Annotated in this window: 89 protein-coding genes and 2 tRNA genes (1 of these 91 running past the window's edge); 43 read left to right on the top strand and 48 right to left on the bottom strand. The window is 45.2% G+C overall.

Annotation, left to right across the window (positions count from 1 at the left end; all coding sequences use genetic code 11):
- The 5 genes from H515_RS0110910 to H515_RS0110890 form a co-directional block, all read left to right on the top strand.
- Nucleotides 1-1,492: the 3' portion of a DNA topoisomerase 3 gene (locus H515_RS0110910; protein WP_028901949.1), read on the top strand. The gene continues 431 nt to the left of window position 1, outside the view; 1,492 of the gene's 1,923 nt are visible here — the last part of the coding sequence; the start codon falls outside the window, past its left edge; it ends in the stop codon at nucleotides 1,490-1,492.
- Nucleotides 1,493-1,589: 97 nt separating this feature from the next.
- Complete coding sequence (porE, locus tag H515_RS0110905) at nucleotides 1,590-3,704, top strand: PorE family type IX secretion system protein (protein ID WP_028901948.1); 2,115 nt, start codon at nucleotides 1,590-1,592, stop codon at nucleotides 3,702-3,704.
- 121 nt (nucleotides 3,705-3,825) lie between these two features.
- The gene (locus tag H515_RS0110900; RefSeq protein ID WP_036891883.1) at nucleotides 3,826-5,142 is read left to right on the top strand and encodes a methyltransferase RsmF C-terminal domain-like protein; all 1,317 of its coding nucleotides are present in this window, start codon (nucleotides 3,826-3,828) and stop codon (nucleotides 5,140-5,142) included.
- An 81-nt stretch (nucleotides 5,143-5,223) separates the two neighbouring features.
- A complete protein-coding gene (locus H515_RS0110895) occupies nucleotides 5,224-6,018 on the top strand; it encodes a thymidylate synthase (protein ID WP_025875559.1) in 795 nt (264 codons plus the stop codon).
- 164 nt (nucleotides 6,019-6,182) lie between these two features.
- Nucleotides 6,183-6,677 carry a dihydrofolate reductase gene (locus tag H515_RS0110890; RefSeq protein WP_028901946.1) on the top strand — a complete coding sequence of 165 codons (495 nt, stop codon included), beginning with the start codon at nucleotides 6,183-6,185 and terminating at the stop codon, nucleotides 6,675-6,677.
- A gap of 258 nt (nucleotides 6,678-6,935) precedes the next feature.
- Here the strand turns inward: H515_RS0110890 and H515_RS0110885 are convergent, their stop codons facing one another.
- The 12 genes from H515_RS0110885 to H515_RS0110830 all read right to left on the bottom strand — a co-directional run bounded on the left by H515_RS0110885 (nucleotide 6,936) and on the right by H515_RS0110830 (nucleotide 16,118).
- Nucleotides 6,936-7,682 (bottom strand): peptidylprolyl isomerase, encoded by a 747-nt coding sequence (locus tag H515_RS0110885; RefSeq protein ID WP_025875561.1) that lies wholly within the window; start codon nucleotides 7,680-7,682, stop codon nucleotides 6,936-6,938.
- A gap of 513 nt (nucleotides 7,683-8,195) precedes the next feature.
- Complete coding sequence (locus tag H515_RS0110880; protein ID WP_025875562.1) at nucleotides 8,196-8,690, bottom strand: Lrp/AsnC family transcriptional regulator; 495 nt, start codon at nucleotides 8,688-8,690, stop codon at nucleotides 8,196-8,198.
- 92 nt (nucleotides 8,691-8,782) lie between these two features.
- Complete coding sequence (locus H515_RS0110875) at nucleotides 8,783-9,256, bottom strand: ExbD/TolR family protein (protein WP_025875563.1); 474 nt, start codon at nucleotides 9,254-9,256, stop codon at nucleotides 8,783-8,785.
- The gene (locus H515_RS0110870) at nucleotides 9,253-9,774 is read right to left on the bottom strand and encodes an ExbD/TolR family protein (RefSeq protein ID WP_036890605.1); all 522 of its coding nucleotides are present in this window, start codon (nucleotides 9,772-9,774) and stop codon (nucleotides 9,253-9,255) included. The genes H515_RS0110875 and H515_RS0110870 overlap by 4 nt, the downstream gene beginning before the upstream one ends.
- A complete protein-coding gene (locus tag H515_RS0110865) occupies nucleotides 9,774-10,292 on the bottom strand; it encodes a hypothetical protein (RefSeq protein WP_025875565.1) in 519 nt (172 codons plus the stop codon). Before H515_RS0110865 ends, H515_RS0110870 begins: the two co-directional genes overlap by 1 nt.
- A gap of 3 nt (nucleotides 10,293-10,295) precedes the next feature.
- Nucleotides 10,296-11,132, bottom strand: a complete 837-nt coding sequence (locus H515_RS0110860) for a MotA/TolQ/ExbB proton channel family protein (protein ID WP_028901945.1) — start codon at nucleotides 11,130-11,132, stop codon at nucleotides 10,296-10,298.
- A gap of 32 nt (nucleotides 11,133-11,164) precedes the next feature.
- A tRNA-Ser gene (locus H515_RS0110855) sits at nucleotides 11,165-11,252 on the bottom strand.
- Between the two features lie 93 nt (nucleotides 11,253-11,345).
- Nucleotides 11,346-12,608: an acyloxyacyl hydrolase gene (locus tag H515_RS0110850; RefSeq protein ID WP_025875566.1), complete on the bottom strand. Its 1,263-nt coding sequence runs from the start codon at nucleotides 12,606-12,608 to the stop codon at nucleotides 11,346-11,348.
- 49 nt (nucleotides 12,609-12,657) lie between these two features.
- A complete protein-coding gene (locus H515_RS0110845) occupies nucleotides 12,658-13,431 on the bottom strand; it encodes a TatD family hydrolase (protein ID WP_025875567.1) in 774 nt (257 codons plus the stop codon).
- A gap of 66 nt (nucleotides 13,432-13,497) precedes the next feature.
- A complete protein-coding gene (locus H515_RS0110840) occupies nucleotides 13,498-14,196 on the bottom strand; it encodes a hypothetical protein (protein ID WP_028901943.1) in 699 nt (232 codons plus the stop codon).
- A gap of 40 nt (nucleotides 14,197-14,236) precedes the next feature.
- The gene (locus H515_RS0110835) at nucleotides 14,237-15,211 is read right to left on the bottom strand and encodes a polyprenyl synthetase family protein (RefSeq protein ID WP_025875569.1); all 975 of its coding nucleotides are present in this window, start codon (nucleotides 15,209-15,211) and stop codon (nucleotides 14,237-14,239) included.
- 112 nt (nucleotides 15,212-15,323) lie between these two features.
- On the bottom strand, nucleotides 15,324-16,118 hold the full coding sequence (locus H515_RS0110830) for an energy transducer TonB (protein ID WP_025875570.1): 795 nt from the start codon (nucleotides 16,116-16,118) through the stop codon (nucleotides 15,324-15,326).
- Nucleotides 16,119-16,276: 158 nt separating this feature from the next.
- Between H515_RS0110830 and porQ the strand changes: the two genes are divergently transcribed.
- Nucleotides 16,277-17,221: a type IX secretion system protein PorQ gene (porQ, locus tag H515_RS0110825; protein WP_025875571.1), complete on the top strand. Its 945-nt coding sequence runs from the start codon at nucleotides 16,277-16,279 to the stop codon at nucleotides 17,219-17,221.
- Between the two features lie 153 nt (nucleotides 17,222-17,374).
- Complete coding sequence (gene cmk / locus H515_RS0110820) at nucleotides 17,375-18,067, top strand: (d)CMP kinase (protein WP_025875572.1); 693 nt, start codon at nucleotides 17,375-17,377, stop codon at nucleotides 18,065-18,067.
- A 275-nt stretch (nucleotides 18,068-18,342) separates the two neighbouring features.
- Here cmk and H515_RS0110815 read toward each other — a convergent pair whose 3' ends face one another.
- Complete coding sequence (locus tag H515_RS0110815) at nucleotides 18,343-20,331, bottom strand: OPT family oligopeptide transporter (protein ID WP_028901942.1); 1,989 nt, start codon at nucleotides 20,329-20,331, stop codon at nucleotides 18,343-18,345.
- Between the two features lie 155 nt (nucleotides 20,332-20,486).
- Here H515_RS0110815 and tsaA point away from each other — a divergent pair, with 155 nt between their 5' ends.
- Nucleotides 20,487-21,164, top strand: a complete 678-nt coding sequence (tsaA, locus tag H515_RS0110810; RefSeq protein ID WP_028901941.1) for a tRNA (N6-threonylcarbamoyladenosine(37)-N6)-methyltransferase TrmO — start codon at nucleotides 20,487-20,489, stop codon at nucleotides 21,162-21,164.
- Nucleotides 21,165-21,217: 53 nt separating this feature from the next.
- On the opposite strand, the gene H515_RS0110805 is transcribed toward tsaA, so the two are convergent.
- Entirely contained in the window at nucleotides 21,218-21,541 is a 324-nt protein-coding gene (locus H515_RS0110805) for a hypothetical protein (RefSeq protein WP_025875574.1), read from the bottom strand.
- The gene (locus H515_RS0110800; RefSeq protein WP_025875575.1) at nucleotides 21,541-22,068 is read right to left on the bottom strand and encodes a zinc-ribbon domain-containing protein; all 528 of its coding nucleotides are present in this window, start codon (nucleotides 22,066-22,068) and stop codon (nucleotides 21,541-21,543) included. Before H515_RS0110800 ends, H515_RS0110805 begins: the two co-directional genes overlap by 1 nt.
- Before the next feature lie 124 nt (nucleotides 22,069-22,192).
- Between H515_RS0110800 and H515_RS0110795 the strand changes: the two genes are divergently transcribed.
- Complete coding sequence (locus tag H515_RS0110795) at nucleotides 22,193-22,465, top strand: hypothetical protein (protein ID WP_025875576.1); 273 nt, start codon at nucleotides 22,193-22,195, stop codon at nucleotides 22,463-22,465.
- Nucleotides 22,466-22,481: 16 nt separating this feature from the next.
- On the top strand, nucleotides 22,482-22,688 hold the full coding sequence (locus H515_RS14620) for a hypothetical protein (RefSeq protein ID WP_154653701.1): 207 nt from the start codon (nucleotides 22,482-22,484) through the stop codon (nucleotides 22,686-22,688).
- Here the strand turns inward: H515_RS14620 and clpB are convergent.
- Together clpB and H515_RS0110780 are read right to left on the bottom strand one after the other, a co-directional pair.
- Entirely contained in the window at nucleotides 22,685-25,273 is a 2,589-nt protein-coding gene (gene clpB, locus H515_RS0110785; RefSeq protein ID WP_025875577.1) for an ATP-dependent chaperone ClpB, read from the bottom strand. The two genes, H515_RS14620 and clpB, sit on opposite strands and share 4 nt — an antisense overlap.
- 598 nt (nucleotides 25,274-25,871) lie before the next feature.
- Complete coding sequence (locus tag H515_RS0110780; protein WP_025875578.1) at nucleotides 25,872-26,315, bottom strand: hypothetical protein; 444 nt, start codon at nucleotides 26,313-26,315, stop codon at nucleotides 25,872-25,874.
- Nucleotides 26,316-26,564: 249 nt separating this feature from the next.
- On the opposite strand from H515_RS0110780, the gene H515_RS0110775 reads away from it, so the two are divergent.
- Both H515_RS0110775 and H515_RS0110770 read left to right on the top strand, forming a co-directional pair.
- Complete coding sequence (locus tag H515_RS0110775; RefSeq protein WP_028901940.1) at nucleotides 26,565-32,156, top strand: alpha-2-macroglobulin family protein; 5,592 nt, start codon at nucleotides 26,565-26,567, stop codon at nucleotides 32,154-32,156.
- Between the two features lie 192 nt (nucleotides 32,157-32,348).
- The gene (locus H515_RS0110770; RefSeq protein WP_025875579.1) at nucleotides 32,349-33,305 is read left to right on the top strand and encodes a 4-hydroxy-3-methylbut-2-enyl diphosphate reductase; all 957 of its coding nucleotides are present in this window, start codon (nucleotides 32,349-32,351) and stop codon (nucleotides 33,303-33,305) included.
- Between the two features lie 209 nt (nucleotides 33,306-33,514).
- Here the strand turns inward: H515_RS0110770 and H515_RS0110765 are convergent, their stop codons facing one another.
- On the bottom strand, nucleotides 33,515-34,495 hold the full coding sequence (locus tag H515_RS0110765; protein WP_025875581.1) for a bile acid:sodium symporter family protein: 981 nt from the start codon (nucleotides 34,493-34,495) through the stop codon (nucleotides 33,515-33,517).
- 124 nt (nucleotides 34,496-34,619) lie between these two features.
- Nucleotides 34,620-35,411, bottom strand: coding sequence for a glucosamine-6-phosphate deaminase (gene nagB, locus H515_RS0110760; RefSeq protein WP_025875583.1), 792 nt, complete (start codon nucleotides 35,409-35,411; stop codon nucleotides 34,620-34,622).
- 199 nt (nucleotides 35,412-35,610) lie between these two features.
- On the opposite strand from nagB, the gene hflX reads away from it, so the two are divergent.
- The 7 genes from hflX to H515_RS0110720 all read left to right on the top strand — a co-directional run bounded on the left by hflX (nucleotide 35,611) and on the right by H515_RS0110720 (nucleotide 48,067).
- Entirely contained in the window at nucleotides 35,611-36,861 is a 1,251-nt protein-coding gene (hflX, locus tag H515_RS0110755) for a GTPase HflX (protein ID WP_025875585.1), read from the top strand.
- 30 nt (nucleotides 36,862-36,891) lie between these two features.
- Complete coding sequence (locus tag H515_RS0110750; RefSeq protein WP_025875587.1) at nucleotides 36,892-38,745, top strand: DUF4954 family protein; 1,854 nt, start codon at nucleotides 36,892-36,894, stop codon at nucleotides 38,743-38,745.
- A 74-nt stretch (nucleotides 38,746-38,819) separates the two neighbouring features.
- Nucleotides 38,820-41,738: a M16 family metallopeptidase gene (locus H515_RS0110745; RefSeq protein ID WP_028901939.1), complete on the top strand. Its 2,919-nt coding sequence runs from the start codon at nucleotides 38,820-38,822 to the stop codon at nucleotides 41,736-41,738.
- Nucleotides 41,739-41,902: 164 nt separating this feature from the next.
- Nucleotides 41,903-43,546, top strand: coding sequence for a fumarate hydratase (locus H515_RS0110740; protein ID WP_025875589.1), 1,644 nt, complete (start codon nucleotides 41,903-41,905; stop codon nucleotides 43,544-43,546).
- 750 nt (nucleotides 43,547-44,296) lie between these two features.
- Complete coding sequence (locus tag H515_RS0110730; RefSeq protein ID WP_025875591.1) at nucleotides 44,297-46,678, top strand: TonB-dependent receptor; 2,382 nt, start codon at nucleotides 44,297-44,299, stop codon at nucleotides 46,676-46,678.
- A 133-nt stretch (nucleotides 46,679-46,811) separates the two neighbouring features.
- The gene (pnuC, locus tag H515_RS0110725) at nucleotides 46,812-47,408 is read left to right on the top strand and encodes a nicotinamide riboside transporter PnuC (RefSeq protein WP_154653700.1); all 597 of its coding nucleotides are present in this window, start codon (nucleotides 46,812-46,814) and stop codon (nucleotides 47,406-47,408) included.
- The gene (locus H515_RS0110720) at nucleotides 47,405-48,067 is read left to right on the top strand and encodes a thiamine diphosphokinase (RefSeq protein WP_025875595.1); all 663 of its coding nucleotides are present in this window, start codon (nucleotides 47,405-47,407) and stop codon (nucleotides 48,065-48,067) included. The genes pnuC and H515_RS0110720 overlap by 4 nt, the downstream gene beginning before the upstream one ends.
- Nucleotides 48,068-48,111: 44 nt before the next feature.
- Here H515_RS0110720 and dnaA read toward each other — a convergent pair whose 3' ends face one another.
- The 5 genes from dnaA to H515_RS0110695 form a co-directional block, all read right to left on the bottom strand.
- A complete protein-coding gene (gene dnaA / locus H515_RS0110715; protein WP_025875597.1) occupies nucleotides 48,112-49,518 on the bottom strand; it encodes a chromosomal replication initiator protein DnaA in 1,407 nt (468 codons plus the stop codon).
- Nucleotides 49,519-49,968: 450 nt separating this feature from the next.
- Nucleotides 49,969-50,949 (bottom strand): MlaD family protein, encoded by a 981-nt coding sequence (locus H515_RS0110710; protein WP_028901937.1) that lies wholly within the window; start codon nucleotides 50,947-50,949, stop codon nucleotides 49,969-49,971.
- Nucleotides 50,950-50,951: 2 nt separating this feature from the next.
- Nucleotides 50,952-52,196 (bottom strand): N-acetylmuramoyl-L-alanine amidase family protein, encoded by a 1,245-nt coding sequence (locus H515_RS0110705; RefSeq protein WP_025875599.1) that lies wholly within the window; start codon nucleotides 52,194-52,196, stop codon nucleotides 50,952-50,954.
- Nucleotides 52,197-52,239: 43 nt separating this feature from the next.
- Nucleotides 52,240-52,632: a dihydroneopterin aldolase gene (gene folB / locus H515_RS0110700; RefSeq protein ID WP_028901936.1), complete on the bottom strand. Its 393-nt coding sequence runs from the start codon at nucleotides 52,630-52,632 to the stop codon at nucleotides 52,240-52,242.
- A 97-nt stretch (nucleotides 52,633-52,729) separates the two neighbouring features.
- Nucleotides 52,730-55,333 (bottom strand): adenosylcobalamin-dependent ribonucleoside-diphosphate reductase, encoded by a 2,604-nt coding sequence (locus tag H515_RS0110695; protein ID WP_028901935.1) that lies wholly within the window; start codon nucleotides 55,331-55,333, stop codon nucleotides 52,730-52,732.
- A gap of 91 nt (nucleotides 55,334-55,424) precedes the next feature.
- Here H515_RS0110695 and H515_RS0110690 point away from each other — a divergent pair, with 91 nt between their 5' ends.
- Nucleotides 55,425-56,165, top strand: coding sequence for a nitroreductase family protein (locus tag H515_RS0110690; protein ID WP_025875605.1), 741 nt, complete (start codon nucleotides 55,425-55,427; stop codon nucleotides 56,163-56,165).
- A 110-nt stretch (nucleotides 56,166-56,275) separates the two neighbouring features.
- Here H515_RS0110690 and H515_RS0110685 read toward each other — a convergent pair whose 3' ends face one another.
- On the bottom strand, nucleotides 56,276-58,786 hold the full coding sequence (locus H515_RS0110685) for a YfhO family protein (RefSeq protein WP_028901934.1): 2,511 nt from the start codon (nucleotides 58,784-58,786) through the stop codon (nucleotides 56,276-56,278).
- Nucleotides 58,787-58,879: 93 nt separating this feature from the next.
- Between H515_RS0110685 and H515_RS0110680 the strand changes: the two genes are divergently transcribed.
- Together H515_RS0110680 and H515_RS0110675 are read left to right on the top strand one after the other, a co-directional pair.
- On the top strand, nucleotides 58,880-59,578 hold the full coding sequence (locus tag H515_RS0110680) for a 5'-methylthioadenosine/adenosylhomocysteine nucleosidase (RefSeq protein ID WP_025875607.1): 699 nt from the start codon (nucleotides 58,880-58,882) through the stop codon (nucleotides 59,576-59,578).
- Between the two features lie 10 nt (nucleotides 59,579-59,588).
- Complete coding sequence (locus tag H515_RS0110675) at nucleotides 59,589-60,071, top strand: S-ribosylhomocysteine lyase (RefSeq protein WP_025875609.1); 483 nt, start codon at nucleotides 59,589-59,591, stop codon at nucleotides 60,069-60,071.
- A 520-nt stretch (nucleotides 60,072-60,591) separates the two neighbouring features.
- Here H515_RS0110675 and H515_RS0110670 read toward each other — a convergent pair.
- Together H515_RS0110670 and typA are read right to left on the bottom strand one after the other, a co-directional pair.
- Nucleotides 60,592-61,293: a porin family protein gene (locus H515_RS0110670; protein ID WP_025875611.1), complete on the bottom strand. Its 702-nt coding sequence runs from the start codon at nucleotides 61,291-61,293 to the stop codon at nucleotides 60,592-60,594.
- An 85-nt stretch (nucleotides 61,294-61,378) separates the two neighbouring features.
- A complete protein-coding gene (gene typA / locus H515_RS0110665) occupies nucleotides 61,379-63,181 on the bottom strand; it encodes a translational GTPase TypA (RefSeq protein WP_025875613.1) in 1,803 nt (600 codons plus the stop codon).
- 201 nt (nucleotides 63,182-63,382) lie between these two features.
- On the opposite strand from typA, the gene rpsO reads away from it, so the two are divergent.
- Complete coding sequence (gene rpsO, locus H515_RS0110660) at nucleotides 63,383-63,658, top strand: 30S ribosomal protein S15 (RefSeq protein WP_025875615.1); 276 nt, start codon at nucleotides 63,383-63,385, stop codon at nucleotides 63,656-63,658.
- 167 nt (nucleotides 63,659-63,825) lie between these two features.
- Here rpsO and folK read toward each other — a convergent pair whose 3' ends face one another.
- The 6 genes from folK to H515_RS0110630 form a co-directional block, all read right to left on the bottom strand.
- Nucleotides 63,826-64,236 carry a 2-amino-4-hydroxy-6-hydroxymethyldihydropteridine diphosphokinase gene (folK, locus tag H515_RS0110655; RefSeq protein WP_025875617.1) on the bottom strand — a complete coding sequence of 137 codons (411 nt, stop codon included), beginning with the start codon at nucleotides 64,234-64,236 and terminating at the stop codon, nucleotides 63,826-63,828.
- Nucleotides 64,237-64,276: 40 nt separating this feature from the next.
- On the bottom strand, nucleotides 64,277-65,461 hold the full coding sequence (gene queA / locus H515_RS0110650; protein ID WP_025875620.1) for a tRNA preQ1(34) S-adenosylmethionine ribosyltransferase-isomerase QueA: 1,185 nt from the start codon (nucleotides 65,459-65,461) through the stop codon (nucleotides 64,277-64,279).
- Nucleotides 65,458-66,171, bottom strand: coding sequence for a tRNA pseudouridine(55) synthase TruB (gene truB, locus H515_RS0110645; RefSeq protein WP_025875622.1), 714 nt, complete (start codon nucleotides 66,169-66,171; stop codon nucleotides 65,458-65,460). Before truB ends, queA begins: the two co-directional genes overlap by 4 nt.
- A 7-nt stretch (nucleotides 66,172-66,178) precedes the next feature.
- Nucleotides 66,179-67,054: an undecaprenyl-diphosphate phosphatase gene (locus H515_RS0110640; RefSeq protein WP_025875624.1), complete on the bottom strand. Its 876-nt coding sequence runs from the start codon at nucleotides 67,052-67,054 to the stop codon at nucleotides 66,179-66,181.
- Nucleotides 67,054-67,314 (bottom strand): DUF3098 domain-containing protein, encoded by a 261-nt coding sequence (locus H515_RS0110635; protein ID WP_028901933.1) that lies wholly within the window; start codon nucleotides 67,312-67,314, stop codon nucleotides 67,054-67,056. The genes H515_RS0110640 and H515_RS0110635 overlap by 1 nt, the downstream gene beginning before the upstream one ends.
- A 71-nt stretch (nucleotides 67,315-67,385) precedes the next feature.
- Nucleotides 67,386-68,264 carry a cell division protein FtsX gene (locus tag H515_RS0110630; RefSeq protein ID WP_028901932.1) on the bottom strand — a complete coding sequence of 293 codons (879 nt, stop codon included), beginning with the start codon at nucleotides 68,262-68,264 and terminating at the stop codon, nucleotides 67,386-67,388.
- Nucleotides 68,265-68,696: 432 nt separating this feature from the next.
- Here H515_RS0110630 and H515_RS0110625 point away from each other — a divergent pair, with 432 nt between their 5' ends.
- Nucleotides 68,697-69,479, top strand: a complete 783-nt coding sequence (locus tag H515_RS0110625) for a radical SAM protein (protein ID WP_025876302.1) — start codon at nucleotides 68,697-68,699, stop codon at nucleotides 69,477-69,479.
- A 459-nt stretch (nucleotides 69,480-69,938) separates the two neighbouring features.
- Here the strand turns inward: H515_RS0110625 and H515_RS0110620 are convergent, their stop codons facing one another.
- The 7 genes from H515_RS0110620 to H515_RS0110590 form a co-directional block, all read right to left on the bottom strand.
- Entirely contained in the window at nucleotides 69,939-71,417 is a 1,479-nt protein-coding gene (locus tag H515_RS0110620) for an MBOAT family O-acyltransferase (RefSeq protein WP_025876301.1), read from the bottom strand.
- Nucleotides 71,418-71,422: 5 nt separating this feature from the next.
- Nucleotides 71,423-72,175 carry an SGNH/GDSL hydrolase family protein gene (locus H515_RS0110615; protein WP_025876300.1) on the bottom strand — a complete coding sequence of 251 codons (753 nt, stop codon included), beginning with the start codon at nucleotides 72,173-72,175 and terminating at the stop codon, nucleotides 71,423-71,425.
- 5 nt (nucleotides 72,176-72,180) lie between these two features.
- Complete coding sequence (locus tag H515_RS0110610) at nucleotides 72,181-72,933, bottom strand: exodeoxyribonuclease III (RefSeq protein ID WP_025876299.1); 753 nt, start codon at nucleotides 72,931-72,933, stop codon at nucleotides 72,181-72,183.
- 45 nt (nucleotides 72,934-72,978) lie between these two features.
- Complete coding sequence (gene folE, locus H515_RS0110605; RefSeq protein WP_025876298.1) at nucleotides 72,979-73,572, bottom strand: GTP cyclohydrolase I FolE; 594 nt, start codon at nucleotides 73,570-73,572, stop codon at nucleotides 72,979-72,981.
- 49 nt (nucleotides 73,573-73,621) lie between these two features.
- Complete coding sequence (locus H515_RS0110600; protein ID WP_025876296.1) at nucleotides 73,622-74,380, bottom strand: SPOR domain-containing protein; 759 nt, start codon at nucleotides 74,378-74,380, stop codon at nucleotides 73,622-73,624.
- A 67-nt stretch (nucleotides 74,381-74,447) separates the two neighbouring features.
- Nucleotides 74,448-76,547, bottom strand: a complete 2,100-nt coding sequence (locus H515_RS0110595) for a BT_3928 family protein (protein ID WP_025876294.1) — start codon at nucleotides 76,545-76,547, stop codon at nucleotides 74,448-74,450.
- Complete coding sequence (locus H515_RS0110590; RefSeq protein WP_025876293.1) at nucleotides 76,534-77,088, bottom strand: DUF1599 domain-containing protein; 555 nt, start codon at nucleotides 77,086-77,088, stop codon at nucleotides 76,534-76,536. Before H515_RS0110590 ends, H515_RS0110595 begins: the two co-directional genes overlap by 14 nt.
- A 1,008-nt stretch (nucleotides 77,089-78,096) precedes the next feature.
- Between H515_RS0110590 and H515_RS0110585 the strand changes: the two genes are divergently transcribed.
- The 5 genes from H515_RS0110585 to lpxA all read left to right on the top strand — a co-directional run bounded on the left by H515_RS0110585 (nucleotide 78,097) and on the right by lpxA (nucleotide 86,637).
- The gene (locus H515_RS0110585) at nucleotides 78,097-79,527 is read left to right on the top strand and encodes a CCA tRNA nucleotidyltransferase (protein WP_025876292.1); all 1,431 of its coding nucleotides are present in this window, start codon (nucleotides 78,097-78,099) and stop codon (nucleotides 79,525-79,527) included.
- A gap of 200 nt (nucleotides 79,528-79,727) precedes the next feature.
- Nucleotides 79,728-81,071 carry an efflux RND transporter periplasmic adaptor subunit gene (locus H515_RS0110580; RefSeq protein ID WP_025876291.1) on the top strand — a complete coding sequence of 448 codons (1,344 nt, stop codon included), beginning with the start codon at nucleotides 79,728-79,730 and terminating at the stop codon, nucleotides 81,069-81,071.
- A 19-nt stretch (nucleotides 81,072-81,090) separates the two neighbouring features.
- Nucleotides 81,091-84,354 (top strand): efflux RND transporter permease subunit, encoded by a 3,264-nt coding sequence (locus H515_RS0110575; RefSeq protein ID WP_025876290.1) that lies wholly within the window; start codon nucleotides 81,091-81,093, stop codon nucleotides 84,352-84,354.
- 25 nt (nucleotides 84,355-84,379) lie between these two features.
- Nucleotides 84,380-85,765: a TolC family protein gene (locus tag H515_RS0110570; RefSeq protein ID WP_028901931.1), complete on the top strand. Its 1,386-nt coding sequence runs from the start codon at nucleotides 84,380-84,382 to the stop codon at nucleotides 85,763-85,765.
- Nucleotides 85,766-85,854: 89 nt separating this feature from the next.
- Nucleotides 85,855-86,637, top strand: a complete 783-nt coding sequence (gene lpxA, locus H515_RS0110565) for an acyl-ACP--UDP-N-acetylglucosamine O-acyltransferase (RefSeq protein ID WP_025876289.1) — start codon at nucleotides 85,855-85,857, stop codon at nucleotides 86,635-86,637.
- 393 nt (nucleotides 86,638-87,030) lie between these two features.
- On the opposite strand, the gene H515_RS0110555 is transcribed toward lpxA, so the two are convergent.
- From H515_RS0110555 to xpt, 5 genes are all read right to left on the bottom strand, one after another.
- Nucleotides 87,031-88,146, bottom strand: a complete 1,116-nt coding sequence (locus tag H515_RS0110555; protein ID WP_025876288.1) for an energy transducer TonB — start codon at nucleotides 88,144-88,146, stop codon at nucleotides 87,031-87,033.
- A gap of 4 nt (nucleotides 88,147-88,150) precedes the next feature.
- Nucleotides 88,151-88,675, bottom strand: coding sequence for a DUF4251 domain-containing protein (locus H515_RS0110550; protein WP_025876287.1), 525 nt, complete (start codon nucleotides 88,673-88,675; stop codon nucleotides 88,151-88,153).
- Nucleotides 88,676-88,723: 48 nt separating this feature from the next.
- Nucleotides 88,724-89,251 carry a hypothetical protein gene (locus H515_RS0110545; protein WP_238300120.1) on the bottom strand — a complete coding sequence of 176 codons (528 nt, stop codon included), beginning with the start codon at nucleotides 89,249-89,251 and terminating at the stop codon, nucleotides 88,724-88,726.
- A gap of 87 nt (nucleotides 89,252-89,338) precedes the next feature.
- Nucleotides 89,339-90,682, bottom strand: coding sequence for a nucleobase:cation symporter-2 family protein (locus H515_RS0110540; protein WP_025876285.1), 1,344 nt, complete (start codon nucleotides 90,680-90,682; stop codon nucleotides 89,339-89,341).
- A gap of 6 nt (nucleotides 90,683-90,688) precedes the next feature.
- Nucleotides 90,689-91,258, bottom strand: coding sequence for a xanthine phosphoribosyltransferase (gene xpt / locus H515_RS0110535; RefSeq protein ID WP_028901930.1), 570 nt, complete (start codon nucleotides 91,256-91,258; stop codon nucleotides 90,689-90,691).
- Nucleotides 91,259-91,552: 294 nt separating this feature from the next.
- On the opposite strand from xpt, the gene H515_RS0110530 reads away from it, so the two are divergent.
- From H515_RS0110530 to H515_RS0110500, 7 genes are all read left to right on the top strand, one after another.
- On the top strand, nucleotides 91,553-93,625 hold the full coding sequence (locus H515_RS0110530; protein ID WP_025876284.1) for a TonB-dependent receptor: 2,073 nt from the start codon (nucleotides 91,553-91,555) through the stop codon (nucleotides 93,623-93,625).
- A gap of 601 nt (nucleotides 93,626-94,226) precedes the next feature.
- Nucleotides 94,227-95,312: a glycine cleavage system aminomethyltransferase GcvT gene (gene gcvT / locus H515_RS0110525; protein WP_025876283.1), complete on the top strand. Its 1,086-nt coding sequence runs from the start codon at nucleotides 94,227-94,229 to the stop codon at nucleotides 95,310-95,312.
- A gap of 85 nt (nucleotides 95,313-95,397) precedes the next feature.
- The gene (gene gcvH, locus H515_RS0110520; RefSeq protein WP_025876282.1) at nucleotides 95,398-95,778 is read left to right on the top strand and encodes a glycine cleavage system protein GcvH; all 381 of its coding nucleotides are present in this window, start codon (nucleotides 95,398-95,400) and stop codon (nucleotides 95,776-95,778) included.
- Between the two features lie 113 nt (nucleotides 95,779-95,891).
- The gene (gene gcvPA / locus H515_RS0110515) at nucleotides 95,892-97,202 is read left to right on the top strand and encodes an aminomethyl-transferring glycine dehydrogenase subunit GcvPA (protein WP_025876281.1); all 1,311 of its coding nucleotides are present in this window, start codon (nucleotides 95,892-95,894) and stop codon (nucleotides 97,200-97,202) included.
- 54 nt (nucleotides 97,203-97,256) lie between these two features.
- Complete coding sequence (gene gcvPB / locus H515_RS0110510; RefSeq protein WP_028901929.1) at nucleotides 97,257-98,732, top strand: aminomethyl-transferring glycine dehydrogenase subunit GcvPB; 1,476 nt, start codon at nucleotides 97,257-97,259, stop codon at nucleotides 98,730-98,732.
- Between the two features lie 24 nt (nucleotides 98,733-98,756).
- Nucleotides 98,757-100,115 carry a dihydrolipoyl dehydrogenase gene (gene lpdA, locus H515_RS0110505; protein WP_025876280.1) on the top strand — a complete coding sequence of 453 codons (1,359 nt, stop codon included), beginning with the start codon at nucleotides 98,757-98,759 and terminating at the stop codon, nucleotides 100,113-100,115.
- 356 nt (nucleotides 100,116-100,471) lie between these two features.
- Complete coding sequence (locus H515_RS0110500) at nucleotides 100,472-101,077, top strand: riboflavin synthase (protein WP_025876279.1); 606 nt, start codon at nucleotides 100,472-100,474, stop codon at nucleotides 101,075-101,077.
- 169 nt (nucleotides 101,078-101,246) lie between these two features.
- Here the strand turns inward: H515_RS0110500 and H515_RS0110495 are convergent, their stop codons facing one another.
- Nucleotides 101,247-101,894 carry an HAD family hydrolase gene (locus tag H515_RS0110495; RefSeq protein WP_025876278.1) on the bottom strand — a complete coding sequence of 216 codons (648 nt, stop codon included), beginning with the start codon at nucleotides 101,892-101,894 and terminating at the stop codon, nucleotides 101,247-101,249.
- 204 nt (nucleotides 101,895-102,098) lie between these two features.
- On the opposite strand from H515_RS0110495, the gene mltG reads away from it, so the two are divergent.
- A complete protein-coding gene (mltG, locus tag H515_RS0110485; protein ID WP_025876276.1) occupies nucleotides 102,099-103,133 on the top strand; it encodes an endolytic transglycosylase MltG in 1,035 nt (344 codons plus the stop codon).
- Between the two features lie 374 nt (nucleotides 103,134-103,507).
- Here mltG and H515_RS0110480 read toward each other — a convergent pair.
- Nucleotides 103,508-103,582 (bottom strand) — tRNA-Pro (locus H515_RS0110480).
- Between the two features lie 161 nt (nucleotides 103,583-103,743).
- Between H515_RS0110480 and H515_RS0110475 the strand changes: the two genes are divergently transcribed.
- From H515_RS0110475 to H515_RS0110450, 6 genes are all read left to right on the top strand, one after another.
- Nucleotides 103,744-104,997: a 3-phosphoshikimate 1-carboxyvinyltransferase gene (locus H515_RS0110475; RefSeq protein ID WP_028901928.1), complete on the top strand. Its 1,254-nt coding sequence runs from the start codon at nucleotides 103,744-103,746 to the stop codon at nucleotides 104,995-104,997.
- A 15-nt stretch (nucleotides 104,998-105,012) separates the two neighbouring features.
- Complete coding sequence (locus H515_RS0110470) at nucleotides 105,013-105,411, top strand: hypothetical protein (RefSeq protein WP_025876275.1); 399 nt, start codon at nucleotides 105,013-105,015, stop codon at nucleotides 105,409-105,411.
- A gap of 64 nt (nucleotides 105,412-105,475) precedes the next feature.
- A complete protein-coding gene (porW, locus tag H515_RS0110465; RefSeq protein WP_036891878.1) occupies nucleotides 105,476-109,060 on the top strand; it encodes a type IX secretion system periplasmic lipoprotein PorW/SprE in 3,585 nt (1,194 codons plus the stop codon).
- Between the two features lie 48 nt (nucleotides 109,061-109,108).
- Nucleotides 109,109-110,716 carry a T9SS response regulator signal transducer PorX gene (gene porX / locus H515_RS0110460; RefSeq protein ID WP_025876274.1) on the top strand — a complete coding sequence of 536 codons (1,608 nt, stop codon included), beginning with the start codon at nucleotides 109,109-109,111 and terminating at the stop codon, nucleotides 110,714-110,716.
- Nucleotides 110,717-110,749: 33 nt separating this feature from the next.
- On the top strand, nucleotides 110,750-111,166 hold the full coding sequence (gene tsaE, locus H515_RS0110455; protein ID WP_028901926.1) for a tRNA (adenosine(37)-N6)-threonylcarbamoyltransferase complex ATPase subunit type 1 TsaE: 417 nt from the start codon (nucleotides 110,750-110,752) through the stop codon (nucleotides 111,164-111,166).
- Nucleotides 111,167-111,667: 501 nt separating this feature from the next.
- Nucleotides 111,668-112,630 (top strand): type I phosphomannose isomerase catalytic subunit, encoded by a 963-nt coding sequence (locus H515_RS0110450; protein WP_025876273.1) that lies wholly within the window; start codon nucleotides 111,668-111,670, stop codon nucleotides 112,628-112,630.
- Nucleotides 112,631-112,882: 252 nt separating this feature from the next.
- On the opposite strand, the gene H515_RS13470 is transcribed toward H515_RS0110450, so the two are convergent.
- The gene (locus H515_RS13470; RefSeq protein ID WP_081410164.1) at nucleotides 112,883-115,042 is read right to left on the bottom strand and encodes a calcineurin-like phosphoesterase C-terminal domain-containing protein; all 2,160 of its coding nucleotides are present in this window, start codon (nucleotides 115,040-115,042) and stop codon (nucleotides 112,883-112,885) included.
- Between the last annotated feature and the right edge of the window lie 301 nt (nucleotides 115,043-115,343).

Below are 115,343 nucleotides of genomic sequence, written 5' to 3'. Positions count from 1 at the left end.
CTTGAAAGACCAAAAAGATTACGATCCGCTTTATCTTGCCGGACTTTCAAGAGCCATCGGAGACTGGCTTTTGGGCATGAATGCCACACGACTCTACACCTTAAAATATGGAAACAACCGATATGGTAAAAATGCGCAGATACTTTCCATAGGGAGGGTTCAGACTCCCACCCTCGCATTGATAGTAGAACGTCAGAAAGAAATTGACAACTTCAAGCCAGAACCCTATTGGGTATTGGCGACGCTCTATCGAAACATCCAGTTCACAGCAACTAAAGGTAAGTTCACGACAAAAGAGGAGGGCCAAAATACATTCTCACTCATAGATGGCAAGCCCTTCACCATAACAAGTGTTGCGAAGAAAAAGGGATCAGAACAACCCAAGCAACTTTACGATTTAACTTCGCTACAGGTGGATTGCAACCGAAAATTCGGCTATTCGGCCGAGATGACGCTCAACACTATCCAAAGCCTTTATGAACGAAAGTTCACAACCTATCCGCGTGTTGACACGCAATTTCTGACCGACGATGTCTATGATCAATGTCCCAAAATCATGAACGGAATATATCAGACAGCCTTTTCGGGAAAGAAACCATACGCAGAATTTGTGAAAAAACTTGGGGGAAAGCCACTGCCAAAACCGAAAAACGTTTTCGACTCAACGAAAGTGACCGACCACCATGCCATTATCCCCACAGGAATAATCCCACAAGGCTTGTCGAACGCAGAGCAAAATGTTTTCGACCTCATTGCAAGACGCTTTATCTCAGCATTCTATCCTGACTGCAAATTCTCAACAACGACCGTTTTAGGGAAGGTGGACGAAATAGAATTCAAGGCGAGTGGCAAGGAAATATTGGACGAGGGATGGCGTGCAGTATATAATCAGCGACAAGAAACTCCACGAGGCACTCTGAAAGAGGACGGCAATGACTTGCCTCAAGACAACATTGACCAGCAAGCGACTATCGTCAACCCATCTATGGTGAAGCCAGGAGAACCTACGGGTAACATTCTGCCTACTTTTACAAAAGGAGAATCGGGTCCTCATACTCCGACACTCACCGAGAAACAGACCATTCCTCCTAAACATTACACTGAAGCCTCGTTGCTCCGCGCAATGGAAACAGCTGGAAAACTCGTGGACGACGACACTTTGCGAGCTGCTCTCAAAGAAAATGGGATCGGACGCCCATCGTCAAGGGCGGGAATCATCGAGACACTCTTCAAGCGACATTATATCCGACGCCAGAAAAAGAACCTTGAGGCTACAGAAACAGGAATTGCTCTGATCGACACTATTCACGAAAGACTTCTTACATCGGCTGAACTGACTGGTATTTGGGAAAAGAAACTCCGTGACATAGAACACAGAAAATACGATGCCGGACAATTCATCAATGAACTGAAGGAGCAAATAACGAACATCGTCAATGACGTTCTCGCTGACAATACTAACCGAAAAATTGGAACTATTGGTGAACAATAAACATCGCTTTGAGAGGATTGCAGAAGATAATCGCACCCCTCTGACAGCTAACGGTCATCGCCTACAATATTATCGTTCATTCAACGTTGATAATAGCATGAACAGACTCAGAACGACACATATAAAAAAGAGCCACAACAACCATGTTCATCAATATGGTTGCAGACTGTTTTTGTTTTTATTGGCAATAATACTTACAAGCAGTTGCGGTATTGATCGCAACATCAAGAAAGGTGAGAAGTTCCTTTCCATAGGAGAATACTACGATGCAGCTGCCCAATTCAAAACAGCTTATCAGCGTACACCTACGAAGAACAGGGAACAACGTGGACAACTGGCCAAGAAAATGGCCTATTGTTACGATAGAATCAACTCATCGCAACGAGCAATTGCAGCATACAAGAATGTTGTCCGATATAAACAAGACGACTATCAGACGCACCTGAAATTAGCCGAAAACCTCATGAAGAACGGCTCTTACGGCGAAGCACTCAAGGAGTATCGGCTTGTTCTTGACTCAATGCCTGACAATGGATTGGCAGCCGAGGGAGTTTCTGCCGCTACAGTGGCACCAACCATAAAGGAACAGGGGTCTTATTATAAAGTCAAGAAGATGACTATCTTCAACTCACGCCGACAGGACTATTCGCCAATGATTTACGGAGACCAGCACAATCAACTCTATTTCACTTCAACCAGAAACGATGCCAAAGGGGATGAGATTAGTGGCATAACCGGTGTAAAGCCCGGTGACATCTTTTTCAGCGAGAAAGACGAGAAAGGAAAATGGACGACACCTAAATCTATAGATAGTGGTCTGAATACTGAGGCTGACGAAGGAACGCCTGCATTTTCGGTCGATGGACGGGAAATGTACATTACCCAATGTCTGACAGATGCCACCTACCCCAGATACGCACAGATAGCAGTCAGCAATCGTTCGGACGCTGCATGGGGCAAGGCCACCAAACTGGAGATAAGTCGCGATACGTTGTCCAGCTTTGCACATCCGGCTATTTCCCCAGATGGAAACTGGCTGTATTTCGTAAGTGACATGCCTGGTGGCAAGGGGGGATTGGATATATGGCGTGTCCGCATGGTTGGCGGAACAACAGGCGGTGTCGAGAACCTGGGCGAGCCTATCAATACTTCTGGCGACGAAATGTTCCCGACGTTCCGTCCAAACGGAGATTTCTACTTTTCATCTACCGGGCACGGGGGATTGGGAGGATTGGATATCTTCATTGCCAAAGTAGGTTCTGACAGACGATACCATATCGAGCATCCCGGATTTCCACTCAACTCGCAAGGTGACGACTTCGGTATGACGTTTGAAGGACGACAGAACCGTGGCTTTTTCTCTTCCAACCGAGGTGACGGGCGTGGCTGGGATCATATTTACAGTTTTGAACTTCCAGAAGTGGTGCAGACCATCAAAGGGTGGGTCTATGAGATGGAAGGATACGAATTGCCTGCAGCGCAGATATTTATGGTTGGCGATGATGGTACCAACCGTAAGCTTGCGGTCAAGGGAGATGGTTCTTTCGAACAGGAAATCAAACCAGGTGTCAACTATATTATACTTGCAACATGTCCTGGCTTCCTCAACCACAAGGAAGAGCTGAAGGTAGAACCTGTTACTGAATCAAAAGAATACGTACTACAGTTCCCGTTGGCAAGTATCAGGGTGCCCGTAATGATCGACAACATCTTCTATGATTTCGACAAGGCGACATTGCGTCCGGAATCGAAAGCTGCATTAGACGATCTTGTGAAGTTGCTCAACGAGAATCCTAACGTCACCATAGAGCTATCATCCCACACAGATTACAAGGGATCTGACAACTACAACAAACGCCTGTCTCAACGAAGGGCCGATGCGGTTGTGGCTTACTTGATTGAACATGGAATCGCCAGCGACCGACTCTCACCCGTTGGCTATGGCGAAGAAAAGCCAAAAACCATCCGCCGTAAGACAACAGAAAAGTTCCCGTGGTTGAAAGAAAATGACGTGCTCACCGAAGAGTTCATCACCAAACTTAACAAAGCCAATCAGGAAGCAGCCAACCAGTTGAACCGCCGCACTGAGTTTATCGTACTCCGCACAACCTACGGTATGTTTGACGAGAAAGGGAATCTCAAGAATCCACCCAAACCGAAAGTCAAGGAGACGTTGGAAGACGAGGGAGACGTCTATTTTGAGACTGAATGATGAATCTTCACAAGGGTTGTCATTCAATCTGATTGTGTCGAGGCATGATAACCAGTGACTGACAATGCACCATTACTTATTAAACATCTAACAAGGAAATACCTCATTGCCCAAGAATAAAATGAATTTGCCGAAAGAATTTGAGACCTACACACGTAAATTGTTTGGAGAAGAGCGATATGCGCTTTTCTTTAAGAGCTTAGACCAAGATTCTCCGACAAGCATCCGCCTCAATACCTTTAAGCTAAAAGAGAATGAGGGCATATCAGAGACGCTCATCCCACAACAAATACCATGGTGCAAGGAGGGATATTACCTCAACGAACGTCCCAATTTTACCTTCGATCCCCTGCTGCATGCCGGTATCTACTATGTTCAGGAAGCCTCATCAATGTTTCTTTCACACGTGCTTCGGCAACTCATCAAGCATCCTGTCACGATGCTTGACCTCTGTGCGGCTCCAGGAGGCAAGACGACCTGTGCACGAACGGCTATCCCCGATGGCAGTTTGCTGTTTTCAAATGAGCCCATAGGAAAACGAGCACAGATATTAGCAGAAAACATACAGAAATTCGGACATCCCGATATTGTTGTAACAAACAACTATCCGAGAGATTACAAGAAGACAAAACTGGTTTTCGACGTGATTGTTGCCGATGTTCCATGCTCAGGTGAGGGAATGTTTCGGAAGGATGCGCAAGCCATTGAGGAATGGAGCCTACAGAATGTAGAGAAATGCTGCCAACTCCAACGAAGCATCATAACAGATATTTGGGACAACCTAAGACCGGGCGGCATACTTGTTTACTCAACCTGTACGTTCAATGCTCATGAGAACGAGGAGAATATAGCGTGGCTTCTGAAGCATTACGATGCTGAGCTTATAGAAATACCCGTTGAAAAAGAATGGAACATCACAAGTTCACTCATCGGCAATCCACTGAGCGATGGTAGAAAATTTCCTGTTTACCGTTTCATTCCTGGTCTTACCAAGGGAGAGGGGCTTTTCATGGCGATCATAAGGAAAGCAGGAGATAATGAGAATCTGAACAACCCAAACGACATAAGGTCAGACAAAATTGTCGCAGAAGCCAATAAGAAACTGAAAGTACTCGTCCATGGGGTAAAAAAGAATATCGAAAAAGGCAAGAATATCATACCCGACCACAGTCTGGCTCTTTCCATTGTCGGCAATAAGGGTAAGTTCCCAGCAATAGAAATAGACTATTCCACCTCCATCAGCTATCTCCGTCATGAGGCAATCGTGCTTCCACCGGATTCCCCCAAGGGTATTGTCACTCTCCAATATAGGGGCGTGCCTATTGGATTTGCCAAGAACCTCGGCAGTAGGGCCAACAATTTATATCCTCAAGAGTGGCGAATCAAGAGCAGTCATATACCTGATGAACAAGTAATTATTAGTAAAAAGAAAATATAAGCAAACAGAAGATGGAAGAATGACGAAAGACTGCACCCCACTCTACTTGTTGAATGAACCCTTTAACTTAAAACAAAGAATATGAAACAATACCTTGACCTCCTCAACCGCATCATTACTGAAGGCGTTCAAAAAGACGACCGTACGGGAACGGGAACGCTTTCAGTTTTCGGTAATCAAATGCGTTTCGATCTGAAGGATGGTTTCCCTTTACTGACGACTAAGAAACTCCATTTGCGCAGCATCATTTATGAGTTACTTTGGTTCTTGAAAGGCGACACCAATGTTAAATACCTACAGGATAATGGTGTAAGTATTTGGAATGAATGGGCTGACGGAAACGGCGACCTTGGCCCGGTTTACGGTCATCAATGGCGTTCGTGGCCCAACTATAAAGGTGGCACTATCGACCAAATTCAAAATGTTGTGGATACCATTAAAAACAACCCAAACTCCAGACGCATGCTGGTAACGGCATGGAATCCGTCGGAAGTTGATGAGATGGCGCTTCCTCCTTGCCATTGTCTGTTCCAATTCTATGTTGCCAACGGCAAATTGTCTCTACAACTCTACCAACGTTCTGCAGATACTTTCTTGGGAGTGCCGTTCAACATTGCGTCATATGCGCTTCTACTGCAAATGATGGCACAGGTGACAGGCTTAGAAGCAGGGGAGTTTATCCACACGACGGGCGACACCCATCTATACCTGAACCATCTTGACCAAGCAAAACTACAGCTCACACGCCAACCGCGACCACTACCCAAGATGCTGATCAATCCCAATGTGAAGAGTATTTTTGACTTTAAATACGAGGACTTTCAACTGACAGATTATAATCCACACCCCCATATCTCAGCTGAAGTCGCCGTATAAAAGGGCTTAGCTTGTGTCTCACTCATCAATCGAGGCGCATCAGAAACGCAGCAATCAATATTCTTCCATCAATGTTCCACGCTATCAATCAAGAACATTATAAATTATAAAGTCTGAACCCTGATACAAAATCACCATCAGAAGGAATCACAAATCTAAACATTATGCAAATCAACATCATAGCAGCAGTAGCCAAGAACCGTGCGATCGGTTATCAGAACGATATGGTCTATTACATCAAGGCGGATCTCCGCCGATTCAAAGAGCTGACAACTGGACATACAGTCATTATGGGACGTCGCACATTCGACTCGCTACCCAAAGGCGCACTGCCCAACAGACGCAACATTGTGCTGAGCAGAACCTTCCAGGACTTTCCTGGATGCGACGTTTACGTTTCACTTGAGGAAGCCATGAAGCATATCGGGGCAGACGAACAGGCATTTATCATTGGAGGAGCGAGTGTTTACAAAGAAGGGCTGACAATTGCCGACCGCTTGTTTCTCACAGAAATTGATGCCATTCCAAAGCATGCTGACGTATTTTTCCCTGAATTCGACAACAGTACATGGGAAATAGAAAAAAAGGAAGAACACTCCAAAACCGAAAAGAGTCCAGCGTTCGCCTTCGTTGACTACATTAGAAAGAAAGACAAATAAACAATCTTAAGTTATTCCTTATTAAACCAATTTCATCAGCATAACTTCAATGAGGCCCTTGCTTATCCAAGGGCCTCACTCTGAATGGATTTTACTAACGACAATCCATAACCTCCCAACATATTCTTATATAGGGCTTGTTATTTCTCCTATACATTAGAAAAAGGAAAAGAGATACCCCAGACAATCTCCAGTGGATCCAGTCTCGTTTTCGGCATTGAACTCTTGGAAGTGGAATAGAGTGTTTCGCCCAATGTTTTATTCTGGCAGAATTTCCACATTCATGATTATATCCTCCAAAGGACGATCGGCACGATCGGTAGCAGTATTCTGTATTTTCTCAACAACGTCAAAACCGCTCTCCACTTCGCCGAATACCGTGTATTGGCCATCCAAGAATGGTGTTCCTCCAACAGAAGTATAGGCTTCTTTCTGCTCATCAGTAAATTTTGGAAGACCAATTTCTTTGCATTTAGCCTTCGTTTCTTCTATCAGTCGTTCCTGGAGAGCTTGCAATCCTACACGGTTACGATTGCGACGGAGCGTCATAATCTCTTCGTGGCATTCTTTGGCAATTTCGTTGAACACTCTCTGCTCCAACTGCATGGCCATCTGTCGTTCCATCTGCTTCAGCTCCTGTTCCTTATAGGTTTTCCCCCATACAATATAAAACTGACTACCACTACTCTCACGCTGAGGATTCACCTCGTCGCCTGTGCGTGCAGCACTCAGAGCACCCCTTTTATGGAAAAGCTTCGGATATACAAACTCCGCTGGAATTGTATAGTTAGGACCGCCAGTGCCGAGTGTTTTACCTTTTGGCGCATTCTTACTGTCAGGATCGCCACCCTGAATCATGAAGTCCTTGATGACACGATGAAAAATGGTTCCGTCAAAATAATTCTTGGCTGCAAGATGGAGGAAATTATCACGGTGTCTTGGGGTCTCGTCGTAAAGGCGCACAGTGATGTCGCCAGCAGTCGTCTTGATTTTTATTCTTGCCATACTTTTTTCGTGCAAAGGTAGCAAAAAAGAAACAAAAGGTGACCTTTTGAAGCCTAAAACCTCACCTATCGCATCACAAACGCTAACCTTTTGCAAACCATAAAATAATCAACTGATTGACTGATAGTTGCAGAAATAATCTTGTAGCATTGAACCAGCATTAACCGTTTATCAAATATGCGTTAATCTTTTATTTAACAAGCATTAATCATTGATTGAGCCCCAATCAGTTCATTTGGGCCTGTACTATTTCATTTGATTGCCGAGCAGCTTGTTAGTCGTTGATTGAAGACGTAGCGGGCTACGGTGAGAGAAAACGGTAGCAAAAGTTGCCGACAAGCGAACGAAATCAGTCAGGAAGCCATATCGTAATCATCTAATTGTAAACGCGCTGTCGAATGACCGACCGAGGTTCAATTCGATGTTGGAAATAGCAGAGATACTTGAGAAAACAATACACCCTGAAACTTCATTACGAAACTTCAGGGTGTTATTATTCATATCAATTCTTTCTTATTCCTCATCCCCAATCGAGTCGTCCGTGGGGAAATTACCAACGGGAAGTGGGCGGTCAATTACTGCATTGTACGAAATAAGGCTGACACTTCTCGACAGACCGAGTGCCTGCAACTTATCATGGATAATTGTCAACAGATGGTGGTTGTTGTAAGCATAAAGTTTGATAAACAAGTCGTATTCACCTGTTGTATAATGACATTCCACTATTTCTGGAATCTTCTTCAACGCCTCTACCACATCATCGAAGTTTTCAGGATTCTTCAGGTTCAATCCCATGTAAGCACAAGTTTCATAACCTATTTTTTCAGGGTCAATAACGAACTGAGAACCTTTTAGAATTCCGAGATTTGTCAGTTTTTGGATTCTCTGATGAATAGCCGCACCACTTACATTGCATTCGCGGGCTACTTCCAAAAAAGGAATACGTGCGTCGTCAGCTATAAGACGCAAAATTTTCTTATCAAGTTGATCTAAACTTCTATGTGCCATATTTTTTTAGTTTGCTGCAAAGTTACGAAAAAGGTTTTAAAACACCAATAGTTTTTCCAAAATTTCTTATGAATTATAAGGGGATTATGTAACTATTCTTCTATTTTATTCTCAAATACCGCAGCATAATTGACATTTAACACATTTATTTCTCTTAAAGCTTGCTTAATATCAATCATCACTCCCATGGGAGTTCCTTTATCGCATCGTATGCTTACATTCATCTGCCGCTTATCAACATCGCTCATGCTCTTACGTTCCTTGACAAGATATGACTTGATATCAGCAAGTTGCACTATCTTATCGTTCAACTGAATGCTTGTGGTGTCGGCCTCAACCTCACCTATCCCGTTGACAGGCTTCCCGATATAGATATAAGAGGTGGCTGTTTTTTTTACCAGTCGTGTCAATTCGGTGCCAGTGGGTATTTGGTACTTCACCTTTACTGTTACTTTTCGCATCTGAGTAACCAGCATGAAGAAAAAAAGAATGGTGAAAATGAGATCGGGCAACGATGCGGTGTTCAGTGCGGGTATCTCATGCCGTTTGCGTCGATAGAGGTTCATTTTGCCGTCCCTTTCCCTTCCAATTCGTAAACTTCAGAAATTCTCTGTGGAATGTCCTTGCTGATTTGGGCTTGCTGCTCTTTATCGCACAACTCGTAAGGTTTTCCAAACAATTCTTCGGAATGCTGATTGCGAACGGCATTGTAGGCGCCAACTATCTCGTTCTGAACTTTAAAGTAGGTGTCATAGGAGGCTTTGCGACTTGTGCCCAATTGGATGATGTGGTTTTTCCCTTTATTTTCAATGAAATGCTTAATGACGGGTCTCAGTTTACCAATCAGTATTGGTTGTTCATTGACTTTCACCTTATTGTCTGATGCAATGTAGATTTTCATCACCAAATTGGAATTGACTTGTGTAGGCGTCTGCTGCTTTTCGATGGGTGGTAGTTGACGGGAAACACCTTTATCGACATCCATGGAAGTGGTTACAAGAAAGAGAATCAACAGCATGAATGAAATATCTGCCGTTGACGATGTATTCAAGCCTGGGACTGTCCTTCTTTCGTGATGGAACATTATACCTCCTTATGTCTCTTTCTATAATAACGCGTGGCACCAAAGGAAACAACACCTATAGCCACCAAAACCAGTATGAGCGAAGAGTTGATGAGCATATCGGCCACACGCAACCAGAACTTATTGTTGAAAGCGATGCCATTGATCATCATTTCTTGCGTCGAACCCAAGATAAAAGTTGTCAGAAGACTCACCAGTGTAAACCCAAACACGGCTATCGACAGTCTGCGGACAGGAATCCCATTGACAATGCTTTCGCTCGCAGATGTTGATTTTACGGTTTTTACTATTGAAAGAACCGTAACAACGACGGCTGCAATGAACAATGCGCACATGCCAATGATGAGAACATCGGTCAAAAGCGGTGCGTTGAAAGATGGGTTTTCTGCAAACGGAAGGTTGAAGCCTATCAGATAAAACGCAATGAACACCATTGCCACGATAGAGATCAGGGCATAGAGCACTCTCTGCGAGATACGCTCCTCGTCTAACTTCTTGTTTGTATCTGATTTGCCCATATTCTAATTTGTGAGCTTATACTTCATGATGGAGTCGAGCAAAGAGATGGCCGACTCTTCCATCTGAGCCGTGAGATGTTCTATCTTGGAAAGAATATAATTATAGAACACTTGCAGCACCAAAGCCACGATGATACCGAAAATTGTGGTAATCAAAGCAACCTTCATACCTGATGCGACGATTGTAGGACTGATGTCCCCAGCCATCTGAATCTGATCAAAGGCCATCACCATGCCTATCACCGTGCCGAGAAAACCCAACGATGGCGCCATGGCTATGAACAAAGTGACCCACGAGCAGCCTTTCTCCAAATTCGCACTCTGAACATTGCCGTATGAATTGATGCTGCGCTCAATATCCTCAATAGAGCTATCTATTCGCAATAGTCCCTGATAACAAATCGAAGCAACAGGACCACGGGTGTTTCGGCTCAGCTCTTTCGCCCCCTCTATATCGCGCTGTTGAATCTTCTCTTCGATTTTGCCCATGAACCGCTTAGCATCAATCTCGGAAAGACTCAAATAGATGATTCGCTCAATACAGAACGCAAGTCCCAGCACCAAGGCCAATGCCACCAATGACATGAATCCAGCGTTTCCCTCAATAAACTTCTTCTTCAAAGACTGATGCAACCCCATTTCCGCTTGTCCAGCCGCGGCTGGCTTTACATCATCAAGCGAGACTCCGCTCTCAGTCAAAGCCTCATCGGTCAATGTATCATCAACCAACGATACATTCCCTTTTTTACTATTATCTGCCACATCTTGGGCTATAGCAGAAGTGGAGAAAAATAAAGTAATGAGAGCTATCATTGCAAGAAATGCAATCAATTTCTTCATATCGGTAACCTGTTTGGTTTCTATAACAAATGCGGAAAGAGGGGGATTCGAACCCCCGAACCGCTTTAGACGGTTACACGCTTTCCAGGCGTGCCTCTTCAACCACTCGAGCACCTTTCCTTCTGTACGTGGGTGCAAAATTATTCAATTTAAACGGATTAACGGCATAAAACCATGAAAATAATCTTTGCTGACTGTTGGCTTTAGTTTTCTTTAACTTCTAACATTGTACAGCTTTATCGGATAGGTAACTATCACTTCCGTCAAGTCGGCCTTGGTTTCATGAGCCTTGACGCTTATGCCGACTTTCAATCCGTGCAGAGATGGGAAAGAATAATGAACGCCTATCTTTTCATAGAAAATCGATTCATTATGTCTGGCATTTTCACCCATTTGCCTATACAAATAAAAACCGAAGGCCATCGCCAATGACAAGTTATGATAGAAAACCTCGTGCTTTCCGGCAACACCAACCGACCATGGGCTGTGTTTCTCCTCTATTCCCCTCTGCTCATCCAAATCTTTGATGTGCGACGCATAAGTCCCATAGAAGCATTCAATTCCGATTCCTGAAGCCCAACGTCGTGCATATCGGTACATTAAATCTGCTTGCAAGGAATACGCAGGGTAAATTCTGAAATGCTCGGTTCGATAATCAGGCTCAGTAGATGGCGTATTGAACTGGGTCAGAAGCCAATCCTCAAGCAATGTCTTAGCGCCCATGCCGGCAGCAACGTTGAGATACCAGTATTTCTTGAAAGGGAGCGACTGAAAGCTATGCCTTTTATTTACCAAGGTTTTGTAATAAGGATAATAAACCAATCCAATAGATGGGCCAATGCTGTTGGAACCTTTGTTAGGGCGATACAAGGCGCCATTGCTATGATGCACAAACTCAAATCCCGCACGCAGTCCCCAACTGGTGGCAAAGTGATAGGTCTGATAAACACCTGCGCCAAAATAGATAAGAACAGGCGTACCTATAAGTTCATTGTCAATAGCGTCATACTTATTGTACCATTTGCGATTGAATCCTATCCCACCGCTTAATGAATAGGATGTTTCCCAATGCCAGCTGCGATGCAAAGCTCGGTAAAAGCTGCCAAACAGGGAGAGAGTATTGCCCAAATGGGAATCGTAATCCACTTCCTCAGCCAGCCCCCATGTGGGGTCTTGCCTACGATGCATGCGCACAGCCCCATTCATTGTGTAGCGTAATCCAATGGCCAACGTAGGATATCCAAAATCATTAGCGAAAGAATCGCTGTCAGAAGGAAGGGCGGTGTGGAGCAACTCCAATGCGATGGAGCCGTTGTTGCCTGCTTTCATCCACTTACGCTGATATTTATCCAATGCGACCACCTTACTGGGCATGCCTGAAAGTGATACACCCCAATGGTACAAGGTGTCGGCTGGTGAGGCAAAAGCTACCAAACCAACAGTGAGAAGAAAAAAAGACAATATAACTCTCTGCATAAAAATCAACAAAGTGGAAATTAACTTTGCTCAATCGACCCTCATAAGGCTAATTGAATCCAAAAATTCTCTTTACATTGGCAGTTGTAACGGTGGCAACCTCATCCTCGGAAACGCACTTTGTCTCCGCAATCTTTGCCATTATATACACCAAAAACGCACTTTCATTACGCTGTCCCCGCATGGGAACAGGGGCCATATAAGGCGCATCGGTCTCCAAGACGATGCGGTTTAAAGGTACGCTCTTCAGCGTTTCGGGTAAATTTGACTTTTTAAAGGTCAGCACTCCACCAATTCCGAGCACGAAGTTATCAAACGAAAGCAACTCCTCTGCCTCCTTTTCGTTACCAGTAAAGCAGTGAAAAACACCTCCCGGCAAATCTTTCTGATACCTTCGAAGAATGTGCACCATCTCGTTCTGGGCCTTCCGACAGTGAATCATCAACGGAAGGTGTGTCTCAACTGACCACTTCACCTGCTCTTCGAAAGCCATGAGTTGTTCTTTCTCGAACTCCCGACTCCAATAAAAGTCCAATCCCACCTCGCCTATTGCGATATAGTCCTTGCTCTCATCCAAAAGTTTCCTCATTTCCTGTAGTATTTCCGCATAATCGGCCCTTACTTCCTCAGGATGAAGGCCCAACATAGGGTACGCATAACTCGGATACTTGCGACATACGTCGGCGATTGTGCTAACAGACTTCATGTCTATGGCTGGAATGAACACCTTCGACACACCAGCTGTCCTGGCTCTCTCAATGACAGCGGGCAGATCATCCTTAAATTCCTCACCATCAAGGTGTATATGGGTATCTATTATCATGTTTCAGCTATTGGTTCATCGTTCTAAATCTTCCTTTTTTGAAAGGACACACTGGATAATCAGCGCCTAATAGATTCGCTCCTCGTGCCGCCTATAGTAATAAACGACACCAAACTTTCTACATTCATCAAACCGTTGTTCAGGTGGCAAGTCTGCAAAATGAGCTTCAATGGCATTCCACAGCTCCAACAACAACTCATCAATCTCTGGGCGCAACTTGGAAATGTCCTGATTTGCTCTGTTTGTTCGTTGTTGCAATTTCCTCTGTGCGCTATATGCCTCACGGTAGATATCAAAATGAGTAGAAACCATGCCGATAGAAGGATTATAGATGGGACGCCCCCCCTTCTTTTGCCGTGCCTTTTCACCTTCGATTACGATGGGGCCCCACTTCAACAGTCCATCCGTTGTTTTAAGATTGGGTAAGGCTGTTGTTTTCTCGTCCAATCCATACAGAGGCAACTGGCTACGTTTAATTTCCCCACGCTCGGCCGACATGAGCAACACTTGGAGGAAATGACTTAGATACATGGAGGCCCTATGCTGCAATCCGTCCATTTTCCTGGCATTTCGAACTTGCGATGACATCGAAATCTTGTACTGTTCGGTAGCGGTGAGCAATCTATCGTGCAACGGTTGTGCCCGATTCAGCAACTTCCAGTCTATAAACCTGTTGCGGACGGTGTATATTTCATTGTTCTCAAGCAACGTTTTCAATGCCTTCAATCTGGCTGAATCGGTTTTTGGCAAGCGTCTATAGGGCATATTGGACTCCGATTTATATTTTTTTCACCATTTCTCTGTACTACTTCTGTCTTTTCATCATCATTGCCGCATAGGCTTTCAGTTCTGACTTCCGTTCTTCTGGCAGAGAGATGGCTGCAAGATATTTCTTGCTTTGCTCATAGTAATAGTCCATTTTTTTCTTTGCCAACTGGCCAATCCCCATTTCATTATAGAGCTTTGTCACAGCGGTAATTTTCTCCTCGGCATCAAAATCAGTCTTTCCGATCCATGATTCCAATTCAGCACGTTGCTTATCGTTGGCTTGATTGAAAGCGGTTATCAGCATATAAGTTTTCTTATTAGAGACAATATCTCCACCTATCTTTTTCCCAAATACCTTGGAGTCACCATAGACATCGAGATAATCATCTTGTAACTGGAACGCCAGGCCTATTAACTCACCAAACTTATACAAGTTATCGGCATCGTCGGCTGAGGCATCGGCAAGGATGGCCCCCATCTTCATGGCACAAGCAAGAAGCACGCTGGTCTTCAGCCGAATCATTTCAATGTATTCATCTACTGCAACGTCGTCCCGTTTCTCAAATTCCATATCATATTGCTGTCCCTCTCCTATCTGAAGGGCTGTTTCGGTGAAGAGCTCCAATACCGCTTCCAGATGTTTGCCATCGCAATGGGCCAGTCTTTCGTAGGCCAACACCAACATGGAGTCACCCGAAAGGATGGCCTGATTGGCATCCCACTTTGTATGAACAGTAGGTTGTCCACGCCGGATGGGTGCCTCGTCCATCAAGTCGTCGTGAAGAAGTGTATAATTATGGTATGTTTCGAGTGCACAAGCTGAGGACAAAATATTATCGGGGTTCTCGTGATATAAATTATAACTGAGAAGCATAAGTACTGGACGGATGCGTTTTCCCCCCAGACCCAACACATATTGGATGGGTTGATAGAGGCTCTCTGGTGAGCGCCCATAAGCGAGGGTGTCCAAATAATTGTTTACTTTCTCAAGAAGTTCGTCAGATGTGTACATATATCTTTCTTTTTACATTGATTAGCGTAATAGAGTAAGGCTGCTCTTTTCAACTATCCCTATCTAAGAGCATTACCTCAAAGATTACCTTTGAATAGGTTAGCTTTGGAATTTAAGAGAACTGGAACACCACGGGTACTTCAATCATCGACCGACATGGTTTGTTCTTTTCTATGCCGGGCTTCCATTTTCCCATTGTCCGGACTACCCGCAACACCTCAAGGTCGAATTCAGGATTCGTCGTTTCCTTTACATTCACATCGGTCACGGTTCCATCCTTGTTCACAATGAAGGTTACATTCACAACCCCTTGTTTCTTGACCCGTTTGGCTGCATCGGGATATTTTATGTTTGTTGTCAGCCATTTCATGAATGCACTCCAGCCACCAGGTGGTGTAGGTGTTTCCGAGAGAATACGCTTGCTCACCTTATCATCATAGCGTTCCACCTGCACATCCGAATTATCATCCGTAAGTTTGTTGGTTTCCTTTTTTGCTTCCTCCTTTACCTTGCTTGGATTGGGTACGTCGGAAACCTCCTTCGTTATCACCGGAACGTCACTCAGCTGTGGCGCTGCGGTCTTTTTGTCATTCGAGTCCATGTTGCCCACCTCATGTGGCATGACTTTCTGTGGTGTTTCACTGCGCTTCAAATTGAGTTTATCCTCCATCGTAGGTTTCTCTTCGGTTTTCTTGACAGCCAAGTTTTGCTGGTCAATGGCTGGAATCATATCCTTGTCCTGCAACACCAGTTCTTTCAACGAGTCAACACGCTTATCCGAACCATCGCCATCGCTGGAATATTCCATGGCAACAAAGAAAATCGACAATGCAACGATGAGCCCGAGCACAAATCCTACCCAGCGCTTGTTCTCTAAATCTGCCTTATTTGATTTCTTTATTTCCAAAATCGAACACTAAACTTGACCTATTTAACGTTATTAGAAACGATGACGAGATGAATAACGCAGAATAAGCGTTGATGACTCATCGCATAATCAATTGACAAAATTAATAAGATATTCGGAAAAAGATGTATCTTTGCCGATAAATTAAAGTACATTAAATGAAAAAACTTGTTTTCACTCTCCTTCTGTCGGTATTGGCTACAATATCATGGGGGCAAGAGAGTCAAACAGAATACAACTTCCTCCGCCTTCCTGTAAGCGCTCATGCTGCAGCTCTTGGGGGAGAAAATATCACCATCATCGAGGACGACCCAGCACTGATGTTCTCAAATCCGGCACTTGCGGCATCGGTGAGCGACATGACCGTGGGACTAAACTACATGAACTACATGAAAGGGGCCAACTATATGGGGGCATCTTTCACAAAAGCCATCAAGGAAAAGGCTACTATTGCCGGCGGAATACAATACATGAACTACGGCAAGATGAAGGAAGTTGATGAAAACAATGTGCAGACAGGCGAATTCAGCGCCAGCGAAATTGCCATACAGGGAATATTCTCCTATGAATTGGCTCGGAACCTTGTAGGTGGTATCACGGCCAAATTCATCACCTCTTACATCGGGAATTACAATTCAATGGCCGTTGGTGTCGATTTGGGACTGAACTGGTACGAGCCTGAAACGGAATGGTCGGTATCAGCGGTCGCCAAAAATCTCGGTGGACAGGTGAAGGCCTACGAGGAGGATTTTGGCAAAATGCCCTTCGACCTTCAGCTGGGTGTCAGCAAAACGTTTGCTGCCCTGCCCGTGCGCCTATCCCTCACCCTCGTTGATCTCACTCACTATAACTACCGGTTCATCAATCATTTGAATTTAGGTGCGGAGGTGCTTCTCTCGCAAAACATTTGGATCGGAGCGGGCTACAACTTCAGAAAGGCCGAGGAGATGAAAATCGGAACGGGTGACGACGAAAGTGCACATGGAGCTGGATTCAGCATTGGAGCAGGTGTCAACCTCGAACGCTTCAGACTCAACTTGGCCTACGGAAAGTATCATGCTTCGAGCAACTCGATTATGGTGAACCTTGCCTATTCGTTCTAAGAATTCCAAGCACTTTCAACGTATCGGGATTGCCAGACAGAAAGGGATGTATTCAAAAATACACAATAACAAAAGTATAATCATCATCAACCTCCCAGTCAATGTGTAACTTGCATTTAGCTTTTTTGTAGAGACTGGGGAGCGACTTTAATCATGAAGAAAATTATAATAGCAATCGACGGCTACTCATCATGTGGCAAAAGCACCATGGCAAAAGACCTGGCACGCGAAATAGGTTATATTTACATCGACACGGGAGCAATGTACCGCTCGGTAACGCTCTACGCACTTCGCAACAACCTCTTTGACGAGGACGGAACTATCAAGCTGTCGGAATTGGAAAAGCAAATGCCCGACATCAATATCAGTTTCAAACTCAATGAGACCACAGGCAGACCGGATACTTATCTTAACAACGAGAACGTTGAGAAGGAGATACGCACCATGGAAGTGTCATCGCACGTCAGCCCTATCGCAGCTGTTCCGTTCGTGAGAGCAGCCCTCGTCTCACAACAGCAAAGGATGGGCGACGAGAAAGGTATCGTGATGGATGGACGTGACATCGGAACGGTGGTGTTCCCGCAAGCCGAACTCAAGATATTTGTCACAGCTTCGGCCGAGGTCCGTGCACAACGACGATACGATGAGTTGAAAGCAAAGGGAATGGAGGCCAACTTTGCCGACATTCTCAAGAACGTTCAGGAGCGCGACTATATTGACTCGCATCGAGAGACATCACCCTTGCGCAAGGCCGATGATGCCATTGAGCTCGACAACAGCAACATTTCCATTGCCGAACAAAAGCAATGGCTATTACAACAATACGAGAAGGTTTGCAAGGCATGACCTCTATCATAAGGTGAACTTCTTGAAGGCTGGGTTTTCGATGCCCACCGTGTTTCATCGACATCATTGGGGAAACTGTAGTTTGAGCATTTCGTTCAAGTCCCAAAGGTAAACGGTCTTGACAACAACAGGCTTTTGTCTGCAAAACATAGCTTCCTGATTTATTGGTCAATATATTTTTATCAACGAAAGGTCAGTAATCGTTCGAAGAAGAGGATGTGCCAATTTTGACACATCCTCATTTTGCTATTTATTTTATGTCTCATTAAGGCTGATTACGCCTCAATTTCTTCTTTCTTTATTCGCGTTGCAACGATAAAATAGAATATCAACGCAATGTAAGCAACAAGTGATAACATTTCCGATAGATGGTTTTGCCACCAGTTTGAGTAGTCGTAGTCGATGCCGAAGAACTTTAGCAATGCAGAAACGACACCCATCAGTGCGCCACCAGCAATGAAACCGGAAGCAATGAGCGTTCCCTTCTCGCTGCGCAGCTTGTTGAGTTGCTCGTCCTTCGTACGGGTTGTAACAAACCAATGTACAGCTCCACCAACAAACAATGGAATATTGAGCTGGATTGGGATGAACATACCCAGAGAGAATGCTAGTGCCGGAATCTTGCAACGGTCAAGAACCAAGGCCAAAAGCGCACCGATGCCATAGAGAGCCCAAGGCGCTCCTTGTCCGCTCATCAACGGTTTGATTACCGCTGCCATTGCATTTGCCTGTGGAGCTGCCAACTTACCTGAATTGAAGCCGTAGGTCTTATCGAGCACAATCATCACACCTGCAACCGTTGCGGCAGAAATAATCGTTCCGAGGAACTTCCATGTTTCTTGCTTTCTTGGTGTAGTACCCAGCCAATATCCAATCTTGAGGTCGGTAATGAAAGAGCCTGCCATTGAAAGCGCCGTACATACGACACCGCCCATCAACAGGGCTGCCAACATACCAGAGTTACCCTTCAATCCTACGGCCACCATAACAACAGAGGCGAGAATCAAAGTCATCAGCGTCATTCCCGAAACAGGGTTCGACCCCACAATGGCAATGGCATTGGCCGCTACCGTTGTGAAGAGAAAAGCTATCACGGCGACAAGGATAATACCAACAACTGCATGCAACAAATTGAAGTCCATTACACCGAAATAGAAGAAAAGGAAAGTGATAATCAGAGTTGAGATACTGCCAATGGCGATAATCTTGAAAGAAATATCGCGCTGCGTGCGAATCGCTTCTTGCTGGTCGGCACCCTTTCCCTTCATCTCGCGGGCGGCAAGACCGACGGCATCCTTGATGATACCCCATGATTTCACGATTCCTATGATACCCGACATGGCGATACCGCCAATACCGATAGAACGGGCATACGACTGATAGATTTCCTCAGCACTCATATTGCCCAGCGCTGTTGTGATGCTCGGATCCCATTGGTTGAGTACGGTATCGGGAAAGATGAGCGCCATGCCCGGAACAATCACCCACCAAATGGTTAAAGAACCGAGACAGATGATGGAAGCGTATTTAAGCCCAATGATATAACCCAATCCGAGCACCGCCGCACCAGTGTTCAACTTGAAGACGAGCTTTGCTTTATCAGCAATCGTTTCTCCAAAGCCAATCATGCGACTCGTAACGGTCTCATTCCACCAACCGAACGTGGCAACACAGAAGTCGTATAATCCTCCGACAAGTCCGGCAAGAAGCAAGGGTTTTGCCTGACTGCCGCCCTTCTCTCCGCTAACGAGCACCTGTGTGGTAGCCGTGGCCTCTGGGAATGGATATTTGCCGTGCTGGTCTTTCACGAAGTACTTGCGGAAAGGTATCAAAAAGAGGATTCCAAGAACACCTCCCAATGCTGCAGCAATGAATATTTGGAAGAAATCGGCTTGCAAATCGAGCATATAAATGGCAGGCATCACAAATATTCCACCAGCCACCACAGCTCCTGAACAAGCTCCGATACTCTGAATGATGACGTTCTCGCCCAAAGCGTTCTTGCGTTTGGTTGCCGATGACAGACCGATGGCGATAATAGCGATAGGAATTGCCGCCTCGAATACTTGCCCAACCTTTAGCCCTAAATAAGCGGCTGCAGCCGAGAACAGAACAGCCATCAAGATTCCGAACGTCACCGACCATGGACTTACTTCGGGATAAACCTTCTGTGGACTCATTACAGGCTGGTATTCCTCACCCTCTTTCAGTTCCCTGAATGCGTTTTCAGGAAGCTCTACGTTTAGTTTCTCTTTATTTTCCATATGTGTTTTACTAATAATTGTTCAGGTAAAAATCAACCGTCAGGATTTGATAATTGTCGCAAAGATAAATAAAAAATAGGAATTTGTATGTATAAAACTTAATATTTCTTCACCGAACAAATTGGTTTGTGCAGATTTTTATGTAAGTTTGTTGCATGAAAGAAATTGAACCCATAGCCTATTTTCGTTCTCCGTTCACCTCTAAATTTGGTATTCCCAGACAAAGCGGTCTGGTTCATGAGCTACGAGGCACTATCGTTTTAGAACCGAAATTCAATCGAGAAGAAGCGTTGCGCGGACTCGAAGGTTTTGATTATCTGTGGATGATTTGGGGATTCTCGGCAAACAGCTCTGAAGCATGGAAAGACGGTGATTCGCTTACGGTACGTCCGCCAAGACTTGGCGGCAACAAGCGGATAGGCGTGTTTGCCAGCCGTTCGCCCTTCCGTCCCAACGGATTGGGATTATCGTCGGTAAGGATAGTGGAAATCAAGTCTGGTGAAATCATTGTGGAAGGAGCTGATTTGATGGACGGAACACCAGTTTACGACATCAAGCCTTATCTTCCCTACGTGGATAGCCATGCCAAGGCAAGAGGAGGGTTTACCGATGGAAACGACTGGGCCACGCTCATGGTTGTGTTTCCTGACGAATTGAAGGCCCGATTCCAACCTGACGATGCGAAAGCGCTGGAAGAAGTGCTCTCACAAGGTCCGCATCCAAAGTACCAGCACGACCACAGCCGAATTTATGGGATGCCTTTTGCTGGCAAGGATGTGAAATTCAGGGTGGAAAACGACAAGTGTTGGGTGTTGGATGTTGTTGAGACGTGAATTACCCATGACGGGAAGAGCGGCACGTAAGTCATCTGCGACAATGTAACGGCTTACTCGGAGAAGAGGTATTTCGCCCAAGCATAAGGTTTTCGCTTCTTCAAGTAGTCCAAATCATTCATGTGACGGTAAGCCTCTCGTTCAAAAGACAGGTTCATATAGGCTCTTCCGGGAAGTTGAATGCGGATGAGCCATTCGATGAAATACCACAAATAATAAGGCAGAATCAGCATTTCGAGCATCTGTCGGGTATGGATGCGCTCGTGATTGATCAGCTCTGCGCTAATCATCACCCCCGGATGGATAAAAAGCAACCCAAGAATATTGATGGCATCATAATTCTTGGGTGGGAAACGCTTTGTTCTGAAAATTATCATTATTCAGTCTCTATCTTTTCAACATGTGGTTTCGGAGCAACAGGGGCCACCGGAACTGGTGTCACTTCAGTCTTTCCCGACCCACCAGAACCCTCTGGGTGGGAAGGAACGGTGAGCGGAGCCGACTCTGCATCGCCGGAAGTCGCCGTTCGTGTCTCATGCCTGTTATGACGGTTCTTGCCACGAATACTGTTGAATACTTTCTCTGCCTGCACTTCCTCCTGAGCGTCGAGTGAGTCTTTGGCCACCGTGTCCGTGGCTACCGTGTCGAACTTCACAACGTTCTTCTCCGCAAGGTTTGAGTCTGGTTCAATAGCCGTCTGCGTATATTCAGGATCGTTCTTGTGATTCTGATAATAGAGGAAGCCGAATGCCACCAAGAAGATGGTGCCAATGATGATAAAGATGACCAGACCACGCCCCAACGTAGGCTCATCCTCATATTCCTGCTGATGCAACGGTGTCCCACAATGCGGGCATTGTTGTTCATTGTCTTGTATTTCAGTATTGCAGTTTGGGCATTTCATATCATTGCTCCTTCTAATTTGTGAGCAAAGTTACATCAATTCGTACATAAATCAAAATAATTGTCAGAATTTTTAGGACTTGGTCCATCTGCTTCACTAATAAAAGTGTTCACCTTTATCCGTTATGAACAAGGCTGTCGCCTCGCAGGATGCCATCTTAAAGCGGCGAAACAATGGCGGTTGGGGGGTTGAAAGGGCTGATGACAAGTATTCATCGAATATGGATGAAGCCTTGACCACATACGAAAAATATTTACAACAGAACGATTCGATCCATTGTTTACAAACTACTGATTTTCAACCTTATATAAATTCAGATGCGATTATTGCCCTTTCATCTCGCAATAGCTCATCTTTTGCACTGCGAAAGGTCATCTATCGCATCTCAAAAGCTTAGTGATTGGGACATCGTTATGAAAATCTTTTACAAGCAAAGTGCGTCTCCGCCAATGCCATTCAGTGCGTTGTTAAAAGAATTGCCAACCATTGGTGTCCCTTTTGCCAAGAGTTTGCAACTCGGTTTGCATACCTACGTTGCGAAAAACACCGAACAAAAAAAGCGAGGGTATGCCAATAAAAGACATACACTCGCTATTCTACTGAGCATCTTCAACCATTAGTTCTTGAAAATCAAACCGTCGCCTAAGGAATCGATGATGATTGGCTTGTCTCTGCTCACGGTTTCGGCCAGCAACGACTTACTGAGGTCGTTGAGAACATAACGCTGAATGGCTCTCTTTACTGGGCGGGCACCAAACTCTGGGTCATAGCCTACGCCTGAAAGGTACTCTACCGCCTTGTCGGTCCACTCCAAATTGAAGCCCTGCGGTGAGAGCATAGCCTTCGCACGCTCCAGTTGCAGACGGACAACCCCAGCTATCTCGGCCTTCGTCAGTGGCAAGAACATAATCGTCTCGTCAATACGGTTCAAAAATTCGGGACGTATGGTCTTCTTCAACATGTCCATTACCGTCGCCTTTGTCAAGTCGATGATTTCCTGACGGTTGTCATCCGCAAGTTTTTCAAACTCCTGCTGGATGTATTGCGATCCGAGGTTGGACGTCATAATGATGATGGTGTTCTTGAAATTGACGGTTCTACCTTTATTATCAGTCAGATGTCCGTCGTCGAGTACTTGCAAGAGGATGTTGAAAACATCAGGATTGGCCTTCTCTATCTCATCGAAGAGCACCACAGAATAGGGCTTACGGCGCACGGCCTCGGTGAGCTGACCGCCCTCATCATAACCAACGTATCCAGGAGGCGCACCGATGAGCCTTGACACGCTGAATTTCTCCTGATACTCACTCATGTCGATACGGGTCATCATTGTCTCATCGTTGAACAGATAGTCGGCCAAAGCCTTCGCCAGCTCGGTTTTACCCGTACCAGTCGTACCAAGGAAGATGAACGAGGCAATGGGTTTCTTCGGGTCTTGCAGACCAGCGCGCGAACGACGCACAGCATTGGCAACGGCAGTGATGGCCTCATCCTGTCCGATGACCCGTTTGTGAAGTTCATCTTCCAGATGCAACAACTTCTCACGGTCGCTCTGCAGCATCTTGGTCACAGGTATGCCAGTCCAACGGCTCACCACCTCGGCGATATCATCAGACGTCACTTCCTCGCGAATCATGGCCTGTCCGCCTTGGGTAGCCTGTAATTGCAGCTGGATTTGGGCAATATCATCGTTGAGTTCCTTCAATCGGGAGTACCGAATTTCAGCCACCCGCTCGTAATTGCCTTCCCTTTCGGCACGTTCAGCCTCGTATTTGAGATTCTCCATCTCCTGTTTATCTTGTTGAATCTTATTGACGAGGGCTTTTTCACCTTCCCATTTTGCACGGAAGCTCCGTTCTTGATCTTTCAAGTCAGCGATTTCCTTGTCCAACTGGGCTATCTTCTCGGCGTCATTCTCACGTTTGATGGCCTCACGTTCAATCTCCAATTGTTTCAAACGGCGGCTTATCTCGTCCAATTCCTCCGGAACAGAGTCCCGCTCCATACGTAACTTCGCCGCTGCCTCATCCATCAAGTCGATTGCCTTATCAGGGAGAAAACGATCGGATATGTAACGCTCCGAAAGCTGTACGGCTGCGATGCACGCATCGTCCTGAATACGAACCTTGTGGTGGTTCTCATAGCGTTCCTTTAGTCCACGAAGGATTGAGATAGCATCGAGTTCGCTCGGCTCATCCACCATAACGGTCTGGAAACGACGCTCCAACGCTTTGTCTTTCTCGAAGTATTTCTGATATTCGTTGAGCGTTGTCGCACCGATGGCACGCAACTCGCCTCTCGCCAGTGCGGGTTTGAGGATGTTTGCTGCGTCCATGGCGCCCTCACCTCCACCAGCGCCCACCAATGTGTGAATCTCGTCGATGAAAAGGATGATGTTTCCGTCGGAACTGGTCACCTCTTTGATGACGCTTTTCAAGCGTTCCTCGAACTCACCCTTGTATTTCGCCCCTGCAAGCAGCGCACCCATATCAAGAGAGTAGAGCTGTTTGTTCTTCAGGTTTTCAGGAACGTCGCCCCTGACGATACGTCCTGCGAGTCCTTCGGCGATTGCAGTCTTACCCGTACCTGGCTCACCAATCAATATCGGGTTGTTCTTCGTACGGCGAGAGAGAATCTGCAGCACGCGCCTGATTTCCTCATCGCGCCCAATCACTGGATCGAGCTTACCGGCACGGGCATCTTCCACGAGGTTCCGGGCATACTTTTTAAGTGCCTGATAGTTCTCATCACCACTTTGCGACTGTACTTTCTGTCCCTGTCGCAAATCGTTGATGGCTGCCTTCAAGTCCTTTTCTGTACACCCAGCATCCTTCAGAAGTCTGCTTGCCGTTGAGTTTACGTTGAGCAATGCCAGCAACAATGGTTCGATGCTGACAAATTCGTCGCCCAATTTCTGAGAGATGTCGAGCGTCCGCTGCATCACCTTGTTGGCTTCGGGTGAGAAATAAGGCTCGCCTCCCGAAACCTTGGGCAAATGATTGATTTCGTTCTGAACGGCAGTTTCTACCATCTGGCTGTTCATTCCGAGTTTCTGAAAGACGTAGTTCACCACATCTTTTCCTTTATCCATCACACCAGCCAGAATATGGACTGGCTCTATTGTCTGCTGTCCGTTGCGCTGCGCGGTGTTCACTGCGCTCTGAATAGCTTCCTGTGCTTTAATTGTAAATTTGTCGAATGTCATAATCAAATCTCCTTTCACAGTTCATAGCCATTATCTTTCAATGGTTACGAACTCTATTTCATTTATTTTCTGATTTCTATTGCTCAAACTTCATGCCCAACAAACCACACTGTCATTTTGTCACAAATATATGACTATATGACAATTTAAGAACTTACATCAGATGGAAAATGTAAAAATAAAATCCCGGAATTAACGCTTCTTAAAGTGATGAAATAGAGTTGGATGTTTGATTGAAAAGCAAACCAAATGCAGTTTTTCAAGCCTTTGATGACTAAAGTTTAGCAATTACAGCTCAAAAGCATACCTTTCGTCGCTCAATAGCTAAGGTATTAAGCGTAAAAATCATAGTTTTCAGTAATCGAAAGCTTAGCTATTACTAAAGGATTTCGAATCGTCAAAACAGGCATATTATTTAAACCGCTACCTGACAAGTATTTAGGCAGTCACTTAAAATTAGCCTATTTTAAACCAAAGCACAGGTAGATAGATTTAAACGTCGTATCTTGGGAGTGTTTGTAAAGATTTTTCGCTAATCAAAGTCAATATTCGTTCGGCTCTTGACACTTCAAAAAACAATGTAAATCTAAGCGATTGCTCACCTTACCCTTATACAAACCTCACCCACAAATTTGTCATCGCCTACTTTTCTTACAACCCCGTAAACCGAAGACTTACGTTCGTTAAGCAACTGCTGATAAAGCTCAGTTTGACCATTCACGTATCCCCTAAGCTCCTGTGTGTCATCGTACACACAGATGCGGGCATCGTGCTGACTATCGGCTTTGGCATACCCAACGAACAAGCCTTCCTGCCCCTCGTCAACAGGGAGTACACAGCTGAAATCGTAGTGAAGGAATCCAGCCCTACAAATCAACTCGCCGTCAACAAACGTGTCCTCCACGTCAGACAGCGTCAATGCCTTGAACTGTGCTGGCGCTACAGGAACGGGATTGTCGGTTTTGGCAACCTTTGTCTTCCTCGCTAGCCAAATAATGACGATTACTGTGAGTACGATTAATGCGATATTTACGATGTTCATAGATTATTGTTTTTTTGAAAATTGTAATAATGTTGTAGTATCGACCATAAGAATGCCGTCAAGAGTCAGTGGCTGCTACGGAATTTATGGTTGAACCTTGCCCGATTCGACTGGTAAGATGATACACATCTTGCACAAAGATACTGAATCTGTCTTAAAAAACATAATATTATATTATCAAAAAACTACTTTAGCTCCATTTTACACATAAAATAAGTATATTTGCATATTACTTGTTTAATTGAAGATATGAAAAAACTATTATCTATTCTAATAATGACGCTTATGGCACCTTTCGGAATGTGGGCGCAAAGCTATGATGCTCTTTGGAAACAAGTGGATGAAGCCAGTCGGAAAGACTTGCCAAAGACACAGATTGACGTTTTGAAAAAGATTGTAAATAAAGCGCAAAAAGAAAAGTCGTATGGCAATTTGCTGGCGGCGGAACTGATGACATCTGGCCTTTGGACACAGATTTCGCCAGACTCGGTCGCTCCACAAAAGACCAGACTACAGAGACTCGCTGCCGAGGCGGAGCAGAAAGACAAGGTGCTTGCCGCCGTCTATAACTGCGCAATAGGCCGACTCCTTCAATCTGATGACACAGATCCTGACGAGCTGAAGCCCTATTTCGACAAAGCCATCGCCAATGCCGAACTTTTGGCAAAGCATCAGTCCGCAGAATACGCACCCCTAATATATAAAGGAAAGGATGATGCCATCTTCAAGAATGATCTCTTGCATGTTATCGGTATCGAAACCGAACGATATGACGTGCTGGACAAGTATTACAGTTCCGTGGGAAATCGTGAGGCAGCATGCTATTCTGCAGTGATGAACCTTGAAGATGACTACAATCACGCCAAGGTGGATTCGCTTATAAACCTTTATGGCGACCTTCCCGTGTGCGGAGAGGTGGCAGTAAAGAAATACATGTTAATGGAAAACGATGAGAATGTCAAGGCAAAAGACAAAATTGACTTCATCGACAATGCACTGAAACGTTGGGGAACATGGGAGGGAACCAACTATCTGCGCAACCAACGCAGCGAGTTGACAGCACCGATGTTCAACGCAATTATGTATTCCGGTATAGGTCGTCCCGCTAAGGGGGTAATGATCAACTATATTAAAATAAGAAATATCAAAGACTTGACTCTCACTGTCACTCGCACAAGCTTAGATGGCGACAACGATTTCGACGTTGACAACGCAAGACATCTTGAGCGAATAAAAGCTGCAAGAATCATGTCCACTATCCAAAAGTTTAGCCGAAAATACGGCGGAAACAAGCCTTATGAGATCGTCGAGGATTCCATACAATTGCCAAAACTCCCAACGGGTGTCTATTTGCTGGAATATTCATCATCGTCAGCTGGCATCAAGCCACAATATGAATTGTATTATGTGACTGATATATTCCTGATGAATGAGGAACAGCCCAACAATAAGATTCGGTATGTTGTGGTGAACTCCACAACTGGACAACCTATAGCAAACGCAAACATCAAGTTATCGTTCGCACCAAGATATGGAGTGAGAAAAAGCGCTAAGATCTTGACAACCAACAAGAATGGGGAGGCGTTCTATACCTATGACAAATATAGCCCAGACGATGTCTTTGCCTTTACGAACAAAGACAAAGCCTGTCCAAGTACAAGGCTATGGACAAGCTTTAACTATGGTGAGGATGAGCGACTTCAGGATATTTGCAACGTGTTTACCGACAGAAGCATTTATCGTCCGGGGCAAACCGTTCACGCTTCTGTCATCATTTATTCCAAGAACTCAAAAAAATTGGAAACCAAGGCAAAAGCCAATCAAACTGTTACCTTGCAACTTCGCGATACCAACTATAAGGAAGTGGCTTCAAAAGAGGTGACAACCGATGATTTTGGTACTGCAACTGCCGACTTTGAGCTGCCCAAAAGTGGATTGACTGGCAGATTCTCAATTATCGCTCGTTATGGCAACAACGGTTCAACGTTCTTCAATGTTGAGGATTACAAGCGTCCTACTTTCGAAGTTGAGTTCGATAAATATGAGAAGAAGTATGCGGTTGGCGACACCATCAAGGTAAAAGGGCGAGCAAAAAGCTATTCGGGAGTCCCGGTTCAGGGAGCAAAGGTAGAATATTCCATCAACCGCCGCATGGCTTTATGGTGGTGGAGCGGCGAAAACTCAAACGAACAACTCACAAGTGGTGAGGTGACTACCGACGATAAGGGTGAATTTGAAATCAGTTTGCCGTTCATTTTCCCTAAAGAAAGCAAGAATGCACGCAGATTCCGTTACTATCGTCCCGCTCAGTTCTATAATTTCAACGTTGAAGCCAAAGTAACTGATGTTGCAGGAGAGACGCGTGAGGGGTTGATATCTTTGCCTTTGGGTACGAAGGCAACGGCCTTTGCAAGTAATATGCCTGACAAGGCATTGCGAGACAGCCTGAAAGAAATTACGTTCTCATACCTGAATGCTGCCGGTAAGCCTATCGACGGACAAGTTCGCTATGCCATCGCACCTTATCAGAAGAACAATCAGACATTCAACAATTATAGAACGGCAGCCGCCAATGAGCCTGTGAAGCTGAAGCCAATGAAATCAGGACATTATCAGTTACATGCCATCTGTGGAACCGACACCTTGGATCAGGAGTTTGTTGTTTTCTCAATGGATGACAAGCGACCTGTAACGGAGACACACGACTGGTTCTATCAGAGTTCAAGCCAGTTCCCACGAGACGGAAAGCCTGTTTACATTCAAATTGGCTCAAGTGACGAGGACCAACACATCGTCTATTCCATCTATTCGGGTAATAAAATCATCGAAACTGGTGCAATCGATCAAAGCAATGCCATAACCACCCGCAAGTTTGCCTATAAGGAAGAATATGGTTATGGACTGACACTGACCTTTGCATGGGTGAAGGAAGGAGAGTTCTACAGTCACAGTACAAGAATTGAACGCCCACAACCCGACAAGCAATTGATGGTGAAATGGAAGACATTCCGCGATCGTCTTGTTCCAGGACAAGACGAAGAATGGATACTTACCATACAGAATCAGGATGGAAAGGCAGCAAAGGCCCAACTAATGGCAACCTTGTACGACAAGAGTCTTGACCAAATTTTGGCACATACGTGGACTTTAAAGCCCACATTCTCAAGCCCATTGCCTTACGCGCATTGGGAAGGCATCACGACATATCCACTTACAATGGGTTATCTCAAGCCATTTAAATCACTAAACGATATGAATCTCTACTTTTCTGGCTTCGATGGTAGGTTCATAGACAGCTTTGGAAGTCCGAACATTATGATTCGGGGCGCGAGCGCTTACGGAAGAGAGCCCGTCCTTAGGACAATGAATGCAGCTGTTCAGTCAAAGGCTAAAAATGAGTCAGCGAAGGAAAACAGAAGCTCCCTGAAACTCACGGCACCAGTCATCAAACAAGATAATATGGTGAAAGATGAAGAAGAGGGAATGGCCGGAGGTGGTGAGAGACCAAAGGAATCGCAAGCTGGCAACGTACAGTTGAGAGAGAATCTCAATGAGACGGCCTTCTTCTACCCACGCTTAGAGACCGACAACGATGGCAATGTGAGTATGAAATTCAAACTTCCAGAGAGCCTGACAACATGGCATTTCATAGGAATCGCTCACGACAAGGACATCAATACGGGAATGATTCAAAGCGAAATCGTGGCTCAAAAGACCGTCATGGTTCAGCCAAACATGCCCCGTTTCGTGCGTATGGGCGACAAGGCCACAGTTGCCACTCGTATTTTCAACACCTCTGACAAGCAAGTCAATGGCACAGCGACTATCGAAATCATAGACCCAGCCACAGAAAAGGTATTATATAGCGACAGTAAAGATTATGTACTTGAGCCAAAGGGCTCATCATCTGCCGTATTCACCTTGGCTGATGTGTTGTCAGAGAACAATAGCCGAAAGCTGACCGCTGACCAATCACTGCTCATCGTTCGTATTTTCGCAAAGGGAGCTGACTATTCTGACGGCGAACAGCAATATCTTTCAGTGCTTCCGAATAGAGAATATGTCATCAACACCTATCCTTTCACTCAGAATGAAGCAGGCACTAAAAGTGTTGATCTGACTAAACTCTTCCCAAAGAACACCACCGACCAGCGGCTGACCATCGAATACACCAACAATCCTAACTGGTTGATGATACAAGCTCTGCCATATGTGGCTGATCCAAATGAAAAGAATGCCATTAGCTTGGTTGCGGCTTACTATGCCAATAACCTTGCCAACAAGATTCTGAAGGTTTCGCCGAAGATTAAGCAAACCATTGACAAATGGCGCTCGGAAATCGGCAACGAAACATCAATGATGTCGGCACTGGAGAAGAACCAAGACCTGAAAGAACTCGTGTTAAATGAGACCCCTTGGGTGATGGATGCAGAGAATGAAAGTGAGCAAAAGCAGATGATGATTCGATATTTCGACGAGAATCAGCTGCGCAACAATCTCACCACATCGCTGAACAGTCTGAAGAAACTTCAGAATCCAGACGGTTCTTTCTCGTGGTGGCAAGGCATGAGAGGCAGCTTATACATGACGGTTGAGATTGTGAAGACACTCACGCGCCTCAATGTTCTCATGGGCAGTAGCGACCAACAGACACAGGGTCTGCTCACCAGTGCCTTCCGATTCCTTGACAAGGAAGTCGCAGAACGTGTGCTGGAATTGAAGAGACTTGAAAAGAATGGGCACAAGAACCTCTTCCCATCCGATGCACTGTGTGACTATCTCTACAGCAATGCGTTGGCCAAACGTCCGACAACGCCCGACATAACCTATCTCATCAATCTGTTGGCGAAAAAGCCCGTTGACCTTACTATTTACGGCAAGGCAAATACGGCAGTCATCCTCCAACAATACGGACAGTCGGTGAAGGCCAAGGAATACCTACAAAGCATCAAGGAATATACAGTTTACACAGAAGAAAAAGGCAGATACTTCGAAACGAAGAAGGCTTACAGCTGGTACGACTACAAGATTCCAACGGAAGTGGCTGCCATTGAGGCTTTCAAGACCATCGTTCCGAAAGATATTCAGACCGTTCAGGAGATGCAACGCTGGCTCTTACAGTCGAAACGTACCCAGTCTTGGGACACTCCGATCAATTCGGTGAATGCTATCTGGGCATTCATGAGCAACGGAAACTGGACGATGGACAACGGAGAGGCGACCGTCTTGAAACTGGATGGAAAGCAGATTGAAACTCCAAAGGCAACAGCCGGTATGGGATATGTAAAAGTAAGCAAGCCAGTGATAGTCAACGGCGGAGCGACCGATTCCGACCGCAAGCCTGTCAGCTCATTCACAGCCGAGAAATCGAGCACAGGAACGAGCTGGGGAGCCGTCTATGCGCAGTTCTTCCAGCCAGTTACCGACATTCAGGCATCCAACTCAGAGCTGAAAGTCAAGCGAGAGCTCATTCCTGTCACTGTGGATGACAAGGAAACGGGAGCCAACGAACTGAAAGTGGGTGACAAAGTACTCGTCCGCCTGACCATAACTGCCGACCGCGACTACGACTTCGTTCAGGTAATCGACAAACGCGCCGCATGTCTTGAACCCACAAGACAATTAAGCGGATATCAGTGGGGCGGGTATTACATCGCACCCAAAGATTATACGACGAACTATTACTTTGACCGCATGGCAAAAGGTACTCACATTGTTGAAACAGAGTATTTCATCGACCGTGTCGGCTCTTACCAGACAGGAACTTGCACGGCACAATGTGCCTACTCTCCGGAGTATTCTGGCAGAGCGAGAGCGGCCGTAGTGACTGTTAAAGAATAAGACCTACAAAGATGGAGTCGCAGGGAAATGGATGCCCCACGGCTGGAATATGAATGAAAAGGCCCTATAAACGCCTACCTTGCCACACATAGAACGACAAATTGGATAAAGGAGGCTACAACGGGAGCGCCATGAACAAGTTTCCAGCACAGAGGACACGCAGTTCCCTGGGACTTCAATGACAATTAAACTATGCTTCAAATAGAAATAGACGATGGAAGCGGCTTCTGCTTCGGAGTGACTACCGCCATCAAGAAAGCAGAAGAAGAATTGGAAAAGGGTACAAAGCTATATTGTTTGGGCGACATCGTGCATAACAGTATGGAAGTGGAGCGATTGACAGAGAAGGGGTTGATTACCATCAATCACGAGCAACTCAGCCAACTCCACAATGTCACCGTGCTCCTACGAGCCCACGGAGAACCACCCGAAACATACGAGCTGGCCAAGCGCAACCACATAGAGATTATCGATGCCACCTGTCCTGTGGTTCTGGCGCTGCAACGAAGAATCAAGAACCAGTATGAAAAGAGAAGAAACATCAGCGCCACCCCATCACCTCAAGAGAGCATAGCCGAAAAGAAAGAACAAGCCGGCTGCCCTTCCCTATTACAGAAGGAGGATGGCAGAAAAGCCTCTATCGTCATTTTCGGCAAGCCTGGCCATGCCGAAGTTCTCGGACTTGTAGGCCAAACCCACAGCGAAGCCATCGTTATCGAAAAGTTCGAGGATGTCAAGCAACTTGACTTCTCGCATGACATCTACCTCTACTCGCAGACGACAAAGAGCCTGGACGAGTTCCACAAGATCATAGAATACATTCAAGAACACATTTCACCAAAAGCGACGTTCCGCAGCTTCGACACCATTTGCCGACAAGTTGCCAACCGCATGCCGAACATTTCTTCGTTTGCCGCCCGTCACGACCTGATACTGTTTGTAGCAGGGCGCAAAAGCTCCAACGGCAAGGTTCTTTTCCACGAATGTCTTAGGGTCAACCCCAATTCTCATCAGATTGAGAGTGCCGAAGAAATCGACATGTCATGGTTCAGAGATGTTAAGACGGTAGGAATCTGCGGAGCGACAAGCACTCCTAAATGGTTGATGGAGGAATGCCGGAATGCCATTATCAACAAAGGCGGAGTTTGACGGCATGCGGAAAAAACTTTACAAACAAGACTTGCTTTAGATATCTGTAATTTACTTATTTTCAACTATATACAAATTACCAAATCATAGGTCATCTTTCGCCTTGCGATTGATGACCTATGAGGCTGTGAAAGGTCACCTTTCATGCGTCGAAAGCCAATCCTCAGTAAAACGAACAGAAAATTATTTTGACAAATCTCGCTACCTATTCAGGCTGATCTCTCTTGATCGGCAGAGACATGCTTGCCATAATACCATATCTCAACGCTGTTGATAAGATTCTGCCATAAGATATAGCAGCCCGGTCCAACAGATGCCAGTGGGTTAAGGTAAGTATAGGCTATCCAAATGGCAAAGGCGGTGTTTTTCTGTCCAAGCGACTGTCCGGCATTGACTGTGCTTTTGAAGAAATGACCTATGTAACGGCCTACTGCAAACTGAAGAACACAGACAAGAAATCCGAGTGCAGCTATCAGAATCAGAAAGGGCACACCAGCATCAGCATGCACAATGTTCTTCATCGTTGTGCCAGTGACGATAGTGAGCGAACATCCCCAAAGATAGAAGCTCAAGTCTCTCACACCAATCAACCACTCATAGAATCTGTGCAAGGGTTTGAAGTGTTTGGTAATATAAGCCAGCAGCATCGGAACAACCAAAATGGCACAGACTTTATAGAGTATCAGCAGGAACGACGCCATGAATCCCATGCCATTTCCTGGCTCAATTAGAGGGAAACAAATCGGTATGAGCGCAGCACAGAGGAAATTAGAAAGGAATATATAGGTGGTCATCTCCTCCAAACTGCCCCCCAGCTTCAGTGTAACAACAGCGGCAGCGGCAGCGCAAGGCCCTATGATGCAGGCCAAAATCGACTCAAGAAGTATCAGGCCATTGCCTTTAACTTCAAAGACAAGAATAGCCCCAACGATGATGGCGACAAAAAGCAACTGAAAGACCCCAACCCATAAATGCCACCTGACAGGAACGAGCTTGCGGAAATCAACCTTGCAAAACGTAACATAGAGAATCAAGAACATGAACAACGGAAGAATCATGTCCAATATCGGAGAGAAGAAAACTGCTGCCGGCTCTAAAAAAGGAACAAATGCAAAAATGAGATAAGCCGTCACACCACACAGCATTGCCATGGGGAGTGTCCATTTCTTCAATAACGTTATTAGTTTCATAAACCTTTAGATTGATGCAAAGGTATAAAAAAGGTTAGAAAGCAGCAACTTACATTGTCACTTTCTAACCATTCAACTTTTCTTTATCTTAACTTCAGCCTAACAACGACACGATAATCTACTATTAGAGGTTATCTTTTTCTTTCTCCTTGAAGTAACGGTAAGTAGCAACTTTCAGCTCGTCACAGGCTAGATCGTCGGCCACGATAATACCATGCTCGTGCATCTGCAACGCAGAGATGGTCCACCAAGACGAAACCGCACCCTCAACAGCTGCCTGTAAGGCGCGGGCCTTGTGGTGTCCATTGACAAGAATCATCACCTCACGCGCATCCATCACTGTGCCCACGCCAACGGTAAGCGCATACTTTGGCACTTTGTTTACATCGTTGTCGAAGAAGCGGGAGTTGGCAATGATGGTGTCGTTGATCAACTTCTTTTCACGGGTCCTGCTGGTCAGACTTGATCCCGGCTCGTTGAATGCGATGTGTCCGTCGGGGCCTATGCCTCCGACAAACAAGTCGATACCTCCAGCCTCACGAATCATCCTCTCGTAATTTTCACACTCAACCTTCAAATCTTTCGCATTTCCGTTTAAAATATGGATATTCTCACGTGGAATATCAACATGGTCGAACAGATTACGCGCCATGAACGAATGATAACTTTCAGGGTGGTTTTCGGCAAGTCCCACATACTCATCCATGTTGAATGTAACAACATTCTTAAAACTTATCCTTCCCTCTTTGTTTGCTTTCACAAGCTCGGCATACATTCCCTCCGGAGAAGAGCCTGTCGGTAAGCCTAAAACAAATGGTTTTGCGGAAGTTGGCTTTGCATCGTTGATTCGCTTTATCACATGATTGGCTGCCCATTTTGACAACAAATCATAATTCTTCTGAATAATTAATCTCATTACCTTATTAATACATATTATTACAAATAAACACTTTTAGACTACAAATGTAAGACAATCTATTAAAAACATTCATACGTAGGGGAGATTATTTATAAAAAATAACAATTCGGATTCAAAATCTTCATGTCTCTCTCGTAGCAACTCTTAACTTTTTAGTAACTTTGCAACCAACATTAATTTATATAGTCCTATTTGAATGAAGGAATTTGTTATATCTGAGGCGAAGGCAGAGACAGCTGTGCTTGTGGGACTGATTACCCAAGAGCAAAACGAAGCCAAGACCAAGGAATATCTTGACGAACTTGAATTTCTGGCAGACACTGCGGGAGCCGTGACTGTCAAACGATTTACCCAACGTTCGGGTGGACCAAACATGACCACATACGTGGGTAAGGGAAAACTGGAAGAAATCAAAGAATATATTAGTCAGAAGGAAGACGAGGACGACCCCGTGGGAATGGTCATATTCGACGATGAGCTTTCAGCTAAACAGCTTAGGAACATAGAGAAGGAATTAGGGGTAAAGATATTGGATCGCACATCGCTAATTCTCGACATATTCGCCATGCGCGCACAGACAGCCAATGCCAAGACACAGGTGGAATTGGCACAATACAGATATATGCTACCACGGTTGCAGCGTCTGTGGACTCACCTTGAGCGACAAGGTGGCGGCTCTGGCTCTGGCGGTGGGAAAGGATCAGTGGGACTCCGTGGTCCTGGTGAGACTCAGTTGGAAATGGACCGCCGTATCATCCTTCAACGCATGTCGTTGCTCAAACAAAGATTGTTGGAAATCGACAAGCAGAAAGTGACACAACGTAAAAACCGTGGCCGCATGGTTCGTGTGGCTTTGGTGGGATATACCAATGTCGGAAAATCAACCATCATGAACCTTCTGGCTAAGAGCGAGGTGTTTGCAGAGAATAAACTTTTTGCCACACTCGATACCACAGTCCGTAAGGTTGTTTTGGAAAATCTGCCATTCCTTTTGGCCGATACTGTTGGCTTCATCCGTAAACTGCCAACCGACTTGGTCGATTCTTTCAAATCCACACTGGACGAGGTGAGAGAGGCCGACTTGCTTTTGCATGTTGTTGACATCTCACACCCTGACTTTGAAGAACAAGTTAAGATTGTCAACGAGACATTGAAAGATTTAGATTGCTCAGACAAGCCATCGATGATAATCTTCAACAAGATAGACAATTACCAATGGGAGGAGAAGGATATCGACGACTTGACTCCTGCAACCAAGGAAAATGTATCGCTTGAGGAGCTGAAACGGACATGGATGGCAAAGATGCCGGAAGATTGTCTCTTCATATCAGCCAAAAACAAGGAGAACATTGATGAGTTCAGAAACATTCTGTATAAAAAGGTACGCGAACAACACGTACGCAAATACCCTTACAACGACTTCCTTTACGACATCGACATCAATTGAGAATCAAAACAAATCAGATAATTTCATTTTATGACATACAGACCATTAACAGAATACGAAATACAGATCTTCGAGAATAACAATTGCTGGGCCGAGGACTGGGCACGCGTTGAAGTAGTGGAGGAAGGCTTTCAACCTAAATTTTTCCACCGGGTGATGTTCTATGGAGACATTCGCCTTGGCAGATTCGAAAAGAATGTTGAGGTAACAAAAGATTTCGTCAAACATTCAGGAATCAACGATGCAACCCTGAGAAATGTTTCGGTAGGCAACAATTGTCTGATTGAAAAAGTTGGGAATTACATCAATAACTATACAATCGGCGATGACTGCATCATCACCAATATTTCCGTAATGGAAACAACAGAGGGGGCAACCTATGGAGAGGGCAACATTATTGCCGTGCTCAATGAAGTAGGTGACGGAAACATCATTCTCTTTCACGATCTCAATAGCCAGTTTGCGGCCTTCATGGTCAAGCATTTTAAGGACAAAGATCTCAAGAATGCCATTCGCAGACTGATTTCGGAAGAGTTGACACGCACAAATCCCGACAGAGGTACCATCGGAAACAACGTAAAGATTGTAAACACCAAGGAAATTACAAACACAGTCATTCAGGATGATTGTGAGATATCAGGCGCAAGCAGACTAAGTGACTGTACAATTCTCAGCTCCGAGCATGCCAGTGTATATATCGGGACGGGGGTCATTTGCGAAAATTCCATCATCAGCGACGGATCAAGTATCATCAACAGTGTGAAGATGCAAGACTGTTTCGTAGGCGAAGCCTGTCAGATTTCAAATGGTTTCACAGCCTCACAGAGCGTATTTTTCGCCAATTCGTTTATGGCCAATGGTGAGGCATGTGCTGCTTTCTGCGGCCCATTCTGTGCTTCACACCACAAGAGTTCGCTCATCATCGGCGGAATGTTCTCGTTCTACAATGCAGGCTCTGGCACAAACTTCTCCAACCACGCTTACAAGATGGGGCCTATGCACTGGGGAACACTTGAAAGAGGTTCCAAAACAGCCAGTGGCGGTTACATCCTGATGCCCGCCACAATAGGAACGTTCTCTGTTTGTTTCGGAAAGTTGATGCACCACCCCAACACACAAGCACTTCCATTCTCCTATCTGATAGCAAGTGGCGACACAATGTTCCTCGTTCCAGGACGAAACATCACCACAGTAGGGCTCTACCGTGACATCCGGAAGTGGCCCAAGCGCGACATGCGTCCGCAGGAGTCACAGAAAAGCATCGTCAACTTCGACTGGCTATCGCCATTCTCAGTCGGAGAGATTATCCGTGGCAAGAAAATACTTGAGAATCTGCTTCAGGCAAGTGGAGAGAATGTTTCCTCTTATATTTATCATGAGTATGTCATCAATGCCTCCAGCCTCCACAAAGGAATAAAATTTTACGATATAGCCTTGAAAATTTACATGGGTGCCGTATTGAAGCGAGCGCACAAATGGGGATTTTTCGGTAAACCAGAAACACAGGTTGGACTTGGAAAATGGAATGATCTCTCAGGACTCCTTCTTCCAGAGTCCGAGGAACAGAGACTGATTGAGGATATCAAGAACGGAGAAATTGAAACAATACAAGATGTCATCGACCGTTTCACAGTCATTAACGACAACTATCGCAAATATCAGTGGGCTTGGACTTATCGTTTGATACTTGATTACTATGGAATCAAGGAGATTACGGAAGAGGACGATGCCCGTATCAAGAGAGACTATATAGAGGCTCGCCGTGCATGGATTGCAGAAATCCGCAAGGATGCTGAAAAAGAATACGCCATGGGCGATGTTGAGGAAGGGGTATTCACAGCCTTTGTGAACAACCTCGACCACGAAATAGATTTTGAAGAATAAATGTCTCAACCCACATCAAAACATTTCAAATCATGTGGATGCATTGAGCAAAGTTTAATACTAAATATAATATTATGTTGAAAAACCTATCTTTAGGAAAATGTGGAGTGGCCTTGCTCCTTCTACTCAGCGTAGTGGGGGTGAGAGCACAGTCTTACTCCTACGAGAGCGTGCCAAACGATCCAATGAAGACACGCATCTACACACTAAAAAATGGTCTTAAGATTTACCTGAGCGTAAACAAAGAGAAACCACGTATCCAAACTTACATTGCCGTTCGTACGGGTAGCCGTAACGACCCAGCTGAAACAACGGGTCTGGCTCACTACCTTGAGCATATCATGTTCAAGGGAACGGAAAAGTTCGGAACATCCAACATGGAGGCAGAACGTCCTTATCTCAAACAGATTGAGAATCTTTACGAGGAATACCGCCACATAACCGATCCCGCCAAGCGCAAGATTTGGTATGCAAAGATTGACTCTGTCTCACAACTGGCAGCAAAATACAACATTCCCAATGAGTATGACAAGCTCATGGCGGCCATTGGCAGCCAGGGAACCAATGCTTACACGTCAAATGATGTAACTTGTTATGTGGAGAACATTCCAAGCAATGAAATGGAATCTTGGGCTAAGGTTCAGGGCGACCGTTTCCAAAACTTAGTAGTCCGTGGATTCCACACAGAGTTGGAAGCTGTTTACGAAGAATACAACATGGGATTGACAAGCGACAGCCGTAAGCTCTTTACAGGTTTAATGGCCAAACTCTTTCCCAACCACCCTTATGGCACACAGACGACCATCGGTAGAGGTGATCACCTGAAGAATCCTTCAATCACCAATATCATGAAGTATTACAAACGCTATTACGTGCCTAATAATGTGGCAATCTGTCTCTCTGGCGATCTTGACCCAGACCAGACCGTTGCAACAATTGAGAAATACTTCGGCAATTGGAAAAAGGACGAAAACCTCAGCGCTCCACAGTACGGACCACAACCTAAGTTCACAGCTCCTGTCGATACAACAATCATCGGTCAAGAGGCCGAGATGCTTTATCTTGGTTGGAGAGCTAAGAAGGGCAACAGTTTGCAGAGCGACACCTTAAGCATTATCAGCGATTTGCTTAGCAATGGTCGTGCTGGTCTTTACGACTTGAACCTCAATCAGAAGATGAAAGTCCAGTCTGCAGGTGCAGGCTTTGAAGACCTTCATGACTATTCAATGTTCATTGCTTTGGGTATGCCCAAGAAAGGGCAAACTTTACAGGAAGTCCGCGACTTGCTGCTGAGCGAGATTGACAAACTCAAGAAAGGTGAATTCTCCGACGACCTATTGCCCTCTGTTATCAACAACTACAAACGCAGATACTATAAGAGCCTCGATAAAAACCAATTCAGGGCAAAATCATTCGTAGATGCCTTTATCAACGATGTTGATTGGAAACAAGTAACTGGCAAACTTGATCGTATTTCAAAAATCTCAAAGGCGGACATCGTCAGCTTTGCCAATCGTTTCTTCGACAACGGCTATGCAGCAATCTACAAGGTTCAGGGAACTGACACAACGATACAGAAGGTTGACAAACCAAAAATTACCCCTATACCAACCAATAATGACAAGCGCTCTGCATTCTTGGAAGAGATTGTCAACCACAAGGTAGCACCGATCCAGCCTTCTTTTATTGACTTCAACAAAGATCTGACAAAAGCTACCACAAAGAATGGATGGCCAGTTCTTTACAAGCAGAACACACAGGATGATCTCTTCACACTTTATTTTGAGATTCCTTTTGGCGTAGAAAGCGACCTTCTCCCTGGTTATGCCGCAATGTACCTTGATTATCTCGGAACGGACAAGATGACCAACGAACAAATCAAGCAGGAATTTTATAAGCTCGCTTGCGATTATTCATTCGGTCAGAGCAAGGATGAGACCTACTTGATAATGAGCGGTTTGAATGAGAATCTTCCACAAGCCTTGTCTCTCCTCTACAATTTTGTTGAAAACGCAAAGGTTGACAAAGAAGCCTACAACAAGGCAGTAGAATTGATGATCAAGAACCGCAAGGACAATAAGGCTAATCAAGACGAGAACTTCAGCGCCCTGTTCGACTACGGCATGTACGGTCCGTACAATGCAACCCGCAACATCCTCAGCGAGGAACAGTTGAAGAACATGGATCCACAGAAGCTTCTCAATTCGTTGAAGAACCTGAAAAACTACAAGCAGACAGTGCTCTACTACGGTCCTTCAACATTGAACGAGCTCGACAAATTGATAACAAAGACCATTAAGACTCCAAAGAAGTTCACACCAATCCCAGTGGGCAAACGCTATACAATGCAAACTACCCCTAAGAATGAAATACTCATTGCACCCTACAACGCAAAGAACATCTATCTCGTACAGTTCCACAATGAAAACAAGGAATGGTCTGCCGATGAAGCTGCAAAGATTTCACTCTTCAACGAATATTTCGGTGGGGGCATGAATGCCATTGTCTTCCAAGAGATGCGTGAAGCAAGAGCATTAGCCTATTCTGCAAATGCACGCTATCGCATGCCTAACAGAATCGGCGACAAGGAAAGTTTCTTCACTTACATCATCACCCAGAACGACAAGATGATGGATTGTATCGCACAGTTCAACGAACTGATGAACAACGTTCCAGTTCGTCAGGCCAATTTCGACTTGGCCAAGCAAAGCCTCACAAAGAGCCTTGCCTCTTCTCGTACGACAAAGTTTGCCATCCTCTCATCCTACATGGCTGCAAAGAAGATGGGGCTCGACTATAGTTTGAGCGAGAAAATCTACAATGAACTTCCTAAGATTCAGCTCCAAGACATCATCAATTTTGAGAAGGCTAACATGGCCAACAAAACATTCAAGTATCTCATTCTTGGTAATGAGAAGGAACTCGATATCAAGTCGTTGGAGAAAATTGCGCCAATCAGACGCGTGACGACTGAGGAGATATTCGGTTACTAAGCTATAAGGTTGCCGACTCTGAAAGTCTGACAAATCAAACCATTCTGAATCGGCAATGGCAACAAAGAGAACAAAAACATTACTTAATAATTAATAAAATCCTAATACCATGACCCTGTGACGAAATTATTTCTGAACAGAGTTGGTATTAGGTATTTTTCTATATGACGGATTTCAAATATGCCCCTATGTTCCAGTTGGGCAAGGATGACACGGAATACCGCCTTCTATCCAAGGAAGGTGTCTCCGTAGGTAATTTCGAAGGAAAAGAGATTGTTAAAGTAACCCCTGAGGCACTTACATTATTGTCTCAGCAGGCATTCCACGATTGTGAGTTTTTGCTACGTAGGGCCCATAACGAGCAGGTTGCCAAGATTCTGAAAGACGACGACGCATCGGAAAACGACAAGTATGTCGCCTTGCAATTCCTCCGTAATGCGGAAACTGCCGCAAAGGGAGTGCTTCCTTTCTGCCAAGACACCGGAACAGCCATCATCCACGGCGAGAAAGGGCAACAGGTGTGGACAGGATTCGAAGATGAGGAAGCCCTCGCCCGTGGTGTTTTCAACACATTCACACAGGAGAACCTCCGCTATTCGCAGAATGCGCCACTAAACATGTACGACGAGGTGAACACCAAGTGCAATCTTCCAGCACAGATTGACATCGAGGCAACAGAAGGAGCTGAATACAAGTTTATCATGGTGGCCAAGGGGGGTGGTTCTGCTAACAAGACCTATTTCTACCCAATGACAAAGGCTACCATCCAGAACGAGGGTACACTCGTCCCCTTCCTTGTTGAAAAGATGAAGAGTCTCGGAACAGCAGCCTGCCCTCCATACCATATCTGCTTCGTAATCGGCGGTACGTCAGCAGAGAAAAACCTACTTACGGTGAAACTTGGCAGCATCAAGTACTACGACAATCTCCCAACCACTGGTGACGAAACGGGACGTGCTTTCCGCGATACCGACTTGGAAGAGAAGATATTGAAGGAAGCGCAGAAGATAGGACTCGGAGCACAGTTCGGTGGAAAGTATTTAGCTCACGACATCCGCATCATTCGCCTGCCACGCCACGGTGCAAGCTGCCCTATAGGTATGGGCGTCTCATGCTCTGCCGATCGAAACATCAAGGGTAAGATCAACAAGGACGGTATATGGTTGGAAAAGATGGACACCACACCGGGCGAACTCATTCCAGAGGAATACCGCAAACCAGGCGAAGGGGCTAAGGGTGTGGAGATTGACCTCAACAAGGGAATTAATGCCGTTAGGGCTGAGCTCACAAAATACCCCGTTTCCACACGCGTCAACCTCAAGGGTACGATTATCGTGGCACGCGACATTGCTCACGCAAAACTTAAGGCCCGACTGGACGCAGGCGAAGATCTGCCAAGTTATTTCAAGGATTATCCTGTGCTGTATGCTGGGCCAGCCAAAACACCAAACGGATTGCCTTGCGGCTCTATGGGTCCAACAACTGCCAACCGCATGGACCCATATGTAGAGGAGTTCCAAGCACATGGCGGGTCACTTGTCATGATTGCCAAGGGAAACCGCACTGATATCGTTACAGAAGCGTGCAAGAAGCATGGAGGGTTCTATCTCGGAACTATCGGAGGTGTTGCGGCCGTTCTTTCACAGAGCAGCATCAAGAGCATCGAGTGCGTGGAATACCCTGAACTCGGTATGGAAGCCGTTTGGAAAATTGATGTGGAGGACTTCCCAGCCTTCATTCTCGTTGACGACAAGGGCAACGACTTCTTCAAGCAGCTGAAGCCTTGGACGGGTTGTCCAAAGAAATAGTATTCGTTAGGAGTGAAGGAAGTTGAGAAGCGTGAGAGAGCTAAGCCAAACGCTTACACTCCGCTGCTCACCCAAAGACGAATAACGATAAATGATAAGGCAACGCAGGAACTGTTTTCAGTACCTACGTTGCCTTGTCGTTTTGATTTTGATATCATCACAGGCAAATTGATAAATTAAATCCAAACTCGGTTATGTGAATCTGAGCTGATTGATTGTCGTTCTGTCGAAGATGCTGTAAACTAGGCAAAATACCGCAGAGAAAATGCTTGCAAGCCTAAAATCAGTCGGAAAGCTATATTGTTGTTACAGTGTTGCGAACTTGCAGTCGAACAACTTATTTGGAATTAAATATTAGTCTCATTTTGTAAACCATTCGCAAGTAAGAGCTAAGCTTTGACAAAACAAAAGCTAAGCTATTGCAAAACAAAAGGTGAGGTTTCACAATACGAAAGCTAAGCAATCGCATAACGGAGATTTTCTGGGGAGCGCTAAGAACCGAACAACGAGAAATGATTAGTGACGACGTATCTATAAATGGAGTCATGCAAAAGTCTATAATAATTACAGAATTTTCACTATTTTTTGGCAGTTTAAAGAGAAAGTTGTACTTTTGCAGTGGTTTTCAAAATGAAAACTAAGGGGGTGCCCACCTTGTTGGGTGTGGCTGAGAATATACCCATGAACCTGATACAGATAATGCTGTCGTAGGAAAAATCCCCTTACGTTATATTTATTAACTGCAAAAACATGAAAAAAGTTGTTTTGTTGGCAGTTGCATTGGCAAGTGCAGCTGGACTTAAAGCACAAAATGTTGATACTTTAGCCAATCAGGAATTGCAAGAAGTTACGGTAGTAGGTGTGCGTGCGCAGAAAAACGCTCCTTATGCCGTGGCCAACATCAAAAAATCCGAGTTAGAGAGTTTTTCAAAGAACGGGCGCGAACTGCCTTTTCTGTTCTCACAAACCCCAGGCATTCTGGCATGGGGCGAAAACGGATTGGGAACGGGAACTTCGGCCATGCGCATACGTGGCGCAGCGGGAAGCCGCATCAATATTACACTTGACGGAGTGGCGCTGAACTCTCCAGAGGACCAGACGGTGTTCTGGGCAAATATGAACTCATACGCTGCACTCTTGGGAAGCGTACAGATTCAGCGCGGTATCGGAACTTCGACCAACGGCGACGGTGCTTTCGGTGGCGCCATATCGCTGGCAACTGCCCAACCGCAATACAAGCCCTCATTGGAGCTGACAGGCTCATACGGCTCATACAAGACTTACAATGCCGGAGCCTCTTTCTCAACGGGATTGCTCTTCAATCATCTCATCTTCGACGGCGCCTACCACGAAACGGCTACCGACGGATTCGTCCACGGCACACAGGGCCGGTCGGGCTCATACTACGGCGGACTGACATGGATTGGAAACAACTTCCAAATTCGCTATAAGAACATCGGAAACTTCGAGAAAACCGGTCAGGCATGGAACGGTGTAGTCATGGGAAGCGACAACCTCAGCCTCTTCAACGGCACATGGGGAAAGCAAACAGGTATCACCACCTACGAAGACCTCTACAAGAAAGGATTGGGACAATACAATTCGCTCTACGAGCGTATCGTAACCAACGCTGACGGCTCGTTCGCCACAGATGCCAACGGGAACTACATGACCGAACGTTTCAAAATGCGCAACGGATCGTATTGGGACAAGACAACTGACAATTTCTATCAAAACCACAACATTCTGTCAGCAGCATGGAAACCATCGGCACACTGGAGTCACAACGTTGCCTTGCATTACACCTACGGTTTCGGCTACTACGAACAGCTTCGCCCCAACTATAAGTTTGAGAAATTCGGCTTGGTGTTCTACAATCACGACGGAAACTTCGTCAAGAAATCGAGCTTCGTCCGCAAGAAAGGCCTTACACAACACACTTACGGCATAGTCTATAACCTGAATTACAAGGACGAGAACTGGGATGTTATTGGCGGATTGAACCTCCAACAGTTCAGAGGCAACCACTTCGGCTTCCTCACCTACATCGAGAACGAGGAGGCGGATGCCAAATATCGGCCCAACGGCATAGACTACAAATACTATAATTCGGATGCCAAGAAATTCGATTACAGCGGTTTCATCAAGGCAAACTATCGCTTTGCCGACTATTGGAGCGTGTTTGCCGACCTACAATATCGCTTCGTAGATTACAAGACATCCGGCAACAACGACAAATTCTACAAAGCGAACGGCACTTACAAGAATCAAGAACTGAATATAGCCGAACATTACGACTTCGTCAATCCGAAAGCTGGTATCAGTTATTTCCGAAACGGACACAAGACCTACGCTTCCATCGCCTATGCCAACCGCGAGCCGGAGCGAAACAACTTCACCGACAACGGAAAATATGCCGCACCTTCACCCGAACGCCTCATGGACATAGAAGCAGGCTATCAGTTCACGGGAAGAAACTGGCATGCTGGGGTAAACCTCTATTACATGGACTATATCAATCAGTTTGTACAGACAGGCGAACAGAGTGACATTGGCGAGAACCTCACCACCAACATTCGCTCAAGCTATCGTATGGGTGCGGAGTTTGAAGCAGGATGGAGTCCGCTCGCATGGCTCACACTCGAAGGAAACGCTGCATTGAGCAAGAATGTCATCAAAGACTTCGACGAGATGGCAAGTGAGAACTGGGAAGACACTTACCGCAAGATTCACTACAGCCATTCAACGCTCGCTTTCTCACCATCGGCGATTCTCAACGGTTTCGTTAACCTCCACTACAAAGGCTTTCAGGCAATATGGCATACCAATTTCGTAAGCCGACAGTATCTCGACAATACCGAGACGGAGGGACGCTCGTTGCCATGCTTTAGCCAGAGCAACATCAACGTCAGCTATGACTTGAACCTGGCAAAGAAAAACATCGGTATAAAGAATATTATTTTTGGAGTGAATCTCTACAATTTGTTCGACCGACACTATGCGGTCAGCGGCTGGGCGTACAGTACGATTCTCGATGCCGACGGTCATCCCAACGAGAACAGGTACACACAGCTGGGACTTATCCCTGCTGCCGGTTTCAACATGATGGGTAACATTACGTTGAAGTTCTAATCTGGTTGTTTTGAGTTTTTAAGTTTGTGAGTTCAAATAAAAGACCTAACACCAACAGCACAGGTGAAGGTTCAACTCACCAAACTTAAAAACTCAAAACATTATCACCCATAACTAATTCATCATCGCCAACATGTTTGACACCTATCAAATATTAGATGTAGTAGGAACAATCATCGGACTGATATACATCTATCAGGAATACAAGGCCAGCATCTGGCTTTGGCTGACAGGTATCATCATGCCATTGGTCTATACGTTCGTGTATTATGAGGCTGGACTCTATGCCGACTTCGGCATGCAAATCTATTATACGCTCGCAGCCATTTACGGATTCCTATATTGGAAGTTTGGGAAAAAGAAAAGAAACGATGACGAGGAAATACCAATCACGCATTTCCCCAAGAAGTTGGTTCTGCCTTCTGTTTTGGTTTTCATAGTGCTTTGGGGTACATTGTATTTGATTCTCTCCAAGTTTACCAACTCCACGGTTCCCGTACTTGACAGTTTTGGCAATTCACTCAGCTTCATCGGGCTGTGGGCACTGGCAAAGAAATATTTGGAACAATGGCTGATATGGATAGTCGTTGACGTAGAGCTTGCCGGACTTTATGTCTATAAGAATATTCCATTCACAGCTGGGCTCTACACCTTTTACACCATCATCGCCATAGCAGGTTATTACAAATGGAAACGAATGATGAAAAAAGAGAGGGAGACTATGGCATGAGAGAAAGAAATTTAAGCGGAATACAAACAAAATATGATGTTGTGGTGTTCGGTGCAGGAGATGTGCCCACCAGCTCCATTATCTTAGACATCCTGAAGAATGCAAAACATATCGTGGCCTGTGATGGTGCACTTGAAGATTTGCTGAAATTAGGAGTTGAACCCGAAGCGGTGATAGGCGATGGTGACTCTATCGCACCAGAACTGAAAGAAAAGTATGCCCATATATTCCACCAAATCAAAGAGCAGGACGACAATGACCTAACCAAGGCTACAAAATATGCACTCAACCATTTTGATTTGGACAGTAAGCCCTCGTTCTGTATTTTGGCGGCAACAGGGAAAAGGGAAGACCACACACTGGGGAATCTCTTTCTCCTCCTCCACTACTACAGGCAACTGGGCATCAATCCGGTCATGATCAGCGACTATGGGTGGTTCGCTGTCGCATCAGGCAAGACGGAGTTCGCATCCTTTCCACGCCAGCAAGTGAGTGTTTTTCAATTCGGATGCCAACGCATCTCAAGCGAAGGGCTGAAATGGGCTGTCTATCCTTTTGAGGAGTTTTGGCAAGGAACCCTCAATGAGGCAACCGGCAATAGTTTCACTATCGATGCTGATGGAATGTATCTGATTTACAGGACACATCTTCCAAAATAAAAAATCAAGGGAGCCATAAGAATATGACTCCCTTGATTTTTATTCTAACCTTTTAACTTGAAGGAATTCTCAATAGTAGAAAGTTCTGAAGTAAACCTTTTATCTACCTGAAGCTTTTTCTCTATCTGAGAGCAACTGTGTATCACGGTGCTATGGTCTCTGTTACCCACCAACTTACCAATACGGCTTGCAGGCATTTTCGTATATTTTTGTGCGAAATACATGCTCACCTGACGGGCCAGAACGATATCATGCTTGCGTGAGCGTGAGTTGACAGCCGTCGTAGTCACATTGAAATGCTCACAAACCTTATCAAGTATCTCGTCAATGGTCAAAGGCTCATCATCAACCTTCACTGCCCGTTTGATGACTCTCTCGGCCAGACGCATATCCACCTTACTATTATAAACAACACTGTAGGCCAACAACGAGTTAATAACACCCTGAAGGTCACGTACACTGCCATTTGCCGTCTCTGCAATGTACTGAATGACATCATCAGGAATGCTCAATCCATCGCGTTTAATCTTACTATAAAGGATATCAATACACAACTGGACATTTGGCTTTTCCAACTCTGCTATCAGACCACAGGCAAACCTGGTGAGCAAACGGTCGTTCATTCCCTTCAGTTCTACGGGCGGACGGTCCGAGGCAAGGATAATGCGCTTACCGTTTCTAAACAAATGATTGAAGATATGGAAGAAAGTGTCTTGAGTCTTGGTAGCTGTCATCCATTCCTGAATATCATCCACTATCAAGACATCGACTGTTTGATAGAAATTAATGAAGTCGTTGGTCGTATTATGCAATACGGAATCGGTGTATTGTACTTGGAACAAGCGTGCCGAAATGTACAAGACACGTTTCTGTGGATATAGCTGCTTTGTGCGTAAACCTATCGCATTTATGAGGTGAGTCTTGCCACAACCTGAAGGACCATAGATAAACATCGGATTGAACTGGGAAGTATTCGGATGTTCAGCAATTGACAACCCGATTGAACGGGGTAACTTGTTGCTGTCGCCTTCAATAAAATTACTGAATGACTTGTGGGGATCCAGCTGTGGGTCGATATCTTGCGGAGCTGCATCCAAAATTGTCGGCGATTGGTTTCCTCGTTCAGTAGGAAGCTGAGTAGGAATTTTCTCAACAGGATCAGCTTGTATATCCTGTGTAAGGTTGTGCGCCTGGTCAGTCACCACGCGATAAGTCAACTTAATCCCTTGCCCATAGACACGATTTAGCATTTTACTCATCAGGTCAACAAAGTTTTCCTCCAGATACTCATAGACAAACAGGCTGGGCACTTGAACCAACAAGGTCTTCGAAGCCGCATCAAACGACTCAAATACGATTGGTTTGAACCATGTAGCGAATTGCTGCCCTGTGACATTCTCCTTGATAAGTGAGAGACATTGTCCCCAGAGAGCACTGGGTTGAACATTCATGTTTACTAATAAATAATTTTTGTATGCCTTTCGACGATAGTGTGTCCTAAGACTTATTTTAATTGTAATTGCAAAGATAGTAAAAAATAACCAAACTCTTAAATTATGCTTTCATAAAATGAGCTAAGTAAAAGTCATATAATATGCTATTCTTTAGGGTTTAGCGATAAACAGTAATAGATAATCTCATTTTGATAGTTGTACACTTCCAACCATTTGTTTATCAATGGGTTGTACAATTAGAATTGAATATATCAATAATTAGTGAAACATTTTACTTTAACACTAAATTGATTGATTCTCAATCAAGTTGTAATGTTCACTTAAAGCGTGGAACTTGAATGTATCTATTTATACTCTTTTTAAATAGGATAATATTTATTGCTTTAGAAATCTAAATGAGAATGCATATAAATGGCAAGTGGAAAGGTTAACTTTCCACTTGTATTTTTACTTGTCTTTCCTTCCGAAAATAGAGAAGTGGACATAGCGTTTCGGATGTGCCTTGAGGTTTACCATCAAGCTATCAACATCTCTCAGAGTGCTGTTAAGATTGTGATAGAGGGTAGGATCGTTCATCAATAATCCCATCGACCCTTTATTGCTATTTAAGGTCGTAGTCAAAGTGTTAACATGATCCAACACGGTGTGGACCTTTGCCATCGTCGTGGCTACGTCCAGCGCATTCACCTTGTTGTTCAGATTTGCTATCATGCCATTAGCGCCCTTGATTGCATTGCGAGCCTCCGTTATTCCCCCATTGGCATTTACCATCATGCCATTAGCGTTGGCAAGTAAACTATTAGCCTTTACCGTCATGGTTGGCAAGGCACCATTCATCTGGAACAAAAGAGCATTTAGCTGTTTTGTTGAAGTCGTCAAATCTGCAGTAATCTTATCCACGTTATGAATTGAGCTCTTTATGCCTGGATCAGACAAAATATTGTTGACATTTGCCAATATGCTGTCGAGTTTGGGCAACATCTTTTCGATTGAAGGAATCATTTTCTGTACATCCCCAAGAGCGCCTTTGTTGATGCTCCCTCCAATCAGTCCGTTTTGAGCAATCATTTTCTTGCCGTTACCTAATATGAGATTCACTTGTATGTTACCCATCAGATCGCCAACGATTTCCGCCTTTGTTCCCTCCGGTATCTTCATATTCTTGTCGATATCAACTCCAACAGATATCGCCTTGTGCGGATTCTCGTAATCGTATTGGATTTCCTTCACAATGCCCACCTTATATCCATTGGCAAAAACTGGGGTTGTCAAAGTCAAGCCATTAATATCATCAAACTGCATTTGGTAACGCACGTCAGATGAGAAGAGATTGAGTCCCTTGAGGAATTGCATGCCGAAAAACAGTACAACGATTCCTGCTACTGCAACAAGGGCAATCTTGACTTCGGGTGAGAAAAACTTTTTCATTCCTATTGATTTTTATTTTTATTCTTAACATACTCGCCAATGGCCAGACTGGTATTTATTCGCTGACCATTCTTGAATGCGATGATAAACGCCTGTGGAAAATCCTCCTTCAGCTTATTTTTCAAGCGCATTATATCATTGTAATCCGCACTTGAGCCTATCGTGTATTTATACAAATCCCCCTCGAGAAAACAAGTGATATCATCGTGACCTTTAAAATGTTCACTTCCCGTGGGCAATTGCCTATTAAGTGCAAACACCTGCAACTTGAAGATTGGACGATTCAAGCCACTATCATCCTTGATAGCTTTCTTTCCGCGAGACGATGCTATTGTTTTTGTCACTGAAACCTTCGACACAGGCTTGGATTGGACCACTTTAGGCTTATCCAATGGCTTTTTCTCTTGTTTCGGAATCAATGATACTACCTTGTCAAAGGCTATTTTCTTGTCATCAACGGGACGGTAGGGTATCACGATTTTGTCGTCGTAAATATTTTTATACTCCACGAAGGCTTCATAAATTCCACGCGCCATCATACTGATTCCATAAGAAGAGTTCAGAAAACGCTCTTCCTCGGCAGAAGTAATGAAGCCAAGTTCTATCAAACAACTTGGCATTGATGTCTCTCGCAGAACAAGAAAGCCTGCCTGATGCACCCCCTTATCCAAACGATTGGCAATGGAACAAACGGAACGTTGGATGAGACTGGCCAACTTTACGCTCTTTTCCATATTGGCCGTCTGTAGGAATTCAAACATGATATAACTTTCTGACGAGCGCGGATCGAATCCCTGATAAGTCTGTTTGTAGTTCTTTTCTAATGAGATTACACTGTTCTCACGCATGGCAACATCGAGATTGTCCTTTGCTCTGTGCATACCCAGCGTATATACCTGAAAGCCCATTGCCGAATGGCCCGACGGAACAGAATTGGTATGAATGGAAATGAATAAGTCTGCCTTTGCTCTGTTAGCAATATCGGCACGTCCTTTTAGCGAAATAAAGACATCTGACTTTCGGGTATATATAACCCTGACATCGTGAAGGTTTTGTTCCACAAGCTTTCCGAAGGCCAAAGCAATATTGAGATTAATATCCTTCTCTTTCGAGAGTGCACCTATTGCGCCAGAATCGTGTCCGCCATGCCCAGCATCAATGACGAGTGTAAACTTTTCCTTTGCCCCGACAGTTGTCAGAACACAAAAGAAATTCAACACTAAGAGAAATGAAATTTTATTAATCATACTATTCTATCGTACGCAAAGTTAAGCATTTTCGGTCGAAAAACTAAGGTATGTCAATGGTTTTATCATTTATTAAATGTAATTCCACCCCAGCTCCATCGCAATCTGCTCCCATAGGAGGATTCTGTTTGGTTAACTTTACATCAATTGCTTCTATTTGCGGGTAGGCCGTTGTCAGTTCATGGGCAATTTCACCGGCCACAAATTCCAACAGCTTAGCCTTTCGTGACATAACGTCCCTTACCAAATCATACACTCCGGCATAGTTGAGCGTATCAACGACGTCGTCTGTCTGAAGTGCTTTTGCAAAAGGATATTGCAGGCGAAGGTCAACAACATAGTCGTTCCCCACAACCATTTCCTGTTCCCCCACTCCGATATAGGCATGAAATCTGACACCTTTTAAATAGATATAGCCTGCATTTAGCTTCAGCATTTCCATATTTTTGAATTGCGCCCTCAAATGTTAGCAATATCATGAATTACAAACAAACGAGGGCGCACATTATTATTTTGGTTGTTTAAAAAAGATTTTATCCACAACGGGATGCACCACAGTTAGTGCAAATCAAACATCCTTCCTGATAGACCAATGTCTCCTGACCACAAACCGGACATGTCTGACCAGAAGCCACGGTTCCGTCTGTTACATATTTCTTCAAAGCACGCTCAACACCATTCTTCCAAGTGTTGATGCTCTCACTCTTCAACTGTAGTGAGCCGACGAGCTTTATTACATGGTCGATTGGCATACGATAGCGGAGCACACCTGAAATCAACTTGGCATAGTTCCAATATTCTGGATTAAACTTCTCTGACAATCCCTCAACGGTCGTTTTGTATCCACGTTTGTTCTCAAACTGGAAGTCGTAGCGATGTGAGCCATCGGGATTAGTCTGCTTGATGATTTTGCCTTTTGTTACACTCTTCGGCAACACAATTCCCTCATCGTCGTCCTGCAAGCCAGTGAATATTTCGTATGGATAACCATCGAGCAAACCAACAAACGCCACCCACTTATCCTTATTATTCTGGAAACGAACCACATCACAATCAAGCACTTGCGGACGGACCTCCACTACATGCGGTGGCTGGCAGATGTGCTCGTGCTGTTCTTCAGCTATGCTCAAGTCCTTGACCTTTTCTTCTGCAGCCGCATCGTTATTCTTGTCTTTCTTATCCTTGTTGGATACCGAAATCATGACACCTGAACGAGAGCCGTCACGATAGATTGTGCAGCCCTTACAACCACTCTTCCAAGCCTCTACATAGAGTTTATTGACAAGCGCCTCATCCACATTGGCTGGCAAATTGACAGTCACGGATATGGAGTGATCGACCCATTTCTGAATGGCGCCTTGCATGCGCACCTTCATCAGCCAGTCAACATCGTTGGCCGTTGCCTTATAATAAGGTGAACGCTTCACGAGCTCATCAATTTCTTCCTGTGTGTATTTCTTTGTAGAATCAATTCCATTAACGGTCATCCAATCCAGGAACTTCTTGTGATTGACAATATATTCCTCGAACGAGTCTCCCACCTCATCAACGTAATCAACATGAACATCCGTATCATTGGGGTTCACCTTACGACGACGGGTATAGACCGGCATGAATACAGGTTCTATGCCCGAAGTGGTCTGCGTCATTAGGGATGTTGTGCCAGTCGGCGCAATCGTCAGACAGGCAATGTTTCTGCGACCATACCTTACCATATCCTCGTAAAGCTGAGGATCTTCCTCCTTCATGCGCAACAAGAAAGGATTGTTTGCCTCCCGCGAAGCCTCGAATATTTCAAAAGCCCCACGTTCCTGAGCCATTGTCACCGATGAGCGATAAGCATTCAGTGCCAGTGTCTTATGGACTTCAACAGAGAAATCAGTCGCCGCTTTAGTTCCATAGCGTAATCCCATCGCCGCAAGCATGTCTCCTTCTGCAGTAATACCCACACCAGTACGGCGACCAGCACCGCTCTTTGCCTTTATCTTTTCCCAAAGATGGTATTCAGAGTTCTTCACTTCATCGTTTTGTGGATCACTCTTGATTTTAGCCATAATCAGCTCTATCTTCTCCATTTCCAAATCGACGATGTCGTCCATGAGACGCTGAGCCAACTGAACATGTTTCTTGAATTTTTCGAAATCGAACCGTGCCTTGGTTGTAAATGGGTCAACGACATACGAGAAGAGATTGATGGAAAGCAGACGACAACTGTCGTAGGGACACAATGGTATCTCGCCACATGGATTGGTAGATACAGTCTTGAACCCTAAATCAGCATAACAATCAGGCAAGCTCTCACGAATAATCGTATCCCAGAACAACACTCCTGGCTCGGCACTCTTCCAAGCATTGTGAACAATTTTCTCCCACAATTTCTTAGCAGATATTTCCTTGCGGAACAACGGTTCTTTGCTGTCAATAGGAAACTGTTGCACATACGGTTTGTCATTCACGGCTGCATCCATGAATTCATCGGTGACTTTCACGGAGACATTAGCCCCCGTTACCTTACCTTCCTCCATCTTGGCATCAATGAACGACTCTGAATCAGGATGTTTGATGCTTACAGACAGCATCAGTGCTCCACGACGACCATCCTGAGCCACCTCGCGTGTACTGTTTGAATAGCGTTCCATGAAAGGCACAAGGCCCGTTGAGGTCAAAGCAGAATTATTCACTGGTGACCCCTTTGGGCGAACATGACTCAAATCATGGCCGACACCCCCACGACGCTTCATCAACTGCACCTGTTCCTCATCAATACGAAGGATTGCTCCATAAGAGTCTGCATCACCATCCAACCCTATGACAAAACAATTGGAGAGTGACGCAACCTGATGGTTGTTGCCAATACCAGTCATCGGACTGCCTGCAGGGATGATGTAACGGAAATGATCAAGCAGATCGAAAACATCCTGCGCACTGATTGGATTCTTGTACTTGCGTTCAATACGCGCAAGCTCATTGGCAATACGCCAATGCATTTCCTCTGGCGACTTCTCATAAATCTTGCCAAAGCTGTCCTTCATTGCATACTTGTTCACCCAAACTCTTGCGGCGAGCTCATCGCCATCAAAATATTTCAAGGAGGCATTAAATGCCTCTTCAAAAGAATACGTATTGTTATTGTTCATGTTCAATTAGCAAATTTTCAAGTGCGAAGATACAAATTGTTTTCCAAAAATGAAAACTTTTTTATAATTTTGTAGCGTAAAAATTTCAATTATGAAAACTATCAGTACAAGAAAGAGTATAAGAAAGTACTCAAAACAAGAACTTTCTGATGAGACCTTAAAGAGATTATTGAGTGAAGCCGAAAGGACGCCCACCATGGGGAATCTTCAACTTTACTCTGTGGTTATAACAAGAAAAGACGAAATGAAGAAGAAGCTGGCGCCCTCACATTTCAATCAGCCCATGGTAGAAGATGCGCCAGTGGTCCTCACCTTCTGCGCCGACTTCAGACGTACCACTCTTTGGGCGAAAGAGCGGAAGGCTACTCCTGGTTACGACAATTTCCTTTCATTCATGAATGCAGCTACTGACGCATTACTCTACTGTCAAACCTTCACCAACCTCGCCGAGGAGGAAGGTATCGGCACTTGTTTCTTGGGGACGACAATCTACAATCCTAAAGCCATCATCGATACACTACAATTGCCCAGACTGGTAATGCCCATTGCCACATTAACGATAGGTTGGCCTGACGAAAACCCAAAACAGACCGACCGACTTCCAATCGAAAGCATTCTTCACAATGAAACCTACAATGACTATACCCCACACCTTATTAATACATTCTATACACACAAAGAATCAATAGAAGAAAATAAACATTTTGTAGAGTTGAATCATAAAGAGACTTTAGCACAGGTAGTAACAGACATACGCTATAAAAAAAATGACAATGAAATAATGTCTGCTAATCTTATAGACGCACTAAAGCAACAGGGTTTCTTAGATTAAGTTTGCAAAAAAGAAAACTGTAGAAGTTTTTCATCAAATTATCGGATTAAAGCAAGTGGAGAATAACTAACTATATTATTCTCCACTTATCCACTTCTTAATAATTTATTTTATTTACCTATTTTCCGTTTCTTACACTCAAGAAATACAAGAATTCCAATGGCAAGTAGTAAAAGGGCAATAGCTATATAGGCTACCGTTTCTGTAGTTTTGATGCTTGACGGATGGAAGTCGAGCACAACCTGATGCTTGCCAGGTTTGACTTTCAGGGCGCGGAGAATGTAGTTGACACGTCCCAGCTCAACAGACTGACCATCAACAGTGGCAGTCCAACCAGGGTAGTATATCTCTGAAAATGTCACTACTCCACCCTTGTTTGACGTCACAGTGTATTCCAAATTATTGGGCTCGTATTTCACCAGTTTAACGCTTGCTGTCGAATCGTCAGCTTGCGCCTCTCCCAGCACAGACTCGAACTTCTTGTCGGCCACCGCCTCATGTCGGACATCAATCGTTCCAAGTTTGGCATACTCGGCATTGGCATCGGCAACATAGTCAATCTTTCTGACAAACCACCCGTTGCCCTGTGCGTAGGGATTCTTAATTTGCATCGTAGCTCCGTCCTGCAAAGGCAGAATGAAATATTTTGCGTTGAGCATGTTCAATATCGGGAAGGTTTTGTTGCCATCCACGGCTGCCATGTCTCCGCTATTTACTGCCAACTCTTGCATGGTTGACTGCATTTCAGGGACTATATACTTGTCGATTATTTCCTGATAGCGGCGCAATTTGGCTGGATGATAGCCTCCAATGCTCTTGTGGAAATAAGACGTATTGTTCTCGTTGAAAGCTCCAGAGGCAAAGTTCAGCACGCGATAGGAAAGGCTCTTGTCTTTCAGTATTATTTTATCGACATCCGTCGGTTGTTTGGGGGCATCACGTTCACTCTTTTCGACGAACATTCCGTCGTTCAAATACCGCTTGTCCACCTGCCATAAATCGACGAGGCAGAGCAAAGCCAAACCCGCTATGAGATAGACAGGTTTCAGTTTTCGCACCTTGAAGAGCAGAAGCATAGCCACGCCAATGACAATGATGATGACTGAACGCCACGCATCGGCACTCACCATGGCTGAGCGCATGGTTGCAATGCTCGACAATATCATACTTTGAACGTCGGGTGTCATGCCTTGGATGCCTTCCACCATTTGTTGTTCCTGACTGCTGACAAAGGGCCCCATCATACTTGGTAGGAGTGCCATTATCAAAGCCACTCCAGCCGTCAGGCCGAAGCTGACGTAAACATATTTCATGTTCTTCGCAAGGCACGGTGATTCGTCAATGATTTGTTTCAGAGTGAGAGCCGCCAACAGCGGAATAGTGAACTCGGCGATGACCAAGATACTTGCAACGGTGCGGAACTTGGCATACATCGGAACATAGTCGAGGAAGAAATTGGTGAATCCCATGAAGTTATGCCCCCATGACAAAAGGACGGAAAGGACAGTTGCCCCCAGCAATGCCCACTTCAGGGGCGTCCTGACAATGAAGAGACCCAGTACGAACAGGAACAAAACAAAAGCCCCCACATAAACCGGACCACTCGTGCCTGGCTGGGTTCCGAAATACTGAGGCATGGCGTCATAGAGTTGTGGAATCATCGACAGAACATCGCCATTGGCTTTGCTCATGGCAGTCTCGTTCTGACTTAAAGGAATGCTTGCCCCTCCCTTAGCGTTCGGCACGAGCAAGGTGAGCGTTTCATCGACGCCATAGCTCCATTGAGTAATATAATCGCGGTCCAATCCCGAATTGGTTTGGTTGGCATTGTCCTTCTTAACAAGCTCACTCTTTCCACGCATGCTCTCCTTTTGATACTGCCACGTGTGATAAAGGTTGGAGATGTTGATGGCAATGCCAATGCCTGCCGCCATCGCCAAGACACCCGATGCCTTGAGAAAATGGGCTATTTGCTTGTTGCGTATGGCCTGAACCAGATAAGCCACTATCATGAACAGAATAATGAACAGATAGTAATAGGTCATTTGCGCATGGTTGGCCTTCACCTCGAAGGCTGCAAAAATAGCCGTCACAATGAATCCCCAAAGGTATTTGCCTCTGTAGGCCAGCACAATGCCCCCTATCATTGGCGGAAGGTAGGCCAGAGCCATCACTTTCCAGAAGTGACCAGCCGCTATAATTATCAGGAAATAGGACGAGAAAGCCCAAATGATACTTCCCAATGCCGCCAAAGACTGCCTGAAATCGAAGGCCCGCAGCAAGATATAGAATCCAAGAAGATAGGCAAACAAATACCAGACGTAATCGGGTAGCCACAGATGATAAGCCGACATCACTTCCGACAGGCCGTTTGTCGAGCCGTAAGATGGCGACATCTGGTAAGTTGGCATACCGCTGAATACGGCATTTGTCCAACGAGTGGTCTCACCCGTACGGTCTTTAAACTCCTTTTGCTCCTGTCCCAGCCCTACGGCGGCCTCGGAATCGTGACGAAAGAGGATTTGTCCCTGTGAGACAGGCACGAAGAAGTAAGCAAAAGAGATTACTACGAATAGCAGAACCACCACCACATCGGGCAAGTATTTCTTCAATGTTTGCATATTTCTAAATTTAAGTTTCTTTGATACGCTTGCAAAGTTACAAAAAACTCGCAACTTTACAACTTACTACCAACTTTTTCGTATCTTTGCGGTATGAAAATAGGAATCATTGTAGCAATGGACAAGGAGTTCACACAACTCAAGTCTATTCTTGACAATCCAGTAACCGAACGTCGGAACTTCAAGGACTTCGTTCTTGGCGAGGTCGGCGACAAGGAGATCGTTTTGCAAAAGTGTGGCATCGGTAAGGTTAACTCTGCCATCGGCGCTGTGGAGATGGTCAACAACTATCACCCTGACCTCGTCATATCGAGTGGATGTGCTGGCGGTGCAGACACAACGCTCAACATGATGGACGTCGTTGTGGCCAGAGAGTGCATCTATCATGACGTACATTGCGGAAGCAATGCTGAGAAAGGACAAATCATCGGGATGCCGACACGCTACAAAGCTCCGGAAAAGCTCATCGAAAAGGCCCTCTCGCTCAACGAGGGGACTGTCGAGGGGAAGATGAGAATCAAGACGGGGCTTACTGTCAGCGGCGATTACTTCGTTGACAACAAGGCGAAGATGCAGAGCATTCTCGATGATTTCCCAGAAGCGACCGCCGTGGATATGGAGAGTTGTTCAATAGCACAGGTGTGTCATGTCTATCAAGTGCCATTCATCTCGTTCCGTATCATCAGCGACATTCCCCTGAAAGACACCGATGCGAGCATGTATTACAATTTCTGGAATCGTGTTGCCGAGGGAAGTTTTGAGGTTACGAGGCATTTTTTGAAAACACTTTAAAAGAACAGTCATGGATAAAATCCCTTCTTTCACTATCGACCACAACAAACTGCTCCGCGGAATCTACGTCAGCAGAAAAGACCATGTGGGCAACGAGGTCATCACCACTTTTGATATCCGCATGAAAGAGCCAAACAGAGAGCCAGCATTGCACGTCGGAGCCATTCATGCAATAGAGCATTTGGCAGCCACCTACCTGCGAAACGACGACGAATGGAAAGACCGCATCATCTACTGGGGGCCAATGGGCTGTCTGACAGGCAACTATCTTATTCTCCGCGGCGACTTCAAATCGTCGGACATCGTTGACTTGATGCGTAGGACTTTCGAGTTTGTAGCCAATTTCGAGGACGAAATACCAGGTGCTGCGCCAAAGGATTGCGGAAACTACCTGCTCCACGACTTGCCAATGGCTAAGTGGGAGTCACGCAAATACGTTGATGAGGTGTTGAACAACATCACCAATGCCAATCTTGAGTATCCGGCTCAATAGCGATTCGGAGGGCTATTCAGTCCAGAAATATCAGTAAAGAAAAGCATTTCAATTCATTAAGACTGCTCTATGAGAATCCTTCTCTATGAGAATCAAGATGCGGAATTGTCTGTACAGAGGCAATTCTGCATCATTTTTTTGAAGGTTTCTACACCATCGAACAGAGCAACGAATCGGCGAAAGGCACCACTGAGAGCTCGTTCCATACCGACTGAGGGTTAGCCTCAAAAACTGGCACAAAACAAAAGGTCAGCTATCGCAACGCAAAAGGTGACCTATCGTCGAGTAAAAGCTCACCTTTTGGATTGCCGTCGCTAAGCTGCCGTAATCAGGAGCTTCGACACATGCGGCAAAAGACAGATAGTGCGTGGAAAAAAACGCAACCAGTCATTCCTTCGAGCAGGACATCTGTGCGGATGGAAATAGACTGATTGACGTCTGACAAGTGAAATATTTTCTTACGGAAGAACGGTGACAGCTATCCCACGTTCACGATTTTCTCGTTCCTGGCTTCGCAGTCTCAAATATCGAACTTATAGCCTACCATCAAAGTGATTACCTGCATTTTATCACTCGACAGTACGCGGCTGTGAATTTTGCTGAGTCCGACATTGTAACGGGCGTCCAAAACAATGTTCTCATATTCGTAGCTCACCCCGATTGGTATGGAAAATAACAATTGGTTGAAAGCGTCCTTGTAAAGTTTGCCCTCCATAACCTTGTTTTCGCCATACTTTCTGGAGCCATCTTTCTCAATGGTGTAATCCTGTTCTTCATAGCCAAAATCGCCATTGAGAAAGTAAGAAAGTTGCAAGCCTGCCTTCAGCGCAACTCCTTTAGCCACATAATAGTGGGCCATTAGAGGCAAATCAAGGTAATTAAGGCGGTATTTTGCATCGTGGAAAATAGTTCCGGTCTTGCCATCGTCACCCATATCGCCATCCTTGTATGCACAACCGGCTTGGGTATAATTAAGTGCTGCTGACAAAGCCAATTGGTCGGAGTTCTGATACATTACTTCTACGCCACCAGTGAACCCCGAACCGAATGTGGATTTTACACCGTTTTCCTGTGAGGCCTTATTTAATAAGATATAATCACCGGGCAGTTTAGAAAGACTTACTCCAACATGCGGAATAATTGACCATGTGCCAGACTGTGGTTGTGCCTGCGCCATAATTCCGAAAACGGAGCAAATGAGAATAAAAAAAAGACGTTTCATAAGATTTTTTATTTTCTTATAAAACGTCCTATTTATTTGTTTATTGTCCGTTCAATCTGCTTTTATCTTGCAAAAACGACAGGGACTATTCCTTGTTCTCACGTTTACGCTCCAGATGGTCAAGGGTAATCTTGCGCATACGGATGTTTTCAGGTGTGACCTCAATATACTCATCCACTTTTATGTATTCGATGCATTCCTCAAGGCTCATCTCGGTCTTGGGAATGACACGCGCTTTTTCGTCAGAACCTGAGGCTCGGACATTGGTGAGCTGTTTGGCCTTGGTCACGTTGATGACCAAATCCTTCTCGTGAACGTGCTCTCCGACCACCTGACCACCGTAAACTTCCTCACCTGCATCGATGAAGAACTTGCCACGGTCCTGCAATTTGTCTATGGAGTATGCGTAGGCAGTACCGGTCTCCATGGCTATCATTGAGCCATTGGTGCGGCGCACAATCTCGCCCTTGAATGGCTGGTAGTCCTTGAATCGGTGGGCCATGATGGCTTCTCCCTGACTGGCCGTCAAAACATTGGTGCGCAGTCCCATGATGCCGCGCGATGGTATCTCAAACGTGATGTTCACACGGTCGCCCTCTGTATCCATCCCCAACAATTCACCCTTGCGACGGGTTACCATGTCGATCATCTTGCTGGAGAAATCGTTGGGAACATTGATTGTCAACTCCTCAATAGGCTCGCATTTCTGACCGTCGATTTCCTTGTAAATAACCTGTGGCTGACCAACTTGAAGTTCATAGCCCTCACGACGCATGGTTTCGACCAACACCGACAGGTGTAACACGCCACGCCCGCTGACAATCCATTTATCCATCGACCCCTCAACTGGACTGACACGCAGAGCCAGATTTTTCTCAAGCTCCTTCGTCAGACGCTCGCCGATGTGACGTGAAGTGCAGTATTTGCCCTCACGACCGAAGAAAGGTGAGTCGTTGATGGTGAAAAGCATACTCATCGTAGGCTCATCAACGGCAATGGGCGGTAAAGGTTCTGGGGTTTCAAAGTCGGCAATGGTATCACCAATCTCGAAATGCTCCAGACCGATGACGGCACAGATGTCGCCCGAACCGACAGCTGGTGTCTTTTTGTGGGTCATTCCCTCAAAGGTGTGTAGTTCTTTGATTTTCGTACGCTCCCTGCTTCCATCACGATGACAAATCGTTATGTTCTGACCGTCTTTCAGAGTACCGCGATGTACACGGCCGACAGCTATACGACCCGTATAACTTGAATAGTCCAACGAAGTAATCAACATCTGTGGCGTTCCTTCCAATTGCTTTGGAGCTGGAATCGTTTCCAAGATGATGTCAAGCAGTACGTCGATATTCTCGGTTGGAGTCTTCCATGTTGTCCCCATCCAACCATTCTTAGCCGAACCGTAAACCACAGGGAAATCGAGCTGATCCTCTGTGGCATTCAGGTCGCACATCAAATCAAAGACCATCTCATAGACTTCCTCCGGACGGCAGTTGGGCTTATCAACCTTATTCACAACGACAATAGGCTTCAACCCTATCTGCAGTGCCTTCTGAAGAACAAAGCGGGTCTGGGGCATCGGGCCCTCAAAAGCATCGACCAAAAGCAGACAACCGTCGGCCATATTGAGTACGCGCTCCACCTCGCCGCCGAAGTCTGAGTGACCAGGAGTATCGAGTATATTGATTTTTGTTCCTTTCCAATTAATACTTACATTCTTACTCAGAATCGTTATCCCTCGTTCGCGCTCCAAATCATTGGAGTCTAGAACTTCGCCGCTGTTATTTTGTCCGTCACGGAAGAGTTTACCAGCGAGCATCATTTTATCGACCAACGTTGTTTTACCATGATCGACGTGCGCAATTACTGCGATGTTACGAATATCTTGCATTTATTTACCTTAAAATAGCTTTTATAAACAGTGTGCAAAATTACAAATAATAATCCGAAAAGTGTTGGCGATTGAAAAAAATGTTGTAACTTTGCACCGCATATTCGGAGAGACCGATGCATTTGACGTTGTAATCCGTTGTGATTAAGGCGGTTTGGCAACAGAAAGATGTAATTGCAAAAATCATTAATCAAAAGAAAAATGTATTTAAACAAAGAGAAGAAAGAAGAAATCTTCAGCCAGCACGGCAGAGAGAAAAAGGCAACAGACACAGGTTCAGCAGAAAGCCAGATTGCATTGTTCACCTATCGCATCAAGCACCTGACTGAACACGTGAAGAAAAACCGCAAAGACCACGTGACTACACGCTCACTGACTCGTCTTGTTGGAAAGCGTCGTGGACTACTCGACTACTTGTACAAGAATGACATTGAGCGCTATCGTGCCATCATCAAGGAACTCGGTCTGCGTAAGTAAGATTTCAGAAAGAATAAGAATCCTCATAACGAACAGGTTATGAGGATTTTTTCATAAATACCTGTTCTATCAAGATTTTATTGGAAATTACTATTTTCTGAAAAGTGACCTTGCCTGATAAAAAAAGCCCAACCAGACTGTAATTCTGATTAGGCTTTGTATCAAATTTATTCGAGAATCTCTTTCAAAGGAATCATTACAAAATCGCGTTCTTCCATTAATGGGTGGGGAATCTTTAGGTCTGGCTCATTAATTTTCAAGTTATCATAAAGCAGAATGTCAATATCTATAATCCGATCCTGATATTCGTCGTCAGTTGTCTTATGGGCACGCCCCATGTTCTTTTCAATCTGCTGTGTAGCAACCAACAACTGCCTTGGTGTTTGTTCGGTTTCGACGCAGACACACGCATTAAGAAACATATTAGGGCTATCGAATCCCCATGGTTCGGTTTCGATAAATGAGGATTGGCGCACAACTTCGCCTATCTTTTCACTGATTCTGGAAATCGCTTCCTTCATGATTGAACGTCGATTTCCAAGATTTGAACCTAAGCCTAAGTAAACAGTGTGTAGCATTGGTAATTCATTTGCTGAAGAATTGATAAAGGAGAAAACCTTAATCATTCAATATCAGTAAGGAGTCGCCAAAGCAGCCGAATTTATATCCTCCCTTAACAGCCTTGTCGTAGGCTTCCATTACGAGGTCGTAGCCACCGAATGCGGCTGTAATCATCAAGAGTGTAGAATAAGGATGATAGAAATTAACCAGCATTGAGTCAGCCAGTCCGAAATCGTATGGGGGGAAAATGAACTTATTGGTCCATCCATCATATTCTTTTAAGAAACCATCTGTACCAACGGCTGACTCGGTTGCCTTGACAACACTTGCGCCAACAGCACAAACATGATGACCAGCCTCTTTCGTTTCGTTGACAACTTTACATGCTTCTGCAGTGATGTGCATCTCCTCAGAATCCATCTTGTGCTTCGTTAGATCCTCCACCTCGATGTCATGGAAATTCCCAAGTCCGCAATGCAGTGTGATAAATGCTGGCTTTATCCCCTTTATCTCCATCATTTTCATCATATGTTCCGAGAAATGAATATTGGTACCTGGAGCTGTTACCGCACCTTCCTTGTCGGCAAAAACCGACTGGAAGTATTCCATATCGTCGTCATCAGCATGTGCAAAGTCCTCGCCTTCTGCTTTTGGACGATTGTCGATGATATAACGAGGCAGTGGTGCTTCCCCCAAAGCATAGAGTTCTTGCTTAAACTCATCGTGAGGACAGTCGTAAAGAAAACGGAGCGTACGACCACGGGATGTTGTATTATCAATCACTTCCGCAACCATTGTGCCCGATTCGTCAAAGAACAATTTGTTTCCAATACGAATCTTACGCGCTGGCTCAACCAACACGTCCCAAAGACGCATCTCCTGATTGAGTTCGCGCAGCAAAAACACCTCAATCTTGGCATCTGTTTTCTCCTTTGTTCCGTAAAGACGGGCTGGAAAGACCTTTGTATCGTTTAAAATGAAAGCATCGCCCTCGTTAAAATAGTCGAGAACATCTTTAAAACGGATGAAATCCTCCTCTTTGGGTTTTCCCTTCACTTTGTTTTTAAACATGTCTATCGTTCCGGACTTACGGTGTAACACCATCAACCGGGACTCATCCCGACGTGTTATCTTAAACACTTGGCTTGTTCCATCAGCTCGGTTAAGCACTCGTTCTGACGAATGTGGGTACAAAGCCACCTGATCATCAGGTAAATCGAATTTAAACTGTGAAAGTTTCATCTGTTTGTATCTCCTTTTTCTAATGTCTGTTTATTCAACCATTCCTGAAAATGGTCATAGTCAATGCAATTTTCAATGGTGATATCGCCCACTTGAGTGCGGCGCAACTCTGTCAAGTAAGCCCCACTGCCCAATGCCCGTCCTAAATCTCTGGCCAATGCACGGATGTAAGTGCCCTTACCACATACCACCCGCAACGAAAGTTGCATTTTTTCCTCATCAAAATTGGTAACTTCAATCTCTTCTATATGTATGTTTTTGGGCTTGAGAACCACTTCCTCGCCAGCTCTGCGATAATTGAAAGCCCGCTCACCATTCACTTTTACTGCGCTATAAGTCGGGGGAACTTGCTGAATATCACCCACGAACTTCAGAACGGCATTCTCTATCAATTCCCGTGTGATGTGTTCCGTTGGGAAAGTGGCATTCACCTCATGCTCCATGTCGTAGCTGGGAGTGGTGGCTCCCAACTGAAGAGTGGCGGTATATTCCTTCGTATGGGCTTGAAGCGATTCTATCTGCTTGGTCATTTTTCCAGTTGCAAGTATGAGAACACCGGTAGCCAACGGGTCTAATGTTCCGGCATGTCCTATCTTTACCCTTTCTCCCACTGCCTGAGAGCACAGATACCGCACATGGGCAAGCGCCTTGAAACTCGTGATTCCGTAAGGCTTGTCTATAGGAATAATCACTCCTTCTTTGAAATTCATAAACTGATTAGTCAATGAGCTTAAGATCAACACCTGCCGACAACATGCCGAGGATGATTAATCCGACAAAAATACGATACCATCCAAAGACCTTGAAGCCATATTTTGCCAGAAATTGAACAAACCATTTCATTGCTACCAATGCGACAAAGAATGCCACAATGCTGCCTACAGCAAGCAAAATCAGGTTCTCCGAGGTTGCCCAATTTGCCCCTACGGCCTTGTCTCCCATAAAAAGTTCCAGCACATCGAGGCCAGTTGCAGCCGCCATTGTCGGCACAGCGAGAAAGAATGAGAACTCCGCCGCCTTCTTACGGGTAAGGTTTTGAGACATACCACCGACAATAGTGGCCATGCTTCGACTGACTCCCGGAATCATGGATATACACTGGATGAAACCAATCCAAAAGGCACGTCTTTCAGTTACCGAGTTTTCATCCTTTCCTTTATTGAATATCCTGTCGCAAAAGAGCATGAACACGCCACCGACAACCAACATCACGGGAACGACCCATAATGCATTCTCCGGATTCAGCAAGAAATCAATCATTCCCAGCTTCTTAACGGCAAGTCCGACGACGGAAGTTGGGATGAAAGCCACCAACAACAGCCAGTAGAAATACCACTTGTGCCTGATTCTATCGAACACTCCACAGCCCTCTGGTGCTGGCGAATTATCAAGACGGAAGAAGCGATGCCAATACAGCACCACAACTGAAAGGATTGCGCCAAACTGTATAATAATGGTGAAAGCCCTGACAAAGTCGGAGTTCTGTACACCTAAAAGATTCTCTGCAATGAGCATGTGCCCAGTTGAAGATACTGGCAAGAATTCTGTCAATCCTTCAACGATTGCAATAATGATAGTCTGTATAAGGTCCATTAATCGTCCGCTGTATGATCATCCGCCTGCTCAGTCTCACTCTTCGGTTTGTACATGATAGCCCCAATGATAGAGATAAATCCTATAAAGGTAATTACCGGAGCCACTTTGACACGCATTGGGCTGAAGATATCAGGATTAAACTGCGTGTCGGTTGAGCCACTTCCACTCATAAGAATGAAACCGATGATCACAATCATTACTCCAATAGCGAGCAAAACAAAGTTGGCTTTGCCGAATGCTAAATTTCTTTTATCCATAATGTATGAATTATTCCAACCATGGCAGCCCAGGAGCTAAAACTTCAGGTTGAATGTTTTTAGATGTTTCATTAAATCTTATAAAGGTCGCCAGCCTTCATCTTCAGGAATTTATTGACTGAAAGCCACGCACAGAAGAACGTGATGAGAATACCGAAGGCGAGCATGACAGCACTGGTGATAATGATTACTTCCCAAGTGAGAATTACCCTCACTTCAGGGTCGTAAGAATAAAGGAAATACATGCCTACTCCAAGAACAGAGATAGCTATCAGCGCCGAGATGAATCCCTCGGCTATGGCCCTGCGCAGGAACGGCATTCTGATGAAGTTCCAAGAAGCACCCACCAGCTTCATTGTGTGAATGGTGAATCTACGCGCATAGACGCTCAAACGTATGGTATTGTTTATCAACGAGAAGGAGACCACGGTCAGCAACGCAGCAATGACCAACAGCACCAAGCCAATCTTACCAAGAGTCCTGTTCACACTCTCGACCAAATCTTGTCTATAGGTAATGTCGCTTACGCCTTTATAAGTCTTGAGCTCTTTGGTTATCCATTTTATAGAGTCGTTGTTGGCATAATTGGCCTTCAACTGCAACTCAATCTCTGCGGTAAAGGGATTCTCACCAGCAAATTCAGCAGGATTTGCCCCAAGTTCTCTCGTTCCTTCTTTCAGCGCTTCTTCCTTGCTGATGAAGTCTATACCGTTGATATATCGCAACCCGTCGAGCCTTGTGCAGAGAGAGGCACATTCCTCGTTGCTCATGTCGGGCTGAAGTATCATTGTTATGGTTAGGTTCTCCTTGACATAGGAACTCAAATTGCGGCTGGTAAACACCGTTAGCACCACCATACCAATGAGAATAAGCACCATAGCAGTACTTATACACAGAGTAACAACCTGCAAACTCCGATGTTTGCTGGCTTTATTTCGTCTTTTCGCCATTTTTCATTAGAAGATATAATCCACCAAAATTGATGCAAAGATACTGTAAAATAGACGAAAGACAAAAGAATTTATAGATTATTTACAATCACACAAAAAACTATTCTCACTCTATATTTATATGAATAAAATATCATAACTTTGTGGTGCGAACAATTTCGTTGGGGTGAGCAGTTCTAATGCCATGAAAATCAGAATTGTCACTCGTCCCAACAATAGCAAAAACTTTAGGTGGGGACCTCTCCGCCACCACCAAGAACAAGTAAATATGAAATGGGTTACATCCTGAAATCTTTTGTTTTCTTTTCGGCTGAAAGCGCAAGCGCACACTGTTGTATGCTTTTTCCACTCACCATAGCCTACCGGAATTCAACCGCCGATGAGAACAGCAGAATCTTACAGGGCTAACTTACAGAACCCAACATAAGCACCATGAGTACCGTCATTTACCCCTCCCCTATTTTCGGACCGATACACAGTCGCCGTTTGGGCATATCGCTTGGCATCAACCTATTGCCAGCAGATGGGAAAGTCTGCACATTCGACTGCATCTACTGCGAGTGCGGATTCAATGCCGACCACAAGACCAGCTCAAACTTTCCAAGCCGTGGCGAAGTTGCCGAGAAACTGGAAGCCAAACTGAAAGAAATGGCTGAATCGGGCGAGCATCCCGACGTCCTTACCTTTGCAGGGAATGGAGAACCGACCCAAAGTCCTTACTTCCCAGAAATCGTTGACGACGTGATTCGTCTGAGAGACCAGTACTGTCCCGAAGCAAAGGTTTCGGTGCTGAGCAACTCCACGTTCATTCACCGCCAAAAAGTGCGCGATGCCCTCATGAAGGTTGACAACAACATATTGAAACTCGACACCATCGACAACGATTACATTGGTAAGGTCAACAGGCCCGTTATCCCGTCGTACAGGGCTGCAAAGATTATCGAGAGTATGAAATCATTCAATGGCCGACTTGTCATACAAACGCTTTTCATGAATGGTAAATCAAAGGAGGGTATCGATATTGGCAACGTGAAGGAAGAATTGATTGGACCATGGCTGAAGGCTGTGAAGGAAATAGGACCACGTGAGGTCATGATATACACCATTGCGCGAGAGACCCCCGACCCCAATCTGGAGAAAGCATCAAAGGAGGAACTCGATGCCATCTGCAAACGTGTCGTGGCAATGGGGATACCGTGCTCCGCCTCCTATTGAGCACAAGTCTGTCTTACAGCCCCAAGTTCGCCATTTGGTATTAAACTCAGGCAAGCCATCAGACCGCAATCTCACGATTAGATGACGACAATATGGCTTTCTGATTGATTGCGTTCGCTTGTCGGTAACTTCTTGCCATTCGCTATCACCATAGTCAGCTACGTACTCTAAAGAACGACAAACAAGCTGTTCTGCAATCAAATAAAATCAGCCCAGATTCTAATGACTGACTGGGACTGATTTGTAAAAATAATTTCATTATCGCCTTCCAAGACATGACCTTCTGCAGGGCGAAAGCTAAGCAATCGTCACTCAAAAGATGAGCTTTTGACGCGCAAAAGGACACCAACGAGTAATCGATTTGTATTCTACTGTTTATCAAATAGTTACAAACACTATATTAAAAGAGGCGTCTGTAAATTTCTTTTACCAATAGAACGGAGGCAAAAAAATGATAGACTAAAATTGTGTGTAGATGAACGGCTGAACATAATCTTGGCTGAAGTTGATGACAATTTGCAGAATTATCGTAAAAATCAAAAACTTCACTATCCAATGTGAATGGACGAATTTCTGTTCCATCCACTGATAGTCACTTTCCCGTATGGAATGGAGTTCCAACCCCACGGCAAGCAAGATGAGCCACACAGGGCGTGCCATAAGAAAAGGATACAAATCAGCCAGCTTAAAATTGTTCCAGATATTTGATAGCAGTTCATTGGCGGTCTCAAGACTCGGAGAACGGAAGAAAATCCAAGCGAACGTGACATAGGAAAAGGTGATAAGCCAGCTTATTATCTTGACCAGCAATGTACAGGGGATTTTTCTCAACCCATTGTTATTGAAAAACTTATGGGCTATCAGTCCTATCCCATGGAGCATTCCCCACACAACGAACATACCCGATGCGCCATGCCATAGGCCAGCAACGACCATCGTGATGAAACTGTTGAGATAAGTTCGTGCGTTTCCCCTTCTGTTGCCTCCCAAAGGTATATAGACATAATCGCGAAACCAAGACGAGAGGGCTATGTGCCACCTGTGCCAGAACTCGGTGAGGTTCAAACTCTGATAAGGAAAACTGAAGTTGTTGGGGATGGAGAAACCAAGCATGGCTGCAATACCTATCGCCATGTCGCTGTAACCTGAGAAGTCGCAATAGATTTGCAGCGAATAACCCAATACACCCATAAGATTCTCCAAGCCAGAATAAGCCAACGGGTCGGTGAAAATCCAATTGTTGAATTGTGCTAAATAGTCAGCCACAAGACCTTTCTTCAGCAATCCGCATATAATCAGCCACAAACCTTTGTAAACGAAGCTTTTATCCACTTCCTTATGTTCTTGGATTTGAGGAATGAGGACTTCGGCACGAGTGATAGGTCCTGCTATGAGCAACGGAAAGAATGTGAGGTAAAAGCAGTAGTCGAGTAAGCCTGTGGTCTTCGGAAACTTTTCCTTGTAAACATCAATCGTATAGCTGATTGCCTGAAAGGAATAGAATGAGATACCAATCGGCAGCAATAGTTCGCTCGGTGCAAAGTTGGTCTGCAATAGACTGTTGAGGATATCTATTGCAAAATTGGTATATTTGTAATAAAGGAGTGGGAAAAGTTCTATCAGAATCAGAATGGCCAACCCTATTTTACGGGGTTTTCCACGACGAAGACGCATCATTTTCTTTGTCAGATACCACGACACAAGCGTCACCGTTGGCAAAAGAAACATCAATGTGCCATTGGCCTTGTAGGCGAAGAAGAGACTAAAGAGGATAACATAGGTGCGCATCCATGCCCTGCGGTATCGTCCGATACCTATATATATAGCAAAGAACAACAGAAAGGTCACCATGAAAGGTATGGTGTACATCGACCAATCCTTACTGGCTGTGATCAGAAAGGCAACAAAGGAGCTGAATATCTGCTGAACGTCAAACATAAATATCAATAACCTTCAAATGCGGGGGCTAAAAGTTCGGTATGGGTAGCCTTATGGTGGCCTTTCGGGAGTTCCATCCTCACTGGGCAGGCCACGGTTCCGCCCCTCATGTAGGCAGCCACTTTGTCCATCCACGCTGCTGCAGCCTTCCAAGTGGGATGATAATGGTCGGAACCACGCTGAAGTTTGAGATTCCGGCTGTCGAAGAAATGCCCTTTGCCGGCATTGCTGGCAATTAGGTCGATGATGCCTGTGTCACCATTCCAATCGGCTGGCCCGATCCAGACGAAAGGATAACGGCTCAGTTTCCTTACAATGGTCTTAATATACTCGTTACGGACATCGAGGTCGTTGACAAACAGCTCATTGCTGCCTAGACATAACAGAATATAGGTTGGTTTATACTCGTCCACGAAATGTTCGAGTGTCTGCGTCTCGGCCCACTTCTCCGTTGTCGAGCTATACCATATCACTGTATAGAGGGTATGTCCATTCTCTTTGGCATAATCTCCCATCCGACGGGAGAGTCCTTCAACCATCGAGTCACCAATAAAGAGAAATTTATGGTTCTTCACTCGTCGTCGGCTTGTGGTCGGGCGAGCCTTTGCAAGGGGATGCTCTTGCTTCTTGAATTGTAAAAGGCCTATTTTCTTGACAGAGAAGTCACCCACTGAGAATTTCTGTGGAACTACGGCATAGAAAATGATGACTGCTAAAGATGCAGCCATCAACAAAAGGACTTTTACCTGCTCACGCATAGGATTTAGATGTTCACATCAACTTCTACCGGACAATGGTCGCTGCCGTAGATTTCTGTGTGAATCTTTGCGTTAGAGAGCTGGTCGCGCAAGCGGTTGGAGAGCAGAAAATAGTCGATACGCCATCCGGCATTTTTCTCTCTTGCCCTGAAGCGGTACGACCACCAAGAGTAAGTTATCTGTTCGGGATAAAGCGTGCGGAAACTATCCATGAATCCATTTTCCAGAAGCTGTGTCATCTTGGCTCTTTCCTCGTCGGTGAAACCGGCATTCTTACGGTTTGTCTTTGGATTCTTGAGGTCTATCTCCTGATGAGCTACGTTCAAGTCGCCGCAAACGATAACGGGCTTGCTCTCGTCAAGTTTGTGAAGGTGGGCTTGAAAGTCATCTTCCCATCTCATCCGATAATCCAAACGACGCAATCCGTCCTGCGAATTGGGTGTATAGACAGTCACAAGATAGAAGCTTTCCATTTCAAGCGTTATCACACGGCCTTCATGGTCGTGCTCATCGATACCCAATCCGTAAGTAACGCTCAGCGGTTTATGCTTGGTGAATACCGCTGTGCCTGAATAACCTTTCTTATCGGCATAATTCCAGTATGACTCGTAGCCTGGGAAACTAATGTCCAACTGTCCTTCCTGCATTTTTGTCTCCTGTAAGCAGAAGAAATCGGCATTCATACTTTCAAAAATTTCACAGAATCCTTTGCCTACGCAAGCCCGAAGTCCGTTAACGTTCCAAGATATAAACTTCATTCGTCAAATAATTTAAAGGGTATGATACTATTATGTGTTGATACTCTATATTCGCTGCGACTCGCTTCGGAGCAGTTTCATGAACTCCTCACGAGTCTTTGCCTGATTGAAAGCTCCGCTGAACGCACTGGTGGTCGTGATAGAGTTCTGCTTCTCCACACCACGCATCTGCATACACATGTGCTTCGCTTCGATAATGACCATTGTTCCCAAAGGCTGCAAAGTGTCTTGGATGCAGTCCTTGATCTGTTCTGTAAGTCGTTCCTGTACCTGAAGTCTATGACTGAAGATGTCTATTACACGAGCGACCTTGCTTAGACCGGTAATGTGCCCATCAGGAATATATCCTACATGGACCTTACCATAGAACGGGAGCATATGATGTTCGCACATTGAGAAGAAATCAATGTCCTTGACAATGACCATCTGATTGTATTTTTCTTCGAAAAGCGCATCGGTCAGAACCTTGCGTGGGTCTTGCGTGTAGCCACGGGTCAGTATCTGCATCGCCTTGGCAACACGCATAGGTGTCTTTTCCAAACCCTCTCTGTCGGGGTCTTCGCCCAACAAGTTGAGCACTTCTCTGTAATGGGCCGCTAAATCATCAAGACCTTCGCGGAAAGCTGTTTCTGGATTCATAGTATGATTTATGCTATTGAATTGAATTGCATTTATATTGTTTTAAATTTTATTCATCCATTGTTGGCAATTCTTCATCGACGAACTTTGTTGTCTGAACTGTTATCATCGTTCGGATAACATTCGCATTGGAAAAGCCCTCCTTTCGGAGTTTGCGCATCACGTTTCGCGCCTTGTTGTAGCTGGTAAAATTGCCTATTTGGCACATCCATCTTGGCGAATAGAAATGTACGTAGATTGGTTCAGTTGGGAAAAGAGCCTTGGCCTTTTGTCCAAGTCGCTCGGCTTCTTGGCGAGCCACACGCGTATTTCCACCAGAGTAAGCCAAAACCCTGAAACCTCTCATTTTCTTTGCTCCGCGAATGATGCGCTTCGTTACGGTATTAGTCACAACAGCTCCGTCAACGGGGTCAACAGTTGACTTTTTTACCTTCTTGCGCACAAGTTTCGTTCTGTAAGTAGGCGAATATTGTGAGCCAGTAGAACCTTGTGACGGTGTCGCCACCCGTGGTTCAATAGGCCTTGGGACTGGAGCGACTTTCGTTTCCTGTCTGGTTGGAGGAATAGGAGCCTGTGTTTTCGTCACGTTGGCACTGGGTTTAATCAGATTTCCATTGCGTCGATGCTCCTTGGCAGCCATCTTGGCTGCCTTTTTCTCTGCTTTCAGTTCAGCTTTAGTCTTTGCTTTTTTGTTACCGTTTACCAACGCATCAATTTCAGCACTCTGAGTGACAGTTACAGTGCCTTGAGCGGATGCTGCAAGTGTGCCTAAAAGTACAATGACTAAAGTGGTCAGGAATTTCTTCATTTGATTAATTTTTGGATAATCCAGCAACAAACAAATGTCTATCGCTGGATTATTTATATGGGGATGATTACTTCTTCCATGCGTCAATGATACCCTTGAAATCAGCAGCCTTCAGAGAAGCGCCGCCAATCAAGCCACCATCGATATTTGGTTTTGAGAAGAGTTCAGGTGCATTGCTTGCCTTGCAGCTGCCACCATAGAGGATACTTGTTTCCTCTGCAATCTCCTTGCCGTATTTTTCAGCAATAATCGAACGAATATAAGCAAGCATTTCCTCAGCCTGATCAGACGTTGCGGTCTTGCCTGTACCGATAGCCCAGATAGGTTCGTAGGCAATAATGATATTCTTCCATTCGTCTTCTGTGAGGTTGAATACAGAATTAACGAGTTCTGCCTTAACTACCTCATTCTGTTTGTTGGCCTCTCGCTCTTCGAGTGTCTCACCGCAGCAGAAGATAACCTTCAAGCCATTTGCAAGAGCCAGCAAGACTTTCTCTTTCAGAATCTCTGCAGTCTCACCATAATACTGGCGGCGCTCTGAATGACCGAGTATCACATACTCAGCGCCTGTACTCTTAACCATAGCCGCTGACACTTCGCCGGTGTAGGCACCCTTTTCCTTATCCGCACAGTTTTCTGCGCCCAAGCCTACCAAATTCTTATCCAACACCTGAGCTACACTTGCCAAGTGGATGAATGGAGTGCAGATTATCACATCGCAATTGGGTTTATCAGCCTTCAATACCTCATTGATTTCCTTTGCCAAAGCAACGCCTTCTTGCAAGGTCTCATTCATCTTCCAGTTTCCTGCTACAATTTTCTTTCTCATTTGTCTTTTATGTTTTAAAAGTTGATATAATTTATTAGATTGTTCTTTCTCCTTCACCCACTCTTCTTTCTTCTTCACCCACTTCGTCCAAGCCCATATACGGTCTGCGACGATAAGGAGAATTAATGGCAGAATATAACAAAGGACTATCATGAGTATCTTCGACCAAGTATTGTTCTCTGGCTCATGCCCTATACTCAGCAATGACAACGGGGCATTGAGCTCTTCTGGCGTCGGCAAGTCGTTGTGCCCCCACTTGTTGATAATCGTCCCTTTATAGAGCAGCAACAGACCAGGATTACTTCTGATCATCGTCTTCAGTGTGGTCCCGTCGGTAGTATAGAAAGGGTATTTCGCACCAGTCGCGTTACGCCAATGATTGATTCCCCGTTCTGTACTTGCCGTAAGGCCATAGAATCCATAACCATTCGCTTTGGCATAATCATAGATACTGTTTATGTCTCCAAAGTTCTTTACTTCTGCCATCTCCAGATGTGGTGACACAAGCAAGAAGGTATATCCCTTTTTGCTCAAGATATCCTGCGTGAGATCTTGACCAGTCTTTGCGTCGGTGATGGAGAAGTCATGTATGGGAGGCTCGTATCCTTGCTCAATTATCTCCTGTTTTGTATCTTGAAAGACCCAAGTCGAATCGTCATAAGGATAGTTATTCTCATCAAACTCCTTCTGCACGCCGTCTTTCACACAGATGAAAGTGGTCTTATATTGTGTTTCCTTCGCACCAGGGGGCATCTCCATTCCCTTTTGGATGTTCTGTCCTATGAAATAGGGACGGAAATCGAATATCGGCAGGTGATAAAGGCTCAACGCAGAGGCTACCAATATAAAGATTATCGTGAAATAGGTGGCTATCCACTGATTGGTCTTTGAGATGAAGCGCACTTGATAGTGTGGCCAGCGCATCACAATGAACGCAGCGATAAGCAGCACCACATTCTTACCAAAGGTCTGGGCATTAGATAGATGCAGCGCATCTCCGAAACAGCCGCAATCCTGTATTGGATTACCGATGGTGAGCCAAAGAGTAACGCCTGTCATGAATATCATGAATACGAGTGTTATCTTGCTGACCATTCTGCGACGAATTGCCAACAAGATGAGCACTCCCAAAACAAACTCAATGCCCGAAAGCGTCACAGACGCGAGGAGTTGAATCCAGTCGGGTATCTGGCCAGCCAATCCAAGTGCCTCAAGATAATCGCCAATCTTGTATTGTGTCCCCAAAGGGTCTATCGATTTAACGAATCCTGAGAAAATAAATGTAATGGCGAGCAGTGCCCGACATAGATTGACCAAATAAGATTTAAGCTTGTTCATTTAATTTTATCGCTCCGAAAACTGCATAATTGATAATATCCATATAATTGGCATCAATGCCTTCACTCACCAAAGTCTGTCCGTCCAAGTCCTCAATCTCCTTCACTCTCTCAATCTTTGTAAGGATAAAGTCTGTGTAACTGCTGACACGCATATCATGCCAGGCCTCTCCGTAGTCGTGATTCTTCTTCAGCATCAACTCATACGACGACTTGGAATATTTGTCATAGAGAGCCAAAGCCTCATCGGGTAAAATATCTACCTTGTCAACGAAAGAATGATCCAACTGAATTAATCCTATAATTCCATAGTTAATCAATGCTATGAACTCAGGCCGGATGTCCTCTCCAACAAGATTCTCGCCTGTAATCTCTATGGAACGGATACGCTTTGCCTTAATAAACAATTGATCAGTAAGTGATGAAGGACGCAAAATGCGCCATGAAGCACCATAATCGTGTAGCTTTTTAGCAAAGAGCTTTCTGCATTCAGTCATGGTGGCTTTGAACTCCTGTTCTGTTCTTGAAACCTGTTGTGACATTACTGTTACCGTTTAGAATGCAAAAATACAGAAAAACTCCGAACTGGCAAAATCATTAATACAAATATATGTAAAGAAAGCAAATGACAATCAACCGAAATCGGCTTTGAATCTATCGTGTTTCATGTCCGGCGAACAAGGATTTCAGCTGATATTGAGCTGAAACTATTGCTGCTTAGCAAGTTACTTCAACTGGCTTCAATCGGAATATCACATCAAAGAACAGCAAGGGCAAGTCCAAAAACGCGCAATCAAATCGACCGTCATAAGTCACTTGTATTCAAGACATTAGAAAACACAAAGTAAAAGCTCACCTATGACACGACAATAGATGAGCTTTGGGACGATAAAACTTAAGCTTTTGAATTGTCGTTGTTGAGCAAAGATGTTAGAGCAGATTGACGACTACTCGGTTCTTTGACATTTCCCATTCAGCCTTCCGCACAGAAAGAGAATCCAAGAGATAATACAGCAGAAATTAGAAAAAGCCCAAAATAGCGAAAGTAAGGACGGGATGATGGCGGAGTAATTGAATGAAAGCAAATAAAAGATGGATAGGTTAGATTGTGAACAATGATTTTACAAGTGAGCCTCCAAAAGATTAATGCTCAAATAAAGAAAGAATGCCTACAATATGCGGTAATTTCGATTTTTCAAAGCCAAATTTAAAAGAAAGAGATATCAAAGCAATCATCTTTAAAATATGATGCGAAGAAAGAACTATTTGTTTATTTTAAAACATATTCGCAAAAGAAAAAGACGAAAATGCAGAATCAGCATAAATCGATTCACAAAGAATGAATCAACCAGTGATGGGACACTCGTTTTGCATGATTGACATTCAACTGCCCGATTGAGAATAAGCAAGGAATGCATTAGCAACAGGCAGTAAGCAAAACATTGGTGAAGTGATTGCATCTGTAATCGGAAATTTAATAAAATCAGCATATAGTATTTCCATAATTTACTAAAATTGATTACCTTTGCATGACAAAAAGAACAGAATATATGCGAGACCTCTCCGACGAAGAGCTGGCAACACTGCTGGATAAAGATATTTTCCATAAAATTTCAGAAACTGCCGACAACTTAAACCTTGAGTGTTATGTTGTCGGAGGATATGTGAGGGACTTGTTCTTGGAGCGTCCGTCCAACGATATCGATGTTGTTGTCGTGGGAAGCGGCATCCGCGTTGCTTCTGAGCTCAAGAAACAACTCGGACAAAAGGCCAATATATCGGTTTTCCACAACTTCGGCACGGCACAAGTCAAATACAAGGGGCTCGAAATAGAATTTGTCGGGGCTCGTAAGGAGAGCTACTCACGCGACAGCCGAAAGCCGATTGTTGAAGACGGCACTCTGGAGGATGATCAGAATCGGCGCGATTTTACCATCAATGCCTTGGCCGTTTGTCTCAATCATCAACGTTTTGGGCAATTGATTGACCCATTTGAAGGAGTTGAGGACTTGTGGGATGGGATAATCCGTACCCCATTAGACCCAGACATTACTTTCTCAGACGACCCTTTGCGAATGATGAGATGTGTAAGATTTGCCACGCAACTGGATTTCTTCATCGACGACGAGACATTCGACGCACTGGAACGGAACGCAGATAGGATAAAGATTATAAGCGCTGAGCGAATAGCTGACGAACTTAACAAAATAATGGCCACTCGCACACCAAGCAAAGGATTTATCGATTTGTATCGTTGCGGTCTTCTTGAACTTATCCTACCCGAACTAATAGCACTCGACAAAGTTGAAAGCAGAAACGGAAAATCACATAAGAACAATTTCTACCACACACTGGAGGTCTTGGACAACACTGCTAAAAAAACCGAGAACCTTTGGTTGCGATGGGCGGCACTGTTCCACGATATAGGCAAGCCCAAAAGCAAGCGTTGGGACGCGGCCACTGGATGGACATTCCACAACCACAACATCATTGGAGCCAAGATGATTCCAACCATTTTCAAAAGATTAAAACTGCCGATGGACAGCAAGATGAAATACGTCAGGAAAATGGTTGATTTGCACATGCGCCCCATAGTTATCGCAGACGATGTAGTCACCGATTCTGCCATCAGACGTTTGGTTAACGATGCGGGTGATGACGTTGACGACCTCATGACACTATGCGAGGCAGACATAACAAGCAAGAACGCTGTCAGAAAGCAACGTTTCCTTGATAATTTCCGCAGTGTCCGCGAAAAAATCGAAGACCTGAAAGAGAGGGATTACAAACGTTTGCTACAACCTTGTATCGATGGTGACGAGATTATGGCAATGTTCAATCTCAAGCCTTGCCGAGAGGTAGGTTCCTTAAAAAAAGCCTTAAAAGAAGCGGTTCTCGATAATCAAGTTCCTAATGAGCGCGAACCGTTGATGATGCTTCTTAAACAGAAAGCAAAAGAAATGGGATTGACCCAATCATAATATATCTTCCCTTCGATAATTATTGTTAAATGTATTATAAATATAGAGGACCTCTTCTATATTATGTGTACTTTTGCATTACGAAAACTCAACAACAACTTAAAGTTTCCAACTTCTGTCATTAATTTCGCTACTTATGACACCATATTGTGAAATAAAACTTGAAATTAAAGCTACAAAATTATATGAATTATAAAGGTATGAAAAGAAACAAGTTATCAGTGTTGATAGCATTAGCTGCAACGGTACTTACGAGTTGCGGGGGTGGCGGGGACCGTCATACTTTACCAACCAGCAACGAGTATCCTGTCATTACAATTGGTGCAGCGAATGCACAAATCAAAACCACTTATCCAGCTTCTATCAAAGGTATTCAAGATGTTGAGGTTAGACCAAAAGTCAGTGGTTTTATCACCAAACTTTATGTGCATGAAGGGCAAGCTGTCAGAGCAGGACAGATTCTATTTGTTGTTGACAACGCTAACTATCAGGCAGCCGTTCGTCAGGCTCAAGCAGCTGTCAACTCCGCACAGAGCGGTGTTAGTCAGGCAAAGGCTGGAATCGTTCAGGCAACAGCAGCTTTAAATTCTGCAACCGCACAGGCTGCAACTGCACAATTGACCTACAATAATAGTAAGAACCTATATAATAATAAGGTGATTGGCGAGTATGAACTTCAAAGTGCCAAAAACACTTACGAAACTGCTCAGGCAGCGGTTAATCAAGCCCGAAGTGGCATTGCTGCGGCACAAGCAGCCGTAAAGCAAGCCGAGGCGGCTGTCCGACAAGCTAAAGCAGGATTGGCCAATGCGAAAGAGAACTTAAGTTATTGCTATGTAAAGAGTCCAGCAAGTGGTCTGATAGGCAGTCTTCCTTACAAAGAAGGTTCACTCGTCAGCCCCTCTTCCGCACAGCCTGTGACTACGGTAAGCAATGTCTCGACCATGGAAATTTATTTCTCCATGACGGAGTCTGATATTCTCGCATTGAGTCGCTCAAACCACGGATTGACCAATGCCATCAATACCTTCCCTGCAGTCAGTCTTCGACTTGCCGACGGTTCTATCTACAATCATCAAGGTACAATAGTGAAAACAAGCGGCGTGATTGATGCGATGACAGGTACTATCAGCGTTATCGCGCGCTTTCCAAACCCAGAAAACTTGCTGAAAAGTGGAGGTAGCGGACAGATTATCATTGCCAAGAATAACAATAAAGCACTGCTAATACCTCAAGAGGCAACAGTACAGGTACAAGATAAGATTTTCGTTTACAAGGTTGACAACAATAATAAAGTTCATTATTCCGAAATTATGGTTGACCCACAAAACGATGGCAAGACCTATATCGTTACCAGTGGCCTGAAATTGGGTGAGAAAATCGTATCAAAAGGCCTATCAGGTCTGCAAGATGGCGCAGAAATCAAGGCCCTAACTCCAGCACAGTATGACGAAGCGCTGAAAAAAGCCGAGAAATTAGGTGAGAATCAAAGCTCCGCATCAGGTTTCCTCAAGGCTATGAAGGGAGACGACAATAAGAAATAGCAGTTAAAACTGGAAAAATATGACATTTACTAACTTTATAAAGCGTCCGGTACTGTCAACCGTGGTGTCAATTTTCTTCGTGCTTCTGGGTACGATAGGCTTGATATCGCTTCCGATTGAACAGTATCCAGATATAGCCCCGCCAACAATTTCTGTATGGACTTCCTACCAGGGAGCTGACGCACAGACAGTCCTCAACTCCGTCATCACCCCACTGGAAGAAAGCATCAACGGTGTGGAAAACATGACTTACATACAATCTACAGCCACTAATAACGGCATGGCACAGATTACGGTGTATTTCAAGCAAGGTTCAGACCCCGATATGGCTTCCGTTAACGTTCAGAACCGTGTGTCTCAAGCACAAGCTTTGCTACCAGCGGAAGTGAATCGCGTCGGGGTTATCGTTTCGAAACGTCAGACCTCAAATGTCGTTCTTTACTCGTTGACAACAGATGACGGAAGATATGACGACGAATTCCTCACCAACTACAACAACATCAACGTGATACCGCTATTGAAACGTATCAATGGAGTTGGTGATGTGCAGACCCCTGGTATGAAGAATTATTCGATGCGTATTTGGCTGAAACCTGATAAGATGAAACAATACGGCCTTGTTCCCACAGACATCTCTGGCGCATTGGCCGAGCAGAATATTGAGGCTGCTCCCGGAGCGTTCGGCGAGCAGAGCGACATGAAGTATGAATACATCATGCGTTATAAGGGACGCCTAAAGACAGAGCAAGAATACGGAAACATTATCATATCAAACAATAAGAACGGACAAACACTTCACTTAAAGGATGTTGCTGATATTGAATTGGGAGGATTACAATACTCCGTTTCAATGAAAAACAATAACCAGCCGGGTGTCGTCGGTATGGTTCAGCAGATTGCAGGTTCGAATGCGACTCAAATAGCAAGCGACGTTAAAGAGGCATTGGCTGAGGTACAAAAGAACATGCCTCCTGGAATGAAAATCACAATCCAACAGGATGTGACAGAGTTCCTTTTTGCTTCTATCGAAGAGGTTATCTTCACTCTTTTCTTGACATTTGTTTTGGTGTTCATCGTTGTCTATGTGTTCTTGCAAGACTTTCGTTCAACCCTGATACCAATGATCGCCGTGCCAGTGGCCTTGATAGGAACCTTCTTTTTCCTATGGATGTTCGGATTTTCCATCAACTTGCTGACACTTTCAGCCTTGCTTTTGGCCATTGCTATTGTGGTTGATGACGCCATTGTGGTAGTAGAGGCAGTCCATGCCAAATTGGATTTGGGCTATAAAGACGCACTGTCAGCCTCTATTGATGCAATGAACGAGATTTCAGGCGCCATCATTTCCATAACATTGGTAATGGCTGCCGTATTCGTCCCTGTTTCATTCATGAGTGGTACATCAGGAACATTCTATCGTGAGTTTGGTGTGACCATGGCTGTATCCATCATTATTTCAGCCATCAATGCCCTAACACTATCCCCTGCACTATGTGCCATGTTCCTAAAGCCTCACAATGAAGAACAGGAAAGCAAGAAAATGTCAACAATCGACAGATTCCACATGGCATTCAACACACAGTTCGATAAAATCAACACTAAGTATAAAAATGGTGTTGAGAAATTGATTGGACACAGATTGATAACCAGTGTATCCGTCATCGTTGGCATTGTGGTTTTGGTACTGACGATGACGTTCACCAAAACTGGCCTTGTGCCTGACGAAGACACAGGAGTGCTCTTTGCAACCGTTTCGTTGGAGCCTGGTATGTCACAGAACGAGACTCAGCAGGTAACCGACCGCATTGATAAGATGCTCGCCAGCAATCCATACGTGGAAAGCCGTGTACAATTGGTTGGTTACAATTTTATCGCAGGTCAAGGTTCTAACCAAGCTACTTTTATTGTGAAGCTGAAACCGTTCGAGGATCGCAAATATGGGCTCTTCGACCGTATATCCTCAGTGTTCAACGGTGCAGGCATAGCTGGTTTATTCATCGATCCAACATCATCGAACATGATTTTGGGAATGATCTACAAGCAGACCGCAAGTATAAAAGGTGCCCAGGTTCTTGCTTTTGCACCTCCAATGGTGCCAGGTTTTGCCATGTCAAACGGTCTCAACCTTTCCATGCAGGACAAGACTGGTGGAGACTTGAACAAGTTCTTCAAAATCACACAGGATTATTTGAAAGCATTGAAAGAACGCCCTGAAATCAGCAATGCGATGACCTCATATAATCCTAATTATCCTCAGTATATGGTAGATGTGGATGTTGCGAAGACCAAACAGGCTGGAACATCCCCCGCAGCAGTCCTCTCTGTGCTCCAAGGTTACTACGGCGGTATGTATGCATCGAACTTCAACGCTTACGGCAAACTGTTCCGAGTGATGATTCAGGGAACAGTCGAGAGCCGAATCAATGAAAGCGGCTTGAACAGCATCTATGTTCGTACCCCCGGCGGTATGGCACCAGTGAGTGAGTTCTGCACACTCCGCCGTGTTTATGGACCTTCCAACATTTCACGCTTCAACTTGTTCACTTCAATCACCGTGAACGTACAAACGGCCGACGGCTATTCATCGGGCGATGCCATCAAGGCGGTAGAAGAAGTTGCAGCAGAGAAGTTGCCACAGGGCTACGGCTACGAGTTTTCTGGTTTGACACGTTCAGAACAGGAGTCATCCAACTCGACAGGTATCATCTTCGCCTTATGCTTGGTATTTGTCTATTTGATTCTGAGCGCTCAATACGAGAGTTACATTCTGCCATTAGCGGTAGTTTTATCCATTCCTTTTGGTTTGGCAGGAGCATTCATTTTCACTCAACTATTCGGACATAACAATGATATCTACATGCAAATCTCGCTCATCATGCTGATTGGTCTGTTGGCCAAGAATGCTATTTTGATTGTCGAGTTCGCACTGGAGCGCCGCCGAACGGGTATGGCCATTAAATACGCGGCCATTCTTGGTGCAGGCGCCCGTCTCCGTCCTATCCTCATGACCTCACTTGCCATGATTGTAGGCCTATTGCCTCTGATGTTTGCGAGTGGCGTTGGGCACAATGGCAACCAGACATTGGGCGCAGCTGCTGTAGGAGGCATGTTGATTGGCACACTCTGTCAGGTATTTGTTGTTCCTGCATTATTCGTAATCTTCGAGTATTTGCAGGAGAAATTCAAGCCGATAGTATTTGCTGACGAGGACAATCAGGAAGTTGCCAAGGAGCTGAAACAATACGTCAACGGTCCTACTGGTGATTATACGTTGGAACAATAATGGCTATTGATAAAAGATTGATGTAATGAAAAATATAAAAATAAATATTATCATCATAGGCTTTGCAGCCCTGTCACTGACCAGCTGCAAAAGTCTGTACGGCACTTATGAGCGACCAGAGGTGAAAGCCGATGGTATTGTTCGCGACCCCGTCAATAACCAGGCAACATTGGAGGGTGCGAATGATTTCGGTAATCTGCCATGGCGAAGCGTTTTTACTGACCCTAATCTCCAGACGATTATCGAGAGAGCCCTCAACAATAATCCGAACCTGCTGAATGCGGCGCTCAACATCGACATTGCCGAACAGCAGTTGAAAGCAGCCAAGCTATCGTTTCTGCCTTCCGTCGTGTTCGCTCCACAAGGAACGATTACCCATTTTGGCTCACACACGGAAGCAACCAAGTCTTACGTGCTGCCCATCGCAGCCAGCTGGGATATAGACCTGTTCGGCAAATTGCGCAATCAGAAGAAAGCAACGCAAATGGCCCTGATTCAGATGCACGACTACAAAGTTGCTGTTCAGACAGGATTGATCTGCAATATTGCGAATCTCTACTACACCTTGTTAATGCTTGACCGCCAGAACGAAATTGTCACCAATATGTCTGACTTGACAAAGAACACATGGGACATGATGCAGCTTCAGATGGATTTCGGACGCGCACGTTCAACCAGCGTACAGAGTGCTCAAGCCGCTTATTTTGGTGTACAGACACAGGCTACCGATATCAAACGGCAAATCCGAGAGGTTGAGAATTCCTTGAGTTTGCTCATGGGCGAGCCTGCCCACAGCATCGCACGAGGCACATTGGACGGACAAAGCCTTCCGCGCAACCTGTCGGGTGGAATCGGCGTTGAAATGCTGAGCAACCGCGCCGACGTACATGCCAACGAGATGGCCTTGGCGCAATGTTTCTACAACATACAGATTGCTCGCAGTCGGTTTTACCCATCGCTAAGCATATCGCCAAACGGCGGATGGAGCAACGGTAACGGTCTGGTGAATCCTGCAAAACTATTGTTGAGTGCCGTAGCAAGTCTCACACAGCCTATTTTCATGCAAGGCAAACTCAAAGCTGGGCTACGAGTAGCCGAGGACCAATACAAGCAAGCCTACAACACATGGCAGAACAGCATTCTCACGGCTGGTTCAGAGGTGAGCAACGCTCTTGTGGCTTACAATTCAGCTGAGGAGAAAAACCAAATGTACACCCAGCAGATTGATGTTCTGAAGAAAAACGTAGAGCATACGCAACTGCTTTACCAACAAAGTTCGAGCAGCTATCTTGAGGTCATCACCGCCCAGCAGAGTCTCCTTAACGCTGAGATATCGCAGGTTCAGGACCAGTTTGCCAAACTGCAGGCTATCGTAAACCTATACTACGCTTTAGGTGGTGGAGCTAAATAAACAGAGACATTAAACATAAAGAACTACCAACATAAAACTCCGGTCAGCAGGTTTGGCACCTCTGATATCAGAGGTCGGAGGCCAAAAACATGAGTAGTGACATCAGTGCAAGGGCGGAAATATCTCCTAAAGCCAAGATTGGAGACGGCTGCAAGATTTTCCCGTTTGTCTATATAGAGGACGATGTTGTCATAGGTGACAACTGCATCGTATTCCCGTTCGTGAGCATATTGAATGGAACACGAATAGGAAATGGAAATAAAATACACCAAGGGTCAGTAATTGGGGCATTGCCACAAGACTTCAATTTCGTGGGTGAGAAGAGTGAGCTCATCATGGGTGACAACAATATCATCCGTGAGAACGTAGTCATCAATCGCGCCACCCACAGAGGTTGCCAGACAGTGATAGGCTCCAACAACTTCTTGATGGAGGGTGCACACATCAGCCATGACACCAAGCTGGGCGACAACTGCGTTTTGGGCTACGGAGTGAAGATTTCTGGCGACTGTGAGATAGGCAACCGAGTCATCTTCTCGTCGGGTGTCATTCAGAAAGCACAAACCCGCGTCGGAGAGGCTGCAACTGTTCAGGCAAGCACGACCTTCGGACGCGACATTCCACCTTATATTGTAGCGGGTGGTTCGCCAGTAAAATATAACGGTTTAAATAGTATCATGTGCGATACGCTCGGAATTGATGAGAAGGTGAAGAAGCATATTGCAAATGCCTACCGCTTGATTTTTCATGGACAGACATCTATTTTCGATGCCTGCATTCAGGTCACACAACAGGTACCTGACTCTCCAGAAATTCAGAATATTGTGGAGTTTATCCGCAGCACCAAGAAAGGAATCATCAGTAAATTATAATTTTCATAACTGATTTAATTGATAATGAGCCAAGGGCTGACCACAAGGTTAGTCCTTTCTTGTTGGCCGATTTAAGACAAATCTGCCAATCAGCCCTCATCGATCATTAGAACCATGTAACCAATGAGAGGATCATTCACCAAAACCGACAATTCAACGCGTGGAACACGGAAAAGGCCGAACATGTGCATCTGGCATTTTCTCCTATCTTGTAACCGATTAATAGTCAGCTCCATAGAGACAACTCTACAAAAGGTGAGCTTTTGCTAATCAAAAGGTGAGCTTTTGAAAGACAAAAGGTCAGCTTCCGCATTGCGAACGCTGACCATTCGTTGATGACTGTACTGTATAATTCGACCAGTAGCTGATGAACTCAGCAAAAAACTTCCGCTATCAATTCAACGAAATTGGATAAGTCACTCTCGAACGGACCTTTTTCCCACCCTTTGTCGCGGCATTCCACTTTGGCATCAATCGCAATGCGTCAATCAGACATCTGTTGACACCTGGATTTATAGGGGTAAGTACTATGAATTCTGACGGAGCGCCATTCTCATCGACAACGAAGCTCACAGTCACACGACCACCCATCTGCTCTCCTTCGGGAGGCGAATAGTCAATATTCTTAGACAAATAGACTATAAATGCATTGCGTCCGCCCGGAAAAGATGCCAGAGTATCGGGACTGGGCTCAACATTCGTTTCTTTTCCGAACAAGTCAGAAGAAATCAAAGTTGCATCTACATGAATCTCTGGACTGATTGCCAACCATTTTTTGAACCTTTTTGTTAACAGTGGGACCAGCACGTCAAGTCCGAGAACTGAATAGCTGTTCCTCCCCGGAGAGCCTTTCACCATGAGATAGGCAGCGGCGTTCTTCAAATAGAACTGATTGGGCACACTGTCGAGCCATAGTTCTCCCGTCTCCATTGGATCAACTACCAATGTCTGCTGCAAAGCCTCTTCAAAAACGTAACGCCATTCGGTATTGTACCAAACTTTTGACTTGATAAAGACATCATCCTGCCCCAACACTTTATTGTTGATGAGGTCGAAAGTGAAATAATGTGAATGGGTCGAACGGATGGCAGTCGAATCTCTCTCTTGCACATAGGCATACAAGGAGATGTACTTCCCTTGCTGGCTATCAAGCACCTTCAGCTGAATGTCTTTGTACTCGATGTCCTTTGCGCCGTGTTCAGGCATGGATGAAATCTCCTTACCGCATTCGGCAGACAATCTTTCCCAGGCATCATCCAAAGATAGGGTCTCCTCTCCAAAGAGAAATGATGTGAGATATCGCTGCAAAGGCTCGGCCTTCGAATAGTCTATCACCCTCGGCCACTCCAAATTCAGGGAGACCAATGTCAGCTTATTCCCTTTCTGAAACAAATGATGTTCCGCCTTATATGCAAAGGCATTCCCCGAAACGACAGTTCCTGCCGACTGCGAGAAGGCAAAAGCACTTATCAGCAGCGACAGGAAGAGTAGGTTTAACTTCTTTGTCATGATTCTACTTTTGAACAATCCGGAAGACATCGTTGAGCTGCATCTCACCGGAGAATCTTATTATCTCCCTTCCACTTGGACTGACGGTTAAATCAACCGTGGCATTATTATATGCCTCCATTACGATGAGGAAACTCTCTACCTCCGAATGGGTTCTCATTGTCACCCGAACTCCGTCCTTGATGGTTTCCTCCTCGTATGAGTCAAGTGGCGAAACGAGATTCAACCCCAGTCCCTTGCCATAGGGAACTTGAAAGACTCTGCCAAAATAAGGCAGGAATAAGCCAACGGAATCACCACTGACTTCTATTCCCCAGTCGTCGCGCAATGGATAAGACGGACCACGCATGGGATAAACCCGATCAACAAACACACGATAGCGACGATCTTGCAAATGCGCACGTACCGCTTTCGCCTTCAACACTGCCATTTGCTCCTTCGGAACTGGATTACCCTCAGAGTCGTAGTAGGTTGTCGCACAACCCATCAATATGGCAACTGCAAATAATAAAAGGATTATTTTCCTCATAACGACCTCCTTTTCTAATAGGTTTCATGAAAAAAGCGCAAGCAAGTATTATTGCTCTATCTTCTCAACCTTGGGGGCTTCCAACTTCTCAATGGTAGGACCACTTGGGATTGAGACACCTGGTTTCGTAGCTTTGGGTGTAGCTACTGGTGCAACTCCTGGGACAGGATCGGCAGCGGGGGTAGGAACGGGGGGTAGATTCACCTTTGGCATATTGATGTCTTGTGAGCCTTGTTCCCCCTGAGCAGCCTTTTTCTGTGCCGCTTCGTTAGACTTCTTGTCAGCTTCGGTCTTCGCTTTCTCCTCGTCGCTCAACAAATCTTCCGTCCGTGGCTTCATGTCTGGCCAAAGATAATTGCCGACTATATCGAGCGTATCTTGTGCAGCCTTCCGCTGTTCCTCAACTTCTTTTTCCTCTTCCGAGATGTCTGAGTTCTCCGCAACAATAAAATTGTAGATCAAACCCAGGACGAAGAGTACGACAAAGCTGCACAATACCTTGAAAGTCAAGGTGTGGGTGAAGCCATGTTTCTTGCCATTTCCAGCCATAATACTTTCTTTTCCTTTACGAAACATTAATGTTTCCCTTATGTCTATCTCTGCAAAGATAAACATTATATTGCAAAATGACAGGGGTAAATCCCTAAATCTTTTCAGAAACTCCTATTCTTTTATTCTGATAAAGGCATTTGCAAGGATGGCGGTCAGTCCGCCGGCGGTTATCCCACTTGAGAAAATATTGCGAATCACCTCAGGCATTTGGGACAGGATGTCAGGAACCATCTCCACACTCAGGCCAATGGCAAAGCTGATGGCCATCACAAGAACCGCTTTCCGATTGATATCATGAGAAGCTATTATGCGAATGCCTGCGGCTGCTACAGTACCGAACATCAAGAGCGTAGCGCCGCCGAGCACGCAGTCTGGAATGAGCGAGAAGAACTGACCCACCACGGGGAAAAGCCCCAATAACACGAGTGCTCCAGCAATGAAATATCCCACGTATCGGCTGGCAACGCCAGTCAACTGTATCATTCCGTTGTTCTGAGCAAAGATAGAATTGGGGAAACTGTTAAAGACTGCAGCCAAAAACGAATTGAAGCCATCGGCAAGGATGCCCCCTTGAGCACGTTTCATGAACACCGGCCCATCGACTGGTTCGCCAGAAATCAGCGAATTGGCAGTGATGTCGCCGTAAGCTTCTACGGCCGTGACCAGATAGATCAATCCAAGCCCAATAATTGAGCCAACATCAAAATTCAGACCATACTTAAAAGGCACTGGCACATTAATGCTTCCAGCTCCGTTGAGCTGCGAGAAGTCAATCATTCCCATAAAATAAGCAACGACACATCCGATAATCAATCCCAAAACGATAGAGGCCATGCGCAAAAAGCGATTGTTCGACCGATTGAAGAAGATGATACAGATCAGCACTAACAGAGCCAACCCAAGATTTTGCATAGATCCGAACGTCCCACCGTCCATCGCCGACTGACCGCCACCGCACGAATTGATGCCAGCCTTAACCAAACACATACCGATGAGAGTGACAACGATGCCTGAAACGAGAGGTGTGACAATCTTTCGCATATAGGGGAGAATGCGGCTGACTACCATTTCGACTACTGCAGCTACCATACAAGCCCCAAAAATATAGGCCAATGCCTGTTCAACATTCACCTTTCCGTTTACCATACCCAACATTCCGGCTCCGATAATTGGGCTAATAAAAGAGAACGATGTGCCTTGGATGCACAAAAGCCCTGCACCAACCGGCCCAAAGCGACGACATTGTATGAAGGTTGCTATACCAGAAACGAACAATGACATGGAAACGAGAAAACCAGTGGTCTCCAAATCGAACTTCAGCGCAGAGCTGATGATGAGCGGAGGTGTGATGATGGCTACGAAAATAGCCAGCAAATGTTGAACGGCAGCAAAGAGTGTTTCCTGCAATGGCGGACGATCATTCAGTCCGTAGATTAATTCCTTCGACTTTTCCATGACGCTTTAACCCCTTATTTTTATCTCGCAATTATCCAGTGAGTCAATTATGGCAAGGCTCTCGCACCTTATTCCAGCTTCCTCTATTACCTTACGGCCATTCTGAAACGCCTTTTCGATGATGAATCCCATGCCCACAAGTTCAGCCCCAGCTTGGTTACAGAGATCGATTATACCCTTGGCGGCATTGCCATAAGCGAGGAAGTCATCAACGAAAAGCACTTTGTCGTCAGACGTAAGGTATTCTTTTGAAATGCAAACATGGTACTCACGTTGCTTTGTAAATGAGAAAATTGAGGTCGAGAGCATGTCCGACATGGTCGAAGGCTTCTTTTTCTTGGCGAAAACCACAGGCAAGTCCAACAGAAAGCCCATCATGATGGCTGGTGCGATACCACTCGCCTCTACAGTAAGAATCTTATTGATATTAGTTGAGGCATAACGGCGAATCAGTTCCACAGCTACCTGCTTCATCAGATTAGGATCCATCTGATGGTTGATGAATTTATCCACCTTGAGTATTCCACCCTCATAGCATTTTCCTTCTTTAAGAATGCGGTCTATCAATGCTTTCATGTATGTTCAATTATTATATTAAATGTTATTTGACTATGTCATGCGAAATAAAAAAAGGACTTTATGCCAGTCCTTTATTCGTAATTTGCTTGCAAAAGTAACAAATAAATTAAAAAAACAATCAGTCATTTGCGAAATAATTTTTACAAATGCGCCTGGTTTCATTACGCTGAGGGAACAAAAATATAGCCGAAAGTTAGTTTGAAAGATATTTTTTTATACTTTTGCAGCTCAGAATCTACCATTTCTTCTATTTTAGAATATGGGCACAGGATTCAGAAATTAACTATTATTATGTACAAACCAATTATTAAAAAGCGCAACGTTCTGAAGTTCACCCACTTCTCAAACCGCAGCTATTCGCTCTTCGCCGTAATCGGCAAGGAGGTGATTATTGGTGTACTAAGTGTCGCTACACTTCAAAATGCCACAGCAAACAGCGTGAGCATCGAGACAAATCGAATCAACAGCGACACGACAGTCACCAATAAGAATATAGTGTTGGACGAAGTGAGCGTAATGGGCACGCGTGCGCCGCTGACCATCAGTCAGCAAGCGAGAATGGTAACTGTACTGAGCCGCGAAGACATTCAGGCGGCGCCGGTACAAAGTGTAAACGACCTGTTGAAGTATGCCGTTGGCGTGGATGTTCGTCAGAAAGGCCCACTCGGAGCATTGACCGACGTGAGCATACGTGGCGGAAACTCCGAGCAAATCACCGTATTGCTGAACGGTGTCAATATCGGGGATGCGCAGACAGGACACAATGCCTTCGACTTCCCGGTTGAGATGAGCGAAATAGAGAGAATAGAGATTCTCGAAGGCCCGGCAGGAAGAGTTTATGGCACATCTTCATTATTAGGTGCGATAAACATCGTTACTAAAACTCCACCACAAACATCACTCTCTGCACGAATTGAGGGCGGTTCTTACGGTTATCTTAGTACAGGCGCACGCGCCAACCTTGCAAAAGGGAAGTGGAACAATCAGATTTCAGGCTCCTACACCCGCAGCGATGGTTATCTGCGCAACAAAGCTGGACGTCTCAATGCCGACTACAAGAACGGAAAGGCCTTCTTTCAGGGCAATTACAACGATGAACAGATTGCCGTAAGCTGGCATGCGGGTATGAGTTTGAAAGACTTTGGTTCCAATACATTCTACGGTGCCAAATACGATGACCAGTTTGAGCACACGTTCAAAACCTTCACCGCTATTCAGGCTGAAAACAAGAAAGGACTTTTCCACCTCCGCCCATCCATCTATTGGAACCGGAGCATGGACCGTTTTGAACTCTTCCGCAATGCCCCAGAGAAGTATGCCTTCAACTATCACCGGACGGATGTTTACGGGGTGAACCTGAATGCCTTCTTTGACTGGACACTGGGGCGCACGGCTTTCGGTGCTGAATTGCGCCACGAGAACTTGGTGAGTGGCAATCTCGGTGAGCCTCTCGACCGTCCGCAACACATTCACGGAACAGACAGGGACTACACCAATGGCATCAACCGCACAAACATTCAGTTTGTATTGGAGCACAATATCATTCTCAATCGCTTCACACTGTCTGCTGGCATCATCGCTGTCAAAAACAGCCAGGCTGACATGAACATGCGCGTTTACCCAGGTGTAGATGCCAGCTACAGAATCGGAGAAGTATGGAAAGTATATGCCTCGTACAACACCTCACTGCGTATGCCGTCGATCACCGAACTTTTCTATTCGGTTGGCGGACACAAAGCCGACAAGCACCTGCGGCCTGAAGAACTGTCGGCTCTTGAGACTGGAGTGAAGTACAACACACATTATATCAATGGAAAGGCCAGCGTCTTTTACAATCACCACAGGAATCTTATCGACTGGATTTCCGACGGAACGCTCGACGAGAACGGGGCTATACTCTGGAAGAGCGTCAATTTCGGAAAGATTAACACCGTGGGATTCGAGGCCAAATTGGATTTCAACCTACTCAATATTCTTCCCTCACAGCACTTCTTCAAGAAGCTCGGCATGGCATACAGTTATCTGAACCAAAGTGAGAAGGGACACGACGGCATAGTCAGCAAATATGCCTTGGAATATCTGAAAAACAAATTCGTGGCCAATTTGGAAATGAATCTGTGGCGACAGCTTGACCTTGGTCTCAACTATCGACTACAACATCGTATGGGAAGTTATATCGATGTTGAGAACAACCGCCACAACTACCACACCTACGGCATAATCGACGCACGTCTGAGCTGGAACAATCCGAAATGGACGGCTTATGTGGAGAGCAACAATCTGCTCAATCGCAGCTACGTAGATTATGGCAATGTGGCACAACCCGGTGTCTGGATGGTAGCAGGCTTGTCAATCAATTTGTAACCGTAGGTAAACTCTGATTATATTCGAATTATTAATTGAGCAGATGCGAGATTGTCTTGACCAAGACTTTCTCGCATCATTCGTTATATGGTAAATGAGTAAAAGACACACAGCGCCTACTGGAACGTTGACCATCGGGCGATAAGAGGTTCAGATAAGACAGAGTAAAAAATCATGACAAACAAAGGTTTTTCAGAAATACGCACAAGCACCTGACAGTCAGCATTACAGATTCCGACAAACGAAAGGTAAGCTATTATACTGTAAAAGCTGACCTACGGCAGTGTGAACGCTAACCAATCAGTTTGCGAAAGGACAGCAACGGCAACTAAATAGCGAAAATATTTGACAAAAACAACTGTCCGAACAGTACAAAAGGCAGCAACGTCAAGAAGTCACGATTCAGAAAACACATTCCAAACGAAAAGAATTGGAGTGCATCACAAATCAGTTGTTTGAATTATCTTTAAATTTATCTTTAAACTTCTTACACAAATGAAAGATAAAAACATCATGATTATTTTGTATATTATAAAATCTTTATTATATTTGCATGCAAATTTTGCCTAAATACAAGTAAACAATTATAAACCTAGCAAATATGGAGAACAAAAGAACATGCCTTTATGACAAGCATGTAGCATTAGGAGCATTGATTTCACCGTTCGGTGGCTTTGACATGCCTATTCAGTATTCAAGCATTATCGACGAACACAACGCTGTAAGACAGCACTGCGGAGTATTTGACGTTTCACACATGGGTGAGATTATCATCTCTGGCAATGAAGCTGAAAAGTTTATCAATTATATTTTCACCAACGACGTAACAGGCTTGGCTGTAGGCAAGGTGCTCTATGGTATGTTCTGTATGCCTGACGGTGGTGTGGTGGATGATACATGTATCTGCAAGATTGGAGAGAACCGCTTCATTATGACGGTAAACGCTGCCAACATCGAGAAAGACAGCGAATGGATTAAGAAGAACTCTGAAGGTTTCGACGTGGAAATCACTTTCGCAAGCGACGACTATGCACTACTCGCTATCCAAGGACCTGACGCAGAGAAGATAATCGAAGGCAAGCTGGGCATACCTTGTTCGGAGCTGAAGTTCTACGAGGTTAAGACGCTCCAGAAAGACGGTGTTGATATCATTATCTCACGCACTGGCTACACAGGCGAAGATGGATTCGAACTCTATGGCACTCCCGACTACATCTGCAAGGCATGGGATCAGCTCATGGAGGCAGGGGCAACCCCTTGTGGTCTCGGCTGCCGCGACACACTTCGTTTTGAGGCTGGTATGCCATTGTACGGTCATGAACTCTCAGAAACCATCACACCCGTGATGGCAGGTCTGTCAATGTTCGTGAAGTTCGACAAAGAAAACTTCATCGGCAAGGAAGCACTCTTGAAGCAAAAGACAGAGGGTCCTGCAAAACGCTTGCGCGGTATCTGGCTCGACGACAACGCAATACCAAGAAATGGATACAAAGTGTTCAAAGACGGCAAGGAAGTTGGCGAAATCACAACTGGCTACAAACTCATCTCAGTTGAGAAGAGCTGCGCCGTAGCATTGTGCGATGCCGACATCAAGATGGACGACCGCGTAGAGGTTCAAATCAGAAAGAAGTTCTTCCCTGCAACCGTAGGCAAGAAGAAATTCTACGATCCTAACTACAAGAAATAATATTTCGACATCATTAAACAGAGGAGTACGAACCCAACTCCTCCATCTTTCATATCAAGATAAATCTAAATAAAAATAAAATAAAATGGCAAAAGTTATTGAAGGACTCTTCTATGCAGAGTCACACGAGTATGTAAAGGTTGAAGGTGATTGCGCTTACATCGGTATCACAGACTACGCTCAGCATGCACTTGGTAATGTTGTTTATGTTGACATGCCGGAAGTTGACGACGAAATTGAAATCGAAGAAGGCTTTGGTGCAGTAGAGAGCGTAAAGGCTGCTTCTGACCTCAATTCTCCAGTTTCTGGTAAGGTCGTTGAAATCAACGAAGCACTCGAAGATGAGCCAGAATTGCTGAACAAAGACCCTTACGAGAACTGGATCGTTAAGGTTGAACTTTCAGATAAGTCTGAATTAGACAAGCTCATGGATGCAAAAGCTTACGAAGAGTTCTGTGCAAAATAGTCAATAAACAACACTTTATAAGTTTATAGCTGTTTTCCATCTCAAAGTAATACTTGTGGGAGAAAGCAGCTATAAGCTTTTATGAAACCCTAACCTATTTAAATACGAGAAACATGAATTTTAAATTCTTTCCACATACAGAAGAAGAAACTCAGGAGATGCTCAAGAAAATTGGTGTGAAAAACATCAACGACCTTTTCGCAAACATTCCTGATGCCTTACGTTTCAAAGGCGAATACGACATCCCAGAAGCAAAGAGCGAACTGGAAATCAGAAACTTCTTCAACGCTTTGGGCGACAAGAACAAGTTGATGACCTGCTTTGCTGGTGCTGGTGTGTATGACCATTATACCCCAAGTGCAATCCCAAGTATCATTGAGCGCTCTGAGTTCCTCACGTCTTATACTCCGTATCAGGCTGAAATCTCACAGGGAACCTTGCATTACATCTTTGAGTTCCAAAGCATGATTGCCGAACTGACCAACATGGACGTTGCCAACGCATCAATGTACGACGGCTCTACAGCAACAGCCGAGGCTATGCTCGTAGCCAACGCATCCTCAAGTAAGAATAATACAATCCTGTATTCTGAAACAATCGATCCGAAAATTGTTGACGTATTGAAGACATACGCTCATTTCCAGAACATCAAACTGGTTGCAATCAAAAACAATGACGGTGTAACCAGCTCGAAAGACCTCGAAGAAAAAATAGCAGAGGGCGGTGTAGCGGGTGTTATTGTTCAGCAACCTAATTATTATGGTATCACCGAAGACTTCACAGGGTACGCTGATATCTGCCACAAGAGCAAGGCGCTTTTCATCGTCAACAGTGTGGCCGCCGATCTTGCATTGCTGAAGACACCAGGAGAATGGGGTGCAGACATTGCCGTTGGCGATGTTCAGAGTCTCGGTATCCCAATGGCATTCGGCGGTCCTTATGCCGGTTACATGTGTACAACAAAGAAGTTGATGCGTAAGATGCCAGGTCGTATCGTCGGACAGACAAAGGATACTCGCGGACAGCGCGTGTTCGCACTTACATTACAGGCACGCGAGCAACATATCCGCCGACAAAAGGCAACATCAAACATCTGCTCCAACCAAAGTTTGATGGCCCTTTTCGTTACCATCTATATGTCACTCATGGGAAAAGAAGGTGTAAAGGAGTCTGCCAAGACAAGTTTCGACGGCGCACACTACCTATGCGACAAGATGACGGCAACAGGTAAGGCTCAATTGGTTTACAAACAGCCATTCTTCAATGAATTCTTGGTTAAAATTGAGAACCGTGACGCATTCTATGACAAAGCTATCGAGAAGGGAATCCTTCCAGGTGTGAAGGTTGGCGACGACCAACTGCTGGTAGCTGTGACAGAAAAGCGTACAAAGGAAGAGATAGAAGCACTCGTGGCTTTGCTCTAATCCATCCTACTTTAACCTAAAAGTTTTTAATTAAAACATTAAATTATTGAAGAAATGAACAATAGATTATATGGCAATTTGATATTTGAGCTTTCCCAGCCAGGAAGAAAAGCTTATAGCCTACCCAAGAACGAATTTGGAAACTATGAGTTCCCAAGCAACTTGAAGCGTGAGAAAGACGCAGAACTCCCAGAATGCGACGAATTGACGGTCGTTAGACACTATACAAACCAAAGCGGCAATAACTTTGGAGTTAACAACGGATTCTATCCATTGGGATCTTGTACAATGAAATATAACCCCGTCATCAATGAGGAGATAGCTGCCATGCCTGCATTCACAGGTATTCATCCCCTTCAGCCACTGAACACAGTTCAAGGCTCGCTGGAAGTTGAGTACAACCTGCAGCAAGCGTTGGCAAGCATTTCGGGACTGTATGATTTTACTTTGAATCCATATGCTGGTGCACATGGTGAGCTGACAGGTTTGATGATTATCAGATCATACCATCAAAGCCGCGGCGACATGAAACGTACCAAAGTGATTATCCCTGACTCTGCACACGGCACCAATCCAGCATCCGCAGCTGTCTGTGGCCTGGAGATTGTTGAAGTGAAGAGTACTCCAGAAGGACTGGTTGACGTAGAAGACTTGAAGCCATTGCTGGGCGACGACATTGCAGGTATGATGATGACAAATCCTAATACCCTTGGTCTCTTCGAGAAAGAAATTCCTGAGATTGCGAAATTGATACATGAAAACGGCGGTTTGATGTACTATGACGGAGCGAACCTCAACCCTCTGCTCGGCGTTGCACGTCCAGGCGACATGGGATTTGACGTTATGCACATCAACCTTCACAAGACTTTCTCTACCCCTCACGGAGGTGGCGGTCCTGGTGATGGCCCTGTTGGTGTTCGCAAAGACTTGGTGCCATTCTTGCCAAAGCCACATGTCATCAAAACAGAAAAAGGCTTCGATGTGGTATTGCCAGAGCATGGCAGCGACTTCACTGTTGAAAACATCCACGTCGGACCATATATGGGTAACTTCCTGACAATTCTCCGCGCCTATACCTACATCCTCACACTCGGAAAGGAGAACATCAAGTGGGTCGGCCCTTACGCAACATTGAATGCAAACTACATCAAGGAATCGTTGAAGGATGATTACGAATTGCCAATTGATGACATCTGCATGCACGAATTTGTATTCGACGGTTTGAAAGACAAGAGTACGGAAGTAACAACCATGGATGTTGCCAAGCGTTTGCTCGACTATGGCTACCACGCTCCTACAATTTATTTCCCACTCCTCTTCCACGAGGCCATGATGATTGAGCCAACTGAAAGTGAAAGCAAGAAAACCATCGACGGCTTCATTGAGGTGATGCACAAAATTGCCAAGGAGGCTCGTGAAATTCCTAATGAAGTAAAGGATTCTCCTCATAATACACCAATCGGTCGTGTAGATGACGTGTTGGCAGCCAAGGAGCCTATCCTCAACTATCGTCAGGCAATGAACAAGTAACAACACCTAAATAACTAAAATATTATGGAAAAGACCGATTTAATTATCATCGGTGCGGGTCCTGGAGGCTATCATACAGCAGTACATGCTGCCCAAAATGGTCTCAAGGTGACCATTATCGAGAAGAGACATCCGGGCGGAACTTGTCTCAATGAGGGATGTATTCCGACCAAGAGCTTTGCTCACGATGCCGATTTGTACCGTAACCCATTGCTTTCGTGCGTTGGTGGCGGACACGTTGATTTCAATCGCATCCAAGAACGCAAAGCCGAGGTTATCAATCAACTCCGTGAAGGTGTGAAAGGACTTCTCTCCCAGCCAGGAATTACCTATATAGAAGGTGAAGCAAAGTTCATCGACAAAAAAGTAATCGAGGTGAACGGTACACAGATGACCGCAGACTACATCATCATTGCGACTGGTTCGCATGCCCGTATGTTACCTTTCATTCCGGCACTCGACTCACCAGAGGGCGAAGCATTGAAGAACAAGGTCATGACGTCAACCGAACTGTTGGACATCGATCATGTTCCCAATTCAATGGCTATCATCGGCGCCGGTGTTATCGGACTGGAGCTTGCCTCAGCTTTCGAGACTTTCGGTAGTACGGTTACGGTTATTGAGTTCTTGAAAGAGTGCTTACCAACCATGGATTCAGATATTGCTAAGCGTCTTCGCAAGACGATGGAGAAAAGAGGTATCAACTTCAATTTACAGAGTGGTGTAAGCAGTATCGAGCCCACAGCGGATAACAAGCAAGTGGTCATCAGCTACAACCAGAAAGGTCAAGATAAGCAGATTACCGCTGACATAGTGCTCATAGCCACTGGCAGAGCAGCCAACGTTGAGGGACTCGGTCTTGAGGCAGCTGGCATCAACTGCATCAAGCAAGGCATTGAAACCAATAACAACTACGAGACCAACATACCAGGGGTCTATGCCATCGGTGACGTCAACGGCAAGCAAATGCTGGCCCACGCTGCCAGTTTCCAAGGCATGCGCGTTGTAAACAAGATATTGAACAAAGAGGATAAAATCCGTTTCGATATCATGCCGGCAGCCGTATTCACCTATCCAGAAGCTGGTTCTGTAGGCATGTCTGAGGACGCCTGCAAGAAAGACGGCATCAAGTGCATTGTCAAGAAAGGCTTCTACCGTGCCAACGGAAAGGCATTGGCGATGGAAGAAACAGAAGGAATGCTGAAAGTGATTGCGAACGAAGAGGGCAAAATTATCGGATGCCACATATTCGGTGCGCATTCAGCTGACATCATTCAAGAAGTTGCTGTACTGATGAACAACGACGCCACGCTTGACGACTTGAGGGATATCATCCACATCCATCCAACGATTGGTGAGATACTCCTGGACACTATAATTTAAGTTCAAATATTTGGCACATGGAAAAAAAGTGCTATCTTTGCACTTAGAAAGGACACGCATTAGTCGTATCGATTCGATCGGGATAGTCATCAAATAAATCAGAAAACCGAGATGACTTCTTCGGTTAATGGCGGGCCACATAAATCGCATTCCGCGACTAAGCCGCAAGGCCAGTGGATTACAAAGACGGAGAACTCTCTTATCATTGATACTCGGACTTTTCATCACATCATCGGTACGACTTTTCAAAATCCTCTCTCTTGAGGGGCATACAGGGTGAGGCCTCACAGAGACCTCACCCTAATTTTTAATCACATCTGAGGCTTTTGGGCCAAAAACAAAACTATATTGTAATTATGTTCTCAGGCATTGTTGAGGAAATGGCACAAGTAGTTGCCATCGACCGCTATCAGGAAAATATAGATTTCACACTGAAATGCTCATTCACTGATGAGCTGAAAATCGATCAGAGCATTGCGCACAATGGTGTTTGCCTGACGGTTGTCCGTCTGAAAGGTGACACCTACACCGTCACAGCGATGAAGGAAACTCTTGAAAGGTCGAATCTCAGACTTCTTGAAGTAGGCAGTCGCGTGAATGTTGAGAGGTCAATGATAATGAACGGACGGCTCGACGGCCACATCGTTCAGGGGCATGTGGATGAGACTGCCAAATGCATCAACATGGAAAATGCCGACGGCAGCACCTACTTCACATTTGAATACAAGCAAGACGCGGAGATGGCGCGTCGCGGTTATTTTACTGTCGATAAAGGATCTGTCACCATCAACGGCGTATCACTCACAGTCTGCGAGCCCACCGAGAACACTTTCAAGGTGGCAATTATCCCCTACACGATGGAAAACACCAACTTTGCCGACATCAAGGTTGGCACTATCGTCAACATTGAGTTTGATATTCTCGGAAAATACATTGCAAGGCTCAGCAATCTCACACAATAATCATAAGTCGGCATACAGGATTAAAAGTCAGCATCAGCGATAGCGCTAAAAAATAGGATTGGACTAAACTTGCCAACTCACAGCTTCCAATTTTAGTTCTTGTATCTCTACTCCTTAAAACAATGGGCAATTAAGTCGTTTTTCTTAATTGCCCATTATTGTTTTCTGCCTATTCGTCGGGCAGAAGGTCATCTGGCTTGTCGGCAAAGAACGTCGCCCCGTGTTCCAAGAGGAACTCCTTATCGCGGAACCCCCAGAGTACGCTGGCGCAAGGTAGCCCACTGTTGCGCGCCGTCATGATATCGACGTCGCTATCCCCAATATAGACAGCCCCCTCCTTTGAAACACCAAGCTGGCGTAGAGCCTCCACAACGGTGTCGGGGGCCGGTTTCTTCTTGATATTCTCCCTTTCGCCGATAGCCACTTCAATAGTATCTGGAAAGAAATGACGGGCGAGGTCCTGAGTGGCAGCATAGAATTTATTGCTGACAATGGCCAGCTTCTTCCCCCTACCCTTCAGCTCACGCAACAATTCAGGAATACCATCGTAAGGCTTTGTGGTGTCTAAATTATGATTAAGATAATGTTGGCGGAAGGTTGCATAAACCTCTTCAAACTTCGGATTATCCAACCCGTTCGGGATAGCCCGCTCCATGAGTTTCTTCACACCATTGCCTACGAACATTCTCACATCCTCGATGGAGTGTTCTGGCATATCGTATTGCCTCAAAGCGAAATTTGTACTTGCAGCTAAGTCTTTTAGTGTCTCCAACAAAGTTCCGTCCAAATCAAAAACATAAGTTTCAAATTCTCTCATTTCTTCTTATATATTTACAAATAAACAATAGCAAACCGCCTATCTGCCACTATTAGCCTGTTAACGACTGCAAAAGTACAAAGTATAAGCCAAATAATTGCCAACACAATATTAAAAATAGAAAAAACAGTTGTCTTTTTACTCTCCCTCCTAAAGTCATTCAATCCAAAATGATTATCTTTGCACTCGTAAAAAACAACTATCATGGCTAAGTCAAAACACAAGACAGGCAACCGCACATCGCTTAAAATCATTGGCGGACTGACATTCATCGGGCTATTGATTGTCTATTTCTTTTTCTTCTCTTCGATGGGGAGGACAAGCGACAAAGAATATGTTTACATTGATGAGGATGACAACATCGACTCTGTTTATCAAAAGCTGGAGCCTATCTCCACAAAGCACAGCCTCTGGACATTCAAGCAGCTGGCAAAGCTGACTTCCTACAAGGACCACATTCGCACTGGACGCTATCAAATCAGCAGTTCGGGTGCATTGCAGACCTTCCGTCACTTCAAGAACGGAAGCCAGGCACCCGTATCACTGACCCTACAATCTGTCAGAACGAAAGACGACCTTGCAAAGAGTGTAAGCGAAAAGCTCATGTTCTCAAAGGAAGCACTTCTCGACAGCCTCAACTCCAGCGAGACATGCAAGAAATACGGCTACACACCAGAGACGGTTATGGCCCTCTTTATCCCAAACACCTATGAGTTCTACTGGAACACTTCGATAGAGAAATTCCTCGAAAAGATGAGCGAGGAGAATAAGAAGTTCTGGTCATTCGAACGCACACAGAAAGCCAACGCTACTGGATTCAACAAGGAGGAAATCATGACACTCGCCAGTATCGTTGACGAGGAAACCGACAACGAGGGCGAAATGCCGAGAATTGCCGGAATGTACATCAACCGTCTGCGCACCGACATGCCATTACAGGCCGACCCAACGGTGAAATTCGCTTTGGGAAAGTTCGAGGCTCACCGCATCTATCACAAATGGTTGAGCTACGACAGCCCTTACAATACCTACAAATACCACGGTCTGCCACCTGGCCCAATTCGCATCCCATCGGTAGCAGCCATTGAAGCGGTGCTCAACTTTGTGCATCACGACTATCTCTACATGTGCGCAAAAGAGGACTTCAGCGGCACCCACAACTTTGCCGAGACCTACGAAGAGCATCAGGAGAATGCCAAGAGATATGCAAAGGCACTGACCGACAGGGGCATAAAATAATTGTGGCCCGTACCCAACAAACTATTGAGAGACAAGCCCGATTTATAAAATAATTTCAAATCACAATCTCATCACTGACCTTTCGCCTTGCAATAGCTCACCTATTGCACGCCGAAAGGTCAGCTTTCGTCACACGAAAGGTAAGCTTTCGGATACCAAAAGCTATCACACTGATTTTCAACCACTTATAATTTACATTATCCAGAAAGATGTAAATTATTGTAACCTACCGCTTTTCACTTCCTACCTGTGCCTCTAAAGCTATCATACCGATTTGCTCACGCACCTCTTCAAGAGCCTTACCGCAATGTCGCCAACAAGCCATTAAACAAAAGAATGGCGACAAGTGAAATCCATCACTTGTCGCCAAATTGTCGGGATGACTGGACTCGAACCAGCGACCACCGGTCCCCCAGACCGGCATTCTAAACCTACTGAACTACATCCCGAAAAGTTTAAGTGATGCAAAATTAGTTACTTTTTGAGAGATTAGCAAACTTTTGGAGTTGTTTTTCACTGTTCACAAGTTTATTTTGTATTTTTGTATGAAAATAAGCAAGTACACACGATGTACCCACCCCATTTTAGACACAATAAAGACACTTAAGCAATGCAATATACAATCACACCACCCAATCATATCGACTCAACCATCAACCTTCCTCCCTCAAAGAGCATCAGCAACCGCGCACTGATCATCCACGCATTGGCTGGAGGAAAAGTCGCCCCCAGCAATCTCTCGCATTGCGACGATACAGAAGTCATCATCAAAGCACTGAAGAACAAGCCTGAGACCATTGACCTCATGGCAGCAGGCACTGCCATGCGTTTCATGACGGCTTATCTGAGCGTGACCGAAGGTGAGCACACGCTGACAGGTACCGAACGGTTGAGACAGCGTCCTATAGGTATCCTCGTGGAGGCACTGAGATTCCTTGGTGCCGAAATCGACTATTTAGGAGAAGAAGGCTATCCCCCACTCCGCATCAGGGGGAAATGTCTGGAAGGCGGACAACTCGAAATAGTAGGCAACGTAAGCTCGCAGTACATCTCGGCCTTGCTCATGATTGGACCGACACTGAAGAATGGGCTGGAATTGAAACTTATAGGCGACATCGTCTCACGCCCCTATATCGACCTCACCATCCACCTGATGCAAGAATATGGCGCCGAAGTAGAGTGGACCGACGTCGATACAATAAAAGTAGGAGCAAAACCGTACATCGAACGCGAATACGTCATTGAAAACGACTGGACTTCGGCAGGTTATTGGTATGAGATTCTGACACTAATGGACGACACTGATTCGCAAATCACTTTCTCTGGATTGCAAAACGGCTCAAGACAGGGTGACTCTGCCGTGAAATACATTTTCTCGCTGCTGGGCATCAAGACCACATTCGCACACAAAGACCTTGACAAACTCACAGATGTAAGCATCAAACGCTACCCCCGCACGCTGCCCAGATTTGAGTACAATCTCACCAATCAACCCGATTTGGCACAGACTCTCATAGCCCTCTGCCCAGTGATGAACATCCATTTCCGATTCACTGGACTACATAATCTCAAGATTAAGGAAACCGACCGCATCGAGGCAATGAAGAACGAGATGGCAAAACTGGGCTACGTCATCAACGATATTAACGATTCCGAGATGGTTTGGGACGGTGAGCGTTGCGAAAAAACAGAGCCTGTCGTCATCGACACCTACAAAGACCACCGCATAGCAATGGCATTTGCGCCGCTCTGCATACAGTTGGGCGAGATAAAAATCAACCATCCGGAAGTTGTAACAAAGTCATACCCACACTATTGGGACGAATTGGAGAAAGCGGGGTTCAACATCGTTAAGCAACAATAGCACGCAACAGAACAAATGGACATTATTTTAATAGGTGTATCAGCCATCGTCGGACTTGGAATTCTTGTGGGTATCGCCACAATCTTTGCACGACGCAGCAGCGATGAGCCCGATGTGATTCATCATGCCTCTGGCGACTGCAACACTTGCACTGGGCTTGACGAAAGTTGTGAGCAGACTTGCATGATGGAAGCTGCAACGAAAGAGATTGAATACTTTGACGACGAAGAACTCGACCGCTTCAATGGAAGAGACTCAAGCGACTACTCAAACGAGGAAGCTGACGAATTTCGGGAAATTCTCTACACCATGCGCCCCGAAGAGGCCAAAAGCTGGAACCGAAGCCTCATCTTAAGGGGAATCAACATACCCAATCAGGTGAAAGACGAACTGATTACATTGATTGAAGGATAGGATCAGACTGCAACTTAATCCTCGTAAAAGACAATAAAAGCACTCTCATTTGAGTTAAATATACGTGAATCCATCTTGTAAAAAACATATCCCCATATTATTGCTGGTAGTGCTTGCAATAATCATCGTCGGTTGCTCTACCAAGAAAAACACCGCACAGACGCGTTGGTGGCACTCATTCAATGCCAAGTACAACACGTATTACAATGGCGCTCAGGCATATATCGACGGTTCGTTGGAAAAAGAAAATGGCAATAAAGACAACTTCACAGAGATGATTCCACTCTATACGGTCGGCAACAAGAACAGCCGCGACATAGGAAAAGGCAACTTTGAGCGCGCCGTGGAGAAAGCCGAGAAAGCCATTGCACGCCACAGTATCAAGCGTCGGCCAGAATGGAACAAGAAAAGGAGAAAGACTGAGAAAGATATAGAATGGCTCTCACGCAGGGAATACAATCCGTTTCTATGGAAAGCATGGATGCTCATGGGGCGGTCGCAGTTCCACAAGGGTTCGTTTGAGGACGCAGCAACCACCTTTTCCTACATGAGCAGACTCTACAAGGGGCAGCCTGCCATCTTCGGAAAGGCACGGGCATGGCTCGCAAAGTCATACGTTGAAGCCGGATGGCTCTACGATGCAGAGGACGTTATTCGCAATATGAAGCGCGACTCCATGGACTGGAGGGCAGTAAAGGAATGGGATTACACTTTCGCCGACTACTATATCCATACGGGAGAGCTGGAAAAGGCCATCCCTTATTTAAGAAAGGTAATCAAACACGAGATGCGCCGAAAGCAGAAAGCCCGTGAATGGTATCTGATGGGGCAGATTCAGGCCGCGTTAGGCAACAAAGAAGCAGCCTATACCGCATTCAAGCGCGTCATTCGCTCCAATCCTCCCTACGAATTGGAGTTCAATGCCCGCATCGCAGCTTCGGAAGTGATGGCAGCAGGACAGGCAAAGCAGACTATTGCACGTCTGAAGCGCATGGCTTCATCAGACAACAACAAGGATTATCTTGACCAAGTTTATTATGCAATAGGCAATATCTATCTCGCTGAGAAGGATACGATGAACGCTATCTATGCCTATGAGGCTGGAAACGAAAAGGCCACACGCAGCGGAGTAGAGAAAGGAGTGCTATTGCTGCACCTCGGCGACCTGTATTGGGCAAAAGAGAGATTTGGCGATGCGCGAAGGTGTTATAATACGGCATTGGGCCTACTTGATAAAGACCGAAAGGACTATGCACAACTGTCTGAACGGTCGAAGATCCTTGACAAATTAACTCCCTATACCGATGCCGTTCAGTTGCAAGACTCCCTGCAATACTTGGCAAAATGCCCCGAAAAAGAGCGTCTTGCGGCCATTGACAGGGTTATAGATGCACTGAAAAAGAAAGAAAAAGAGGAGCGTAACCGACAGGCGGAGCAAGAATCGCAGAAAGAACAAGCAGCCAACAGTGGCATAGGCACTAACAATGTTGGCAACAATCGCCTGCAAATAGAGAACAAACAGCAGCAAGGCAGCACATGGTATTTCTATAATCCCATGGCCATCCAACAGGGAAAAGCCACCTTCCAACGACTGTGGGGGAAGCGAGAGAATACTGATGACTGGCAGCGAGTCAACAAAACAGTCGTTGGCGGTATCGGATTAACGACAGAACAGGACAATCTCACTGACGAACAGAGAGATTCCATCGCACGAGAGGAGGCAAAACTGGATTCCATCAACAACAAGACTGACTCCGTCAAGAACGATCCGCACAAGCGTGAGTTCTATTTGGCACAAATACCCTTCACCCCCGACCAGCTACAGGCCAGCAACAAGATATTGGAAGACGGCCTCCATCATTCCGGTGTCATATTCAAGGATAGACTTGACAACCTCAATCTCGCTGAGAAAGCACTTCGAAGGGTGAGCGACAGTTACCCAGACTACGAGAAAATGGACGATGTCTATTATCATTTGTACCTCCTTTACATGCGAAAGAATCAGCCCGAAACAGCCAACACTTATATATCAAAGCTGAAATCTCAATATCCGAAGAGCGAATGGACAGCCGTCCTGACCGATCCCTATTTCAAACAGAATGCCAAGTTTGGCGTACAGATGGAGGATTCATTATATTCCGCCACCTATGAGGCGTTCAAACACAACCGCTTCGGTGAGGTGGAAGGCAACAGAAAGATATCAGACACACGTTTTCCACGAGGTGCCAACCGCGACAAGTTCTTGTTTATCGGTGGCTTGAGCAAGCTCAACAACGGCAATATCGAAGGTTGCGTCACTGATATGAAGACCGTTGTGGAGAAGTTTCCCAAGAGCCGAATCAGCGAAATGGCAGGTATGATCGTCAATGGCGTACAGGCTGGCAAGAAGATACGCAGCGGAAAATTCGACTTGGGTGACGTATGGAACTACAGGACCAATGTTCTCAACGACAGCGACAGCATCAAACAGGTGAAATTCACTGTGGAACGCGACATCGACTTTAAGTTCTTGCTCGTCTATCATCCGGATTCGCTGAACGAGAACAAACTGTTATTCGAAATGGCCCGATTCAACTTCACCAATTTCCTTGTCCGCAACTTTGAAATAGAAATCGAAGACATCGAGGGACTTCACCAAATGCAGCTCTCTGGATTCAGAAGTTTCGACGAGGCCTACCAGTATGCCCGTCAACTCTTCAGCTCCCAGAACGTGGTGGCACAGATGAGCAAGGACACTCGTGGAATTATCATCAGCGAGAAGAACCTCCAACTGATAGGAACGACGTTCAGTTACAAGGACTATGACGACTTCTATGCGAAGAACTTTGCACCTTTGACAGTAACAAAACGCTACTTACTGTCAGAGCCAGCAGAGAGAGCAACCCCACGAGAGAAAGAAAAAGACCTACAAGAGGAGATTGAAAGCAGAAATCCCACTGAGCGAGACCTCAACATCAAGGATCAGATGAACGGTGAAGTGGATAACGGCATGACCATTCCAATGGAGGAAGACAAGGCCAAACCTGACAACACCCCTGCGAATGGTATGATAATTCCATCAGAAGAGTCAGCCAAGCCAAAAGATGCTTCAGCCATTTCGTCACCGAAGGTAATCATCCCCGTTGAAGAACCTGCGGCAAACACGTCCAAGACAGAGTTTATCATACCGATGGATGAGCCTTCGCAGAACATCGGGCCAGACAACAACCGGACAACAGCCACCAGCAAGGAGCAAAAAGCTCAGACACCAGTGCCGACGCATCAGCCATCTACCCCGCAACCATCTACAACCAAGAAAGAAGGGGCAGACATGCCAACCAATGAGACCATCATCGCAGTTGACGACAATACGTTTGAGGTTCCCATCGACAAGCCAACACCGGTCAAGAAGGATGAGAACAAGAGCATAGCGCCAGCGAACAGCGGCAAGGCACTGACAAACAAGCCGACCCCGCCGACCCCAAAAACGAAGAAAGACAAGCCTTCGGCTCCAAAAGCACAGCCAAAGAAGCCTGCCAACGAAGGTCCTGTTATCTACTTTGAAGAAGAACAGAAGCCAAACACCGACAAGAAGAATCCCGACGACAAGAGTCAGCCGGCCCTTGACTTCGACTTAGACGACGAATACTACGACCTTGACGGTTTTTAGGCTATGCCGACACAGATTACATTATATTAAACAAAAACCACACATTATATGAGCAATGGATTATTACTTTGGGTTGACGACGAGATTGAACTCCTTAAAGCCCATATTATCTTCCTTGAGAAAAAAGGCTACGAAGTCATCACGGTGAGCAATGGCCCCGATGCCATCGAACAATGCCGCACCCAGACGTTCGACCTTGTGCTCCTCGACGAACAAATGCCAGGTCTTTCTGGATTGGAGACCTTGCAACAGATAAAGAACATTCAGCCCGCAACGCCCATCGTCATGGTGACAAAGAGCGAGGAGGAAAACATCATGGAACAGGCCATCGGCTCCAAGATTGCCGACTATCTGATTAAGCCCGTTAATCCCATGCAGATTCTCCTTACTCTAAAGAAGAACATCCACCGGAAAGAGATTGTAACAGAGGTCACACAAAGTGGTTATCAGCAGGAGTACCAGCAGATTGCCATGCAAATCAGTGAATGCAGGAGCTTTCAAGACTGGCAGGAAATATACAAGAAGCTCGTCAGATGGGAATTGGAGCTCAGCAGTGCCGACAGTGGCATGACCGAGATGCTGACAATGCAGAAGGAAGAAGCCAACATCGGCTTTGCCAAATTCATCACAAAGAACTACATCGACTGGGTGGCGCCGAGGAACGACAAGCAACACGGCAGGTTCCAGAACATCGCCGACAAGGATGGCGGCAGCGTTGCCTCACGTCCTTTGATGAGCCCTGACATATTCAAGACCAAGGTGTTCCCAATGATTGACAATGGCGACAAGGTTTTCTTAATCGTCATCGACAACCTACGATTCGACCAATGGCGAACGCTCTCCGAAGAGATTGGAGACATGTTCGATATCGATGAGGACCTGTACATGTCGATATTGCCAACCGCCACGCAATACGCACGCAACGCCATCTTCAGCGGACTGATGCCACTGCAGATAGCCAAGATGTTCCCCGACCTTTGGGTGAACGAGGATGAGGAAGAGGGAAAGAACCTGAACGAAGGACCGCTCATTCAGACACAGATAGACCGCTATCGCCGGCACGATAAGTTCTCCTACCACAAGATAAACGACTCGAACGCAGCCGAGAAGTTCATGCAACAGTTCAAAAACTTGGAGCAGAACGACCTCAACGTACTTGTAATCAACTTCATAGACATGCTTTCGCATGCAAGGACAGAAATGAAAATGATTCGCGAGCTGGCAAGCAACGAGAGCGCCTATCGCTCGCTTACCATGAGTTGGTTCCGCCACAGCGTCCTTGCTGAAATGTTCAGAGAGCTGGCTCACTCTGACTATAAGATCATTTTGACGACCGACCACGGCTCAATCCGTACGACAAAACCAGTCAAAATCATTGGCGACAGAAACACTAACACCAATCTTCGCTATAAACTCGGCAAGAACCTGAACTACAATTCCAAGGAGGTCTTCACCATCAAAGACCCGCGTCAGGCACAGTTACCCTCGCCAAACATCAGCACAAGCTACGTGTTCGCAACTGGCGACGACTTTTTTGCCTATCCAAACAACTACAACTACTATGTCTCCTACTACAAAGACACTTTCCAACATGGAGGTATCTCAATAGAGGAAATGGTCATACCGCTGATAACTATGACACCGAGAAAAAGATAACGGCAAACAAAAACTGATAAAATAGAGAAAACAATGGAAATAAAAATAAAGAATCTGGAGACCATCCATGAATCTGCCAAAGAGTTTATAAAGAACATCGGTGATAAAAAAGTGTTTGCTTTCTACGGCAAGATGGGAGCAGGCAAGACAACTTTCACAAAGGCCATCTGCGAGGTGCTGGGCGTGAAGGATGTTATCACTTCGCCAACATTCGCTATTGTCAACGAATATACTGACGGCAACGGAAATCCGATTTACCATTTCGATTTCTATCGAATCAAAAAACTCGAAGAGGTTTATGATATGGGCTACGAAGACTACTTCTACAGTGGCAACTTATGTCTGTTGGAGTGGCCGGAACTGATAGAGGAGATCTTACCCGATAATGCCATAAAGGTTAAAATCGAAGAGCAGCAAGACGGCAGTCGCCTTGTCACGCTCGAAGAATGAGAACGAGACTGGGGATTGCTGGCAGAACGACAAACACAGCTTTCCGTCCGCATCCCTCACCTCCGTCACCTGTCGGATGAAGATTCAAAATCATACGTCTGAGCCTTGAGTTTGCAATGGCTTACCTTTCGCATAATGATAGCTTAGCTTTCGCACGGCAAAAGGTGACCTTCCACGAACATATCTTTAATCGGCTGAAATACAGATGTTTAGCAAACGAAGGATTTAAAACATAAGAAAGTGGGTATTTTGAATCAAAAAACGCTGTCAACACATCTGCTTCTCCGCCAGTTTGCACAAGTAAAAAACAGAAAACAGTATCTACATTTAAATTTAAAGCACTCCGATATAAGAAAATTCATCTATATTTGGGAGCGTGACATTTAATTTGTAACTTTGCGACAATTATAAAGAGAAATTCATGTAATACACCCTTTGTCGTTCTTTTACGATAGTACGCTTATTTATCCAGGAATGACGGAGATAGAATAATAGACAATTATGGAAATCATAAAGTTCCGACCACTACTAAAACAAGTTTTGTGGGGTGGCAATAAGATAATACCTTTCAAACAGCTTGACCAGCATTTGGAGCAAGTTGGTGAGAGTTGGGAGATTTCCGGCTTAAAGGGAAACGAGTCGATAGTGGCTGACGGTCTTTACAAAGGGATGCAACTCAACGACCTCGTAAGCCGATTGAAGGACAAACTTATGGGCAAGGATAACTATGAAAGATTCGGCAATGAGTTTCCGTTGCTCATCAAGTTCATCGACGCCCATGCACAATTATCCATACAGGTTCATCCCAACGACGACCAAGCCCGTGCAAAGGGTCTTGATCGCGGCAAAACCGAGATGTGGTATGTGATGAAGAGCGATGAGGGAGCAAGACTCATGAGCGGATTCAGAAAGGCCTTGACACCTGAAGAATATCAGGAAAAAGTGGAAAACGACACCATAACCGATGCCTTGGCTGAATATGAAGTAAAGGAGGGCGATGTGTTTTACCTGCCAGCAGGCAGAATCCACTCCATTGGAACAGGTTGCTTCCTCGCCGAAATCCAGCAAACCAGCAACACCACCTATCGCATCTACGACTTCAAACGCAGGGACAAGGACGGCAATTATAGGGAACTGCACACCAAGGAGGCAGCCGATTGCATTGATTTCAGCGTAGAGAGCGATTATCGAATACAGTATGCCCCACGGAGGAATGAGGGTGTGCAACTCGTGGCATGCCCTTACTTCACGACTTCAGTCTATGACCTGACGGAGCCAATGGTGCTTGACTATTCCGAACTCGATTCATTTGTGATTTTAATGGGGTTGAGCGGAATGGGAACAATCACCGACGACGAGGGGAACGAAAGCCCGTTCCAAGCTGGCGAGACCATTCTCTTGCCCGCAACAGCCACAAGTGTGAAGGTCGCAGGCGAAATAAAATTTCTGGAAGTTTACGTGTAGCCCCCCCCACTACCTCACTCACCAGCAACAAATAGGAAGTGCCGTGAGCCCCAAATGTCATCATGAAATTTGGAGCTCACGGCATTTGAGTCTCAGCACTTCTCGTCTTGTGGGCTAAATTCTGATTCTGTACACGTCTTTGTGCTTCTTTGCTTTGCAGTTTTCAAACTTAAGCGTGAACGAAATGCCCAACTCACGGTTTCAAGAGAAGTCCATACGAAGGTCCTATCCTTTGAACAGTGGAATAAACGTTTACAAACCCATTTGCTTTTCCAACTTCATTGCTGCCACCGGCTCGTTTGTGGTGACATAATCGACACCGAGGGAAAGAAAATACCTGATGTCGTCAAGTTTGTTGACTGTCCAAACGTTGACTGTCATTCCGAGATCGTGTGCCTGTTTCACCCACTCTGGATGCTTTCTCAATACCGCCACGTCATAGTCGATGCCCCGCATGCCCAAATCCTTGGCTTCCTTTGGGGTGAGATCGCCCTCAAGATAAGATATGCTCGCTCCGTAAAGCTTATCTGCCAGTTGTCTGCAGATGTTCTTGCTGAAGGATATGTATTCGACCCGATGGCTCATTCCCAACGCTCTGACCAAACTCACCACCTTGTCAACGCATTGATTTTCGAGTTCTTCGGTGGGATGAGGCTTGATTTCCAATATCAGCTTGGTGTATTTGCATGCACGCCCATTTTCAAGATACTCCTGAAGCGTTGGCAGTTTCTCACCATTCGGAAGCCTCTGATACTTCACATCACTGTAATTGGCCGTGATAATCTTGATGCCGTTGATATCATCGTCATGGTTTACGACTATCTTATGGTCTTTGGTCATCTGAACATCAAACTCAGATCCATAGGCCTTGATTTGGTTGGCCTTGCGGAGTGCGGCTATTGAGTTCTGCGCCGAGCCCACGGTATTCCAATATCCACGATGGGCAATGATACGTGAATGCCAGCCATGGTTGAGAGACACCTGCTGTACGAAGCGCTCCCCGAAGCGATTGGTGAAAGCGACGGTGACAACTCGGGTGCCCACGGGTGCTTTCACCCTGAACAGATGGGGTGTGTTGATGGGGCCATTGTCATTGTGTTTGTCGGTGTTTTCAAGATAGCTCTGGTCCTGATCCGTAAATCTTTCCATCTCCCCCATTGGCTTTCCATCTGCCATCCACTCCACCTTGCATTGACTGTCGTAGTCCCAGACGTTGGCAACGAAATAATCTTTCTGCGTGATGAACGTACCTGGAAGATAAGTCTTGAACTGATAATTGCTTTTTTCGCGGGTGGCTTTGTAGCTCCAGCTCACGTCGTTGCCGTCAACATTAACAATAAGATAGCCGTTGGGTGCTCCACATCTGTTAATCCAGCTGTCCCACCAAGCCCCACAAACTGCTCCTATATTGTGCTGATACAATTTGGCATTGGGCTCCGCATTCTGAAAGAAGTGGGTGTGACCGCAGAACACGTGTACGGTGTAGTCTTTCAGAATCTCCTCCAACTGCTTGGCGTCACGGATGTTGCCCTCTTCGGCAGCAGTGTTCCAGCCTGCTGCGTGCATGTTTAGGAAAACGGTTGTACCGGCAGGAACATAGCTCAGGTCATGCTTAATCCAATCAAGCACGGGCTTCGTGAGTTCTTCCGTATATCCTATGCTGCCCTTGTAATTGATGTTCTTGACCGTTATGACGTGAATTTTTCCGATATTGAACGAGTAGTTGGTCGGTCCGAAATACTTGAAATATTCATGTTCAGCGAAGTTGGACGAACCTTTGGGCATATTGTTCAGGTCTTTGAACTGCTTGTCGAAATCATGATTGCCGATACATTGGAATACGGTCATTCCCATGTTTTTCATCGATTTCTTGTAGGGCTCAAATAGCTTCATCTTGTCCCATACAAGGTCGCCCAATGCTACTCCAACGACTTCACGGGAATCGTTGAGCGAGTCCACAACATTCTTGATGTCAACAATCGCCTCGTTACGCCAGCGGGTCATGTTATTACTGTTGCTCACTTGCGGGTCGGAGATGGCTATGTAAGAAAATTTATCACTCTGGCTGGACCGTTTCTTCAGAATAAAAGTGTTTTCCACTGTGTTGACAGCTTGTTTGATGGGTATGTAAAACCCTGTTGCCAGCCCATTGACCTGTGGCAGTTCGTATTCGGCAGGGGTAGAGATTGCAATGAACTTGCTCTCGGCCGTGTCAGACACCAACTGCCAATCACCATTTATATCCGTTGTGGTGAAATGCACTCCATCGTTTACAACCACATTTTGAATGCCTCTTCCGTTGTTGTCCTTGACCTTGCCCTGAATTCTGAACGATGAGGTGGGCGTTGTTGTCGCTGCAGTATAGCAAATCAGCGACGTCAGAAGCATTGCATCAACAAATAAATTTCTCATTTCCTATTGATTTTGATTCCTGATTTCTGTCGTAAGCCATGACGTGGCTAATGTTTTCAGCGGAAAGAAGTGGAACAAGAAAGGTCGTTCCTTCTGAAAGCTTAAGAAATAAAAATTCGTTCTTTTGTTCTGAAAACATATTAGATATTTTTATTCAGCACAAAGGAACGGAGAAAATATTTCAAACTCACTAACTCAATATAATGTTTGTATTTACAACCGATTATTACTCAATATTTTATAGATAATAAGTCAGAAATATGGTTGTTATTTTTAATTGCACATTCTAAAAGGTGAAGAT

It is taken from the genome of Prevotella corporis DSM 18810 = JCM 8529, from assembly GCF_000430525.1.
Lineage (GTDB): Bacteria > Bacteroidota > Bacteroidia > Bacteroidales > Bacteroidaceae > Prevotella > Prevotella corporis.
Note: the sequence above shows the minus strand (reverse complement) of the source record. Positions and strands in the feature narration are given on the sequence as shown.

Bases quoted from the DNA above. Each gene is read 5' to 3' on its own strand.
- queA (WP_025875620.1), bottom strand. From the start codon at position 65,461: ATGAAACTTTCACAGTTTAAATTCGATTTACCTGATGATCAGGTGGCT.
- tsaE (WP_028901926.1), top strand. From the start codon at position 110,750: ATGGAAATAAAAATAAAGAATCTGGAGACCATCCATGAATCTGCCAAA.
- H515_RS0110850 (WP_025875566.1), bottom strand. From the start codon at position 12,608: ATGCAGAGAGTTATATTGTCTTTTTTTCTTCTCACTGTTGGTTTGGTA.
- H515_RS0110475 (WP_028901928.1), top strand. From the start codon at position 103,744: ATGCAATATACAATCACACCACCCAATCATATCGACTCAACCATCAAC.
- H515_RS0110550 (WP_025876287.1), bottom strand. From the start codon at position 88,675: ATGAGGAAAATAATCCTTTTATTATTTGCAGTTGCCATATTGATGGGT.
- H515_RS0110450 (WP_025876273.1), top strand. From the start codon at position 111,668: ATGGAAATCATAAAGTTCCGACCACTACTAAAACAAGTTTTGTGGGGT.
- H515_RS0110875 (WP_025875563.1), bottom strand. From the start codon at position 9,256: ATGAACCTCTATCGACGCAAACGGCATGAGATACCCGCACTGAACACC.
- H515_RS0110545 (WP_238300120.1), bottom strand. From the start codon at position 89,251: ATGTTTCGTAAAGGAAAAGAAAGTATTATGGCTGGAAATGGCAAGAAA.
- gcvT (WP_025876283.1), top strand. From the start codon at position 94,227: ATGGAGAACAAAAGAACATGCCTTTATGACAAGCATGTAGCATTAGGA.
- H515_RS0110880 (WP_025875562.1), bottom strand. From the start codon at position 8,690: ATGGCACATAGAAGTTTAGATCAACTTGATAAGAAAATTTTGCGTCTT.
- folK (WP_025875617.1), bottom strand. From the start codon at position 64,236: ATGCTACACACTGTTTACTTAGGCTTAGGTTCAAATCTTGGAAATCGA.
- H515_RS0110745 (WP_028901939.1), top strand. From the start codon at position 38,820: ATGTTGAAAAACCTATCTTTAGGAAAATGTGGAGTGGCCTTGCTCCTT.
- clpB (WP_025875577.1), bottom strand. From the start codon at position 25,273: ATGACATTCGACAAATTTACAATTAAAGCACAGGAAGCTATTCAGAGC.
- cmk (WP_025875572.1), top strand. From the start codon at position 17,375: ATGAAGAAAATTATAATAGCAATCGACGGCTACTCATCATGTGGCAAA.
- H515_RS0110630 (WP_028901932.1), bottom strand. From the start codon at position 68,264: ATGGCGAAAAGACGAAATAAAGCCAGCAAACATCGGAGTTTGCAGGTT.
- H515_RS0110610 (WP_025876299.1), bottom strand. From the start codon at position 72,933: ATGAAGTTTATATCTTGGAACGTTAACGGACTTCGGGCTTGCGTAGGC.
- H515_RS0110670 (WP_025875611.1), bottom strand. From the start codon at position 61,293: ATGAAACGTCTTTTTTTTATTCTCATTTGCTCCGTTTTCGGAATTATG.
- H515_RS0110690 (WP_025875605.1), top strand. From the start codon at position 55,425: ATGAAAACTATCAGTACAAGAAAGAGTATAAGAAAGTACTCAAAACAA.
- lpdA (WP_025876280.1), top strand. From the start codon at position 98,757: ATGGAAAAGACCGATTTAATTATCATCGGTGCGGGTCCTGGAGGCTAT.
- H515_RS0110770 (WP_025875579.1), top strand. From the start codon at position 32,349: ATGCTTCAAATAGAAATAGACGATGGAAGCGGCTTCTGCTTCGGAGTG.
- H515_RS0110775 (WP_028901940.1), top strand. From the start codon at position 26,565: ATGAAAAAACTATTATCTATTCTAATAATGACGCTTATGGCACCTTTC.
- H515_RS0110900 (WP_036891883.1), top strand. From the start codon at position 3,826: ATGAATTTGCCGAAAGAATTTGAGACCTACACACGTAAATTGTTTGGA.
- H515_RS0110780 (WP_025875578.1), bottom strand. From the start codon at position 26,315: ATGAACATCGTAAATATCGCATTAATCGTACTCACAGTAATCGTCATT.
- H515_RS0110555 (WP_025876288.1), bottom strand. From the start codon at position 88,146: ATGACAAAGAAGTTAAACCTACTCTTCCTGTCGCTGCTGATAAGTGCT.
- porQ (WP_025875571.1), top strand. From the start codon at position 16,277: ATGAAAAAACTTGTTTTCACTCTCCTTCTGTCGGTATTGGCTACAATA.
- H515_RS0110720 (WP_025875595.1), top strand. From the start codon at position 47,405: ATGAGAGAAAGAAATTTAAGCGGAATACAAACAAAATATGATGTTGTG.
- H515_RS0110695 (WP_028901935.1), bottom strand. From the start codon at position 55,333: ATGAACAATAACAATACGTATTCTTTTGAAGAGGCATTTAATGCCTCC.
- dnaA (WP_025875597.1), bottom strand. From the start codon at position 49,518: ATGAATGTTCAACCCAGTGCTCTCTGGGGACAATGTCTCTCACTTATC.
- folB (WP_028901936.1), bottom strand. From the start codon at position 52,632: ATGCTGAAGCTAAATGCAGGCTATATCTATTTAAAAGGTGTCAGATTT.
- H515_RS0110860 (WP_028901945.1), bottom strand. From the start codon at position 11,132: ATGAAGAAATTGATTGCATTTCTTGCAATGATAGCTCTCATTACTTTA.
- H515_RS0110805 (WP_025875574.1), bottom strand. From the start codon at position 21,541: ATGATAATTTTCAGAACAAAGCGTTTCCCACCCAAGAATTATGATGCC.
- H515_RS0110685 (WP_028901934.1), bottom strand. From the start codon at position 58,786: ATGCAAACATTGAAGAAATACTTGCCCGATGTGGTGGTGGTTCTGCTA.
- H515_RS0110730 (WP_025875591.1), top strand. From the start codon at position 44,297: ATGAAAAAAGTTGTTTTGTTGGCAGTTGCATTGGCAAGTGCAGCTGGA.
- H515_RS14620 (WP_154653701.1), top strand. From the start codon at position 22,482: ATGAAAATCTTTTACAAGCAAAGTGCGTCTCCGCCAATGCCATTCAGT.
- hflX (WP_025875585.1), top strand. From the start codon at position 35,611: ATGAAGGAATTTGTTATATCTGAGGCGAAGGCAGAGACAGCTGTGCTT.
- H515_RS0110710 (WP_028901937.1), bottom strand. From the start codon at position 50,949: ATGAAAAAGTTTTTCTCACCCGAAGTCAAGATTGCCCTTGTTGCAGTA.
- H515_RS0110540 (WP_025876285.1), bottom strand. From the start codon at position 90,682: ATGGAAAAGTCGAAGGAATTAATCTACGGACTGAATGATCGTCCGCCA.
- folE (WP_025876298.1), bottom strand. From the start codon at position 73,572: ATGAATCCAGAAACAGCTTTCCGCGAAGGTCTTGATGATTTAGCGGCC.
- gcvPB (WP_028901929.1), top strand. From the start codon at position 97,257: ATGAACAATAGATTATATGGCAATTTGATATTTGAGCTTTCCCAGCCA.
- H515_RS0110470 (WP_025876275.1), top strand. From the start codon at position 105,013: ATGGACATTATTTTAATAGGTGTATCAGCCATCGTCGGACTTGGAATT.
- H515_RS0110530 (WP_025876284.1), top strand. From the start codon at position 91,553: ATGTACAAACCAATTATTAAAAAGCGCAACGTTCTGAAGTTCACCCAC.
- tsaA (WP_028901941.1), top strand. From the start codon at position 20,487: ATGAAAGAAATTGAACCCATAGCCTATTTTCGTTCTCCGTTCACCTCT.
- H515_RS13470 (WP_081410164.1), bottom strand. From the start codon at position 115,042: ATGAGAAATTTATTTGTTGATGCAATGCTTCTGACGTCGCTGATTTGC.
- H515_RS0110765 (WP_025875581.1), bottom strand. From the start codon at position 34,495: ATGAAACTAATAACGTTATTGAAGAAATGGACACTCCCCATGGCAATG.
- porX (WP_025876274.1), top strand. From the start codon at position 109,109: ATGAGCAATGGATTATTACTTTGGGTTGACGACGAGATTGAACTCCTT.
- H515_RS0110620 (WP_025876301.1), bottom strand. From the start codon at position 71,417: ATGTTTGACGTTCAGCAGATATTCAGCTCCTTTGTTGCCTTTCTGATC.
- H515_RS0110815 (WP_028901942.1), bottom strand. From the start codon at position 20,331: ATGGAAAATAAAGAGAAACTAAACGTAGAGCTTCCTGAAAACGCATTC.
- H515_RS0110705 (WP_025875599.1), bottom strand. From the start codon at position 52,196: ATGATTAATAAAATTTCATTTCTCTTAGTGTTGAATTTCTTTTGTGTT.
- H515_RS0110580 (WP_025876291.1), top strand. From the start codon at position 79,728: ATGAAAAGAAACAAGTTATCAGTGTTGATAGCATTAGCTGCAACGGTA.
- H515_RS0110885 (WP_025875561.1), bottom strand. From the start codon at position 7,682: ATGGCAAGAATAAAAATCAAGACGACTGCTGGCGACATCACTGTGCGC.
- H515_RS0110640 (WP_025875624.1), bottom strand. From the start codon at position 67,054: ATGGACCTTATACAGACTATCATTATTGCAATCGTTGAAGGATTGACA.
- typA (WP_025875613.1), bottom strand. From the start codon at position 63,181: ATGCAAGATATTCGTAACATCGCAGTAATTGCGCACGTCGATCATGGT.
- H515_RS0110750 (WP_025875587.1), top strand. From the start codon at position 36,892: ATGACATACAGACCATTAACAGAATACGAAATACAGATCTTCGAGAAT.
- H515_RS0110845 (WP_025875567.1), bottom strand. From the start codon at position 13,431: ATGATAATAGATACCCATATACACCTTGATGGTGAGGAATTTAAGGAT.
- porE (WP_028901948.1), top strand. From the start codon at position 1,590: ATGAACAGACTCAGAACGACACATATAAAAAAGAGCCACAACAACCAT.
- H515_RS0110570 (WP_028901931.1), top strand. From the start codon at position 84,380: ATGAAAAATATAAAAATAAATATTATCATCATAGGCTTTGCAGCCCTG.
- H515_RS0110840 (WP_028901943.1), bottom strand. From the start codon at position 14,196: ATGCCCTATAGACGCTTGCCAAAAACCGATTCAGCCAGATTGAAGGCA.
- rpsO (WP_025875615.1), top strand. From the start codon at position 63,383: ATGTATTTAAACAAAGAGAAGAAAGAAGAAATCTTCAGCCAGCACGGC.
- H515_RS0110635 (WP_028901933.1), bottom strand. From the start codon at position 67,314: ATGGATAAAAGAAATTTAGCATTCGGCAAAGCCAACTTTGTTTTGCTC.
- H515_RS0110890 (WP_028901946.1), top strand. From the start codon at position 6,183: ATGCAAATCAACATCATAGCAGCAGTAGCCAAGAACCGTGCGATCGGT.
- H515_RS0110495 (WP_025876278.1), bottom strand. From the start codon at position 101,894: ATGAGAGAATTTGAAACTTATGTTTTTGATTTGGACGGAACTTTGTTG.
- truB (WP_025875622.1), bottom strand. From the start codon at position 66,171: ATGAATTTCAAAGAAGGAGTGATTATTCCTATAGACAAGCCTTACGGA.
- H515_RS0110595 (WP_025876294.1), bottom strand. From the start codon at position 76,547: ATGAACAAGCTTAAATCTTATTTGGTCAATCTATGTCGGGCACTGCTC.
- H515_RS0110625 (WP_025876302.1), top strand. From the start codon at position 68,697: ATGAGTACCGTCATTTACCCCTCCCCTATTTTCGGACCGATACACAGT.
- H515_RS0110895 (WP_025875559.1), top strand. From the start codon at position 5,224: ATGAAACAATACCTTGACCTCCTCAACCGCATCATTACTGAAGGCGTT.
- lpxA (WP_025876289.1), top strand. From the start codon at position 85,855: ATGAGTAGTGACATCAGTGCAAGGGCGGAAATATCTCCTAAAGCCAAG.
- H515_RS0110600 (WP_025876296.1), bottom strand. From the start codon at position 74,380: ATGAAGAAATTCCTGACCACTTTAGTCATTGTACTTTTAGGCACACTT.
- H515_RS0110865 (WP_025875565.1), bottom strand. From the start codon at position 10,292: ATGGGCAAATCAGATACAAACAAGAAGTTAGACGAGGAGCGTATCTCG.
- pnuC (WP_154653700.1), top strand. From the start codon at position 46,812: ATGTTTGACACCTATCAAATATTAGATGTAGTAGGAACAATCATCGGA.
- H515_RS0110615 (WP_025876300.1), bottom strand. From the start codon at position 72,175: ATGCGTGAGCAGGTAAAAGTCCTTTTGTTGATGGCTGCATCTTTAGCA.
- H515_RS0110870 (WP_036890605.1), bottom strand. From the start codon at position 9,774: ATGTTCCATCACGAAAGAAGGACAGTCCCAGGCTTGAATACATCGTCA.
- xpt (WP_028901930.1), bottom strand. From the start codon at position 91,258: ATGAAAGCATTGATAGACCGCATTCTTAAAGAAGGAAAATGCTATGAG.
- H515_RS0110585 (WP_025876292.1), top strand. From the start codon at position 78,097: ATGCGAGACCTCTCCGACGAAGAGCTGGCAACACTGCTGGATAAAGAT.
- H515_RS0110800 (WP_025875575.1), bottom strand. From the start codon at position 22,068: ATGAAATGCCCAAACTGCAATACTGAAATACAAGACAATGAACAACAA.
- H515_RS0110500 (WP_025876279.1), top strand. From the start codon at position 100,472: ATGTTCTCAGGCATTGTTGAGGAAATGGCACAAGTAGTTGCCATCGAC.
- gcvH (WP_025876282.1), top strand. From the start codon at position 95,398: ATGGCAAAAGTTATTGAAGGACTCTTCTATGCAGAGTCACACGAGTAT.
- H515_RS0110740 (WP_025875589.1), top strand. From the start codon at position 41,903: ATGACGGATTTCAAATATGCCCCTATGTTCCAGTTGGGCAAGGATGAC.
- H515_RS0110835 (WP_025875569.1), bottom strand. From the start codon at position 15,211: ATGTACACATCTGACGAACTTCTTGAGAAAGTAAACAATTATTTGGAC.
- H515_RS0110675 (WP_025875609.1), top strand. From the start codon at position 59,589: ATGGATAAAATCCCTTCTTTCACTATCGACCACAACAAACTGCTCCGC.
- mltG (WP_025876276.1), top strand. From the start codon at position 102,099: ATGGCTAAGTCAAAACACAAGACAGGCAACCGCACATCGCTTAAAATC.
- H515_RS0110575 (WP_025876290.1), top strand. From the start codon at position 81,091: ATGACATTTACTAACTTTATAAAGCGTCCGGTACTGTCAACCGTGGTG.
- nagB (WP_025875583.1), bottom strand. From the start codon at position 35,411: ATGAGATTAATTATTCAGAAGAATTATGATTTGTTGTCAAAATGGGCA.
- H515_RS0110680 (WP_025875607.1), top strand. From the start codon at position 58,880: ATGAAAATAGGAATCATTGTAGCAATGGACAAGGAGTTCACACAACTC.
- gcvPA (WP_025876281.1), top strand. From the start codon at position 95,892: ATGAATTTTAAATTCTTTCCACATACAGAAGAAGAAACTCAGGAGATG.
- H515_RS0110590 (WP_025876293.1), bottom strand. From the start codon at position 77,088: ATGTCACAACAGGTTTCAAGAACAGAACAGGAGTTCAAAGCCACCATG.
- H515_RS0110795 (WP_025875576.1), top strand. From the start codon at position 22,193: ATGAACAAGGCTGTCGCCTCGCAGGATGCCATCTTAAAGCGGCGAAAC.